At 43.6% G+C, this 101,330-nt stretch carries 86 protein-coding genes; 71 read left to right on the plus strand and 15 right to left on the minus strand.

Features of this window, described 5'->3' with window-relative positions; genetic code table 11:
* Window positions 1-123: 123 nt before the first annotated feature.
* From iolE to KCX82_RS17395, 8 genes are all read left to right on the plus strand, one after another.
* On the plus strand, window positions 124-1,020 hold the full coding sequence (iolE, locus tag KCX82_RS17360) for a myo-inosose-2 dehydratase (RefSeq protein WP_227019765.1): 897 nt from the start codon (window positions 124-126) through the stop codon (window positions 1,018-1,020).
* 245 nt (window positions 1,021-1,265) lie between these two features.
* On the plus strand, window positions 1,266-2,627 hold the full coding sequence (locus KCX82_RS17365; RefSeq protein ID WP_227019766.1) for a M23 family metallopeptidase: 1,362 nt from the start codon (window positions 1,266-1,268) through the stop codon (window positions 2,625-2,627).
* Between the two features lie 75 nt (window positions 2,628-2,702).
* Complete coding sequence (locus tag KCX82_RS17370; protein WP_227019767.1) at window positions 2,703-4,484, plus strand: MutS family DNA mismatch repair protein; 1,782 nt, start codon at window positions 2,703-2,705, stop codon at window positions 4,482-4,484.
* A gap of 150 nt (window positions 4,485-4,634) precedes the next feature.
* Window positions 4,635-7,097 carry a DNA ligase D gene (gene ligD / locus KCX82_RS17375; protein ID WP_227019768.1) on the plus strand — a complete coding sequence of 821 codons (2,463 nt, stop codon included), beginning with the start codon at window positions 4,635-4,637 and terminating at the stop codon, window positions 7,095-7,097.
* A 116-nt stretch (window positions 7,098-7,213) separates the two neighbouring features.
* A complete protein-coding gene (locus tag KCX82_RS17380; RefSeq protein WP_227019769.1) occupies window positions 7,214-7,642 on the plus strand; it encodes a winged helix-turn-helix transcriptional regulator in 429 nt (142 codons plus the stop codon).
* A gap of 308 nt (window positions 7,643-7,950) precedes the next feature.
* Complete coding sequence (locus KCX82_RS17385) at window positions 7,951-9,294, plus strand: GntP family permease (RefSeq protein WP_227019770.1); 1,344 nt, start codon at window positions 7,951-7,953, stop codon at window positions 9,292-9,294.
* Window positions 9,295-9,404: 110 nt separating this feature from the next.
* Window positions 9,405-11,354, plus strand: coding sequence for an FAD-dependent oxidoreductase (locus tag KCX82_RS17390; protein ID WP_227019771.1), 1,950 nt, complete (start codon window positions 9,405-9,407; stop codon window positions 11,352-11,354).
* A gap of 185 nt (window positions 11,355-11,539) precedes the next feature.
* Window positions 11,540-13,789 carry a 5'-nucleotidase C-terminal domain-containing protein gene (locus KCX82_RS17395; RefSeq protein ID WP_227019772.1) on the plus strand — a complete coding sequence of 750 codons (2,250 nt, stop codon included), beginning with the start codon at window positions 11,540-11,542 and terminating at the stop codon, window positions 13,787-13,789.
* Between the two features lie 228 nt (window positions 13,790-14,017).
* Here the strand turns inward: KCX82_RS17395 and KCX82_RS17400 are convergent, their stop codons facing one another.
* The gene (locus tag KCX82_RS17400) at window positions 14,018-14,617 is read right to left on the minus strand and encodes a hypothetical protein (protein ID WP_227019773.1); all 600 of its coding nucleotides are present in this window, start codon (window positions 14,615-14,617) and stop codon (window positions 14,018-14,020) included.
* Between the two features lie 282 nt (window positions 14,618-14,899).
* Window positions 14,900-16,075: a transglutaminase-like domain-containing protein gene (locus tag KCX82_RS17405; RefSeq protein WP_227019774.1), complete on the minus strand. Its 1,176-nt coding sequence runs from the start codon at window positions 16,073-16,075 to the stop codon at window positions 14,900-14,902.
* A 370-nt stretch (window positions 16,076-16,445) separates the two neighbouring features.
* Here KCX82_RS17405 and KCX82_RS17410 point away from each other — a divergent pair, with 370 nt between their 5' ends.
* Together KCX82_RS17410 and KCX82_RS17415 are read left to right on the plus strand one after the other, a co-directional pair.
* The gene (locus tag KCX82_RS17410; RefSeq protein WP_227019775.1) at window positions 16,446-17,678 is read left to right on the plus strand and encodes a 5-bromo-4-chloroindolyl phosphate hydrolysis family protein; all 1,233 of its coding nucleotides are present in this window, start codon (window positions 16,446-16,448) and stop codon (window positions 17,676-17,678) included.
* 82 nt (window positions 17,679-17,760) lie between these two features.
* Window positions 17,761-18,918 (plus strand): toxic anion resistance protein, encoded by a 1,158-nt coding sequence (locus tag KCX82_RS17415; RefSeq protein WP_227019776.1) that lies wholly within the window; start codon window positions 17,761-17,763, stop codon window positions 18,916-18,918.
* Between the two features lie 81 nt (window positions 18,919-18,999).
* Here the strand turns inward: KCX82_RS17415 and KCX82_RS17420 are convergent, their stop codons facing one another.
* Window positions 19,000-19,692: a DUF554 domain-containing protein gene (locus KCX82_RS17420; RefSeq protein WP_227019777.1), complete on the minus strand. Its 693-nt coding sequence runs from the start codon at window positions 19,690-19,692 to the stop codon at window positions 19,000-19,002.
* A 290-nt stretch (window positions 19,693-19,982) separates the two neighbouring features.
* Between KCX82_RS17420 and KCX82_RS17425 the strand changes: the two genes are divergently transcribed.
* From KCX82_RS17425 to KCX82_RS17595, 35 genes are all read left to right on the plus strand, one after another.
* Window positions 19,983-20,630: a hypothetical protein gene (locus tag KCX82_RS17425; protein ID WP_227019778.1), complete on the plus strand. Its 648-nt coding sequence runs from the start codon at window positions 19,983-19,985 to the stop codon at window positions 20,628-20,630.
* Complete coding sequence (locus KCX82_RS17430) at window positions 20,627-21,247, plus strand: hypothetical protein (RefSeq protein WP_227019779.1); 621 nt, start codon at window positions 20,627-20,629, stop codon at window positions 21,245-21,247. The genes KCX82_RS17425 and KCX82_RS17430 overlap by 4 nt, the downstream gene beginning before the upstream one ends.
* A gap of 169 nt (window positions 21,248-21,416) precedes the next feature.
* Window positions 21,417-23,966, plus strand: coding sequence for a DUF4127 family protein (locus tag KCX82_RS17435; RefSeq protein ID WP_227019780.1), 2,550 nt, complete (start codon window positions 21,417-21,419; stop codon window positions 23,964-23,966).
* 250 nt (window positions 23,967-24,216) lie between these two features.
* Entirely contained in the window at window positions 24,217-25,071 is an 855-nt protein-coding gene (locus KCX82_RS17440) for a stalk domain-containing protein (protein WP_227019781.1), read from the plus strand.
* Between the two features lie 275 nt (window positions 25,072-25,346).
* Window positions 25,347-27,467: a family 2 glycosyl transferase gene (locus KCX82_RS17445; RefSeq protein WP_227019782.1), complete on the plus strand. Its 2,121-nt coding sequence runs from the start codon at window positions 25,347-25,349 to the stop codon at window positions 27,465-27,467.
* A gap of 54 nt (window positions 27,468-27,521) precedes the next feature.
* On the plus strand, window positions 27,522-28,667 hold the full coding sequence (locus tag KCX82_RS17450; RefSeq protein WP_227019783.1) for a HEAT repeat domain-containing protein: 1,146 nt from the start codon (window positions 27,522-27,524) through the stop codon (window positions 28,665-28,667).
* The gene (locus KCX82_RS17455) at window positions 28,654-30,084 is read left to right on the plus strand and encodes a glycosyltransferase family 2 protein (protein ID WP_227019784.1); all 1,431 of its coding nucleotides are present in this window, start codon (window positions 28,654-28,656) and stop codon (window positions 30,082-30,084) included. The genes KCX82_RS17450 and KCX82_RS17455 overlap by 14 nt, the downstream gene beginning before the upstream one ends.
* A 123-nt stretch (window positions 30,085-30,207) precedes the next feature.
* Complete coding sequence (locus tag KCX82_RS17460; RefSeq protein ID WP_227019785.1) at window positions 30,208-31,698, plus strand: long-chain-fatty-acid--CoA ligase; 1,491 nt, start codon at window positions 30,208-30,210, stop codon at window positions 31,696-31,698.
* Window positions 31,699-31,921: 223 nt separating this feature from the next.
* Complete coding sequence (locus KCX82_RS17465) at window positions 31,922-32,812, plus strand: acetamidase/formamidase family protein (protein ID WP_227019786.1); 891 nt, start codon at window positions 31,922-31,924, stop codon at window positions 32,810-32,812.
* Between the two features lie 54 nt (window positions 32,813-32,866).
* A complete protein-coding gene (locus KCX82_RS17470) occupies window positions 32,867-34,249 on the plus strand; it encodes an APC family permease (RefSeq protein WP_227019787.1) in 1,383 nt (460 codons plus the stop codon).
* Window positions 34,250-34,362: 113 nt separating this feature from the next.
* Window positions 34,363-35,025, plus strand: coding sequence for a response regulator transcription factor (locus tag KCX82_RS17475; protein ID WP_227019788.1), 663 nt, complete (start codon window positions 34,363-34,365; stop codon window positions 35,023-35,025).
* Window positions 35,025-36,365: a sensor histidine kinase gene (locus KCX82_RS17480; RefSeq protein ID WP_227019789.1), complete on the plus strand. Its 1,341-nt coding sequence runs from the start codon at window positions 35,025-35,027 to the stop codon at window positions 36,363-36,365. The genes KCX82_RS17475 and KCX82_RS17480 overlap by 1 nt, the downstream gene beginning before the upstream one ends.
* Before the next feature lie 223 nt (window positions 36,366-36,588).
* Window positions 36,589-38,097 (plus strand): ABC transporter substrate-binding protein, encoded by a 1,509-nt coding sequence (locus tag KCX82_RS17485; protein ID WP_227019790.1) that lies wholly within the window; start codon window positions 36,589-36,591, stop codon window positions 38,095-38,097.
* Window positions 38,098-38,113: 16 nt separating this feature from the next.
* Window positions 38,114-38,962 carry a carbohydrate ABC transporter permease gene (locus KCX82_RS17490; protein ID WP_227019791.1) on the plus strand — a complete coding sequence of 283 codons (849 nt, stop codon included), beginning with the start codon at window positions 38,114-38,116 and terminating at the stop codon, window positions 38,960-38,962.
* On the plus strand, window positions 38,959-39,888 hold the full coding sequence (locus KCX82_RS17495) for a carbohydrate ABC transporter permease (RefSeq protein ID WP_227019792.1): 930 nt from the start codon (window positions 38,959-38,961) through the stop codon (window positions 39,886-39,888). The genes KCX82_RS17490 and KCX82_RS17495 overlap by 4 nt, the downstream gene beginning before the upstream one ends.
* A 26-nt stretch (window positions 39,889-39,914) precedes the next feature.
* Window positions 39,915-41,063 (plus strand): efflux RND transporter periplasmic adaptor subunit, encoded by a 1,149-nt coding sequence (locus tag KCX82_RS17500; RefSeq protein ID WP_227019793.1) that lies wholly within the window; start codon window positions 39,915-39,917, stop codon window positions 41,061-41,063.
* Complete coding sequence (locus KCX82_RS17505) at window positions 41,053-42,111, plus strand: ABC transporter permease (RefSeq protein ID WP_227019794.1); 1,059 nt, start codon at window positions 41,053-41,055, stop codon at window positions 42,109-42,111. The genes KCX82_RS17500 and KCX82_RS17505 overlap by 11 nt, the downstream gene beginning before the upstream one ends.
* A 129-nt stretch (window positions 42,112-42,240) precedes the next feature.
* Window positions 42,241-42,687, plus strand: a complete 447-nt coding sequence (locus tag KCX82_RS17510) for a methylglyoxal synthase (protein WP_465250676.1) — start codon at window positions 42,241-42,243, stop codon at window positions 42,685-42,687.
* Between the two features lie 111 nt (window positions 42,688-42,798).
* Entirely contained in the window at window positions 42,799-43,200 is a 402-nt protein-coding gene (ndk, locus tag KCX82_RS17515; RefSeq protein WP_227019796.1) for a nucleoside-diphosphate kinase, read from the plus strand.
* 93 nt (window positions 43,201-43,293) lie between these two features.
* A complete protein-coding gene (locus KCX82_RS17520) occupies window positions 43,294-44,709 on the plus strand; it encodes an MBOAT family O-acyltransferase (protein ID WP_227019797.1) in 1,416 nt (471 codons plus the stop codon).
* A gap of 26 nt (window positions 44,710-44,735) precedes the next feature.
* On the plus strand, window positions 44,736-46,088 hold the full coding sequence (locus tag KCX82_RS17525) for a DHHW family protein (RefSeq protein WP_227019798.1): 1,353 nt from the start codon (window positions 44,736-44,738) through the stop codon (window positions 46,086-46,088).
* Window positions 46,089-46,167: 79 nt separating this feature from the next.
* The gene (locus KCX82_RS17530; protein ID WP_227019799.1) at window positions 46,168-46,899 is read left to right on the plus strand and encodes a peptidoglycan recognition protein family protein; all 732 of its coding nucleotides are present in this window, start codon (window positions 46,168-46,170) and stop codon (window positions 46,897-46,899) included.
* 265 nt (window positions 46,900-47,164) lie between these two features.
* Window positions 47,165-49,159 carry an acyltransferase family protein gene (locus KCX82_RS17535; protein WP_227019800.1) on the plus strand — a complete coding sequence of 665 codons (1,995 nt, stop codon included), beginning with the start codon at window positions 47,165-47,167 and terminating at the stop codon, window positions 49,157-49,159.
* Between the two features lie 190 nt (window positions 49,160-49,349).
* Window positions 49,350-49,850, plus strand: a complete 501-nt coding sequence (locus tag KCX82_RS17540; protein ID WP_227019801.1) for a sigma-70 family RNA polymerase sigma factor — start codon at window positions 49,350-49,352, stop codon at window positions 49,848-49,850.
* Window positions 49,840-51,228 (plus strand): DUF4179 domain-containing protein, encoded by a 1,389-nt coding sequence (locus KCX82_RS17545; RefSeq protein ID WP_227019802.1) that lies wholly within the window; start codon window positions 49,840-49,842, stop codon window positions 51,226-51,228. Before KCX82_RS17540 ends, KCX82_RS17545 begins: the two co-directional genes overlap by 11 nt.
* Window positions 51,229-51,390: 162 nt before the next feature.
* Entirely contained in the window at window positions 51,391-51,684 is a 294-nt protein-coding gene (locus tag KCX82_RS17550; protein WP_227019803.1) for a DUF6442 family protein, read from the plus strand.
* 10 nt (window positions 51,685-51,694) lie between these two features.
* Window positions 51,695-51,889: a helix-turn-helix transcriptional regulator gene (locus tag KCX82_RS17555; RefSeq protein WP_227019804.1), complete on the plus strand. Its 195-nt coding sequence runs from the start codon at window positions 51,695-51,697 to the stop codon at window positions 51,887-51,889.
* 334 nt (window positions 51,890-52,223) lie between these two features.
* Window positions 52,224-53,165, plus strand: a complete 942-nt coding sequence (locus KCX82_RS17560; RefSeq protein ID WP_227019805.1) for a sugar-binding transcriptional regulator — start codon at window positions 52,224-52,226, stop codon at window positions 53,163-53,165.
* 22 nt (window positions 53,166-53,187) lie between these two features.
* Entirely contained in the window at window positions 53,188-54,132 is a 945-nt protein-coding gene (locus KCX82_RS17565; protein WP_227019806.1) for a sugar ABC transporter substrate-binding protein, read from the plus strand.
* A gap of 63 nt (window positions 54,133-54,195) precedes the next feature.
* A complete protein-coding gene (locus tag KCX82_RS17570; protein ID WP_227019807.1) occupies window positions 54,196-55,677 on the plus strand; it encodes a sugar ABC transporter ATP-binding protein in 1,482 nt (493 codons plus the stop codon).
* A 15-nt stretch (window positions 55,678-55,692) separates the two neighbouring features.
* Entirely contained in the window at window positions 55,693-56,646 is a 954-nt protein-coding gene (locus tag KCX82_RS17575) for an ABC transporter permease (protein ID WP_227019808.1), read from the plus strand.
* Window positions 56,643-57,410, plus strand: coding sequence for a tryptophan synthase subunit alpha (locus tag KCX82_RS17580; RefSeq protein ID WP_227019809.1), 768 nt, complete (start codon window positions 56,643-56,645; stop codon window positions 57,408-57,410). The genes KCX82_RS17575 and KCX82_RS17580 overlap by 4 nt, the downstream gene beginning before the upstream one ends.
* 4 nt (window positions 57,411-57,414) lie before the next feature.
* On the plus strand, window positions 57,415-58,896 hold the full coding sequence (locus KCX82_RS17585) for a xylulokinase (RefSeq protein ID WP_227019810.1): 1,482 nt from the start codon (window positions 57,415-57,417) through the stop codon (window positions 58,894-58,896).
* Window positions 58,897-59,117: 221 nt separating this feature from the next.
* On the plus strand, window positions 59,118-59,579 hold the full coding sequence (locus KCX82_RS17590) for a helix-turn-helix domain-containing protein (protein ID WP_227019811.1): 462 nt from the start codon (window positions 59,118-59,120) through the stop codon (window positions 59,577-59,579).
* A gap of 27 nt (window positions 59,580-59,606) precedes the next feature.
* On the plus strand, window positions 59,607-60,017 hold the full coding sequence (locus KCX82_RS17595; protein ID WP_227019812.1) for a DUF4180 domain-containing protein: 411 nt from the start codon (window positions 59,607-59,609) through the stop codon (window positions 60,015-60,017).
* Window positions 60,018-60,225: 208 nt separating this feature from the next.
* Here the strand turns inward: KCX82_RS17595 and KCX82_RS17600 are convergent, their stop codons facing one another.
* Window positions 60,226-61,488 (minus strand): Zn-dependent hydrolase, encoded by a 1,263-nt coding sequence (locus KCX82_RS17600; RefSeq protein WP_227019813.1) that lies wholly within the window; start codon window positions 61,486-61,488, stop codon window positions 60,226-60,228.
* 346 nt (window positions 61,489-61,834) lie between these two features.
* On the opposite strand from KCX82_RS17600, the gene KCX82_RS17605 reads away from it, so the two are divergent.
* The 4 genes from KCX82_RS17605 (at window position 61,835) to KCX82_RS17620 (ending at window position 65,503) form a co-directional block, all read left to right on the plus strand.
* Window positions 61,835-62,431 (plus strand): hypothetical protein, encoded by a 597-nt coding sequence (locus KCX82_RS17605; protein WP_227019814.1) that lies wholly within the window; start codon window positions 61,835-61,837, stop codon window positions 62,429-62,431.
* Window positions 62,432-62,550: 119 nt separating this feature from the next.
* Window positions 62,551-63,039 (plus strand): VanZ family protein, encoded by a 489-nt coding sequence (locus KCX82_RS17610; protein WP_227019815.1) that lies wholly within the window; start codon window positions 62,551-62,553, stop codon window positions 63,037-63,039.
* A 139-nt stretch (window positions 63,040-63,178) separates the two neighbouring features.
* The gene (locus tag KCX82_RS17615; RefSeq protein WP_227019816.1) at window positions 63,179-64,144 is read left to right on the plus strand and encodes a stalk domain-containing protein; all 966 of its coding nucleotides are present in this window, start codon (window positions 63,179-63,181) and stop codon (window positions 64,142-64,144) included.
* A 240-nt stretch (window positions 64,145-64,384) separates the two neighbouring features.
* Window positions 64,385-65,503 (plus strand): GGDEF domain-containing protein, encoded by a 1,119-nt coding sequence (locus KCX82_RS17620; RefSeq protein ID WP_227019817.1) that lies wholly within the window; start codon window positions 64,385-64,387, stop codon window positions 65,501-65,503.
* A gap of 125 nt (window positions 65,504-65,628) precedes the next feature.
* On the opposite strand, the gene KCX82_RS17625 is transcribed toward KCX82_RS17620, so the two are convergent.
* Together KCX82_RS17625 and KCX82_RS17630 are read right to left on the minus strand one after the other, a co-directional pair.
* On the minus strand, window positions 65,629-65,820 hold the full coding sequence (locus tag KCX82_RS17625) for a ferredoxin (protein ID WP_227019818.1): 192 nt from the start codon (window positions 65,818-65,820) through the stop codon (window positions 65,629-65,631).
* Window positions 65,821-65,886: 66 nt separating this feature from the next.
* Entirely contained in the window at window positions 65,887-66,228 is a 342-nt protein-coding gene (locus KCX82_RS17630; RefSeq protein WP_227019819.1) for a cupin domain-containing protein, read from the minus strand.
* Between the two features lie 201 nt (window positions 66,229-66,429).
* On the opposite strand from KCX82_RS17630, the gene KCX82_RS17635 reads away from it, so the two are divergent.
* Entirely contained in the window at window positions 66,430-66,810 is a 381-nt protein-coding gene (locus tag KCX82_RS17635) for a hypothetical protein (protein ID WP_227019820.1), read from the plus strand.
* 80 nt (window positions 66,811-66,890) lie between these two features.
* On the opposite strand, the gene KCX82_RS17640 is transcribed toward KCX82_RS17635, so the two are convergent.
* A complete protein-coding gene (locus KCX82_RS17640) occupies window positions 66,891-67,910 on the minus strand; it encodes a threonine aldolase family protein (protein WP_227019821.1) in 1,020 nt (339 codons plus the stop codon).
* Between the two features lie 505 nt (window positions 67,911-68,415).
* Here KCX82_RS17640 and KCX82_RS17645 point away from each other — a divergent pair.
* From KCX82_RS17645 to KCX82_RS17655, 3 genes are all read left to right on the plus strand, one after another.
* On the plus strand, window positions 68,416-70,032 hold the full coding sequence (locus KCX82_RS17645; RefSeq protein WP_227019822.1) for a CTP synthase: 1,617 nt from the start codon (window positions 68,416-68,418) through the stop codon (window positions 70,030-70,032).
* Between the two features lie 87 nt (window positions 70,033-70,119).
* The gene (locus KCX82_RS17650) at window positions 70,120-72,660 is read left to right on the plus strand and encodes an FAD-dependent oxidoreductase (RefSeq protein ID WP_227019823.1); all 2,541 of its coding nucleotides are present in this window, start codon (window positions 70,120-70,122) and stop codon (window positions 72,658-72,660) included.
* Between the two features lie 210 nt (window positions 72,661-72,870).
* Entirely contained in the window at window positions 72,871-74,028 is a 1,158-nt protein-coding gene (locus tag KCX82_RS17655) for a GGDEF domain-containing protein (RefSeq protein ID WP_227019824.1), read from the plus strand.
* Window positions 74,029-74,111: 83 nt separating this feature from the next.
* Here KCX82_RS17655 and spoIIID read toward each other — a convergent pair whose 3' ends face one another.
* Window positions 74,112-74,366 (minus strand): sporulation transcriptional regulator SpoIIID, encoded by a 255-nt coding sequence (spoIIID, locus tag KCX82_RS17660; RefSeq protein WP_227019825.1) that lies wholly within the window; start codon window positions 74,364-74,366, stop codon window positions 74,112-74,114.
* 237 nt (window positions 74,367-74,603) lie between these two features.
* On the opposite strand from spoIIID, the gene KCX82_RS17665 reads away from it, so the two are divergent.
* From KCX82_RS17665 to arcC, 15 genes are all read left to right on the plus strand, one after another.
* Window positions 74,604-74,942: a hypothetical protein gene (locus KCX82_RS17665; protein WP_227019826.1), complete on the plus strand. Its 339-nt coding sequence runs from the start codon at window positions 74,604-74,606 to the stop codon at window positions 74,940-74,942.
* A gap of 131 nt (window positions 74,943-75,073) precedes the next feature.
* Window positions 75,074-76,009: a YitT family protein gene (locus tag KCX82_RS17670; protein WP_227019827.1), complete on the plus strand. Its 936-nt coding sequence runs from the start codon at window positions 75,074-75,076 to the stop codon at window positions 76,007-76,009.
* 190 nt (window positions 76,010-76,199) lie between these two features.
* Complete coding sequence (gene argC / locus KCX82_RS17675; RefSeq protein WP_227019828.1) at window positions 76,200-77,144, plus strand: N-acetyl-gamma-glutamyl-phosphate reductase; 945 nt, start codon at window positions 76,200-76,202, stop codon at window positions 77,142-77,144.
* Window positions 77,145-77,175: 31 nt separating this feature from the next.
* Entirely contained in the window at window positions 77,176-78,396 is a 1,221-nt protein-coding gene (gene argJ, locus KCX82_RS17680; protein ID WP_227019829.1) for a bifunctional glutamate N-acetyltransferase/amino-acid acetyltransferase ArgJ, read from the plus strand.
* Window positions 78,397-78,506: 110 nt separating this feature from the next.
* Entirely contained in the window at window positions 78,507-79,328 is an 822-nt protein-coding gene (gene argB / locus KCX82_RS17685) for an acetylglutamate kinase (protein ID WP_227019830.1), read from the plus strand.
* A 15-nt stretch (window positions 79,329-79,343) separates the two neighbouring features.
* On the plus strand, window positions 79,344-80,516 hold the full coding sequence (locus KCX82_RS17690) for an aspartate aminotransferase family protein (RefSeq protein WP_227019831.1): 1,173 nt from the start codon (window positions 79,344-79,346) through the stop codon (window positions 80,514-80,516).
* Window positions 80,517-80,548: 32 nt separating this feature from the next.
* On the plus strand, window positions 80,549-81,664 hold the full coding sequence (locus tag KCX82_RS17695; RefSeq protein WP_227019832.1) for a carbamoyl phosphate synthase small subunit: 1,116 nt from the start codon (window positions 80,549-80,551) through the stop codon (window positions 81,662-81,664).
* 11 nt (window positions 81,665-81,675) lie between these two features.
* Window positions 81,676-84,870 carry a carbamoyl-phosphate synthase large subunit gene (gene carB, locus KCX82_RS17700; RefSeq protein WP_227019833.1) on the plus strand — a complete coding sequence of 1,065 codons (3,195 nt, stop codon included), beginning with the start codon at window positions 81,676-81,678 and terminating at the stop codon, window positions 84,868-84,870.
* 148 nt (window positions 84,871-85,018) lie between these two features.
* On the plus strand, window positions 85,019-86,041 hold the full coding sequence (gene mreB / locus KCX82_RS17705; RefSeq protein ID WP_227019834.1) for a rod shape-determining protein: 1,023 nt from the start codon (window positions 85,019-85,021) through the stop codon (window positions 86,039-86,041).
* A 136-nt stretch (window positions 86,042-86,177) separates the two neighbouring features.
* Window positions 86,178-87,317, plus strand: coding sequence for a THUMP domain-containing class I SAM-dependent RNA methyltransferase (locus tag KCX82_RS17710; protein WP_227019835.1), 1,140 nt, complete (start codon window positions 86,178-86,180; stop codon window positions 87,315-87,317).
* A gap of 241 nt (window positions 87,318-87,558) precedes the next feature.
* The gene (locus KCX82_RS17715; RefSeq protein WP_227019836.1) at window positions 87,559-88,161 is read left to right on the plus strand and encodes a DUF1836 domain-containing protein; all 603 of its coding nucleotides are present in this window, start codon (window positions 87,559-87,561) and stop codon (window positions 88,159-88,161) included.
* A gap of 12 nt (window positions 88,162-88,173) precedes the next feature.
* Window positions 88,174-89,640, plus strand: a complete 1,467-nt coding sequence (locus tag KCX82_RS17720; RefSeq protein WP_227019837.1) for an aminotransferase-like domain-containing protein — start codon at window positions 88,174-88,176, stop codon at window positions 89,638-89,640.
* A gap of 113 nt (window positions 89,641-89,753) precedes the next feature.
* Complete coding sequence (gene argF, locus KCX82_RS17725) at window positions 89,754-90,740, plus strand: ornithine carbamoyltransferase (protein WP_227019838.1); 987 nt, start codon at window positions 89,754-89,756, stop codon at window positions 90,738-90,740.
* Window positions 90,741-90,801: 61 nt separating this feature from the next.
* A complete protein-coding gene (arcA, locus tag KCX82_RS17730) occupies window positions 90,802-92,025 on the plus strand; it encodes an arginine deiminase (RefSeq protein WP_227019839.1) in 1,224 nt (407 codons plus the stop codon).
* 16 nt (window positions 92,026-92,041) lie between these two features.
* Window positions 92,042-92,989, plus strand: coding sequence for a carbamate kinase (gene arcC, locus KCX82_RS17735; protein WP_465250677.1), 948 nt, complete (start codon window positions 92,042-92,044; stop codon window positions 92,987-92,989).
* Window positions 92,990-93,132: 143 nt separating this feature from the next.
* On the opposite strand, the gene KCX82_RS17740 is transcribed toward arcC, so the two are convergent.
* The 7 genes from KCX82_RS17740 to KCX82_RS17770 form a co-directional block, all read right to left on the minus strand.
* The gene (locus KCX82_RS17740) at window positions 93,133-93,948 is read right to left on the minus strand and encodes an RnfABCDGE type electron transport complex subunit B (protein WP_227019841.1); all 816 of its coding nucleotides are present in this window, start codon (window positions 93,946-93,948) and stop codon (window positions 93,133-93,135) included.
* Between the two features lie 11 nt (window positions 93,949-93,959).
* A complete protein-coding gene (locus tag KCX82_RS17745; protein ID WP_227019842.1) occupies window positions 93,960-94,550 on the minus strand; it encodes an electron transport complex protein RnfA in 591 nt (196 codons plus the stop codon).
* Window positions 94,547-95,221 (minus strand): electron transport complex subunit RsxE, encoded by a 675-nt coding sequence (gene rsxE / locus KCX82_RS17750; protein ID WP_227019843.1) that lies wholly within the window; start codon window positions 95,219-95,221, stop codon window positions 94,547-94,549. The genes KCX82_RS17745 and rsxE overlap by 4 nt, the downstream gene beginning before the upstream one ends.
* Window positions 95,214-95,771, minus strand: a complete 558-nt coding sequence (locus tag KCX82_RS17755; RefSeq protein ID WP_227019844.1) for an RnfABCDGE type electron transport complex subunit G — start codon at window positions 95,769-95,771, stop codon at window positions 95,214-95,216. Before KCX82_RS17755 ends, rsxE begins: the two co-directional genes overlap by 8 nt.
* Window positions 95,768-96,721 (minus strand): RnfABCDGE type electron transport complex subunit D, encoded by a 954-nt coding sequence (locus tag KCX82_RS17760; RefSeq protein WP_227019845.1) that lies wholly within the window; start codon window positions 96,719-96,721, stop codon window positions 95,768-95,770. Before KCX82_RS17760 ends, KCX82_RS17755 begins: the two co-directional genes overlap by 4 nt.
* Window positions 96,708-98,030 (minus strand): electron transport complex subunit RsxC, encoded by a 1,323-nt coding sequence (gene rsxC / locus KCX82_RS17765; protein WP_227019846.1) that lies wholly within the window; start codon window positions 98,028-98,030, stop codon window positions 96,708-96,710. The genes KCX82_RS17760 and rsxC overlap by 14 nt, the downstream gene beginning before the upstream one ends.
* Before the next feature lie 380 nt (window positions 98,031-98,410).
* Window positions 98,411-99,592, minus strand: a complete 1,182-nt coding sequence (locus KCX82_RS17770; RefSeq protein WP_227019847.1) for an AI-2E family transporter — start codon at window positions 99,590-99,592, stop codon at window positions 98,411-98,413.
* Window positions 99,593-99,668: 76 nt separating this feature from the next.
* Here KCX82_RS17770 and KCX82_RS23160 point away from each other — a divergent pair, with 76 nt between their 5' ends.
* From KCX82_RS23160 to KCX82_RS17780, 3 genes are all read left to right on the plus strand, one after another.
* Entirely contained in the window at window positions 99,669-99,950 is a 282-nt protein-coding gene (locus KCX82_RS23160) for a peptidase U32 family protein (RefSeq protein ID WP_319633364.1), read from the plus strand.
* On the plus strand, window positions 99,938-100,366 hold the full coding sequence (locus KCX82_RS23165) for a peptidase U32 family protein (protein WP_319633365.1): 429 nt from the start codon (window positions 99,938-99,940) through the stop codon (window positions 100,364-100,366). The genes KCX82_RS23160 and KCX82_RS23165 overlap by 13 nt, the downstream gene beginning before the upstream one ends.
* A gap of 94 nt (window positions 100,367-100,460) precedes the next feature.
* Window positions 100,461-101,069 carry a hypothetical protein gene (locus KCX82_RS17780; protein WP_227019848.1) on the plus strand — a complete coding sequence of 203 codons (609 nt, stop codon included), beginning with the start codon at window positions 100,461-100,463 and terminating at the stop codon, window positions 101,067-101,069.
* Window positions 101,070-101,330: the final 261 nt, after the last annotated feature.

The raw sequence follows: 101,330 nt of genomic DNA on the forward strand, positions 1-101,330 counted from the left end.
GAAATATGATGCTGAGATATGGTTCTCCCATGATCCTGACCAATTTGAGAAATGGGAAAAGGTGCCTCACTTATATTGATATAGCAAATCAGAAAATAATTATGTTTAAAGGATGGTAAAAATATGGAGAACAAAAGAATTCAGATCGGAATTGCTCCGATCGCTTGGACCAATGATGATCTGCCGGATTTAGGCAGTGAAAATACATTTGAGCAGTGTGTCAGTGAAATGGCGCTCGCCGGATTTAAAGGATGCGAAGTAGGGAACAAGTATCCAAGAGATACCAAAGTTCTGAAGAGAGCACTTGATCTCCGCGGGATTAAGATCTGCAATGCATGGTTCAGCGCATGTTTTACAACAAAGCCGGAAGAAGAAGTAATAAAGGAATTTATTGAGCAAAGAGATTTCTTATATGAAATGGGTGCAAAGGTAATCGGTGCTGCTGAAGTTGGAAACAGCATTCAGGGACTACCGGATCCGATTTTTGATGCAAAACCGGTTTATACGGAAGAACAATGGGAAAAAGTGATCAAGGGATATAATAAAATGGCTGATCTGGCGGAAGAAAAAGGCATGAAGCTTTCCTGCCATCATCATATGGGCACCGGTGTTCAGACCATGGAAGAAATTGACCGTTTTATGGACAGTGTGCAGGATAACGTGTATTTGCTTTACGATTCCGGCCATATTTATTATTCGGAAGGAAACTATGAAGCTTGTCTTACTTTGCTCAAAAAATACATTGATAGAATCGCTCACGTTCATCTCAAGGACGTAAGACCGGAAGTGATTGAAAAGGTAAGAAAAGAAAAAATGAGCTTCCTGGATGGGGTTCGTGCCGGAACCTTTACGGTTCCGGGAGACGGAGTCATTGATTTTGAACCAATCTTTAAAATGATCAATGAAAACAATTATGAAGGATGGATGGTCGTAGAGGCTGAACAGGATCCTGCCAAAGCAAATCCATTTGAATATGCATTGAAAGCCAGAAAATATATTGAAGAAAAATCTGGATTCTGATACCAATTATCGAATCAAGAGTAAAATCATTTTTGTCCTCCAAAGACAAAGGGAATGCCTGCAGTAAATTGGACAGTCTTTTCTGACAGCTCAATTCCTGCAGGTATTTTTTACAGTTGATATTTTTTTAAAATTATGGCTTACTTTTATTAGCAGTATTTCCATATTGTGAAGTGATTAGCTTTACCGATCAATTGTAATAATTACTGTATAGGGATCATCGGTTACTTAACTGGGAGGATATTATGAAGAAATCAGCATTTGGAAAAGTATTATTCATATTAATCATTGCAGCTTTTTCCTTCACGTTCTATTTGTATAAAGCTGAGCCTGATTTTTTTCTGGAACGTTTTTATGATCGTATTTACTCAGACCGTCTTGAGGCAGTACCGGAAGTTTTACTGAACGAAACCCCCGTCTTCTTTGACATGACCGGGGAAGAGTGGCGCATTCGAAAGAATAACGGACAATGGTACACACCACCAAATGAGCCTGACAATATCAGGATGAGCGGTTATGAACCCCAACCTGCTGCTGCCGTAACCTCCTATGAAAACAAATTGGCGGTGAATGTCGATAAAGAGCCAGACAGGGCAAGCCTGAAAATCATTGAGACAGACTCTGATGAGGTTGTTTTGGAACAACAGGCGGGGGATCTATTCAATCTTCCGCTGCCGGAGAGGAACGGAGACTTTACGTATGAACTGACGATGGAATGGACCCGAAAAGAGAATCCCTACCGGGGGAAATATGTACTTAAAATCCCTGTGGCAATGGATTTGCCGGAGAAATTTGTTTTTTCGGCACAAAAGCTTATGCAGGGTCAGCTGTTGGAGGTTAAAGTCTGCTATGCCGACAATCCGGATGACATTATTTTCAAGCAATCCATTTACAGTAAGTTCCGATGGTATCAACAGGACGGTTTTCTCAGGGGTTATTTACCTACGAATTATAATGTAAAACCGGGTTTGTATCAAATCAATTATGGTATCAAAAGTAAAGGGGCTGAGTCTACCCAGGAAATTGAGATAGCGGAATATGATTACCATATTCAATACTTAAGCATTGATCCGAAAACGGAACAGGAAACAAGAAATGAAGCAGCCTACGCTGAATATCACAAATATTACACACCCGTAAGAAATCAATCGGAGCCGTCCAGATACTATACGCAAAGTTTCATTTTGCCGGTCAGAGGGTGCCTTACCACAGAATTCGGAGAGACTCGCTACGTCAACGATTTACCGACTTCGTACAGGCATCTGGGCCTGGATATTGCCGCACCTGCCGGGACCGAGGTTAAGGCCGCGAATCGAGGCAAAGTGGTTCTGGCAAGATCGCTGACACTTACGGGGAACACTATTATGATTGACCACGGGGAGGGTTTGTTTAGTGTCTATCATCACATGCTGAACCTTTCGGTAAAAGCAGGTGAAATAGCGGAGCGTGGGCAAAAGATAGGAGAAGTCGGCTCCACCGGTTTTTCCACCGGACCCCACCTGCATTTTATGATATCGTATTACTCGATGAATCTTGAACCCGGTTATTTTCTCGTCGGGCAGCCGATCACTTATGAGAATTATCAGGAGTTTATCTCCAGCCCCTAATTACCGGCGATCTAATCGCTTCTAGCAACTTCTTTTAGAGATAATGGTTTTTACTTTAATCTGTGAGGTAATGGTTTGAAAGATCTTTTTGAAGCAGCTATCTGCAAACAAAAAAGCAAGTTTCATAAAAATAAGCGGCTATACAATTTGGTTGGCTACATCAAGCTGATCCTTTTCATATTTTTCGCTGTCAGCATTTATTTCGTGATTACACGACAGGAAAGTATGGTCTTCGCTGCAGCAGCAGTCGTACTTCTTATCATTCAAATTGCGGCATGGGTATATCACGCTATCTTAAACGCAAGGGTGGAGCAATCAAAAGGAATCATTGAAATCAATCGAAGACATCTTGACCGACTTACAGGTAAATGGACAGAGTTTCCCGATACGGGCGAAGAGTTTATTGACGCAGAGCACCCCTATGGATGTGATTTGGATATCGTAGGAAAGGATTCGTTGTTCCAGCTCCTTAACACGACCCACACATGGCATGGGCGCCGCGCTTTTGCCGCTGATCTGCTGCATGCAGCATATTCGAAACAGGAAATCATACAACGCCAGGAAGCTGTAAAGGAACTTGCGGAAAATAAAGAGTTCACCGATGAGCTTGAGTACCGATTTTCAAAGATTGGCAGCGATCCTGCTGCGGAAGTGCTGCTGCAAGAATTACGGGATGCTCAGCCTTTCATAAAAAAACGATCTCTAAGGATTCTGTTGACATATGGTCCTCTCATTGCAATTCTGCTTATGGGGCTTTCTGTGATATTCCATTGGAAGCAGCTCTATTTACTTTCTGTGATACTTTTTGCTGTACAGACCCTGGTCTGGTTAACGGGGATGCCGGCCACTTATAAGTTTATTCGAATCGTGAATCGCCTTCCGTTCAGGCTGAATGCCTACAAAGAGGTTCTTGAACTTGTTGATACGACCAAATTTGCAGCTGAAAAATTGAAGGAAATACAAACCAATTTAACGACCTCAGATCTTTCGGCGGTGCAGGCCATAAAGGCACTTGCTAAGATTGCAGATAAGGTCAGTGTCCGCGGCGTACCTATTGTGTATTTCCTATTAAATGTGCTCCTCCTTTGGGATTATGAGTGTGTGTTCATGCTGGAGGATTGGAAGAAAAAATATGCACCGTACTGTGAAAAATGGTTCCTCGCCCTTGGAGAACTGGAGAGCCTTTCTTGTTTTGCGACAATGACAAAGGTCTGCAGCCATACCTGTTTTCCGCATATCTCTGACACTCGCGGGTTGGAGGCAACAGAGCTGGGTCATCCGCTGATACCGGACTCCGTCAGGGTTACAAATCAGATCCGGCTCAACAATAACATTGTCATTATCTCAGGCTCGAATATGTCCGGAAAAACGACTTACCTTAGAACGGCAGGAATCAATATTGTGCTGGCACGAGCAGGCGGCCCGGTATGCGCAATGGAAATGACCTGTTCGGACCTTCACATCATTACATCGATGCGCATTGCGGATGATTTGAACGAGGGTGTCTCCACCTTTTATGCCGAACTAAAACGGATAAAAGGAATACTGGATAACTCCAGGAACGACCGTAACACGCTGTTTCTCATAGACGAGATCTTCCGAGGAACAAACTCCGTTGACAGACTGACCGGTGCAAGAACCGTTATCACCAAGCTAAACGAACTTGGTGCGATGGGAATGGTTACAACACACGACCTTGAGCTGTGTGAATTACAGCAAGCGATTCCCCGCATCCAAAATTACAGCTTTTCAGAGTATTATGAAAACGGGCGGATCTATTTTGATTATAAAATACAACATGGTAAGTCGAAGACCACAAATGCAAGGTTTCTTATGGAACTGGTTGGAATCATCTAGGCATACACCGGCTGGGCTGATTTTGCATATTCCTTATGAAACCCGCGGATAATACCTAGAAACTGATTTAAAAAGTTTTCGACTTTCTTAGCTGCATAATAGAATGTGATAAAGCTGCAGCATATCGGACGAAAAGGTAAATTGTTATAAATGACTATAAAATTAGAAGAATACAACCAAAAAAGAAATTTTGAAAGAACGGTGGAACCGGAAGGAAAAGCAGAAGATCCGGAAAAGCACCTGAAGTTTGTCGTCCAGCACCATGCAGCCCGCAGAGATCACTACGACCTGCGTCTCGAATGGGACGGTGCTCTTTTAAGTTGGGCGGTGCCTAAGGGGCCTTCCTACGATACCCATGACAAGAGGCTTGCCGTACAAGTGGAGGATCATCCTCTGGAATACAGGAACTTTGAGGGGACGATTCCAAAAGGTGAATATGGCGGAGGAGTCGTAATGCTTTGGGATGAAGGCTACTGGGAGCCTCAGTCGGACGTGGAAGAAGGACTCTGTACGGGCTCGTTGAAGTTTATTCTAAAAGGAAGAAGACTTAAGGGTAAATGGGCTTTGGTTCGATTAAAACCAAAAGCGGGTGAGACTAAGAACAACTGGCTCTTGCTCAAAGAAAAAGATGATTACGCGAAAACTGCGGACAAGATTCCTGAGTTTACCACCAGCATCAGAACAGGGCGCACCATGACGGAAATCGAAAAAGGGGAAGAGGTAAAAATCACGCGGAATCCCTTTGATAAGGTCAACGTACAGCTTGCCAAACTTGTCAATACGATTCCCACCAGCGAGGATTGGCTATTTGAACTGAAATACGACGGCTACAGGATCCTTGCATATCTGGAAGGCAGCAACGTTCGGCTCATCACCAGGAACGGCAATGATTATACAAAACGGTTTACCGATATTGCATATTCACTCATTGATTGGGCTGCCGGAAGGGCGATGATTCTGGACGGAGAAATGGTGATCCTGGATGTGGAAGGTAAGACGGATTTCCAGGCGCTGCAAAATTATATGAGAAATCCTAAAGGCCAACACCTTACCTATATCGTCTTTGATCTCCTGGCACTGGATGGCGAGGACTTCAGGGGACACCGCCTGATTGACCGAAAAGAAACGCTGAAAGCGCTGATGAAGGATTCTCATAAAAACCTACGCTATAGCCAACATCTCGAAGGAAAAGGAAAGGAATTTTTTCATGCAGCTTGTCAGGCAAATTTAGAAGGGATCGTTGGTAAAAAAGCAAATTCCATCTACAGCGGGACAAGAAACGGTGACTGGATCAAGCTGAAATGTGAAAAAAGACAGGAATTTGTCATTGGAGGATATACGCTTTCTGATAAAAAAACGAGCGGGGTAAGCTCGCTTCTCCTTGGCATTTATGAGGGTGAGGAATTGGTCTATGCCGGACGTGCCGGAACGGGCTTCACCGTACAGACCATGAAAGAGCTCGAAGATAAATTTAAAAGTATAAAGCGGAAAGAGACTCCTTTCATACGGGAACCGGAGTCTAAGAAGAACGAAGAAATTACCTGGCTCGAACCTGTGCTGGTCGCGGAAATCAAGTTTGCAGAATGGACCGAAGATCATCTGTTAAGACAAGCAAGCTTTAAGGGCCTTCGGACGGATAAGGATCCGCGGGATATCAAAAGAGAAAATGCGAATGATGAAACCGAGTCAGATGAAAGGCCTGAAGAGGAGCAATCACCCGCCGAAGAATTGGAGAGACCAATGAATGCAACAGATAACAGTATAAGCATCGCCGGCATAAAGGTTACCAGCCCGGACAAGGTGATCTTTGAAAATCCTGAAATCACAAAAGTCGATGTGGTCCGATATTACGAAAGGATCTCGGAGCGCATGCTGCCGTATGTGTGTAACAGAATTCTCAGCATTGTACGCTGCCCGAAGGGAGTTTCACAGTCTTGCTTCTTTAAAAAGCATCCCGGTCCGGATAACAAAGCAATCGTCACAATGCCAATCACGAACAGCAGAGGAGAAACGGAAGATTACTTCTATATCGAGAATATTTCCGGACTCATCTATGAAGCTCAAATGGGTACGCTGGAATTTCATACCTGGGGAAGCCGTGCTAACGATCTGGAAAAGCCGGATATGATGGTATTTGATCTGGATCCGGATGAGGAAATGGATCTGGAAACGGTGCGCCAGGGGGTCAAAGATGTAAAAAGTATCCTTGAGCAGCTATCTCTTAAATCGTATCTTAAGACCAGCGGAGGGAAAGGGTACCATGTGGTTGTACCTTTCAAACCAACTGTGGATTGGGAGACCTTTCACGATTTTGCCAGGCGTATTGCCGAAGTGATGGAACAGCAGTGGCCTGACCGCTACACAAGTAACGTCAGAAAGGTGAATCGGAAAAACAAGATCTTCATCGACTGGATTCGAAACGGCAGAGGGGCCACAAGTATCGCTCCCTATTCCGTAAGAGCAAGAAACGGGGCAAGAGTCTCTATGCCCATTACATGGAAAGAGCTTGAGACGGTGGAGCCTGATGGTGTCAGTATGGCAGATGCGCTAATCAGGATTAACGGTGAGGATCCATGGAAAGATTTTTTTCAGATCGATCAACGACTGAAATGAAAATCTTAAATAATATTGCCCATGGGTCTTCATTTAGATATAATCAGAGTACAAATCATAAGATGTAGATAGCGGCGATTATTCTGGAGGTCATCTTAAGAAGGAGAGAGTACTCAATGGAAAAAAGCAATCCAGGAAAAAATAATTTATATAATTTTGAAAATGACCCTTATAATTATGTGATTAATACTTTTTGCAATAGATGGAAATTCTGTATCATACGTGGTATTTATTTTGATGGGGCAACCAGGTTTAATCGATTTACCAAGCAGCTGCCCATCTCGGAAAAAGTTCTGACAATGACTTTAAAAGAGTTGGAAACAGACGGATTAATCGAACGTACCGTTTATCCTGAAGTGCCGGTAAGGGTTGAGTATACGCTCACAGATGCCGGAAGAAGTTTAATGCCTCTTTTGGATATGATGTATGATTGGGGATGGAAGCGCATGAAAGAGTTGGGTTTGGAAATAGACCCGCTGGGTGAGATGTGGCACGGATATCGGGAGAAGGATGAGGCTTTCATGAAAAACCCGTTTAAAAAATAGTACTTAAGAATCAGTGAAGCCGAATGCAGATTGAAATGCATTCGGCTTTTCTTTTTATTATTCCGTCATTTCCCATTTTTTTTATTGCACTTACCAAAAGGAAAGCAACTTTTCTGCCGGTATGTTGCCAGCAACATTTTCTGCTTATGGAAAAATTGTACGTAATTTACATCAATATCTCCTTGCTCTATACTCGAATTGTTAAAAATAAACCAATATTGTGACGGCCATTACAATAGCAGACGTTTTCCTTTTGAAAAGGGAAACAAACAGTAACAGATCAGTATAAACAAGGGAGGAAGAAAATTGTGACTATGTCTTTTGTCATTGGTATACTATCTATTCTAATTGCATTTGGAATGCTGGTATACTTCTCGTTTAAAGGATTTTCAATCATCTGGTTAGCTCCGATTTGTGCACTGGTAGTGATAGTGCTGAATCAAATGGATCCATATACAGTCATTACAGAGGCATTTATGGGGGGATTTTCCGGGGTGGTTGCCGCTTTATTCCCCATATTCTTTTTAGCAATCTTAATGGGACGTATCTACACGGATTCCAATGCAGCCATGTCCATCGCGAAAACGTTAATGCATGTTTTCGCAAGAAACGCTGCAGGAGAAAGAAAACAGCTGATTGCAATTATTATCTGTGCAGTGACCGGCTTTGCTCTTGCGTATGGCGGTATCGATACCTTTTGTGTGTTGTTCACTCTTTTCCCGGTTATTTTGAGTATCAGTGAACAAGCTGACATTCCCAGAAGATTCATGATCGGGATCATGTGTATCGGAGTTACTGCGGCTGCGGTTTGTCCCGGTGCGCCGCTTGTATCGAATTACATACCAATGCCTATTTTAGGAACGCCTTCTACGGCAGGTTTTCTGCCGGGGATTATTGGAAGCCTGATTATCCTTGTGGGATGCTGCTGGACTTTGTTTTCAATGGTAAAGAAAGCCAGCCGAAACGGAGAACATTTTTCATATGGTCCGCTTCCGGTACCGGAGGAATCCGAGGATAGAAATTATCCAAGCTTTCTCTTTTCGATTTTACCCATTTTGTTTGTAGTTGTGGCTTTTGATATTTTTAAATTAACTCTCATCTATTCCTTAGCAATCGGTTTAATCGTTTCCCTAATTCTTTTGCCAAGATATTTTGTTGCCAAGGAAGGGGAAAGCGCTCTAAGAGCATTGATTCATACATTAAATGAAGGCGGCAGAGCCGCAGCTGAAGCCATTGCCATGCTTGCCATTATGGTTGGCTTTGCTTCTGTGGTACAGGCGGCACCTGTGTTTCAGACAATTGTTGACGGTGTGACCAACCTGTCTGTACCGTCGCTGTTTATTGTATTGATTTCAACAGGATTGATCGTTGCAATTACCGGATCTCCGCCGGCAGGACTTCAGATTATTCTACCTATTCTTTCAACAACGATTACGGACGTGCCCCCTGCGGCAATGCACCGTGTAGCATCCATGGCAACCCAAACTTTAGATTTGCTTCCGTTTCAGGGTGCCATCATCATTATGCTTGGCATGGCAGGATTGTCTCATAAAGAGGGGTATCATCCAATATTCAGAGCCGAAGTTATTTGGGGATGTGTCGCAGCTGTAGTGGTAACGATTCTACTTACTCTTTTTCCTGCGCTTGCTTAAAAGCGGAAACCATCACTTCTCTTAAATGAACTTAAGAGAGACCAAAACACACCAAACAACACTGGAACAGTGGAAAGGATTTTATTATGACATACCATGCATACCCGCATATGTTTTCATCATATACCATCAAAGGCTTAACGTTTAAAAATCGAGTATTTGCTTCACCGATAACCACGAATCGAATCGTGGATCATGGCTATCCTACTCCGGAAGGCATCGATGCCTTCGAGACAAAGGCCAGAGGTGGATTCGCGCAAGTGACACTCACGGAGTCTTTTGTTGATAATGAATATGCAGCTCGTCATGAGCATGGACTGAACGTTCATGAAAAGAATATGACAACCTATCATATGGAGAGCATTATGACTCTGACTGAGGGCATCAAGGCTCATGGTGCGGTTGCTTCTATTCAATTGAATCATATTGGTGCAATTAACCATCCGGACACGATTATTAACCATAATAATCCCATCGGTCCTTCTGCATTTGTGAGGGAGGATGGAATTCAAGTAGATGAGATGACTGAGGAAATGATGGAGCATGTAGCTGATAATTATGCTGAAACGAGCTGGAACTGCAAGGCATTAGGCTTTAACATGGTAATGCTCCACGGCGGTCATGGCTGGCTGCTTTCACAGTTTCTCTCTCCCCGTATGAACCACCGCACCGACGAATACGGCGGCAGCATGGAAAATCGTGCCCGTTTCCCCATTATGGTGTGTAAAAAGATCCGTGAGCTTTGCGGCGATGATTTCCTGATAGAGTACCGTGTTTCCGGTTCCGAGCGTATGGAGGGCGGAATGACGCTGGATGACTGCATTGAGTTTTGCAGGATTATTCAGGACTATGTTGACATGATTCATGTCACCAGCGGCATCTATCATTCTCACGTAGAAACTAAAGCATTTTCCTCTATGTTTGACGAACATGGATGTAACTTGGACCTGGCGGCGGCGGTCAAAGCTGCGGTTCGGGTTCCGGTTGTAGCTGTAGGTGGTTTTAATGATCCGCAGCAGGTTGAAGATGCCATTGCTTCCGGTAAATGTGATTTTGTTGCATTAGGCCGTCAGCAGTTTGCAGATCCTGAGTTTTGCAACAAGGCACTGACCGGACGTGCGGATCAGATCGCTCCATGTCTGCGTTGCTCCTGCTTTAATCCTTTGGCCTCCAATCCAGGGGAGCGACCGATTCCTGAGCTGTGGCACTGTGCTGTTAATCCGTGGGCATCACGCGAACTGCGTTGGAGACAGGCACCTCTTCCGAAAGGCAAGAGAAAGGTTGTTGTAGTCGGAGGCGGAGTTTCCGGCATGTATGCAGCATTGACTGCAGCCGAGCGGGGGCACGATGTGACTCTGTTTGAGAAAGAGGATAGGCTGGGCGGGCAGCTGTGGTTTACGGATGTGGATACCCATAAGGAATCGCTGAAGCGTTACCGGGATTCACTCATAGCACGCTGCGAGTACGTGGGTGTAAATATCATGCTGAATACCTGCGTAACTCCGGAACTGATGAAGACCATGAACCCGGATGCAGTGATCTGCGCGGTAGGAGCGAATCCATTCGCACCGCCTATTAAAGGTATAGAAAAGGCAACACATGCTGTGGAGATTTACAAGGATTTGTCCCGGCTGGGCAAGAAGGCAGTCCTCATAGGCGGCGGTGCTATAGGATGCGAAACCGGATTTTTCTTTGCAGAGCAGTGCGGCTCTCAAGTGCACATTTTAGAGATGAGAGATGATGTGTGCAAGGACTCCAACGATTCCCAGCGCCGTGCTTTGATTCCGAGAATGAAGAAAATCGGAATGACTTGGGACTGCAGTGTATCGGTAACGGAAATTACCGACAAAGGTGTCATCTTTATAGATAAAGACGGCATTGAACAGTTTGCGGAAGCAGACAGCGTTATCTATGCCTGCGGCAGCCGTTCCAATGATGATGCTGTAAATTCTCTGAAAGGAATCATACCATGGTTTATCGTTACCGGTGATGCGCAGAAAGCACGTACCGTAAAGCAGGCGACCTACGAAGGCTTCTGCGCTGCAATGGATATACTTTAATAGAAAATAAAAAAGATGCCTTGTGATTTCCCTGTTTTACGAACGGCAAAGACCGGTGAAAAGAGTATATATTAAAAATTATTTGTAGAAACTTTTAACAAGAAGTTTACCATAAGTTGGTAGTATGTCCTAATGCCGAGTGATATAATAAATGAAAGAAGATTTCATCATTTCGGAGGTGTGATATGAAGAAAGTTAAAAGATCAGTTGTTTCATGGGCGCTGGCCTTTCTCTTGGTATTTGGCCTGCTGCCTGGAGGTATTACCGCCGCCGCAGCCAACGGCGAGCCCGGTCCGGGCGATATCGTCATACTCTACACCAATGACGTACATTGCGCAGTGGATCAGGTAATGAGCGAGGGGGTCGTCACAAACATCGGATATGCCGGCGTGGCGGCCTATAAAAAGGAAATGGAGGAACGGGTAGGCAAGAGTTACGTCACTCTGGCAGATGCCGGGGATGCAGTGCAAGGGGATGCCATCGGTACGCTGTCACAGGGACAGTACCTTGTCAGCATCATGAATCAGGTGGGCTACGATATCTTTGTGCCCGGAAACCACGAGTTTGACTACGGCATGGATCGCATGCAGGAGTTGATGAAGAACTTTGACGCTAAGGTGATCTCCAGCAACTTCACCGATTTAAATGCCAAAAAACTTGTTTATGAGCCTTATACCATCGTCACCTACGGACAGGGTGAAGACACAACGAAGATCGCCTACGTGGGCATAACCACACCGGAATCCTTTACCAAATCCACTCCAGCCTATTTCCAGGATAATAAAGGGAATTTTATCTATGGCTTCAAGGAGGGAGGCAACGGTCAGGAACTATATGATGCTGTTCAGAACGCTGTAGACGCAGCTGAAGCCCAGGGTGCGGATTATGTCATCGCCATCGGGCATTTGGGGATTGACTCCCAGTCCAGTCCTTGGCGCTCTACTGACGTTATCGAAAATACCACGGGAATTGACGCCTTTATCGATGGGCATTCACACAGCACCATGGAGAGTCAGATCGTAGAAAACGCGGATGACGAAAGGGTTATTCTGACTCAGACTGGTACCAAACTGGCCAGCCTAGGACAACTGGTGATAAAAGCCGACGGCAGTATCACTACCAAGCTGGTAACCGGTTATGACAAGCAGAATAGTGCAACTACAAACTTTATCAAGGACATCGAAAATGATTTTGAGGATGATTTAGCACAGAAGGTGGGCAAAACAGAAGTGGCCCTGATGGTGAATGACCCGGCAACGGACAAACGTATGGTGCGGAACAGAGAAACCAATCTGGGTGATCTGTGCGCTGACGCCTATCGTTATGTTCTCGGCAACGGGAAAACCGGAACGCAGAGCGGTCCTGCGGACATTGCATTTGTGAACGGCGGCGGAGTGCGGGCCAGCATCGATGCCGGTGATATCACCTTTGGTGAAGTGATCACGGTGCATCCGTTTAATAACGTTGGCTGTGTTGTAGAAGCAACCGGACAGGAGATTCTGGATGCACTGGAAATGGCAGCGCGCGTGGCCCCGGATGAGAACGGAGGTTTTCTGCAGGTTTCCGGCCTGGCTTATACCATTGATACTTCTGTAACATCCACGGTAGTGGTTGACGACAAAAAGAATTTTGTCAAGGTTGGCGGTGAACGCCGTGTCAAAGACGTCAAGGTTGGAACCGAGGCGATTGATCCAAATAAAACCTACACACTGGCTTCTCATAACTACATGCTGCTGGACGGCGGAGATGGAATCAACATGTTCCGCGACAACAAGATCGTGGTGCAGCCAGTTTTGCTGGACAATCAGATCCTTATCAGCTATATCCAGGATCATCTGAAAGGCACGGTAGGTGAGGCATATTCCAATCCTTACGGACAAGGCCGCATTCAGGTCAAAGCGGATACTTCCTTCGCCGATGCAGTCAACCATTGGGCAGTCAAGTCCATTGACTTTGTCACAGAGCGGGGACTCTTCTCCGGCACGTCGGCAAACAAGTTCTCTCCCAATGCGGCTATGACACGCGGCATGCTGGTTACCGTCCTGCATCGCCTTGAGGGAACACCGCAGGGTGCAACACAGACCTTTGCTGATGTTCAGGCGGACAAATACTACGCAAGCGCAGTTTCCTGGGCTGCGGAGAACAATATTGTTACAGGTATGGGCAACGGCTTCCTGCCGGAGAACAATATCAGCCGTGAGCAGCTTGCTGTGATCCTTTACCGTTATGCAGCTCCGGAACAGACCACCGGAAGTCTGGACAACTACCCTGATAAAGCGGCCGTATCTGCCTGGGCGACCGATGCGATGCGTTGGGCGGTCAGCAGTGGGCTGATCTCAGGTGACAACAAGGGAAATCTGAATCCTGTGGGAAGTGCAACACGTGCTGAGGTTGCAACCATGCTGGAGCGGTTTGTTACCAATACTGCAAACTAAAGGTCTGATTGCATAATTTTAAGAAGGCTGTTGATTCAAATGCTGTTTAAGAATTCAAATTCAAGGAGTTGTCTCTTTTTACTGAGACAGCTCCTTTTGGTGAAAAGATACCATTCGCGATGGGAAAAAGTTGAATAGGAAACGCTGGGCAGCAGATATGTAAAATAGAGTAGGTAAGAAATAACTGTGTAAATCTTCTGAATTTAGTGCTGGTTTCATTTATTGCTATCAATTCAGCCCCTTGTAATGCGATTTGAAAAATTCTTTCAAGGAATTGACTAACAGTGATAATATGATATAATTTGTGATCTGATCCTGCACTGTTATCAAATTTTGATAGGTTTCACAAAACAGCTTTCTGGTTTCAACGTCATCTGATCCCAGCAATATTTTTTTCTTCAACTCAAACTTTACTCTGTTTAGATCGCAGATCTCATCTTTCGTCATACCGTTTTCAATTTCCAGTTGCATCATCATCGTATTTCTTGTTTTGCTAAGAGTCTCTTCACCATATTCTACACAAAATTCACAAAACTTGATAAGCTCGTTCTTATTTGCAAAACCGGAAATCCAATGATTAATTCCTGATTTGTGAGCATAGTTTACGATCAAAGAGTCAAACTCATTCTGAATAAAACTAGATGCAAGAATGGATAGAGATTCACACCCCTCGACAATAAATTTCGGTTCCAAATTACAATCATTCATATTTGCCATAATCCTGTTGGCTTCCATAACGATCATATCCGGCGAAACAATACTTCTGCTGCAAACCGCAAGAAGTTCCTCTATGTTATGATCTAAAGTTTTCTGATCATGCATATTCATGAATCCCCCTTATCCCCTTTATGAGTCCAGTATAGCATAGCGATGTATGCCGTCAATTTAGAAGCTTTCCAAGAAAAAAGCGAAAATACGACATTCTTCATAAAGGGGTTGTCAGAGGGAAAATGATGTGATTTGGAAATGATAGTAAGTAAGAAAATTCTGTGTAACTCTCACTGCCAGACTAAAATGACCTTATCCTCATGCTCAAAAAGAAATCAGGAGAGTGTTACTCTCCTGATAAAAGCATATTGCAATTATACGATTAGTGTTGAAAAATATGGGTTACCACTCCGCCTGAACCACGTCATACTTATGATTGGACGAAAAATCCGAGTTATCAAAATAATTGTATCCGGAGTTTCCGAACGTCGTATCCACATTGATCCATCTTTCTTCATCAGGGTCATAGATTTGATTCCAGACATGTTCTCCCCATTCCACGCCGCTGTAGCCCAGGCCTGAGACCAGTCTGACGTTAACGCCAACTGCACGGCACATGGAAACATATAGACAGGAGTAGTCAAAGCACACGCCCGTTCTTTCCTCAAAGGTTACGATCGAACCGGAATTGACACGGGAAGGATTTTCGAGAATGATTTCTGCCTTCGCTTGATCGTATTGAATATTTTTGCTGACCCAATCGTAGAGCAGGCGGGCCTTTTTTTTGTTATTTTCTTCCGTTCCAACGATCTGTTTGGCAGTATTGTCAATATCGGAATTCGATTTGATCGCTTCGTCGATGGTCATACCGTTAAAATATTTGATCGCGGGCAGCTTCCAGTAATTTGGATCACTGCTGCTTTCGGTATTAGCGGGAGTAAAATCCTCAGCAGCTCTTCTAAAAGCATTACTGACCATTACGGGTATATTCTTTACTGAGTCTGCACTTAAAACCGGATGCAATATATTTCTCTGAATTGCTTGATACGCTTTAGACTCATTGATATAGTCAGTGGCGGAAGGATTGTTGATGAAGCTTGTATAAAAATTTAGCAGCAAAGAAAAGATAAGCACCATCCAAAGAGACTTCGGAAGCTGCCATAATCCGCCGAAGATCCGTTTTACCTTCGGATTCATCGAATCCAATGCCGAGGAAATCATGTCCGCTAAAGGCGAAATCACATGTCTGATCAAAGGGATTGCCAGAAGTCCCAGAGCAAAGAAGATAATGGACATAAAAAGAAACATAGCAATCATGTAGGCTACAATGTCATGATTATATTGAGCAATCAAATCCCGGGCAGTCGGAATAATCTTATACAAAACGGCTAAAAAACCGTTCTCTGTACCGGAAAAAAGTAATCTGACAAGGGTAACCGCCAGAAAAATCCCTAAAATAAATTTTAGGCTGCTCCAAACCGACAGCAGCGAATGCTGCACCCTGTTTCTTGAGACCGGCTGAAAAAGGCCTGTCAGCAGAGGCATTAAAAAGATACAAATCATTATAACAGTTATCATATTTATAGTACTGAACAATTTCATAGCTTCTCCGTTTTCTATATCGTTACAATGGATCATTTATCCTAAGATGCAAACGTTTCTCTTAAATAAATTATATCATAAAGTTTTGAAACAGCCAGCCTGCATAATTTACCATAAAACAGGGGCATCCTTTTAATATATTATTCTGCTGATTCCCGCTGTCTTAATCAAAACTTTAACCTGTCGTTAAAATAAAATTCATAAAATCATGCTTGATTTATGTTATAATAGTTCCACTAGTGATATCCAGAATTAGTAGTGGAAGGAACTATTTCATCATAAATTTCATTATAACAACGCCGCCAAATAAGGAAGCGTTTTTAAAAACTGGGCGTGGGGGGATACCATGAAAAACGACAATTTTATAGATTTTGGAGAAGAAATCAGCAGAACGGTCAGAAAAGTGCTGAACGGTCAGGAAATGTACGACCTGAGACATATGATCAACCATACGATGCGGAACGTTCCGGGAATGGGCGGAGGCCCGTTCTACGAAGGACCTTTTAAAGGTGACAAATTTCCGCGTTTGTCAAAAGAAGAGAAGAATGAGGACGGAAACTTCGGAAGCCACGGAAATTATGGGAACTCCGGAAGCTATGGAAGCTACGGGTCCTGTGGCTCACAGCACGGCAAATCCCGAGGCAAGAGTCCCAAGGGAGCAAGCTTCGTTCCAAGTACATTGTTTCTGGTTTTCGGTTCCATTAGTGCCGTTGCCAGTGGGCTAACCTTACTGGCGTGGACTGTACTGGAAGTCACCATCGGAAATCTTCCCGGCGCGGAAGCGATCGAGGCTGTATTTGGGGGCCTATTCCTTGTATCTCTGGCTTTGATCATGATCGGATCACAATTGAGAAAACGTGCCAAGCGATTGCGGCTTTATCTGAAAGTGCTGAATGGACGTACCTTTTGTACGATCAAGGAGCTTTCCGCAGCCAGCGGCAAGGGTACGAAATTTATCATCAAGGATCTTCGGAAAATGATTCATGCCGGACTGTTCTCGGAAGGATATATGGATGAGCAGGAAACCTGCCTGATGACGGATTACAAGACCTATACACAATATCTTGAGACGGTAAAATACGCTAAGGAGCAGCAGGAGATCGAAAAAAGAGAAAAAGAAAAATGGGCAAATCGCCAGGGCGGAGCTGAACTGAAGGAAACCATTGACGAGGGAAACAATTATATCAGAACGATCAAGGCGGCCAATGATGCATTGCCGGAAGCGGAAATTTCGGAAAAACTGGATCAGCTGGAGCTGGTTACCACGAAGATCTTCAATTATGTTGAGCAGCATCCGGAAAAACTGCCGGAAATCCGTAAATTCATGTGCTATTACATGCCGATTACCCTGAAGCTGGTCAATGCGTATCAGAAGTTTGAACAACACGGTACCAAGTCAGAGGAGATTGAGGCCACAAAGCTGGAGATCAAGGGGACCCTTGACACCATCAATAAAGCATACCTGAATTTATTGAATAAATTGATGCAGGCGGATATTTTGGATGTTTCATCTGATATTTCCGCATTGGAGACGATACTGGCCCAGGAAGGGCTGACCGAGGAAGATTTTAAGGCATAGATCAACCAATAAACCACCATTTATCAGCAGAGAACAGTTTACGGTGCTAAACTGAATCAGCCCTGCAAAGGAGGAAATAAAAATGAGTGAAGAGATGAAAGAAACCGCAGAGCAGACTCCGACCCTGACTTTTGATCCCTTTGAAGAGGAAGTCATGATGGCGGCGTCCGCTGCAGCTTCCGGTTCCGCAGAGCCGCAGGCACCTGTTGTTCAGGAAATCCCGCTGACTCCGGAAGAACAGAGAATGGTAGACGAGTTTGCATCGAAGATCGAACTCAGCAACACCAATCTCATCATACAGTATGGCTCCGGAGCGCAGAAAAAAATAGCGGAATTTTCCGAGTCGGCATTGAACAATGTACGGACAAAGGATCTGGGAGAAGTAGGAAACCTGCTTTCCAACGTGGTCACCGAGCTGAAAAGCTTTGATGCAGAGGAGGACGAGAAGGGGTTTCTTGGGATTTTCAAGCGTACATCCAGGAAACTATCTAACATGAAAACAAAATACGATAAAGCGGAAACGAATGTAAATAAGATCTGCAGCATTCTGGAAAATCACCAGATTCAGCTTTTGAAGGATGTAGCTATGCTGGATAAGATGTACGATATGAACAAAGTCTATTTTAAAGAGCTATCCATGTATATTTTGGCAGGAAAGAAAAAGCTGAATGAGGTAAGGACTGCAGAACTGCCAAAGCTGACTGAAAAGGCACAGGCCAGCGGTCTGCCGGAGGACGCCCAGGCGGCCAACGATCTCTCTGCCATGTGCAGCCGCTTTGAGAAAAAGATTTATGATCTGGAGCTGACCCGGATGATTTCCATTCAGATGGCGCCGCAGATCCGTCTCGTACAGAACAACGACACCCTGATGTCAGATAAGATCCAGTCTACGCTGGTCAATACCATTCCGCTCTGGAAGAGTCAGATGGTCCTCGCTTTGGGAATCGCTAATTCCCAGCAGGCAGCCCAGTCTCAGCGGAAGGTGACGGACATGACCAACGAACTTCTGCGAAAAAATGCAGCCACCCTGAAAATGGCCACCATCGATACTGCGAAGGAATCAGAGCGTGGTATCGTCGATATCGAGACTCTGGTAAGCACGAACCAGAGCCTGATTTCCACATTGGAGGAGGTCACGAAAATTCAGGAGGAAGGACGCCTGAAACGAGCCCAGGCGGAAAAAGAACTGAGCCGTATCGAAGGCGAACTGAAACAGAAGCTGCTGGAGATCCGGAAATAGCGGAATCAATGCTCTATGATAAGAATGCAACAATAGCCTTCTTTTGTTTCGAAGGCTATTGTTTTTTGTTATGAAAAATCTTTATATCAGCGTTACGATCCAGCATAAAATAGGGGCAACAATAATTGCGGGAAGATAATTTGCCACCTTGATTTTGGCAATTCCGATGATGTTCAATCCAAGTGCTATGATCATTAGTGAGCCGGCACAGGTAATTTCCGCAATAGCAGCATCCGTAAGAATCGGCTGTAAAAACTGCGCCAGCAGAACAATAGAACCCTGAAATACGAGTACAAAAGCTGCGGAAAACAAAACACCGACACCCAGACTTACGGATAGCATGGCAGAGGATATCAGATCCAGCAGTGATTTTGTATAAAGCATTTCATTGTCCCCGGTAAGCCCCGCATTCAGTGAGCCTACTATTGTCATGGCACCAATGCAAAATAACAGACTACCCGTAACAAATCCTTCAGCCACCGAAGAGGCACCCTCATCGGACTTCTTGAACCGCGTTCCGATCCACTCGCCGAAAGCATTGATTCTTTTGTCAATATCCAACCATGTCCCTATTACAGCGCCTATGACGACGGAAATGATGAGAACCAGCGTATTTTCACCCTTCAGCGTTCCGGTTATGCCGATGTAAACGGTACAAAGGCCGATCCCAAGCATGATTGCATCGGTAAATTTTTTGGAAATTCCTTTTTTGAACAGCAAGCCCACAAGGCTTCCTATAATAACGGTTGCCGTATTAACAAGTACTCCCAGCATTTCGTTCCTCCTAACATCATCCGAAAAAAGCTTACTATTCATTTCGCTGCTTGTCAACTTTTGTTTTCCCATCTATTTTGTTTTCCCATCCTGTGGCAAGTAATATTTGTTTGATGAAGCTTTAAATTGTTAGAGTTCCTTTATCTGCAACGGAAAAGTAAAATACATTTTCAGATAAAGATATCAAAACTAGTCATCAATAAATATACTGTACTATTAATATTAAAGGAGTAAACAACATGTTATCTAAGAATAGAATGCCCGAGCAACAATGCATTACTTTCGGCGAAATGAATATAATATTTAACTCCCGAACCCTATGGAGGCAACTGGCCATATGGACGAGAGCATTGATTATCAGCAAAACCGCTGGAATTGGAATTGCTGAAGAGGTTTTCAGACGTGTATACAGAGTACCGGAAGGATATGCCAACATGCTTCGGATTGTTTTCGGCAATAAAATTTCGGAGGACTACATGATTCTATTGTCTGCAGCCGTATCACTATACAATCAAATCATTACCGCTTATCTGGATGGTGATACTGATACCGTCAATGATCTGGCGGCACGTTTATATGAAAATGCGGATGAGAGAGCGACTTTTCTGTCATCCATCAATCCGTACTGGGATGTTACCGAATGGAGAGATCTTATGTATACTTATGTAGCCTATACACTGGAAGAAATCGTTACCTCTATCACAGGTGAACATGCAAAAAATATTGATGTTTATGACAGGATTCTGTCACAGGCTTCTGCCATGGGGGACTACTTTTCACAAGGTCTGTTCAATTATATGACGCAGATTCCTTCTGATAATGAAAATCAATCGCCGAGCCCTTTCGAAAATGAAAATCAATCGCCGAGTCCTTCCGATAATGGTAATCAATCCATGAAAGCCGTTTATTGCAACCAATATGAAAGGAGCGGAAAATGACAATTGAAAAAAATAGACTGATAGAGCAGTGCATCACCTACGAACTTCTGAATACGATTTCCAACGCAAGAACTTTCTGGAATGAACTTTCAATCTGGACGAGAGCATATTTACTCAGCAGATATGAGAAATTAGGCAATGAAGAAGAAATATTTGCACGGCTGAATAAAGTTCCTTCCGTATATGGAGATATGCTGAGGAGTGTATTCGGAGATAGAATTACGGAAGATTACATGCAGCTGTTATATACACACATCTCGTTAATTGACCATTTGATTGCGGCCCAAATGGAGGGCAACTCGGAAGCGGTGAGTGAATACACCAGGCAGTTATACCAAAATGCAGACCAGAGGGCTCAATTTTTAGCTTCTGTAAATCCCTTCTGGTTTGAAAATGAGTGGAGGAACATGTTATATAATTATCTGCGCAGTACCATAGAGGAATCCACCACATTTTTGACGGAGGATTATCCCAGAAACATAGACATTTTTGACAGACTTCTTGAAAATGCTGAAATCATCGGTGACTATTTTTCACAGGGCCTTTATAATTATTTATCTTATAGCCCGGAATATGAAGAAAGCCTCCACGATATCCAAACCGGTCAGAACGCGTAGTTTTTTACCTATACAGGATGAACACAGGAAGAAACCCTTTTCATCATCTCTGCAACTTTGAACTTCCCCCTCGGACTATTGATTTCTCATGCATATTATAGTAAAGTTAAATAGCTGATTTTATTTGCGCCAGCATACAAAGTACAGAAGGGATAAGAGGGATAAGAACATGAAAAGAAAAGCTTTAAGCCTCCTGCTTTGCATAACAATGGTACTGACAATGATGCAGAGCTTTTCATTAACCGCATTTGCCGATTCGGAGGAGGGGACCTTATCAGGGGAAACGACGAATACAAACAACAATTCTAACATAGCAGTCTCTGACGGACAAAGCAGCCGCGAGCCGGTGCTGGCTTATGTTCCGTTGGACAATCGTACAGTCAATGTGGACAGAGTGGTTTATGAAGCGGAATCCGCAGGCTTCACGGTGGTAATGCCCGATGAAGATCTGTACGCCACCCGTCTTGACGGACAGCCGCTTAACTCCAATGGAACAAGTTTCGGAGACAGTGGCAGGCTGCTTGACTGGATCCTTGAAATGGACAAGACTACGGATTATTTTGTCATTTCTCTCGATCAGCTTCTTTCGGGAGGACTGGTGAATTCCCGTACTCTTACCAATACCAAATATTATGAAGAGTGCAAAATGATAGATGCCATCGTTGAGCTTTCACAGAACAACCATGTGTATATCATCGATACCGTTGCCCGCCTGGCCACCTGTACCGTGGGTTATCAAGGCGCCACGTTGGAAACCTATAACTATCTCCGCCAATATAATCTCACCTCCAGATCTCTGATTGAAAAAAACGGTCTGACAGTAAAGAATATTGTTGCGGGCTATACCAGAGATGAAAAAAGCAGGCTGGTACCTGTCGATTCAACCTATTCCAAAGAGGTGAAAAATTCACTGCGCACTCGTGAAAGAAAGCTGAATCTTATAGATTACATATTGACCATGGATTACTCACGAAGTATAAAGTACTTCATTGGAGTTGACGATTCCAATTCGCAAAATACCATCCAGACAAATGAGATCAATTATATCAAAAAGAAGATGGGGGAACGGGGCCTGATTTATTCCGGTACGGACGAGCTTGGAATGATGGCGGTCCTCAGCCTGATGATCGATTATTACGGTTCAGATGTCAATGCGGCGGCTGTTTATTTCGGCGGTACGGAAAGTACGAATTCCGGATCTGTATATGATATGGAAACCGTTCAGGAAAATGTTGAAAAGCATCTGGAAAGCATCGGCGTACAGCTGGTGGATACAAAGAACGCGGATCTGGAAATCGTCGTGCTGACCACCCCTGCCCAGCCCATACTGAATTCAAAGTATATCAGCAGGATGATCGACTACATTAACAAGAACATCTCTCAGGGAATCCCAACCATCGTCATTAATTCGGCTCCAAGTGCCTATAACGGTAATCTGGAATACCGGATGATCCGGGAATGTGAGATGAGTATGCTGCTTTCCTACAGCAGCTGGGGCACTGTGGGCAATTCCGTAGGTCTGGCCCTTTGTAACGGTATCTCACGCTATCTGTATCTGCACAGCAGAGATAAAAGCAGTGATAAAGCTGATGTTGCCTTCCTGAAGGGACTCATCTTTTCCTATGAAAAGGATATCAGCTATCTGCGCGGCGGCGGAAAAACTTTATTTAATAACTATCTGACCGAAAAAGGCTGGTCTACAAGTAATTTCTACCAGAATGATGAACAGGCGAAAACGGTTCATGCAGACCTGGAAAAAATATTGAAAACTTCGGAATATAACGTTACAGTCAATGACATTATAGACAATCTGACAGATTGCAGATATTTCAAGGGACTTGGCGGAGAATGCGGCATTATCGGCAGCATCGGGCTATCCAACTATTCCGCTCCCTTTTTCAGAACCTATGAAATCAGATTTGATATTGATGTGGATCTTAGTGATGCAACCATAAACGGCTTTCGGGATGCCATGACCATCAATATGCCGTACACACCCGCCAACGGTCAGCTGACCTATTCCGTTACGCTTTATTATCTTGATGAGTCAGGCAAGCTGCATAAAATACCGTGCACCTATGACAGAACGACAGGAAATATTATTTTTTCTAATAATCTATCCGGCTTCTTCACTAATACACTGAATATGGAGGCAGAAAAGGCATATTCCCTGTTCTCTGACGTACCAAAGACTTCATGGTACTTTGATTCTGTCATGTATGTATATGAAAAGGGACTGATGCGCGGGACAACCTCCAAGACCTTCGAGCCAAAGACACCCATGACCCGAGCTATGCTTGTTCATACGCTTTACAATATGGCAGGGAATCCGGGATCCGAGGACGAGTACGAAATGCCGCAGGATGTAGGTGACAAATGGTACAAGGCAGCAGTGAAATGGGCATTGACCAATGAAATTGCCTCCTGTTACAGTAATGGAAATTTTGGGCCTGAAGATCCCGTAACGCGTGAGCAGATGGCGAACCTATTATGGAGCTATGCAAAATACAAGGGAGTGGATGTCAGCAAGGGCCAGTATCCGGGTGTCTATCATTATGCGGATGTTTTCTCAGTTGCACCGGATCTTCGTGATGGATTTGACTGGGCCTGCAGTACCGGAATTATAAAAGGTACGGATAACGGAACAAAACTGGCTCCCCAGGGTTTGGCTACCCGTGCGGAGGTGGCGGCAGTGCTGAAGCGCTTTATTGAAAAGTAAAAATAAAAATCAACTGTAAAATTACTGAAAGGCACCAACTTTAAGAGAGCGGTGCCTTCCTTTTAGTTTTGAGTAATTTTTATTTGGAAAAATCTTCATTTATTAGTGTTAATATGGTATCCTATTTTAAATAGGATATTTTTAATAAAAAGGTTTAATAAGGGGGGATGTCCTTATGCTTGTAAAAAAATGAGAAACAGGTTATGGAAAGATGTAGAGAGAGTAAGTAGAGAAAAGGGGGAATAAACTTATGAAAAGAAATGTGAAAGGATTTGTCTTAGGCTTTATTGCAGCTTGTCTGATGATTACGCCTATGATTGCATTTGCAGATACGATACAGGTGACGCTTAACGCTGTAAATATCAAGTTAAATGGGGAGCAAGCTGCAGTGAAAGGACAATCTTATACCCTAAACGATGGAACCATTGTTCCTTATAGTTTGAATTACAATGGTACTGTATATCTGCCGATTAGAAAGGTATCAGAGCTGGTAGGAAAAGATATCGCCTATGACGGACAATCTTCAACAATCAGCATCTCGGATAAAAAGACAGATAATGAAGAGCAAGATGCCGTTTCGGAAGATACGAAGGATCTGAAAACAGGCGAAAAGGAAGATGCGTTGGATAATACCTCCAATACTGACAATGCACAAGCAGAATGCGGACTTGCAGTCGTTAATGAATTTTGGAAAGAATTGAACACTAGTGGTATACAAGTAAACAGAGTAGTGGGATATTTAGACGGAAAACAATGTAATATGCTTACTTCGAAAAAAGATTTGATTGATTTTTCTGGTACAGCACCATCATTATATAAGATTAAATACAGCAATAAAGTAATAACAGAGATGACTCTGATTTCTCCTGATGTGACGGATACGGTTAAGGTGAATGCGCAAACAAACTCTATTGAGGGTGTTAAGGCTTCTTATAACATATCCTCAAACGCGGTCTGTTATGAAATAAAGATGAGTACAGATGGTACATTCGGAGGATATGCAGTTTATTCTGGTTACGTGAAAGCCGGATGTAAAATATACCTGTATGAAACGAACGGAGCAAAAGGATATGATATTATACTGATGGATAGATCATCTTTATAGCTCTATTTTTAAACAACTTAACGGGTTAAATAATACTAAAAATAATATATTTTTAATACAAACTTATTTAAAATTGAAGCCGTTCAAAAATAGAGCGGCTTCATATTATTTTATGGGAATATATGGAACCGGACACCCCGGTGTTTTACAGTATTTTGGAAGATTTATTTGTTGCAAGAATTATCGAAAAGTGTTACTCTTAGTCAGAAACTATTTATATAGGTCACATTCTATCGGCAGATGTCTTAGATAACTTACTTTAGAGGTATAAGAAATTGAGAAAGTATATAATAGCCTGCACCGTTCTCTATTTGATCTTTTCGATGTACATCATCATCAGCATAAATTTCAGTACAACTTATGTAAGCCTGCCTTCTTCCCAGGACATTCAGATTTTCAGTAAAGCTTCCGGGAAAGATATTCTGATCAACCGATACGGCAAATGGGAAAAAACATATATTAAGGGAGTGGATATCGGAGCAGCAAAGCCCGGAGCATTTCCGGGGGATTTTGCCGTAACCAAAGAGGAATACCTGCGATGGTTCAAACAGATAGCAAAGATGAATGCCAATACCATCCGCGTGTATACGATTTTAAGTCCCGATTTCTATGACGCTTTCTATACCTACAATAAAACTCACTTGAGGAAACTGTACCTCATCCAGGGGGTATGGGTCAATGAAGAAGACATTCTTCGTGAGAAAGATGCCTTTTCTCCTGCCATTATTGAGAAGTTTAAAAGCGATACCAGACAAGCCATTGATGTGATCCATGGGAACATATCCATAGAACCCATAAAAGGGGAGGCTGACGGAGCTTATACCAAGGACATTTCAAAATGGGTGATTGGGTATATCCTCGGCATTGAATGGGACGGCGAATTCGTAAAATACACGAATGAACACCATTCGGAACTCGCGGAATACAGCGGAACCTATCTGCAGACTGTGAATGCAAATCCCTTTGAAAGCTTTCTTTGCCGGGTCGGAGATGCCGCTGTAGCTTATGAAACTGATACCTATAAAAAACAAAGATTGATTGCTTTTTCTAACTGGCCTACCACTGACCCCCTCGCACATTCAAACGAAGAGGAATCCGTAAATCTGGGGGAAGTGGATACGGAACACATCAAGGCAACAGACCATTTTTATGCAGGACAGTTTGCATCCTACCATGCCTATCCGTATTATCCGGATTTCTTTGAATTTCAGAAAGAGTATCAGCAGCCGCTGCAGGATGGTGAAATAAATCCCTACAAATCCTATCTAAAAGCGTTGACTGCTCATCATACCCTGCCGGTGGTGATTTCCGAATATGGCGTACCGTCTTCCAGAGGAATCGCCCGAAGCCAGTCTTCAAACGGTTATGACCAGGGGAATTTGACAGAAAAAGAACAGGGGAAAATTCTCACTGACATGACCAAGATCATTCATGAAGCCGGATGTGCCGGCGGCTTGGTATTTTCATGGCAGGACGAATGGTTTAAAAGGACCTGGAACACCATGGATTACAGTCTGCCGGATTATCGTGCCTATTGGAGTGATTATCAGACCAACGAGCAGTCTTTTGGGCTGCTGACCTTTGACCCGGGAAGGAAAAAGAGCGTTTGCTATGTAGACGGCAATACCTCTGAATGGGACAAGGACGATGTTTTCTGTAAGAACGGGAGCATTACCGTTTCCATGAAATCCGATGAGAAGTTTTTATATTTCAGAATCAACCGGCCGGGGCTGGATATAGATAACGAGAGTCTCCTGATTCCCATTGACATCACGCAGAACTCAGGAATTACCCGTTCGGAGAAGTATGGTTCAGCTTTTGAACGTCCCGCTGATTTCCTCCTGCGGATCGACGGGAAAAAGAATTCGGAAATACTGGTACATAATTACTTTGACGCTTTTACTTATCAATTTTCTAAAATGCTTTTTCGTAAGGATCCATACAGCAATCATTTTGAAAAACAGGCTGGTGATTTCATACCGATCCGTTTGGCATTGAGAGCGCCTCTCCTTGTGGAAGAAACGGGGGAGTACTCAGATCCCTCTTATTATAACACCGGACGACTGGTATACGGAAATGCAGATCCGAAAGCACCGGACTATAATTCCATAGCGGACTTCTGCACCGGAGAAAACGATATAGAAATCAGAATACCCTGGGGGCTTTTGAATATCATGGATCCTTCCTCCAAAAAGGTAATGGACGATTTTTATAATCTCAATAAAATTTCACCGCAGAGCTTTGATGACATTTATGTTGGAATTGCTGAGCCGGATTCTTCGGAAGTGATCAAAATGTATCCGTATGATTATGAGCCCTGGGAGGAGCCCAGCTATCATGAAAGGCTGAAGGAATCTTATTCTTTTGTTCAAAAAGTTTTTCAGGATATCAACTAGTACTCTGTCAACATTTTAAGTGTTACAGAGCACTAGGGAAGGAGAGAGAACCACATGAAAATTTATGCAGTTTTATTCCTGTTCTTTGGACTGTACCTATCTGTATGCATTTGGATTTTTCTGATCGTCACAGACTCTGTCAGGAAGATTTCTTCCCATGGATTTTTAAGAACCAGGCGAAATTTTGTGGAAGCGGTGGACCGGCATTTCATAGCGCTTTCTGACAACAAGACGGTCACGGAGGAAGAAGTTCTCCTTCTTTGCGGTACTTTGAAGACGAAAAAAATGAAACGATATTTTCTACAGAGATTTATATACTATTCGGATAAAATTCAGGATAAAAGCAGGATCAAAGAGTATTTCAGACCGGCTTTCCCGTATTTCAAAGAGATGCTGCAATTTGGAAGGAATATGCACTATTCCGAAAAATCCTACCGAATGATGCTTCTTGGAGAATTCCGGCAAGATTTAGAGGAGATTAACCTCTTTATTTTAGACGCCTTGGAGGACGACTCTTTTGACGTAAGGGCCAATGCCTTACGGGCCTTGAGTGTCATCGGAAACAGCAGTTATTTTAACAAAGGTCTGATGAAAGCCTGCAGCAGTGATCAATATTTCAATCCCCGGCACATATCGGAAATGATAGGCAGTTTTGAAGGCAGCATTGATGAATTAAGATGGTTGATGCTGGATTCCTTTTACGGAAATCCGGATTCCTACCGTCATCTGGTGATCAGATTTCTGACAGAAAATGTGATCAATGATTCCATGGATTTTGTTCTGGGTTACCTGCATGATCATGTAAACAATAAAGAGATTGTTATTGCCTGCCTGAGATATTTCTCCGTCTGTGAGATCCGTAAGAAGGCAAGGGAATCCATCATGCAATTGCTTTATAAAGAAGATTTTGAAATCAGGGCAGTGGCCGTAACGCTAGCGCCAAAATATTTTAAGGGTGATGAGGAAGTCATATTGCTCCTTTTAGGAGAAAGGTTTTTGAGAAGCAAAGATTGGTATGTGAGAAAAAACAGTGCAGCAGCCCTTGTCCGGATCGGCCTTGATAAAGAAGAACTGCTGACCAACCTGCTCGTCGATGACAATTATGCGAAAGAAGCCTTGATTTACGCAATGTTTGACGCAGGGATGACTACCTATGAAGAATTTGTAGAATTAGGAGGTGGCATGAATGGAGCTGCTTGAGTTTGCCGTTGACTTTTTTATTGTTATTACAATGTTTATTTTTATTTACAATATTGTGTACTCCCTTTTGACCTTGCTGTTCATCCTTGCTTCTGCATTCAGTCTGAGTGATTTCGTTATGAACAGGGTTCACATGAGATCCTTGAATTTAAACGATCAAAGCAGCCACATTCCCATTTCCATTCTGGTGCCTGCCTACAACGAGAAGCTTACCATTGTATCTTCCATTGAGTCCCTTCTTTGTCTGGACTATCCAGGTTATGAAATCGTCGTAGTGAACGATGGCTCCACAGATGGCATGGAAGAACTCATCATCGAGCATTTCGGACTTCATCAGGTTTTCAGGCCCATCAGGAGGAGCATCCAGACAAAACCATGCCGTTCAATCTTCGAAACAAAAATCGGAAGAACCAGGTTGACTCTTGTGAACAAAGAAAATGGGGGTAAAGCCGATGCTTTGAATACGGGGATCAATGTCAGCAATTACCCGCTCTTTGTAGCGATGGATGCCGACTCCATGCTTCAGGCCAACGCATTAAAAAGGATCGTCTATCATTTTGTGAAAAGTGAGAAAACCATCGTAGTGGGGGGCAATATTAAGGTCGGAAATAACTGCATCCTGAAAAACGGAATTATCAGCAGAATTGCGCCGACAAAGAATCCCCTGATCATATTCCAGACCATAGAATACCTTCGTGTGTTTCTGTCTTCAAGAGTTGCACTGAACCTGTTCAATCTGAATATCATTATCTCAGGAGCTTTCGGACTGTTTAAAAAGAAGGCGGTCATCGAGGTAGGAGGATATGACGTAGCCACCATAGGAGAGGATATGGAGCTGATTATGAAGCTCCATGAATATAATATTTCAAGAGGCAATGAATATATCATCCATTACGCCCCGGATGCCATGTGTTATACCCAATCTCCGGAAGACCTGAAGAGTTTGAAATCCCAGAGAATGAGATGGCATATCGGGCTTATGGACTCTCTGTTCAAGTACAAGCATATCATTTTCAATACAAAATATAAAATGTTCGGTTTCATGCCGGTTTCCTATTATGCCATTTTTGAACTGGGAGCGCCCATTGTGGATATATTCGGTTTTATCCTGATTCCCATCGCGTATTTTACCGGATATGTAAGTATTGACGTTTTTCTGTTTTATTTTCTGTGCTTTTCCATTTATAACATCTCCATCTCCTTTGTCAGTATCTGCTTTGAAGCCTATTTGTTCAAAGCCCCGTTTACCAAGGCAATGGTTGTTCAGCTGGTGCTCTTCTCCATCCTTGAATGCCTGGGTTACAGACAGATTTGCTCCTATTTCAGAATACTGGGTATGATTCGATTTAATAAAGCCAGAAATACATGGGGTAAGATCCATAGAGTAAAAACGGAATATCATGATTCATATTTATAATTTAATCATTTAATGGAAAAAATTGATATGGAAATTGCTAGATGAAAAAAAATATAGTACAATAGCAATTAAATAAGTTTATCAAATATTTTGATAATCAAATTAATTTTATAGGAGGATTTTATGGTCGGAGAAATCTATAAAAATAATTATAACAGTGAGAAAATTGCATTGAATTTCAAGGGAAACAGCATCAGTTACGGCCAGCTTGACCAAATGGTTTTGGCTTATGCCGGATACTTGAAGAAAGCTGGGCTGAAAGCAGGGGATAAGGTCGTTCTCAGTTGCATCAATTCCCCTGAGTTTATATATTCCTACCTGGGAACGGTGAGAAACGGAGCTGTTATTGTTCCTATCAACCTTATGCTTACCATGGAAGAAATCATTTATATCGTCAAGGATTCAGAAGCGAAATTTATGATTATCCATCCTGTCATCATGCAGAAAGCGAAACTCGATAAAGAAACAGTGGAAAGAGCATTGGGTATCACGCTGATCGTACTGGGAGAAGATTTCAATCAAAGTGCCCTGGAAGCCACGGCGGAGGAACTGGACGACTTTTCAGATGAAAATGTCATCTCTACCTTCCTCTATACCTCCGGGACAACTGGAAAGCAGAAAGCAGCCATGCTGACCCATAAAAATCTTGTTTTTAATTCGGAACAATGCTTTATTGGGCTGGAGGCAAGGGAGGATGACATCTATATGTGCGTTCTGCCCATGTTCCATGTATTTGCCTTTACTGCCTGCATACTGATGCCCCTTTGGTCCGGGGCCACAGTGACAATACTGGAATCCTTCCAGCCAAAAGAAGTCATTGAAGTCTTGCTGAAAGACGAAATCACCATCTTCATGGGCGTTCCCGCTATGTATGTCGTATTATTGGAAGCCGGGAAAAAGAATATTTCATTCCCGAAGCTTCGCTTGGCTGTCTCCGGCGGAGCCGCTTTACCGGTTGAAATCTATAGACAGTCCAGAGAAATCATGAAACTTCCTGTTGTGGAGGGGTATGGATTGACTGAGGCTTCTCCGGCTGTATCCTTCAATCCGCCGTCCGGAGTGCAAAAGGAAGGATCCATTGGATTACCTATTCCTTTTGTGGAATGCAAAATTGTCGACGAGAACGATGCGGAGCTTCCGGCCGGTGAAGTAGGAGAACTCGCAGTACGGGGAGATAATGTCATGCTGGGGTATTACAATCAGCCGGAAGAGACAAGGAAAGCACTGCTTAACGGGTGGCTTCATACGGGAGATCTGGCGAAGAAGGATGAAGAGGGATACATCTATATCGTAGACAGAAAGAAGGATATGATTATTGTAGCCGGCTTGAATGTGTATCCAAGAGAGGTGGAAGAAGTCATCTACCAATATCCGAAGGTAAAGGAAGCCGCCGTCATCGGAATGACGGACAAACTGAGGGGCGAATACGTCAAAGCCTTCGTTGTCCTGAAGGAGGGCGAAGAATGCACTTCAAAAGAGCTGCTTCGTTATATGAGAGAACGGCTCGCGGCTTACAAGCTGCCTCGAACCATAGAGTTCATCCCGAGTCTGCCGAAAAACAGTTCAGGAAAGATCATGAAACGAATCCTGAAAGAGGAACAAATAAATAAATAAGTTATAAAACAAATTATGAAAAAAAGTAAATAAAGTGAACACTTAAGCAAGGGAGGTAGTAAATACCTCCTTTTTTCGTTTGTTCGGGCATTCTTTCAGATCTTTCACTTAAACCAAATCTGGTAAAGATAAAAATATTTCTATTATTTGAAAAGAAGAGCGTATAAAACTTTCTGGGACAAAATAGAATTAGCTCAAAGAAAGGAATTGGAAGGTGAAGAATATGAAAATCATTGACAAGTCTGTTTACAATTTTTCGAAGGATAATGAGCCTTTTGTAACAACAGATCCGGGAGAACTGTTATTATTCCGCACAATGGACTGCTTCTCCAACACCATTCATACGGAGGAGGATCTGGTATTAAACCTTGACTACACAATCGCCAACCCTGCGGCAGGTCCCGTCTTTATCAACGGTGCAGAACCCGGAGATGTCTTAGCAGTAGATATTCTGGATATCCAGGTAGCGGATCAAGGCGTAATCTGCACCGTTAGGGGATGCGGGCCGCTTTGCGATGATATGGAAGACCGCACAAAGGTTGTAAAGATCACAGATGGAGTTGCCGAATTCAATCAGGTCAAATTCCATATTTATCCGATGATCGGGGTGATCGGAACGGCTCCCGAAGGAGAGCCGGTTGCCGACGGGTATCCCGGAAATCATGGCGGCAACTTGGACAGTAAGCGAATTACCAAAGGCGTCAGACTCTATTTCCCGGTAAGGCAAACCGGCGCCCTTCTGCAGATGGGAGACCTTCACGCAACCATGGGTGATGCGGAGCTTTGCGGTACAGGGATCGAAATCAAAGGGGAAATTTTGGTAAGGGCTACATTGATCAAGCAATTTGAATTGCATTGGCCGGTGACGGAAACCGCCACACATTGGTATGTGAATGCCTGCGCTCCGGAATATCCCGAAGCACTGAAACGGGCTTCGAAGGAATTACAGAGATTGATCTGCAAGGCGTATGGCTGGGATAAAACGGATGCCTATTTATATATGTCCGTACAAAGTGATGTGGAAATCAATCAGGCATGCAAGCCCTGCGAAGTGGATCTGATCCTGCGATTCGGCACTCCAAAACTGCCTCAGTTCAAACCTTTGATAGGATAGTGCGGAAATTTGCCGGCAGATTTCTTAATGATACGAATAAAAGGAGTGAAAATTATGGAAGAGACTGAAAAAAATATTGGCAGACGAATCGAAGATTTCGGGTATAAGCAGGAACTGAAAAGAGCTCTTACGCTGAAAGACGTTGTCCTTTACGGGATGCTGTTCATGGTGATTATCGCCCCTATGTCTATTTTCGGAGAGATCCAGGCGGCAAGCGGCGGACTTACCCCTCTCGTCTACATAATCGGCGCCATTGCCATCAGTTTTACAGCTTTGGGTTATATGCATATGAGCAACAGGTTTCCGATAGCAGGATCGGTATATGCGTATGTGCAAAGGGGAATCAATCCTCATGTGGGATTTATCGCCGGATGGCTCATCTTGCTGGACTATGTTTTCGTACCGTCGCTGCTGTATGCTCTGGTTGCGGCCTGGGGGGTTGCATTGATCCCATCCATTCCGTGGTTTGTGTGGATTTTGTTTTTCGTTGTCATCAATACGGTCATCAATGTTCGGGGAATGGAAATGACCAAAGGTGTTGACTGGGTTATGTTCGTAATGGAAATAGGGATCCTGTTGTTTTTCCTGATTATCGGATTGAAATATGTGATGGGAGGCGGAGGATTCGGAGAAATTTCAATTGCCCCGATCTATCAGCCCGGTAAAATTGATGCAGGGTTTATCGCATCCGCATGCACCATCGCCTGCCTGTCTTTCTTAGGGTTTGACGGTATCAGTACGCTGGCTGAAGAAACCATCAGGCCGGAAAAAACAATCGGAAAAGGGATCCTCATTGCTTTGATCGGCATCGCATTGGTTTTCGTGGCACAAACCTATGTTGCCGCCCTTATCCTGCCCGATTGGGAGAATACGGATTTGGCTACCGGCTTTTTTGATGCTGCCGCACTTGCTGCCGGTGAAGGTTTTCGGGTGGTATTGCTTGTCGTCAATATTTTAGCCGTTGGTATCGCTAACATCATGGCAGCCCAAACTGCAACGGCAAGAATGCTGTACGGCATGGGAAGAGACGGTGTCATTCCCAGAATATTTGCCAAGGTTCATCCCAAGTATCAGACCCCGTACGTCGGAACCATCGTCATAGGAGTATTATCCTGCTTCCTTCCCATTATTCTTACGATCTCACAGCTTGTGAGACTGGTAAACTTCGGTGCTTTGTCTTCTTTTATCCTGCTTAACGTTGCGGTATTCGTATTCTTTTTCGTCAAAGAAAAAAGAAGAAAAACCTTTTCGGACATTGTTAAATTTCTTATCTGCCCTGTTTGCGGTGTATCCATCCTGGTATTCATCTTTACCGGATTTGAAACATTGACGTATATGATCGGCATCGTCTGGTTGGTTGTGGGAATCGTGATCGGTGCTGTAAAGTCAAAAGGATACAAGGAAGTACCGGATGCATTTAAAAATTTAGAAATCTGATCCTGAAGCTCCCCTTTTCACAATAAGGGGAGTTTTTTTTAGCTGAATTTTGCGGGTGAATTTCAGACAAACTACAGATATCTGTGGTACTCTATAGCAGGGGTGATTTTTATTTGGATATTCAGATCTTGGTAGTTGAAGATGATGAACATATTTGCAATACGGTGAAGACATTTCTGCAGAATGAAGGTTATCAGGTCGATGTTTCCTCCGATGGAGATCAAGCTTTGGAACTGTTTTACGATAAAAACTATCATCTGGTCATTTTAGATATTTTGCTGCCTGGAATGTGCGGGCTGGACCTGTTAAAAGAGCTTCGGAAAATAAGCAGCGCTCCGGTACTGATGATCACTGCCTTGACAGATGATGCGAGCCAGCTGGCAGCTTTTAACCAGGAAGCGGATGATTATGTGATAAAGCCCTTTTCCATGCAGATTCTGATAAAGCGTGCAGAAGCACTGCTCAGGCGCAGCGGCACCTTGCAGAAAGAAATCCGTGCAGGCAGCCTGATCCTCTATACGGAGTCCTATAAAACCCTGTACGATGGTCAGGAAATTTCCCTTACCTTAAGAGAATTTGAAATTCTATTATTGCTTGCACAAAATAAAGGAAAGGTTATTTCACATGAATCACTGCTGACAAAAATATGGGGGTATGAATTCGATGGTGATGAAAGTACGGTTCATACACATATTAAAAATCTGCGAAGCAAATTGCCGGTTAATATGATTAAAACCGTCAGGGGAATAGGCTACCGCTTGGAGGTGGAAACGTAATGCAGAGGTTCGGAATTTTTGGAAAAGTCTTTTTGTATACGCTGCTATTTCTGCTGCTGACAATCATCGTCACAGTGCTGGTATTTGCACAGCAATTTAAAGCTTTTTATGACGAGCAGCAAATACGGCAGCTGAATTCTGTTTTTGAACCGTTAGCCATCAGCATGGCCAATGAAGACCTTGATGACATTATCAAAAAAGCAGAAGAATTCCATGAGAAAAACCAGTCTTTTTTCTTTACCATTGCCACAAAGGACGGTAACATTATCTACAATACGGAATCGGTAAATCAATCACCTTCGAAACAAAACTATACCATCGTTATGGCATTGCCAAAAAATAATCTACGGCTGCATGCCACCTATAATGCAGGAGGTCCGAGCTCTTACCGGGAGTTAATCAACAAAACTATTTTTGCGGCCGCCCTTATGCTGGCTGCAAGCGTTATCGGAGCTGTTTTGTTTGCCAGAGGAATCACCAATCCTATCCGAAAATTGGCTGAGGATACCCGTAAAATGGCAAGCTTTGAGTCTGTTTCTCTGCCTGAGATCAGACGGGACGAGGTGGGTCAATTGGCCGGTGATGTATATAATATGTACGAAAAGCTTAAAGCTGCCATTTCAAAGCTGGAAGATGAGATCGAACGCAAAAAGGAAATGGAGGAAAGCCAGAGATATTTCTTCTCAGCAGCATCTCATGAATTAAAAACACCCATCGCTGCCACTTCGGCGCTGCTGGAAGGCATGCTGGCCGGTATCGGCGATTACGGCAATCATCCCAAATATCTGCGAGAATGCTTGAACATGATGAACAGCCAGAACAGAATCATTTCTGAGATCCTGGAAATTGTAAATCTTTCCGACGAGCGAATCATACCTCATAAAGAGGATGTCAATTTATTATACGTTATCAATACCCTGCTGCCTGAATACAGTACCCTGGCCGAGAAAAAGAATCAAACCATCACCGTCAGGGTGCCGGAAACGGTTTTTTGTCATACCGATAAAAAAATGCTCGGCAGAGTCTTGTCAAATTTGATTATGAATGCGATCCAGAATTCTTCCGAAAGGGAAGAAATCCGTATTTGGAGTGAAGTTAAGGAGAACGACCGGATTCGTCTTCACATTCTCAATACGAATGCTCATATCGATGAGGAAACAAGAGGCAAGCTATTCGAGCCCTTTTACCGGACCGATAAAGCCAGGAGCCGAAGGGAGGAACGAAGCGGCCTTGGACTCACCATCGTGAAAAAAATACTGGATTCTATGGATACTCCTTTTGCCCTTGAAAATAGCGATGCAGACGTTGTCTTTTGGCTTGAACTGCCGCTCATAACTTGAACTGCCGCTCATAAAAAGAAGTAGAACATAACTCGAAAGACAGTTCGTTAGGAAGAGTCCCCTCAAATAACGGATTTCAATCCGATATTTGAGGGGACTCTTTCCCTTTTTTATCGAAGCCTACAGAAAAACTACAGACTGCATTCAGATTCCGTACAGATTGAACAGGTAAAATCTTTCTGAAGACAATTTAAATATCTCTATGAAACGGGAGGTTTTTCTTATGAAAAAATGGATTGCGATACTATGTGTCGCTACGGTAATGTTATCGGCTGCAGCCTGCGGCCAGTCGGATCAGCCGGCACAGTCTTCTATAGAACAATTAATCAGCCAGGAGCTGTCCGGAGAAATTACGGTTTCCTGTTATGACACGATGGCCTATAAAGAATTCCTTGAAATGGCGGCGAAATCTTTTGAAGCAGCAAACCCCGGAACCACAATCAATGTGGAAACCTTTGCAGCTATGCCGGAAGTCAAAACTTCACAATCCGGCGGGAAGAATATCCAGATGATGGAAAAAGTAGAAGACTCTCAGGAAAAATCGGATTATATCAACAAAATAAATACGGAGCTCATGGGAGGCGGAGGTGCCGATGTTCTGGCCATGGACATCCTGCCTTACTATAAATACGCCGACAGCGGGCAGCTGGAAGATCTGAAAGCCTATATGGATGATGACGACAGCTTCAGAAAAAGCGATTACCGGGAAAATATCATCGACGCCTTACAATATAAAGGGGGTCAATATGTTTTGCCTCTGGATTATGAATTTCAGTATCTGGCTTATGACAGCTCTTTGTTTACGGAGGAAGAGGAGCAGGATCTGCACAACGACAGCACTTTTTCCTACGAGCAGCTCTTCAAAGCTGCAAAAGAACCCTTTAAAAATGTAAACGCGGAAGGCTCTGAGGTAAAAAGAATATTCGGAGCGCCTGCCTATACAGGGCAAAGGCCTAATATGTTCAGTGAACTGTTTCTGGAAAACTACGATGCCTTTATTGATATCGAAAACAGAACCGTTCATTTTACTGACGGTGGCTTTGCGGAACTTTTAAAAACCGTTAAAGAATACGATGAAAAGGGCTACTTAAAGCCAAGTTCCTCTTCTGCACAGTTTCAATTAGGCGACCTGGAAAAGAATATAGCGGAGCAATTCTTCTACAAAACCAAGAAACAGTTCTCCCTTTTAACGGAAGCATTAAAGGGAACCGGCATGAAGATGATGCTTTCCTTCGGAAGTATGTCGGCCGGCAACGAAGACAATGACAAAACCCTCGGGAACCTGCAAGGAAAGAATGGAAACGTGAATTTCAGCTATACGCAAGCTTATGGCATCAACGCCAATTCCGATAATAAAGCACTGGCTTGGGCCTTTGTCAAATATATGATGGGTGAAGAGATGCAATCCTCACTGCAGCTCTCCAGAACCAGCCTGCCTGTCCATAATACGGCACGCAAAGAAAAGGCGGAAATGGGAATTTCCGGCGAATTGTTTGCGCAGGGCAAAGGGAATACAAGCGACGAACTGAATGAATCACAGCAAAAAGCGCTTGATCAATATCTGGAAACGACGGAGAAGCTGTCGGATGCACTGAATTACTGTCCAATAGAAGATACAACCATCAATTCCATGATTGACAGTGAAGCTGCCTATTATTTCAGTGGATCCAAGACGGCTGAGGAAGTGGCCAATGCTTTGCAAAGTAAGATAGAACTATATTTGAATGAATAAAGAAGAGGACATGAGAATGAAAAAACTGCAGCAAGATCCCGGGATTTTGTTTCTGATCCTGGGATTTTTGGGGCTGACACTGTTTTATCTATGGCCCTTTCTCCTGTCACTATGGTACGCATTTGCAGACAAACCGGTAAACGGCACCTTTGTTGGACTGAAAAACTTTATAGACTTATTCCACAACAAGCCCTATCTTCTGGGATTGAAAAATACCTTGATTTTTATCGGTATGAGCGTTCCAGCAGGGATCCTGCTTGCTCTTATTGTGGCTATGCTGATTCATCGGGTTGAGAAAAAGAAGGAACTGTTTACCCTTATTTTTCTCATACCCCTGGTCATTCCATCGGGTTCCATGGTTTTTTTCTGGAAAGCACTCTTCGTCAGTGACGGATATATCAATGGGGTTCTGGCTTCCATAGGGCTGTCAGGGGTTCATTGGTTTGAAACATCAGCAGTTCGATATGTTGTAGTTTTAATCTTTATTTGGAAGAATCTGGGATACAATATGGTTTTGTTTATGGCCGGGCTTCATAATATTCCCAAAGAGTACTATGAGGCCGCTGCTGTGGACGGCGCCTCAGCCTTACAAACGTTTTTCTGCGTCACCTTGCCAAACCTGATTCCTATGTTTGTATTGGTGATCATTATGTCCGTGATTAATTCTTTTAAGGTATTCAAAGAGATCTATCTGATTACCGGCAGCTATCCCCATGAGAGCATTTACATGCTGCAGCATTTTATGAACAACATGCTTTTTTCATTGAATTATCAAAAATTAACGACGGCTACCTGTGTATTGGTATTGATTATTGCTCTAATGGTTCAGTTTTTATTCCGTTTTGAAAGGAGGGCAGGCATATGACTCTAAAGGATATGATCCGCTGGCCTGTGACCCGCCGGTATAGGAGCAGCAGGCGTATGAGCAGCAGATATACAAATTCTGTGATCATGGCTGTGTTGATTTTATTGAGCGTGCTTTTTCTCTTCCCGATTGCAGTAACCGTTACAAATTCTTTCATGACGGAAAATGAAATCCTGCTGCATTATACGACCCAGCTTTCCGCATTTGATATTTTAAACGGCATCAAGGAGAAATTTATTGAAATAACGTTGATACCGAGTGAGATAACCGGAGCCCAATATGCCGAAGTATTGATAAACCAACCGTCCTTTTTAATTTTACTGACCAACTCTTTGAAAATTACCGTACCGGTGGTCTTAGGCAACTTGATGGTCTCCCTGTTGACCGCATACGGTTTTACAATCTGGAAATGGAAACATAAAGAAATCGTCTTCTTCATCTACATCGTAGTGATGATGATGCCGCTGCAGGCAGTGCTGGTACCCAATTATATTGTGGCAGAAAAACTGGGTCTGACCACAAGCTATCTGGCCATCATTTTACCTGGAATTTTTGCTCCCTTTGGAACGTTTTTGCTGAGGCAGAACATGAAAGGCCTGCCTAAGGAATACTTCGAGGCGGCACAGGTGGACGGTGCAGGTCATTGGTATATGCTGCTGCAGGTTGTGCTCCCGCAGATGAAATCCGGCATTGCGGCACTGTCCATGCTGGTCTTTATTGAATACTGGAATATCGTGGAACAGGTGGTAATCTTTATTAAAGAATACTACCGGGAACCTCTTTCCGTATTTCTTTCCCGCATGTCGGCAGGAAATATCGGAATCATTTTTGCTGCATCTGCGGTGTATCTGTTTCTACCTCTCTGGTTTCTGGCCTTAGGCCAAAAAGATCTGGAAAAAGGCATAGAGTTATCCGGTATAAAGTAGTCGCTGAATCAATAGGAGAATGACACATGAATGAAAAGAGTGAATTAAGTCAAACCAAATTAAATTCCGGAAAAAGCAGAGGGAGTGTATGGAATCTAAAGAACATAGGCACGGTGATTTTTACCCTGCTTTTGCTTTTGATTTTTGCATCCAAAACAATTTATACCTATCATTTACCCGTTGTCACGGCGGTTTCTCCGGTAAACGGGAAGCTGGAAAAATCCGAGACGGTCAAAGGAATTGTGGAGTGGTCGGATAAGGTGAACCTATACGCCGAAACAGGCGGAAAAGTGGAAGAGATCCTTGTTGAGGAAGGTGATCCTGTAATAAAAGGGCAGCCGTTGGTGAGACTTTCCCCGACAAAAGAAGATCTTGCCGCCGGCAGGGAAAAGTCTTATGAACTCCGCCAGCTCGAGCAGGAAATCAAAAATGCGGAAGAAGACCTGGGCAGGCTGGAAGTCCTTTATAGAGAGGGGGCAATTGCCAAAAATCAATATGATACAGCCCTTAGAAATCTGCAATCCCTTTATAACAAAAAAGAAAAAATACTGCTGGATTATCAGGATAGTTTGGCAAATCTGGATCAAGATATGCTGATCGTTTATGCGGTACAGGATTCCATCATTGTTGACATTGCTGTCAATCAGGGAGAAATCATAAAAAGCAGTCAGCTGGTGGCAGTCTGCGGCAAAGCTCAGCAATATGAGATGATCTGCAACATATCTTTAGACAATAATTTCGTTTCTGCAGGGGATTCCTGCGAGCTGGAGAATTCATCCCACACGCTGGACGGTATTGTTACCAGGGTGACACCAGTGGATCAGGGGAAGGAAGTCACCATAGCCATACAATCCGAAGAGGCGACGGCAGGCGAGACCTTTGACGTGACCTTTGAGAAGGAAAGCGCGGAATCACACATCCTCGTGCCTAATGGCGCGCTGAATATGGACAGTGACGGGTATTTCCTCTATCAGGTAAAACAAAGAGATGGCATGCTGGGAAAGGAGTTTTACGTGGAAAAGCTGAGAGTTTATATCGGTGACGAAGATCATGAAAATACGGTGATTTCGAAAGGCATTACCTTTTTTGAACCTGTTGTGCTTCTGAGCAATAAAGGGCTCTCCAACGGTGAAACGGTAAAACTGGAAAATGAAGGTGATTTCTTTGCAGACTAAAGGAAGCGTATTGCTCTGGGCCTTGGCCATTTTTTTGCTGGTCGGATTGCTGTTTCATACGTTTATGGTGAAATCTATGGATTACGGAGAGCTGCTTTTGATTGAGCCCATTACGGGAACTTCCTCCGAAATAAATAGTGAGGAGCTGGAGGAAATCAATGGTGAATCTTTTTTGCTTACCTATGAAATTCTTACGGATGGACGCATATCCGCGTTACATGCAAACTATGATGCAACAGTTAAGGAGACCAATTATACTTATCACTATATCATGAATCATAACATTCTTAACGGTTCCTTTTTTACAAAGGAAAATCAGGATAAAAAACAGAAATCAGCGGTACTGAATGAGACTGCAGCGAATCAATTCTTTGGAAACATTGACGTTTGCGGCACTGAAATACTCATCGGAAAAGAGAAATTTACCGTAGTTGGAGTTATGGATGATCACGATGAAGATCGATCCAATATTTATATTCCTGCTGTCTGCTCCGGCAGAAATCCATCCTCTTTTATCGTGCAGGCGAAGGGCGGTCTTTCAGAGGAGCATATTAAAAATGAATGCAAATCCCTGGGCGTATCGGAAAGCCGGTACCGCTTTATCAATCTAGGAAAGCTTGCGGATTTCATCGGGGATATGTCTGCCGGTGCACTGAAATTGGCATTGGCAGCTGCTTCTATTGCGGTTCTGCATCATATGTATCTTTTTTTAAAGAAAAAAATAAAAGTATTTCAAGAACAATTAAAGCATCATTATCTGAGTGAACTGCTCAGGAATAACAGAAAAGACGCGGTCAAGGCTGCTTTACTGCTTCTTGCCGTGTTGCTTCTATTCGGGTTGCTCCTGAAGCTCTCTATCGGCTTTATCGGATATGTTTTAGAGGCAGGGGATCTGATTTCCATCATGGGCTATGAGCCTTTTTCATCATTCTATCGGTATTTTAATTCTTTACGGCAGCATTTCCTGTTTGCGGTGCTGCTGCTTGGCGGGTTCCTTATCAACACCCTTTTGCTGCTTTACATGCATTTGCAAAAGAATTCTGACTGACTTCCGCTCTTTTAACAGTGTTATTCTTGCATCGGTTTTCAAAGTTAGGTATAATCTTCTACGAAGAAGAGCCATGATAGAAGTAATACTGGATTGCATTTTATTGCATAAAGAAAAAAGAGGTTTATGATGAACAAAATCGGAAAACAAAAACATATTGCATTAATTGCCCATGACAACAGAAAACAAGATTTGGTGGAATGGGCGAAAAATAATGTTGAAATACTTAGCAGACAGTTTCTTTGTGGAACCGGTACTACAGCCAAGCTGATTTCAGAGGAAACGGGACTGCCGGTCAAGGCCTATAAGAGCGGCCCCTTGGGAGGGGATCAGCAGATAGGTGCGATGATTTCCAATGGTGAAGTGGATTTTATGCTGTTTTTCTGGGATCCGTTAACCACCCAGCCACATGATCCCGATGTAAAAGCGCTGCTGAGAATCGCAGTTTTATATGATATTCCTGTTGCCATGAACCAGTCTACGGCAAATTTTCTGCTTTCTTCAAAACTGATGGAAGAGGAGTACGAAAGAAGTATTTTGGATTATTATAATAAAATCAGGAAAAATATTTATTAGATGGGCGTAAAATATAGGTAAACCAAAAGGTGGTTCCGATAACCCAGATTACCAGATGAAAAGCAAAAGGTGCTTTACATAATTTTATAGTAATTGCCAGGAGGGTAAAAAGTGGAAAGAACTTATATTATGCTGAAACCGGATGCGATAACCAGGAAATTGGCAGGACGTATTATTGATAGAATAGAGGCTAAGGGGTATCGCATTGCCGATATAAGGGTCATGAATCTGGACCAGGATATTCTGAGAGAGCATTATGCCCATATTGCCGACAAGCCTTTTTTTCCGGACTTGGTAAGCTACATGACGTCAGGTCCCGTATGGGGAATGATCGTAGAAGGAGACAACGCAGTGCAGGGAATGCGGATTTTGATAGGTGCCACAAAGTTTGAGGATGCCGCTGCCGGAACCATCCGGGGGGATTATGCAAAATCCACCACGGAAAATGTGATACATGGCTCTGATTCCACAGAAAATGCGGAAATCGAAATAAAAAGGTTTTTCGGCAGATAATTTCCTCATAAAAAGGAACGAACCAATTCTGAAAGAAAATACGAAACATTTGACGAAATCAGGATAAAGAAGAAAACGCAACAGGAGGATCTTATGGTTTTTTCCAGCTTGTTTTTTATCTATGCTTTTTTACCTGTCACCTTGTTTCTCTACTTTATTTACAAAGGTAAAGCTTACCGCAATTATATTTTAATTATTTCTTCTTTGATTTTCTATGCCTGGGGGGAGCCGGTGTGGGTTTTACTGCTGGTTCTTACCACCTGGATCGACTACTTTGCTGCCAAAATTATCGATCAATACAAAGGCCTTAGGCAATCAAAGGCGGCATTGTCATGCGCCGTCGTCTCAAATCTACTGATCCTGTTTTACTTTAAGTATTCGGGTTTTACAGTTGAGAATCTCAATCACTTGCTGGGATCGAATATTCACATTCTTGAGTTTTCTTTGCCTATCGGCATTTCCTTTTATACGTTTCAGGCCCTTTCCTATGTCATTGATGTATATCGCGGAGAAGTTGAGGTGCAAAAATCCTTCCACAAGCTGCTTCTGTATGTGGCCTTGTTCCCCCAGCTTGTTGCAGGACCCATTGTACGTTATCGGGATATCGCCGAAGAGATCGAAAACAGAAGCATGTCGCTGACAGCTGTCAGCGAAGGTGCTGCCAGATTTATGATCGGACTTGCCAAAAAAGCCATTATAGCCAATACCGCCGGAAATCTCGCCTCATCCTTTCTGCAGAGCGAATTCGGGCAATTCACCGTACTCGGTGCCTGGTTCGGAATTTTACTTTTTGCCATCCAGATCTATTATGATTTTTCGGGATATTCGGATATGGCAATCGGTCTGGGAAAAATATTCGGTTTCACGTATAAAGAAAATTTCAATTACCCTTATATATCAAAATCGGCTGCCGAGTTTTGGAGAAGATGGCACATTTCTCTGGGGAGCTTTTTCAGGGATTATGTTTATATCCCACTTGGAGGAAAATATCAGTTTCAGATGAGAAATATCATCGTTGTCTGGTTCCTGACAGGCTTATGGCACGGGGCAAGCTGGAATTTTATTTTTTGGGGCCTCTACTACGGATTCTTTATTATCCTTGAAAAATATCTGCTGAACAAGTGGCTTCAGCATACTTTCCTGCTCTCAAGAATTTATTTTATCTTCCTTACGCTCATTGGGTGGAGCATTTTCTATTACACAGATCTGACGCAATGGCTTGGCTTTATGAAGGCATTCTGGGGTCTGGGCGGGGTAAAATTCAGCAATACGGAGCTTACCATACAAGTTTCAAATTATTATCTTTTCATTATCTTGGCCGTGATCGGCTGTACGCCTGTCGTGAAACAGATCAATCATTATATTTCAAAGAAATTGGAGCATCACAGAAAAATCTATGGTTTTTATGAAGGACTGGCAAAGCCGATTCTCAATGCCGGTTTTCTCTTAGTATCCACAGCCCTTTTAGTGGGCCAAACATACAATCCGTTTTTATATTTTAGATTTTAAATGAAGGGCATAAAGAGGGTGATGATATGAAAAAGAGTATTCTCAATGTCCTGCTGGCCGCCTCTGTTATTTTTGGATTCGGTATATTGAATCTTGTTCTGCCGGATAGGCCGACGGTATCCGAACTGGAAAACAGAAACCTGAAAGCGATGCCTGCTTTTACGAGGGAGAGATTTTTAGCCGGAGACTATCTGAAAGAATTTGATTTGTTCTTTTCCGATGCTTTTATTTTCAGGGACCGCTTTATCACCATCGCCAATCGTGTAAAAGATCTCTACGGATTTAAGATGGGAGAATCTGTTGAAATCATCCAATACGCGGGAGCCAATGCAGCAGAAACAGCAGCTGGTGACTATCCGGATGCCGGTATCAATGTACCAAATGACGTAGAAGGTGCGGGGGCCGGGAGCAAGACGGAGACACCAGAAAGGGAGGCACCGGAAGGGGAGGTACCGGAAAAGGAAATACCGGAGTCGGAACTGACCGATAGCAGCAAAGAGGTGAACAGCCTTCGCGGAGGAATGCTGATTTACGGAGATCGAGCCATGGAGGTTTACAAATTTTCGGCAGCCGGTGCAGACAGTTATGCTCGGGCAATCAATTTATACCGTGATCTTTTGGACAGCAGCATCAATATTTACTCCCTGCTGGCACCTACCCAAATAGAATTTATTGAGGATGAGCGTTACAGAGAATTATCAGACTCCCAGAGAGATGGCATTGAATACGTGAATAACAGGCTTGCACCCGGAATCATACCCATCATGGCCTATGACGAGATAGAACAAAACAAAGACAAATATCTGTATTTCAGATCCGACCATCACTGGACTGCACTCGGAGCCTATTATGCCTATCGAAGCTTTGCCAGAGCAGCCGGGCAGATTCCAACAGAGCTGGACCAGTTCCGTACGGGTTATGCAGAGGGTTATTTGGGATCAACCTATTCGATTACCCTGAGTGAAAGGGTTGCCGCAAATCCTGATAAAATCATTTACTATCTGCCCCCCGTTGATTACACCTATTATATCTGTTATTCAACCTATGAAGAGTGGGATCTTCTGGATTTGAAACAGGCAAAAAAACAAAATAAATACCGGCTGTTTTTAAGCGGAGACCGACCTCTGGGTAAAATCGTCACGGGTTCCGAATCAGACAGGAAGATCCTTGTAATCAAGGATTCCTATGGAAATGCCTTCGTGCCGTTCTTAATTCCCCATTATAAAGAAATTTATATCGTTGACCCAAGGCAGTTTGAGCAAAATATCCTTGAATTCATCGGGGAAAATCAGATCAATGACATTCTGTTTCTTAATTATGTGATGATCACCAACTTTACGGAGTTCCATAACCTGATGACGGGGCTGACACAAAAATAAAAATTTGCTATAATGGTTGAATGAGGGGATGCGGAGATTGGGATATCAGAGATGAGATAAAGGCTAAAGGGGTAATAACATGTTAATCAGAAAGAGGTCCAACAAGGTTTATGACATACGGGAAGCGTATACAAATGGTTCGATATCGGAGACAACAATCAGACGTATCAATAGAAGAAGGAAACAGCGAAAACAACGAATGATTTTCATACTGATCACCGTACTCTTTCTCACGGTTGTCTTTGTACCGGTATTCTTTCACATGCAGGCCAATCGTCCGACGGCTCTTAGAGAAGGGGTAACGGTGGTAGACTCCATACCGGTCATTACTGATTTTGTATCGGTAAACACAATGGAAAGGCCCGGAAAAGAAAGAAAAATCAAATATATCGTGATTCATGAAACCGGCAATGCCGGGAGCAACGCAGACGCGGCTTCCCACAATAATTATCTGCATACCCAGGAAAACAGTCAGAAAAAGTCCTGGCATTACACCGTTGATGATAAAGAAATTTATTACCATATCCCGGACAATGAAATCGCTTTCCATGCAGGAGACGGTTTAAAGAAAGACGGAGGCAATGCAAACGGAATCGGTATTGAGATGTGCATCAACCCGGAGAACGATTATGAGCAGACACTGAAAAACACGGCGAAGCTGACTGCCATGCTGCTGAAAGCATACGATCTGGACATCAGTGCTGTAAAGACACATCACGATTTTTCCGGGAAAAATTGCCCAAGCAATTTGCTGAATTCCGGAAGATGGGAGGAATTTTTGGATATGGTAAGACTCGAGCTGGAAACTTGAGCACTGAGATCGGAGCGAATAGAGATCTTTGATTTCCTTATTCGCTCTATTCATCTGATCTGATCGGAAATATCCCTGGCGGAAGTGGCGAAGCCACTTTTTTTTATTGAAATTTGTAATCATAAAGATATAAAAATTTATCATGAAATTATATATAATAGAATAAATTAGTAGAAACCTTTTCTAACTTTTTGGCGTCTAAAAGAGTACAAGCATTAAACAGTATCAACAATGTCAGGTCAGAATAGAAGGAGCTGGAATTTTCATGTTAAAGAATTCGCAAAATGAGGGTTATATTGCCGGATTGGATGGACTCCGTGCTTTTGCCGTACTCGCCGTCTTTGTGTATCATTTTGGCTTCAGCTGGGCCAGAGGCGGTTTTCTGGGAGTGGATATTTTCTTTGTCCTTTCAGGTTATTTGATCACATCCATTATGCTGCCACATCAAGAGAATGAATTGAATATAAAACTACGCGAATTTTGGATCGGACGTATTCGACGCCTCCTTCCTGCTGCCTATGTGATGATTATTTCTACGTTTACCTGGGTGATGCTGTTTCGTCAGGATTTATTACATACCGTACAGGGCGATGCCATTTCGTCGATTTTTTATACAAGCAATTGGTGGTTTATTTTTCATAAGCTATCCTACTTTGATAGCTTCGGCTCCCTTTCTCCGTTAAAAAATCTCTGGTCTTTAGCGATAGAAGAACAGTTTTATTTGCTGTGGCCCATGATATTGGCGGCCGGCATAAAACTTTTGAAGAAACGGGGCAGGATGTCCGTACTCGTCTTGTTCTTAGCTTTCTGCTCTGCAGGGCTCATGGGGTTGCTGTTTGAGCCGGGAACCGACCCCAGCCGGGTCTATTATGGGACAGACACCCGGTCCTTTGAATTGCTGATCGGTTGTTTTCTGGCGATTCTGTTTCCTATGAAAAAGCTTGCTGCGGTCTCTGTTTCCAATGGCCGAAGAAACCTGCTGAATCTGGCGGGCATAGCCGCTTTTACTATCTTTTTGCTTAGTGTCTATTTTGTGGATGAATACCAGCAGTTTCCTTATCGGGGCGGTCTGTTACTCTTTTGCTTCAATTCGGCACTGCTCATTGCCTGTGTCTGTCATTCCGGAAGTCTTCTGGGACGCCTTTTCTCATGGAAGCCTTTGCGCTGGATGGGGACAAGATCCTATGGAATTTATCTGTGGCATTATCCCGTAATCGTATTGAGCACTCCTGTTTATGAAATCGGGCATCCGGCTTATTGGCGGGTTACAGTACAGCTGCTTGTTACCTTTGCCATTGCGGAGCTTTCCTACCGCTTCATAGAAATGCCTGTCAGAAGATTGGGATTAAAAGGATATCTCAAAAATCTGTTAACCAGAGATACGATTGTATGGAAAGGACCTTTGGCCAGAAGAATTTCAACCACGTTGGCTTCCTTTATTATTTTGATTCTTGTTGTAGGGGTCACGGGGCTGGCATATAGCGATGTGCCTGCAAAAGAAGCCGGAGCATTTCCGGACGAAATGATCACAGGAAAGGCAACGGATTCCTCTATCCTTGCGGATACCGGCAAGGATTCTGATGAAAAGCAGGAAGAATCGGAAGGCGGGGACCATTCCGCAATTCAGGAGAATGATGCTGTTTATGAAAATGGTGAGGTCACCGTACCGGCCGAAGAGAAAGAAGGAAAAGATGACGGAGGCCTTGGAAAGCCATCCGGTATTCATTTCGGTACCAATGAAAATCGGAATTCCCCTTCCATCAATCAATATGAAGAAATATTGGCTATAGGCGATTCCGTTATGATCGGCATTTCTTCCAGTTTGAATCAAAAATACAGCAATATCACCATAGACGGCAAGGTTGGAAGGCAAATGTCGCAAGCCGTTGAATTAGCCCCCGGATATGCGTCATTCAACGATCCCGATAAAGCTGTCATTATCGAGCTTGGAACAAATGGCTATTTTACAGAAGAACAGTTAAACAGCCTGCTGGAATCTTTTTCAGAATCACCTGTTTATCTGGTGAATATACGCGTGCCGCGACCCTGGGAATTCAAGGTCAACGAAGCCTTAGCGAAAAAAGCCATGGAAAAAGAAAATATAACATTAATCGACTGGTATTCGGAAGCGATCAATCACCCTGAATATTTCTCGCCGGATGGGGTGCACCTTCTGCCTAAAGGGGTGGAAGTTCTGACCTCCCTCATTGATCAGGCGCTAATCAGCAGCGGTTCGGCAGCAGAGCAATTGACAAAGTAGGATTATTAGGAAATCAGTGTTACTTCCAAACTGGTTTCCTTTTTCTTATGGGGTCATTTCTGCCGTTTTTTTCTTTATTTATCCTTTCATTCATTTCATTTATTTTTACATTTTATTAATTACAAAAATGAAAATCCCTTTCCATTTTCTCTAATAGATAGAAAGGAATACAGGTATGGAATTATCGGAAATGAAAAGAATCAGCAAAAAATCTTATATCTCCTTTATAACAGAATATAAAACAACCATGTACCGGATCGCATTTGGATACCTGAGCGAGGAAGCAAAGGCACTGGATGCTGTGGATGAGGCTGTATATCTGGGATATCTGCATAGAAAAGAATTACGGGATCCAAACTTTCTTAAAACATGGCTTACCAGAATTCTGATCAATGAATGCTATCGGATTTTGCGGCGGAATAAGCGTGAAGTAACCATGGAAGAGCCACCGGAAAAAGCGGATTTTTTTACAGCCGAGGCTGCGCTCCCTTTAAAACAGGCCGTACAGGATTTGCCTGAGGACTTAAGAAAGGTCATTGTCCTTCGGTATTTCGGCGGTTATACCATCGCAGACACGGCTAAACTTTTAGAATTACCGGAAGGTACGGTGTCAACCCGCTCCAGAAAGGCATTGGGCATATTGCGAGTTGCGCTTGATGAGGAGGAAGGAGGACTGGCAAATGGAAAATAACAGAGAAGATTGGGAAGAATTTTTAGCAGAATCCTCTCAATATCCGGAAGGACTGTCAGAAGTAGAAAATAGAATTGGGAAGCGAATCGGAAAGCATACCAGGAAAAGGAGGGTATTTTACAGCACCTTGTCCGCTGTAGCTGCGGTATTTATCTTTGTGATACTGGTCAACACCAGTACGGCAGTTGCCGGCAGCATATCCGAGATCCCTCTGATCGGCAAACTTGCGGTGTTTGTAAAATTTGATAAAAGCTTAAGCAATGCTATCGAAAACGACTATGTACAGAAAGTTGACCTGAGTGCCTGGGATGGACAGGAACAATTACTGCTGCCTTATGTCATTGCGGATGAAAGAAATCTGGTGCTCTTTTTCCAGTTGCCTGAAGAATTGAAACTGGAAGCGGACGAATGGGTACAGATCAATCTGCTGGAGATGAGAGACGGAGTTTCCGGCGAAAGAATAGCAGGATTCAGTTGTATAACATCGTCTTTATCTGCAGAAGGAAGGAACGAAAATAATGGATTTATTCAACAGAGTTATCATTTTTCCGAAGGGACACTTCCCGAATTTGTAGAACTAAGCGTCAATTTGGAAGCAGAGGTTCCTGGGGACTCTCCGATTGGGGAATCTATGGGAGCGCCTTCCGAAATGGAATCCAAACAAAGCTCGAAAAAAATTGGGACCTTTACTTTCCAATTGCATTTCGGCGAATTTGCCGAACCTATGGTTCATGAACTCCACAAAGATTATATCATAGAGGGTCAAAGCCTAACTGTTGAAGAGATGAAGGTATACCCTACGGGGACTGAGGTATCCTTTACGTTCCCGGAAGAAAACACAGCCTGGATAAAAGGCTTGGAATTGTCTGTTGAGAAGGATAGGGAAATCTTTTTGAAAGGAAACAACGGACTAAGTGCCACAAGCGATGACATTCATATGAGCGTGTTTATCGAATCGGATTATTTTGATCCTCCCGGCTCCCGGACACTGCTGATTCAGGCAATTCGGTTATTGGATAAACAAGAAGAATATGTTACGGTAGATATCAATCATAAGACGATAACCCCGGCCATTCATGGGTCGATGTTAACAGAAGTAACGAAAAAACAGGGAACTGCATCTCTTACTTTTACAACAAGGGTTTCTGAAGATGATAATTTTGGGATGTTCAGTCCGGAGTATCAGGATGAAGAGGGCAACGTCTATGATCTTCAGGAGATGGGCTTTTCGAATATCGATTCCTTCATGGAAACGAGGGTTGTGCTGACACCTCCCGATAACGGAAAAGTGATTTTGCAAAGAACCCTTACACCTAAAATTGTTCTGGAAAAACCCATTCGAATCGACCTGCCTGTACAGCCTAAAATCGATTCATAAAAGATTCACGGCATGATTCTGAAATCAGCAATTCAAGTCAAGAAAATTCTCTGCCGATGATCTTTTTCCCTCTTGGGAAAATGTAAAAAGTTCTTGACATTTATACGGAACCGAATTATTATAATGTCAAAAGTATTTTACATTTCGAAGGGGGAATTTTATATGAAAAAAATGGACGAAATGGAATTGAGTATTACGCTGCAGGCTATAAAATGGTCCTGGAGTTATATGATACTGATTCTTGCTCTATGGATGATCTATGAATTTGTCCAGGGCAACAGTATCAATATTCCGGTGTTGCTGTTGGTCAGTCAGAATATGGTCTTCTTTATTGCCCAGCAGATCCTGACACAACGGGCAGGTGACGATCGCGGAAGGACAAATTTATTGTTGTGGCTGGCTTGTACCGTCATTTTTTTAGCTGCCGGGGCTCTGCTTTTGTTCTTCTTCCGTTAGGTGAATCTGTATGAAAAACAAGATCAGGGAACTGCGTAAGGAAAGAGGATTACGCCAGGAGGACATGGCCGCTGCGTTAGGAGTAACACGCCAAACCATCAATGCCATTGAAAATGATAAATATAATCCAACGCTTGAGCTTGCCATGAAACTTGCCAGGCTGCTTGAAAGGCCCGTTGAAGAAATATTCCAATTACCGGATTGAAATATCTCATTTGACGGATGGTGGATGAAAGCGAAAAAAGACAAACCTGAAATTTAATGCAGATTTTCGAGAATTGCTAAAAGGGAACGAGACAAACCTGATTGACGCTGAAAAGCGCGTAGGGTTTGTCTTTTTGTTTCTACGAAGATATACCGTGTGAGCATCCGGCAGGCATACAAGGTGTGAGAAATCAACCCGCCATCAAGGGGGTTGCTGGTTGAAATTAATTTCCGGAAATTCAAAGCAGAAATATATTTACTGTGGCACATTTTGGTGATACTATTGAGTTGAACAAAAATTATACCATTGAACAAATGTCCGAACGGAGGTACTCATGGCAATTACAGATAATATGAGAATGACCCTGAAGGTTTGTCAGTTATATTATGAAGAAAATCTAAGCCAAAAGGAAATATCTTCTCAGATGGGCATTTCCCGTCCCCAGATCAGCCGGATCCTTTCCAACGCACGGGAGAACAATGTCGTTACAATTAAGATCAACAATCCGTTTCTGGATGAGACAAGGCTGGAGAAGATTCTGATGGAACGATATGGACTCAAGGATGCACTGGTACTGAATACCGGAAAGACAGGGGAACAGGAAAATGATCTCGATGAATTCGGACGCATGGCTGCGGAATGCATCGATGCCTATATCATGGACCACAACCGGGTCGGTGTTATGAGCGGACAAACCATAAGCAGTCTGGTCTGGGCCATCAAACATTTAAACAGGCGAGGCCTGGAATTTGTATCTCTGGTGGGCGGTATGGGATCCACAAGCGTAAATTGGCATGCTAATGCCATTGCCCAGCGGTTTTCCGAGTGCTCCGGCGGCAGCTGCTATATCCTGAATGCGCCTATTATCGTACAAAGCAGGCAATCCAGAGATATTCTCATTCAGGAACCGGAAATTGCTTCTGTGTTACAGAAGGGAGCCGCCTGTGATGTGGTCATCGTAGGGATAGGACAGATTAACATGGATGCCACTAACGTAAAGGCAGGAACCCTGGATAATGAGGACATACAGCGGCTGAAAGATGCAAAAGCGGTAGCTTCGGTCTGTACCTCCTACTTGGACGCACAGGGAAACATTATCAATACGGAACTGAATGAACGAACCATCGGGCTGACTCTGGATCAACTGAAAAAATCCAGGACCATAGCCCTGGCAGCCGGAAGAAGCAAGGTAGAATCCATTAGAGCGGCATTGTCGAGCGGGTATCTTGATGTTTTTATCACCGATTTGGATACGGCTCGTGTAATAGCAGAATAAATCATTGAATGAGGAGGAAAAAATGAAAAAATTATTAATGTTAGCAGTAACAGGTCTTTTAGTTTTGTCAATGGCAGCCTGCAACGGCACGCCTTCCTCAACGGGAACCGACGAGGAGAGCGGACCGGCAGGAAAAAAGGTTTCGCTGCTTACCCCTTATCTTAGCTCTGTAACCACCAATCAGATGGTAGAGGAAATGAAGGCAGGCATGGAAGAACAGGGAATGGTTGTAACGGTAGTGGACACCAAAGGTGATTTTGCACAGCTGGCAAGCAGAATCGAAGATACTGTTTCCGCAAAGGCTGATGCCATTGTTCTTGTCAGTGCAGACCCGTCTCAGGTGGCCACTCAGCTGCAAAGCGCATTTGATGCCGGAATCCCTGTATTTGGCTGTGACAGCGGCTTTGTTGACGGAATGATGGTGAATGCTACCAGCGATAACGCTGCCATGGGTGAACTGATTACCAAATACCTCTTTGACGACCTGATGGGCGGAAAAGGTACGGTAATCGCTCTTACTCATCGTCCGCATCCCGGCGTTGCCAAGAGATGTACGGCCTTTGACGACATTCTCAAAAATTATCCCAACATAAAATTAATCACGGAACAACATATTGAAGTACCTGGACCTATTGAAAATTCCAGAAAAGTGATGGAGAATCTGATCCTATCCAATTCTGCCAAGGATTCCATCACCGCCGTATGGTGTGCATGGGATGAGCCGGCTATCGGCGCCACTCAGGCATTACAGGATGCCGGCAGAGGTGAAGTCATCGTTGTCGGTGTGGATGGAAACAGCCAAGCTGTGGAAATGATCAATCAGGGCACCAACCTGAAAGCCACCGTAGCGCAAAATTTCGAAGGAATGGCAACCATTGTCGTGACTGAGATGACAAAGATGTTCAATGGTGAAGAAATCACAAAAGGTGAACAATATGCACCGGCGTCCATTATAACAAAAGAATAGGCTGAATTTCGAAGTAGGTTTTGGGCATGACTGAAACCTACTTCCATATAGGAGTGATAGAAAATGCTTTTGCAGACTAAGAAACTGTGCAAACAGTTCGGCGGTATCTATGCATTGAAGGATATCGATTTCGAGATTATGGAAGGGGAGACCCTCGGCCTGGTAGGAGAAAACGGCGCCGGAAAATCCACTCTGATCAAGATATTGACAGGAGTGTATTCCTTGGACAGTGGTGGAATTCTCTGGGATGGAAAAGCAGCCGAGATCCATAATCCCTGTCAGAGCCGGGACCTTGGCATCAATGTCATCCACCAGGACCGAAATCTGATTCCGGCCTTCAGTGGCATCGAAAATATCTATCTGGGTCTTGAATATGAAAAAAAGGCCGGTATAGCGGTCAACTGGGCAAAGATGAAACAGCGAGTGGAAGAGGTCATGACGGATTTGGGGGTCTCCATCGATCTGGAACTGCCTGCGGCCTTACTGACACCTCCCCAAAAGACCATGATTGAGATTGTACGGGCAATGATGACCCAATGTAAATTACTGATCCTTGATGAACCAACTGCGTCCCTTACGGACAGAGAATCAGAAATGCTTTTTGAAATTATCGGTAAATTAAAAAAGAAGGGTACCTCCATTCTGTATGTAACCCATCGTATGGATGAGATATTCCGTCTCACCGACCGCATTACGGTGTTCAAAAATGGACAACTGGTAAATACGGTAGAGACTGCGGAGGTAAATAAAGAGAAAATTATATCCATGATGACGGATAACTGGGTGAGTGAAAAATTGAAAACGGCCGGAGAATTCGGAGAGGTCCTATTAAATGTGGAGCATCTTGCTTCAAAAGATAACATCGTGAAGGATGCAAGCTTTACCGTCCATGCAGGTGAAATTCTTGGGATTTTCGGATTGGGCGGCAGTGGCAGAACAGAACTGCTGGAATGCGTCTACGGATATCGACCCGTTGCCGGTGGAAAAATCACCCTGGAGGGCGCACCCATTGGCAAACCGTCCCCTGCAAATTCCCTCCGGAAGGGTATGGTATTGATTTGTGAGGACAGACGGGGGAAAGCGCTGGTTGGCTCCCTCAATGTAAAACAAAATATCGTATTATCAACCATAGACAGATATGCACACTTTGGAGTCGTTGATGAGAAGAAGGAAATCAGCGACGCGGAAGGGCAAATAGATAAATTAAATATCAAGACGGAAGGTCCGAAGCAGCCGGTTCTGCAGCTTTCCGGCGGAAACCAGCAGAAGGTTGTTTTTGCCAAAGCTTTGATGTCAAATCCTAAGGTTCTGCTCTGTGACGAGCCGAGCCAGGCGGTGGATGTAAAGACCCGTCAGGAAATACATAAGCTGTTGCGCCGGAAAGCGGAGGAAGGAAATGCTGTCGTTTTTGTTTCCTCGGATCTGAAGGAGGTGCTGGAAGTCGTTGATCATGTATTGATTATGGCCAACGGGAAAACCAGAGAGTTCTTTGTCAATGACGGCTTAACGGCAGAACAGGTTCTGGCCGGCTGCTATGCCGACTAACTAGGAGGGAGATTCATGAACAGAAATCGTAAAATCTCGGAATTAATGCGGGCATACGGCACCGTATTTGCAGGAATTATCATTATCATTGCTTTCAGTATTCTGAGCTTTGATGCCTTTTTTACATTTGGAAACTTTATCAACATTACGCGGCAGATCTCGCTCCTTGTAATCATTGCATTAGGGGCTACCCTTGTGATGTCGGTGGAGGAATTTGACCTCTCCGTCGGCGCTATGGCAAGTCTGGGCGGAGTCATTGCAGCCAAAATGGCGGTGGCGGGTATGCCAATCGTTCTATGTTTTGCTTTGCCTGTGGCATTATGTTTTCTCATCGGACTTTTAAACGGCTGGATCGTCACAAAATTCAGAGTATTATCCTTTATTACGACCCTGGCCATGAGCACCGTCATCGGCGGTTTCACCTTCTGGTTTACCGGAGGAGCTACCGTTTTTGAAAATATTCCCAAGAGCTTTACCTTTGTGGGCACCAAGAGCCTGCTAAGTATTCCCCTGCTTTCTGTCATTATGATCCTGCTCACCGTCTTGTTTTGGTTCACTATGAGGCATACCGCTTTCGGAAGAAAACTCTATGCAATAGGGGGAAATGAAGCAGCATCCCAAGTATCAGGAATCAATGTGACCCTACATAAAAATGTTGCCTTTGCATTGTGTGCTGCCCTTGCCGCATTAACCGGAGTTCTCATGGCATCAAGACTGGGTTCTGCACATCCCACAGGCGGAGATGGGTTATTCCTTCAGGCCTATGCGGCCGCTTTCCTTGGCAGAACCGTATTTAAGGAAGGAGTCCCCAATATATGGGGTACCTTCGTCGGAGCAGCGATCCTTGGGATTCTGGCAAACGGACTGACGATTATGCAGGTCCCAACCTTTATGCAGGATCTGCTTACCGGTTGTATTATTATCCTTGCAGTCGTTGTACAAAAAATTGGCCGTGGTGATTTGAAATGACAGAAATAGCTTCAGAACGCAATATAAATTGTTTAAAAAAGGGCAAATTGTCTATTGGCTATCTATTGGCCGGATATCCCGAAAAAGAAAACTTTCTCACCGTTTTATCAGCATGTGAAGAGGCAGGACTGGATATTTTTGAGATCGGCTTTCCCTCCGAGAATCCTGCAGCGGACGGAGAGGTCATCCGTAATGCTCATGCAAAGACAGACTTGTCCATACAAAGGGATCTAAGCTATTGGCAAAAAGTTCGGGGGGCTGTAAATGCTCCTATCTGGATTATGGGATACAAAAAGGATCTTATCGATACCGGTTTTTATCAAATTCTTGCCCAAAACGGTTTGGCGGATGCTTTTGTGATACCCGATGCTGCTCATGAAGAACGGCATAGGATGCTCAAGGAGCTTCAGCCTTATGGCGTGGATGTACTGGGATTTGTGACACCGGATATGGAAGAGAAAGAACAGGAAGCCTGTTTTCGGGACTTCCCTCTGATTTATCAGCAGCTTTATTCCGGGCCCACGGGCATGTCGGTGGAAACTCCGGGGTATGAAAAAATCCTGGAACGTGCGAAAAAACACAGCCATCTTCATGTCTTCGCCGGCTTTGGGATCAACTCTGCAGAACGAGCGGGACATTTGCTGGGAAGCGGCTTTGACGGAGTGATCGTCGGGACGGCAATGATCTCAAAATTGAATTTGTCCGCAGAGGACTTGATTTCTTTTATAAAAGACTTGAAGGATACGGTTGTAAAAGGGAGGTGAGGGCTTGAAGTATATTGCTACTTTTGATATTGGGACCACAGCGGTAAAAGGTGTTCTGATGACGGCCAGCGGCAAAAGCGTCATGGAAAAGAGCATCAATCTGGAGACGATATTAAACGGAGAATATAAAGAACAAAGACCGGAAGACTGGTATGCGGCTTTCTGTGAAATTTCAGGTTTCTTTTTCCGGGAAGGACTCCGGCCTGAAGACGTAAGCGGAATTGTCATGAGCGGACAGATGCAGGATTTGATTCCTGTTAAAGCAGATCTGGAGCCTGCCTGCAATGCCATTCTGTATTCTGACGGAAGAGCAGGTCAGCAAGCCAGAGAGATCGCAGACTGTATTGGAACGGAAACAATAGAAAAAAGCACGGGGAACCATTTTGACGGTTCCATACCTTTCTCAAAGCTTCTTTGGCTGAAGCAAAAGAAACCGGCAGTATATAAATCCGTCGAAAAAATTCTGATCAGTTCCAAAGATTATGTGATTACAAGATTGACAGGCGCATTTATTACCGATGTTACCTCTGCATCAACGGCGGGGCTGATGGATATTCGCCAAAAATGCTGGAATCTTCAATGGATGCAGCGAATGGATCTGGATAGTGAGAAGCTCCCTGACATCCGGTATGCCGAGGAGCAGGTTGGTACGGTAACCTTGAAATCCTCCGGAGAATGCGGCTATGCAGCGGGAACACCGGTGTATGCAGGTACCGGAGATGCAGGGGCTACCACCCTGGCAAGCGGAATTTCCCAGGATGGCGAATTCAATATCAACCTGGGCACCTCCGGTTGGATCGCCTGTGTTTCTCATGATATCCTGGAAAAACCCGGTGTTTTTAACCTGGCAGCCATGCCGCGGAATTCCTACATCAATGTGGTGCCTTTTCTCAATGCAGGAAATGTTCATAAGTGGATCAGCGGAATACTGGCACCGGAAGACAGGATAAAGGATTCATACGAATATGTGGACCGGCTGCTTTCCCAAAGTCACGCAGGAAGTCACGGAGTGATGTTTCTTCCTTATCTGGCAGGGGAACGCTTTCCCGTTATGGACACGGTTATCAAGGGAAGTTTTGTTGGGATCGGTTTTGATACGGCAAAGCAGGACTTAGCCAGAAGTGCTCTGGAAGGAGTCGCCTTTTCCATTCGTCAGGGCCTGGAAAGCATCGAAAGAGTGCCCGAAAAGATTTCCCTCATCGGCGGAGGTGCTCAGGTGAAAACCTGGTGCCAGATCCTGACTGATGTTTTAGGCCATGAAATAATCGTTTATAAGGGTTCGGAATACCTGCCTGCCGCTGCCATTGCTGCAGCAGTGCTCATCGATCAGGGTGAAATAGCAGATTATGCATCCTTTGTGAACTCTCTGCAGAATGACAATGACAGCATCAGTTATGAGCCTGTTCCTGAAAATACCGAGCTCTACAACAAGGTTTACCGGCACTATCTAAAAATGTACCCAGGGATTAAAAGCATTCTTTCTTAGGGTTGCAACCTTTCCTGAGGGCATACTCCCAGACAGTTGTTTTTGAGATCTCAAAGCAGCTGTCTTTTTTTATTTGAGAGCAGATATTGTTGCTGGCAGCATAAGACCATTTTTTAAAATGCAAAAAAGGATTGACATGTTCCTTATTATTGCCTATTATAATTATATTAGTAATAATAAGTAACTATAAGTAATGAAAGACAATGATGAGGAGTGATAACGTGAATTACGAATATTATACCGTAGATAAAATAGCGGAAATGCTGAATATGCATCCGAAAACAATTCAGCGATACATTCGAGAGGGAAAGCTGAAAGCAGCCAAGGTGGGGAAAAGCTGGCGCATCAGCGGACATGATCTTAGTATTTTTGCCGAAGGAACCGACAGGAAGGAAGAAATGACATGGAATCAGGACGCGGCCCAAACAGCATCAAGTGACAAAATAAATGTTTCTGCAGTAATCGATGTCAATGTGTCCGACCGGGAAGAAGCGATTCAAATTGCGAATACCATGACGGCGATACTGAATGCCAAACCGCCTGAGTACGGAAAGTCCACTATGACGGTTCAGTTTTTGGAATCGGAGTCAAAGGTTAGAATGATGCTGTGGGGAAATGCCCTCTTTATGGAAACCATGCTGCGTTTCCTTTCGGAGTTGACCGGCCAAAAGGAGAAGAAGTAACTGGCAGGAAAGGATAGGAGTGATACAATGGATTCGGTCTTTAAGTCAGAAGAAAGAAAAGCTATCGAAAAGCAAATGGGATTGACTGTTATCAACCGGGAGCAGGTTGCAGCAGCGGTGATCGGCAAAGATAAAATCATCCGGGACATTCAGGAATTTCTGGATGTCATGGCTTCCATCCATTATTATTTTAATGCCGAAGGTCTCGCCGTCCATGAAGAGAGTCTGGGCGAAAAGTTTTTCGATTTGAAAACAGGGTATGCGGGGGATGTGCTGCAAAAGTTGTCCAATTACAATATGAAGATGGCTGTTATCGGAGAATTCGGAAAATATAAAAGCAAGAGCCTGCAGGATTTCATTTATGAATGCAATCAGGGAAATTGTGTCTGTTTCAAAAGTGATGAAGAAGATGCTTTATCTGCGCTTTTTCAAAAGTAAAAAACTGGATCCCTTTGGACAGAATCTAGATTAAAAAATCAATAAAAAATCAATAAAAAATCAATATCTCTGCACATTCGTATGAAAAAGAACCTCGTATTTTTGGAAGGACGTCCAAAGATACGAGGTTTTTTCGGTTATTTTATTCCTATGATTTATTTCAATTATTTTTATTTCAGTAATCTATTTCGTTTAAAAGGCTGCTATTTTATTTTTTGTCAGCTTTCAGAACGGCATTCAGCATAACGCTGGCACCTTCTGTACAGGATTCAACCGGTGTATATTCAGGTTCGCAGTGGCTATGTCCTTCCTTGGAAGGAACGAAGATCATGGTCGTTGGAATCATGTAGGATGCAAACTGTGCGTCATGGCCAGCTCCGCTGTTGATATACTGATTGGAAGCTCCCAGTTCATCTGCGCTTTCCTTGACATACTGTACTAATTCTTTATCGAAATAAACGGTATCACGCTGCCAAGCCATCTCTACTTCACACTTGCATCTAGCCCATTCCTTGTTTGGCAGGCTCTTTACGATAGCAAGAACTTGTTCGAGCACTTTAGGATCTTCATGTCTCACGTCGATGGAGAAGTCGATCATATCAGGAATTACGGTATGAACATTCGGATGACATACGATTTCGCCGGTTGTATAAACCAGTTCAGGTCTTCCAAGCTTGTCAATTTCTTCGTGCAGGTAACATAAAGCCTGAGCAGCTGCATATAAAGCATCCTGTCTCTTATGCATAGGAGTGGTTCCGGCATGATCTGACTGGCCGAAGAATCTGATTCTGTAGTTGAACATACCCAGTACACAAGTTACAACGCCTACATCTTTACCGGCGTCTTCCAGGATTGGACCCTGTTCAATATGAAGCTCAAACATAGCCATGTAGTCATTTGGATTTAATCTGTTCTTTTCGTCTCCCTTATATGGGCTTGCGTTTAATGCATCTCCGAAAGTGGTGGTCTTATCCAGAACACTCTTTGATGCCAGCATGTTTTCCTTTTTGAATTTCTTAGCAATATCTTCCGGTAAGTAATCATAGCAGACAACACCGGAGGACATCATTGCAGGAGGATACAGGGAACCTTCTTCGTTTGTCCAAATCATGGCGGTGACTGGGTGTCTGTGAGGAATGTTTTCTGCTGCAATGGCTTCCAGAACTTCCATAGCACCGATAACGCCGAGTATGCCATCGTAGTTTCCGCCGTTTCTTACGGAGTCTGCATGGGATCCCATTACGATTCTTTTTAAACCTGGTTCTGAACCTGGAAGAGTCGCATACATATTAGCCATATCATCAGTTTCAATGGTGGCGCCGATGGCTTCCATTCTCTTTACAAAATAATCTCTGGCCATATGGGCTTCAGGGGATAGGGAGTATCTGGTGATTCCACCGTGGCCGGCATCACCAAATGTGGAGAAAGTTTTGATTTTTTCGTCCATTCTTTTTACATCGCAATTGTACATTGTATTGAGCCTCCTTTTAAATTAATACTTAAAACTACGCAGTCAAATAATCGTAAGGCTGCATCTTATCGGACCAGTTCGTAGCAGTCGGTCACATGGAAAACGACATGAGACACCAATACTCCATCCCTCGGGTATTATAGAGCATGCGGTGTTTTTTCCATTTTTTTAGCAGAACGTTTTTCCGACTGTAACCGGTTACGTTAATCTGATAGGATCATTATCTCACTTTTTTACACAATTTGCAATAGTTTAAAAAAGTTAAGTTGTCAGATTTTTGTGACATTCGTATCATAACCGTAAATGCCGCATATTATGAATAGAAATAGAAAAGGAGAAAGAAAAAATGATAACAAAAAATCAAGACCCAGGTTTGGACATTCTGGATACGGGATATCGAGTTACATATGAACAATTGAATACGTTAATTGCTTTTTTAGACATCTGGAGAAGGCTTGCCATGTGGATAAGGTCATTGGTTACAAGTATCGTATATGATCTGGATAATAAAGATGAAACTGTAAATGAGTTATTTCGCATTCCTTCGGAACTGTATGACACCTTGAGAATTTTCTACGGTCCTACCATAGCGCAGCAGATTTTGAACCTCTTAACAAATTTCATTACAAGTGTCTGGAGGCTGGTAGAAGCAATGAAAACCGGGGATCAGGAAAATGTGGATGCCAGCACGCAGCAGCTATATCAGACAGCTGATGAACTGGCAGCATTTCTTGCACCAATCAACATTTATTGGGACGAACAGCAATGGCGAAGTTTACTGAATCAAACTATCAGACTGTTAATTGATGAAGTGGTGTTCGCCCTCAGCAAGAATCATGAACAGGAAATAATTGCTTTTAATCGAATGCAGGAAATTGCATCACTGATGGGAAGCTATATGGCAAGAGGAATTATCGCAAGAAGCATGGGAACTGAAGAGTAATACAGAAATTTCATACTATATTTTACTGCCTTTATAGAAATTATGTTATTATAGGCTTATTGATCTGTCCATGAGGACTATGTGATCTGTACATAACAACTATAAAGGGAGAACATTTCATGCAGCTATCCAATCAGAATAAAAGAAAAAGGGCTTTCCTGCATCTCAGCTTTGCAGTATATATTTTAATATTGCTCAAACTCATATTTTTTAAATATCCGCTTTCAATGGTACAAGCTTTCCTGAGTGAGTGGGGCTTCACCAACCTGACATACAGAGTAAATCTCATTCCCTTTTTTACGATAAAGTCCTATATCATGGCCTATGTAAACGGTACATTGAATGTCAATATTATTATGGGAAATCTGATCGGCAATCTTGCGGGATTCATACCGCTCGGTATATTTTTGCCGTTGCTTTCCGATAAATTAAAATCCTTTGGCAAAATACTGGGCATTGCTTTTATTTTTGTTCTCGGCATAGAAACCTGTCAGCTCCTTACAAATCTGGGAAGCTTTGATATTGACGATATTATTCTAAATGTTTTGGGGGCGGTTTTCGGTTTTCTGATCTTTAAGATCATGAAGAAATACTTTAAGACTGTATAATATCCTGGCTTAGTTTCATTTCCATAAAAGAGTTTGCATTTACAGATTGCTTGTATAGACAATTTTCGTGATTTTATTGAATTGTCATTTTATATATGGTAAAATTTAGAATAGTGTTATTTATTTTAAGGAGGTTACCATGAAAAAAACATTGTCAATCCTAAAAATCATAATCCTGTCAGTGGTTATTGCAAGCCTTACTTTTGCACCGGCATTTGCTTCAGTGACCAATGGAGAGGAGCTCAACGTTATCAGCCCTGATTCCGGATATAAAATTCTGGTGCCGGACTTTGTCGAACTCAAAGAAGTTATTGTAGGTGGAGAGAGTATTATTGCAGTCGTAATGAAAACTCCTCAAATCGACAAAGATGGGAAATATCCTATTTTTGAAATTGTGACAACGGATAAAGATGCCTATAAAGTGGAATCCTTTCCCGGTATTATGACAGAAGGGCAGATCGGTGATTTCAGTGGAATCTTTAAGGATGGCAAAGTAATGTACAACCCTACCTTTATGATCAGCGAGGATTTAAAGAACGAGGACTTGGTTTACTGCTTTGATTTTTCCGTATTTGATAAAAACGATAACTATATCTTCGGTGCAAGTGACATAAACTTTGTATTTACCAATGATGCCGCATCGTCAGCTTCCGAACCGGTACAGGTACAGGAAAAAACAGCGAAACCGACTTCTGCAAAGGTGGTTATCAATGGAAAACAAGTTGCATTTGAAGCTTATTCCATTGACAACAATAATTATTTCAAATTAAGAGATTTGGCCATGAGCATTAACGGAACAGAAAAACAATTCCAGGTAGGCTGGGATGCTGCGAAAAATGCCATTAACCTGATCTCCAAAACCGGCTATACGGCTGTTGGAAACGAACTTGCAGTTTCTCAGAATCTGACTTCCAAAAAGGCAGTTTCCACCAATTCCAAGATCTATGTAAACGGTGAAGAAGTGAAGCTTACGGCCTATAATATCGGCGGTAACAATTATTTCAAACTGAGAGATATTGCCAAGGTTTTTGATTTTGGCGTTACCTGGGACGGCAAGCTCAATATGATCGGAATTGATACCGCTTCCGGTTACACAGAAAATTAGCAGACATCAATCTATGGAATTCATGGGTTTCAATGATCCGAAATTTAAAATCATAGGATAAAGAATTCAATAATTAGATTTCCTTGCATAAGTTCGCCGACAATTTGCTTCACAAATTGGGCAAGCTATAGAAATGAAACCAGCTCTCTCGTTACATCGGCAGAGCTGGTATTTTTATATACAAATTTGTAAAAGAATAGTATAATTTGGATAATAATAAAGAAAAAAGGAGGAAAATTTATGGACGCGATTCGAAGAGCTTTTCTCATCATACCCAGGGAATACAGAAAAGAGTTTTTCCATGAGCTGTATAAAGAAAACCTGCTCAGAATCATTTTATGCTCCTGCTTGATTATCGTTATTGAATTCATCATCTTTGTTCTGAACGGAGATATTCTAAGAACGAAGTTTGTGATTCTCGCGATCCTGGCTTTCAATCTTCTCCTTTTACCTTTTTTTATAGTAATGCGTAAGAAAATCAATAAAATACCGGATCCCTTAAGCAGGTCCATCCTTACGGTATATTTGATCGGCGCACTGCTGCTGGGCTGTGCGATGAGCCTGATGTCCCAGAGTTATTTTGCTACCATGAACGTATATATCATTACACTTTTTATGATTTCTGCATTTATTTACAGGCCCCCCCTAGAGAATTTATTTATATTTTTTAGTACCTATCTTGTTTTCTTTTTGTTGATTCCGATGTATCAAATTTATCCGGAGGCCGTTCTGATCTTGAGGACCAATGCCTTTATTATGAATCTACTCGCCTGGCTGTTGGCCAGGATGGTCTATCATAATAAGCTGAAATCCTTTCAAAATCTTAAACTCATTGAGGAAAGCAATCAGATGCTGAGAGAAATGGCGGTCCGGGATTCTCTCACTTCATTGTTTAACCATGCTTCCATCTATAATATGCTGCGGGACGAAATCGAAAAATCCAGGGTCTCTAAAAGAAAACTCTGTATTATCATGCTGGATGTGGATGATTTTAAAGCTGTGAATGATCAGTATGGTCACTTAATTGGTGACAAGGTGTTGAAAATCATGTCCGGAATATTAATGGAAACCTGCAGAACGACGGATTATGTAGGCCGCTACGGCGGTGAAGAGTTTCTCATCGTCCTTCCAAACACCGGGATGAAGGAAGCCTGCTGTCTGGCAGAGCGAATCCGGAGCAATATTGAAGAAGCGGATTTTGAAAATGAGATCAGGATAACCGTGAGTCTGGGAATTGATGAATCTGTAGAGGGAACCTCTGCGGAAGACATGATAAGAGGGGCGGATCATAAATTGTACCTGGCGAAATGCTGCGGAAAAAACAGGGTGATCACGGATCAGCTGCGCATGAATTTATAAATCTTTACGATTCAGTATAAAAAAATCAACATAGCCGCATAAAAAAAGTATCCCGGAAGAGGATATCCTCTTTCAGGATACTTTTTCGTATTATTTAGAGCCTGTTTTCAGCGCCGGTCTCTAATTTAGGAATTTAAGTTAATAACAGATACCGGACAACTGTCACGGGCTTCTTCAGCCGTTCCTTCTGCGCCGGATGGTACTTCGTCCACGATAACCTGAGCCAGTCCGTCGTCTGCCATTTGAAACACTTCGGGACAGACTGAGGGGCAGACTCCGCAGCCGATACATCCGGATCGATCAATACTTGCTTTCATAATATTACCTCCTGATTAAAATGTAATCTTCTCCATTATTATGCCATTTTTGCTGAGAAATCATTCCTAGAAAACCACTGTTAACATGAATTTCATCGGCTCCGGTGCCAATACGGCGTGGGGAACCTCAGCAGGCATAACGATGGTTTCTCCGGCCTGCAGGTGGAATTTCTCATCTCCTATTGTTATTTGTGCTTTCCCATCAATCACATAGACCAAAGCATCTCCATGAGAAGCATGGGTGCTGATTTCTTCTCCGCCGTCAAAGGCAAAGAGAGTTATGCTTACATTTGGGTTTTGTACCAGAGTTTTGCTGACGACCTGCCCTTCCTGGTATACGACCAAATCAGCCAGTTTTAAAATTTTTGCCTGATCAATATTCTTCATGATTTTTTTAGGGGAATCCATAGGATCACTTCCTTCCTTTTCTTTCCTTTTATGCCTTCATCATAACAGGGACTCGAGGACTATTGCGTTGCAAATGCAACACAAACAGAAAAAAGTTATAATGTTGGTTCTCTTGTAGTTTATACAAAAAAGGCGTAAAATAAAGATAATATTAAGGGAACGTACACAGATTCACAGATTCTTGAAGGAGGCAGTTACACCATGTCGGATTATCTGGCAGCACTTAAAATTTTTGTTACTAATTTTAGAGGCAGTGAGTACCTTTTAAAGAGTAAAAAAAACTACTATTATGATGAAGCCTTAGAAGAAGGCATTCATCGGGTAAACAGTTTTTATCTTCCGCTATGGGTCTTGCTGGGGGGCTTTGCCTTATTTGGATGGATTGGGAAACAGCTTACTGATTCCCTGGATGTCCTTTCAGGTATTATCTTTCTATGGCTGATCCTTGACGGACTGATTGTGACGCCGGTCCTTTATCTGTACTTCTTGCCAAGACCCATTGGAGAGCATATAAAAAAAGTGGAAATGACGGAATCAAAGATTCCTATTTCCACATGTCGCCACAAGGGCGACAACGATTAAGGTGCTTTCTTTGATATTCCGTCAATATCGTTTTCAGCGATATTTCCTTCATATTAAAAAGAGAGGCGAAGAAGGCCCTGTTAAGCCTTCAGATCCTCCAAAAATTGATAAACGAAGTTATCTTCCGTAGCCCATGAAGTTACCAGTCGGATGGCAGAATGAAACGAATCAATGGGTTTCCATCGATAGAAGGCATATTTTTGCTCCAGCTCTTCGATCAGCCGGTTTGGTAAAATGGGAAATATCTGATTTGACGGTGAATGGGTCAAAAAGGAATAACCCTGTTCTAGAATTCCTTTCCTGAGAATGTCCGCCATTTTATTGCTGTGTTCAGCCAATTTGAAATACAGGTCGTCCTGAAAAAGGGCCTCGAACTGAATTCCAAGGACTCTGCCTTTTGCCAGCAGACCGCCCTTCTGCTTCATATGGTAGCGGAAATCTGTCTTTAATTCTTCCTTGCAGATAATGAGTGCTTCACCCATCAGTGCACCGTTTTTTGTGCCTCCGATATAAAAAGCATCGACCAGCGCAGCAATGGAAGATAGTGTAAGATCATTTTCAGCCGAGGTTAAGGCGGAACCCAGTCTGGCACCATCCATATACAGATACAGCTGGTTTTTTCTGCAGATGCTGCTGATGGCTTCCAATTCAGATTTCAGATAAATGGAACCGATTTCCGTAGAATCAGACAGGTAAACCAGTTTTGGCTTTGCCATATGTTCATCTTCATGCTCGTCCAGTACTTCCTGAATCAATTCTGCTGTGAGCTTTCCGTCGGCAGAAGACTTTGTCAGTATTTTATGCCCGGTTGCCTCGATTGCACCGGTTTCATGGACGCAGATATGACCGGTAGCGGCTGATATGACTGCTTCATGGGGTCTTAAAAATGCCGAGATCGCCGTAAAGTTTGTCTGGGTACCTCCGACTAAAAAGTGAACGTCGATGTCGTCCCGTCCAATGTTTTCTTTGATCAGTGCCGCTGCTCTGCTGCAATAAATGTCTTCTCCGTAACCGTCCCACTGCTCCAGGTTGGTCTTAAACAAAGCATCTAAAATTCTTGGGTGTGCGCCCTCGCTGTAATCACATTTAAAACTGTACATGAAACTTGTCCTGTTCCTTTCTAAAAAGTGCTTAATAATGATTCATTATACCACAAAGGAGAATGGTTTCCCATTCTCCCAAATAAAAATTGAATAATCGTAATCGAATCTGCAGAGCTTTTCTTAAGGAATTTTCCGGAATCATAAGGGTACTCAGAGTTTTCCTTAAAAGATCCTGTTATCTATGATAAAGCGAATATGACATATTGCTTAGTATAATATATGTGCCTTTCTGGTTTTTGTGTATGATATTCTGAACTTCTTTCTGTGAATTTTCTATGAAGATTTGTGAAAAAATAACCTCATATTTTAAATGAAAATACTAGATATTTTTTTATGTATGTGTTAGTATTGTAAAGAATTAAATAAAGGCAATCAAACGTGAATGAATAGGGACGGTCATTAGGAGGGGACATTTATATCCTACTCCCCAAATGCTAGTTCTTATTTTTATTTTTGTTTCACCAATTGGGAGAGTATAGCAGGAAATTGAAGGAGGTGACTTATGACAAAATTTATTTTTGTAACCGGAGGTGTTGTTTCTGGCCTTGGAAAAGGAATTACCGCAGCGTCTCTGGGAAGGCTGTTAAAGGCAAGAGGATTAAGGGTAGCCGCGCAAAAGCTGGACCCTTATATTAATGTTGACCCGGGAACCATGAGTCCGTTTCAGCATGGAGAAGTGTTTGTAACGGAAGACGGTGCGGAAACAGATCTGGATCTTGGACATTATGAACGCTTTATAGATGAGGACTTAAATCAGTATTCCAACCTGACCACAGGAAAGGTTTACTGGAATGTTCTTTCAAAAGAGAGAGCAGGTGAATACCTGGGGAATACGGTTCAGGTAATTCCTCACGTAACCAATGAAATCAAAAAATTTATTTATTCGGTAGGAGAGAAGATTGAAGCAGATGTGGTTATCACGGAAATAGGCGGTACAACCGGAGATATCGAAAGCCAGCCGTTTCTTGAAGCCATCAGACAAGTGTCCCTTGAAGTGGGAAAAGAAAATTGCTTATTCATGCACGTTACTTTGGTGCCTTTTATAAAAAGCTCAGGAGAGCATAAATCAAAACCAACCCAGCATTCCGTCAAGGAATTGAGAGCGTTGGGAATATCGCCGGATATCATCGTCACCCGATCCGATGAACCTATAGAAGACGATATCAAACAAAAAATTTCTTTATTTTGTAATGTAAAGCCCGATTGTGTCATTGAGAATATTACAGTTCCTGTATTATATCAGGCGCCTATGATGCTGGAAGAAAACAATCTTTCGGAAATTGTCTGCAGAGAGCTTTCTCTGTCATGCAAGCCATGTGACATGGACGACTGGATTGCCATGCTGGAACGTATTGAAAAGAGAGATAAAACGGTGCGCATCGCCATCGTTGGAAAATATGTAAAGCTGCATGATGCTTATCTTTCCGTAGCAGAAGCCTTAAAGCATGCAGGTTATGAAAACAGCTGCGTGCTGGATATCAAATGGGTGGATGCGGAAGAGGTAACGGAGCATACGGTGGACAAGCTCTTAAGCGACTGTCAGGGTATTCTGGTGCCCGGAGGCTTTGGAGACAGAGGAATACAGGGGAAGATCGTGGCTGCAAAGTTTGCGCGTGAGAACAATGTCCCTTACTTTGGCATTTGTCTGGGAATGCAGATTGCGGTCATCGAGTTTGCCCGCAGCGTTCTGGGTCTAAAATATGCACATTCCAGTGAATTTGTTACCGATGGAGAGCATCCGGTGATAGCGCTGATGCCTGATCAGCATGGAGACCTTCCGAAAGGCGGAACCATGCGGCTGGGAGCTTATCCGTGCAAGATCAAACCGGGTTCCATCATGGAAAGTGCATACGGAAAAGATCTCATTCACGAAAGACATCGTCATAGATATGAATTTAACAATACTTACAGAAGTGCTGTGGAGGCGGCCGGCATGGTGATTACCGGCACTTCACCGGATGACAGGCTGGTGGAGGCCATCGAAATTCCGGCAAATGACTTCTTTGTAGCTGTACAGTATCATCCCGAATTTAAAAGCAGGCCTAACCAGGCTCATCCTTTATTCAGAGAGTTTGTCAAGGCGTCGCTGTTTAAAGAAACCGCAAATGGGGTAAAGTAAACCTGTTAATGAGTTAACAGACTGAAATGAGTTAACAGACCGATCAGAAAGAATTTATCATATATCGGATGAAGGAGGAACAGAGCTATGAAGACAATGGAAATCAATAAAGATTTATACTGGATCGGCAATCTTGATCCTGATTTAAGGATATTCGACGTTTTAATGCATACGGAATTCGGGACAACCTATAATTCCTATGTTCTGAAGGGTACGGAGAAAAACGCTGTTTTTGAAACTTCCAAGGCGAAGTTTTTTGATGAGTATTTGGAGAAGCTCACCAGCGTGCTGCCTTTGGAGGAGATAGACTATATCATTGTAAGCCATACGGAGCCTGATCACTCAGGTACCATTGAACGCATACTGGATCTGAATCCCAAGATAAAATTGGTTGGCACCTCAGCTGCCATGAATTTTATGAAGGAGATCTGCAATAAGGAATTCAACAGTGTCATTGTAAAGGAAGGAGATATCCTGTCGCTGGGCAATAAAACGCTGAAATTCATTCCTGCACCGAATCTGCATTGGCCGGATACCATGTTTACCTATGTAGAAGAAGAGGGCTTGCTGGTTACCTGTGATGCCTTCGGATCTCATTATTCTTTTGAAGGGATTACCAATGACTTCATTGAAAACAGAGAAGAATATTTAGGTGCGGTAAAATTCTACTTTGATTCCATCATGGCTCCTTTTAAATCCTTTGCTCTGGAAGCCATCAAAAAAATAGAGAATTTGAATATTAAGATGATAGGCACCGGTCATGGACCTGTCCTTACTCATAATCCTCAGGAAATTATTTCCTTATATAAAGAATGGGCCACCGAAAGCAATCCTAATACGAAGAAAACCGTTATCATTCCGTACGTTTCAGCCTATGGCTATACGGAGATGATGGCCAATAAAATCGCTGAAGGAATCAAGGCCTACGATGATATCGAAGTCAGACTTTACGATATGGTCTACGCAGATAAATCAAAGGTTCTGGATGAATTGTACTGGGCCGACGGAATTTTGTTCGGTACTCCTACCATGGTAGGAGAAGCACTGGAACCCATCTGGGATTTAACGATTTCCATCTTTGCCAAAACCCACGGCAAGAAAATCGCATCGGCATTCGGTTCCTACGGTTGGAGCGGGGAGGCCGTCGGAAACATCATGGAACGTTTAAAGCAGCTTGGCATGAAACTATACGGCCAGGGCCTCAAGATCAGATTCAAGCCCAGTGATGCCCAGCTTCAGGAAGCCTTTGAATTCGGATATGGTTTTGGTGCCTCTGTGAAGGCAGGCAAGATCGTTGAAAATGTCAGGCCGTCTTCAGTGAAAAGACAATGGAAATGTCTGGTTTGCGGAGAGATTGTGGAAGGCGAGGAGCCGCCTGCTGCCTGCCCGGTCTGCGGTGTTGGACCGGACCGGTTTGTAGAAGTGGAAGTAACGGATACCACATTCCAATCCGATAAAGATGAAAAGTTTATCATAGTAGGAAATGGTGCTGCCGGTACTACAGCTTGCATCGAAATCAGGAAAAGAAATAAAAAGTGCAGTATCGAAATGATTTCCAGCGAGAATGTCATCGGGTACAACAGGCCGATGCTGACAAAGGGCATTCTTTCCGATATCGATCCGGTTAATTTCTTTATCAAGCCGTATGATTGGTATCGGGAAAACAATATCATCCTGACTTTAGGAACTGCAGTGACGAAGATAAATGACACTTCCAAAGAGCTGGAGCTGTCCAATGGTGAAACCAGAAAGTATGACAAGCTGATCCTTGCCACCGGTGCCGACTCTTTTATACCGCCTATCAAAGGTGCTGATCAGGAAGGCGTTTATGCCATCCGCTCCCTTGCAGGGGTAAACGAGCTTCAAGAATATCTGAAGACTGTAAAAAAAGCGGTTGTTATCGGCGGAGGTGTTCTTGGACTGGAAGCCGCCTGGGAACTGAAACGATCAGGGAAAGACGTTACCGTTATCGAACTTTCTCAGAATATCATGGGAAAACAGCTGGACGACAGAGGCTCCGCACTTTTGAAGGAAGCTGCGGAGAAGTCTGGAATCAGAGTGATAACCAATACGGGAATAGAAGAAATTTCAGGAAACGGCAAGGCTGCCGGAGTCAAACTTGTTGACGGAACCTTAGCCGAGGGTGAACTGGTGGTTCTGTCGACGGGAGTAAAGCAAAATATTGCTTTAGCTCAGGAAATCGGTATCGATACAGGGCGTTCTATCAAGGTCAATGAGAAGATGGAAACCAGCGGCAGGGATATTTACGCTTGCGGTGATTGTGCGGAATTTAACGGTGTAAACTACGCGATTTGGGGCCAGGCCGTTGAAATGGGAAAGACTGCCGGAATCAATGCGGCAGGGGACGAATATACCTACGAAGAATTTATCCCTTCTAACGCCTTCAGCGGTATGGGAACCTCGCTCTTTGCCGTGGGAGACAATGGGAAAAATCCGGAAAAGGCATATAAAACTCTTGAGATTTTTGACGGCGCTAAAAATACCTATGAGAAACTGTATTTTGTCAATAATCGCTTCTGCGGCGGTATTTTGCTCGGAGATGTTTCAAAATCTGCAAGGCTTTTAGAGGCTTATAAAAATCAGGAGCCTATTTCCAAATTTGTATAAATCATGATTCATTAACACCAGTAGAAATCACATAAAAACAGAAAAGAGATGTCGAAGACATCTCTTTTCTGCCCTTTTAAAAAGGTCAAATGTTGTGTCATTTATTGTTATATTTTGTATAAATATGGTGAAAAAATTCGAGATTGCAGGTAGACTTTTACAGTATTAAGTGCTATATTGAGTATGATAATACGAAGAGGAAGTGCAATTGTGATATTGAAAAAAATGATTACGCAGATTCCTGAAAAGTGCAAGCCTGAATTTATCCAATCTCTTCAAACAGAAAACTTGAAACACACTATGATCGGTACTGCAGCCTTCATAGCAATAGAAATGGTAGTAGCTTTTTTTATTGAAGATTTTCTGTCACCCACTTTCTTGCTTTCTATAGGCCTAATTCTTTATGCACTGCTCTTTCTGCCCATGATATACTTTACCTATAAACGAATCGATAAATTACCATTCTCCTGGGTGCAATCCATTCAGATCATGTTTCTGCTGGGATTGATTCTGGGCGGAGTATTATGGACTGTTATGGAACAGCAGGGGTTCTCCTCTGCCAGCACCTATATTTGCACCATCATCGCTATTGCGGCATTTATCAGCTTTACACCGGTAGAAGGGGCATTTCTATATTCCATTGCGTTTTTGCTATTTATTTTAATCCTTCCCAGATATCAACATAACGTGGATGCTGTGCAGACTTTAACCGTTAATTCCTTTCTGATGAGCATCCTGGCCTGGCTTTTGAATTCAATGATATTTCAGGGAAAGGTTACGGCTTACCAGCATCGAAAAACCATTGAAGAAAAGACTCTGGAGCTGGAACGGATCAATAAGGAGCTGGAAGAGAAAAATAAAGAATTGAAGGAAATGTCCATTCGGGATTCTCTCACCTCTTTGTTAAACCATAAGAATTCTTTAAAACGCCTTAAGGAAGAAGTGGAGCGGGCAAAGAGAATTTCCTATCCCCTTTGCGTTGCCATGATTGATTTGGATAATTTTAAACATATCAACGATGAACACGGGCATCAGACCGGAGATGACGTACTTACCATAGTGGCAAAGATATTGAAGGAAACCTGCAGAACTACCGATATCATAGGACGCTACGGCGGAGAAGAGTTTATTATCATTATGCCTGACACCGGCGCCGACGATGCCGGATTGCTGATAAAACGCATCCAGAAGAGGATTCTGGAAGAGGAATTTGAAAAAGGAATTCATATTACATTTAGCTGCGGCATCAGTGAACTGAATGGAGAATCTGTTCACGGCATTGTACGAAGTTCGGATCTGATGCTCTATCGTGCAAAGAAAAAGGGAAAAAACAGAGTTGAGATTCGTAAATCCGCACATCATGCATGATATGAATTCTGAATGATTCGGTATACAATGAATCCATTTAAAAGGCACCTTGTAAAGGTGCCGCTTGTATAGGTGCTGTTTTGTTAATGCATGTTACCTTTATATTTCTGTTGAGTGGCAAGGCCTCCTCTGATGTGTCGTTCGGCCTTATTATTATCTAAAACAGTCTTTACCTCATGGGCAAGCCCTGGGTTTATCTCAAGCAGACGCTCAGTAATATCCTTGTGGACAGTAGACTTTGATACCCGAAATTTTTTAGCCGCAGCCCGTACCGTGGCGTTCGTTTCAAGAATGTACCTAGCCAGCTCCATTACTCGTTCTTCTATGTAATCTTTCATCTACGAATATCCCCCTTTATATTATTCCTTTGCGCACTTTACTAGACCCGCTGCGCAAAATCTTACTTTATTAACATATGTATATGTTTTACGGGACAGGGATATGCAAATAAAATGCCCATAGATGAACGTGAGGCAAGGCCATTTTTATATAATTTTATTGATTGACAATTGAGCCCTCTCATATTATTATAGATGAGGATTACATGCAGGATCTATAAACAGGGGGGGATGAGCATGTTTATAAAAGATTCAAATTCCATACACGAAGAAAGAAAAGCGATCTATAACCCTATTGAGGGGAAATGGGAAAAACCAATTACCTATGACAGTGAAGGAAATATTAAAGTGGAAACAACCAGTATACCGTTAGACATAAAAGCGGATCAGATGATTCATAAAATTGCCAGGATTTCGGATATGGAGCACCAGACGGCACAACTGAAAACCCAGGCAGCTCAATTTAAACTTCAGGGAGAGAAGCTCTTTTCAAAAGTAAAAACCTTCCTGGAGGATCAGCAGTTCCATGACAGCAGTGTCATGGATGGCGAACGTTTGACGGATCGTCGTGAATAAATCGTTACCAAATCTAAACCCGTTATAATGGGAATGGATTTGGTATTTTTTTTGTCAGATTAAATTAGCTTCAAATCCATAAAATAACTATTACCGTTCATGATATCACGGAGTGGAAGGAGGCAAACACATTGAAAATCAAAAAGAAGATCCGAAAAAAGAAAGAAAAGAGTAAAATGGAGGAAATAAGATTCAACGATATTAATATGAAAGAATTGAAGGAGTATGCTGCCTTTGCAGGAAAGCTGATCCTTGGCTGCCTGCTCATCAGTATCGCCATCAATGGCTTGTATATACCCAGCAAGCTACTGGGCGGAGGCTTGAATGGCATCTCCATGCTGCTGAATATCGTCTTTGGGTGGAATTTAAGCATGGTGTATTTCATTCTTAATATTCCAATTTTTATCATTGGAATGATCCTATTAAGCAGACGCTTTATGATCTTTACGATTTTAGGGCTTTTATTCTTTACCTTTTCTCTTTCGATTACTTCAGGAGTGGTAATCCCGACCCAGAGTCCGCTGACAACCATACTTCTCGGAGGCTGCATCTATGGTGCCGGCAACGGTTTTGTCTATAGTGTGGGTGCTTCCACCGGAGGAACGGATATCATAGGAAAAATCATCAACCGCAGATTCTCCTTCAGCATTGCCAGTGTAGGATTTTTCATGAATCTGATCATCATCGGAATCTCGGTGTATTACTTTGGAGTAGATCTTGCGGTATCCACTCTTGCCGCCATGTTTGTTGCCTCCAGAATGACAAATTTCGTAGTAGATGGTATGAATCATAAAAGAATGGTACTCATCGTATCGGAAGAAAAATCCCGGGAGCTGGCTGCGGCCATCCTGAAGGAAATGGGCAGAGGAGTCACGGTTCTTCAGGGAACGGGAGCCTATACCGGTCACAACAAAGACATTATCTACTGTGTTATCGGTATGACTCAGGTTACAAAGCTGAAATCCATCGTGAAGAAAATTGACCGAAAAGCTTTTGTCACTATAACGGAAACGGCACAGGTTTACGGCAAAGGCAGGGGGTTTTACCAGATGGATCAGGAGGTATAATATGGATCCTCTGTATAAAGAAACTGGGAAAATGAATAAAAATTCATTTTATATAATAAATATGCAAAAAACCGTTGACATTGTTTGATATAGGCGTATAATAAAAAAAATGACATTTGCGGATTCAACGGAAACGATGCGGTCGTTACCGGAGAGCAGGGAAAATTCAGCCGAGGAAGGAGAGACAAAAATGGCATACAAAATATACATTGACGGACAGGAAGGAACTACGGGCCTGAAAATCCAGGAACGGTTTCATGGACGAAACGATGTAGAAGTTCTGAAAATACCGGAAGAATATCGAAAAGATCAGGACGCAAGACTGGAAATGATGAAACTTTCGGATATCACCTTCTTATGCCTGCCGGATGCAGCATCAAGGGAAATCGCGGGGACTGCTGAACCTTACATTCGGATTTTAGACACCTCTACGGCTCACAGAACAAATGCGGACTGGGTTTACGGGATGCCGGAACTGAACCCTGATCAACGTGCCAGAATTCAATCATCAAACCGGGTGTCAGTGCCAGGCTGCCATGCCACAGGCTTTATTATGCTGGTGAAACCTTTGATTTCACTGGGTATAGCAGACAGGGACTATCCGTTTATCTGCCACTCCATCACCGGATACAGTGGCGGGGGCAAGAACATGATTGCTCAATATGGCGCGGCAAATCGAGGAGAAGATTATAACAGTCCGAGGCAATATGGACTGCCGCAGAATCACAAACACCTGGCTGAAATGAGAGCCATGACGGAAATCAAAGAGCCGCCGGTTTTTCACCCGATAGTGGCAGACTACTACAGCGGGATGCTGGTTACGGTATCACTGCATAGAAGATTACTTAAGAAGAAATTAACATCCGAAGAATTATTAAGAGAATTCAAGGATTATTATAACGATCAACCCGTGATTCACATCATGGATTATGATTATGAGACAGAAGACGGATTCCTGCCTGCAGGAAAACTGTCAGATTCAGATAAGCTGGAAATCTATATTCTGGGACAGGAGGAACGGATTTCCCTCATTGCCCGGTATGACAACCTTGGTAAGGGGGCTTCCGGAGCGGCTGTCCAGTGTATGAATATCATGCTTGGGCTTCCGGAGGAAACCGGTCTGCAGTTGAAGTAGGCAGAGACAAGTAAAAAAGGGAGATATCATAATGTATATTGAATATATTAACGGCGGTGTATGCGCACCAAAAGGATTTCAGGCATCAGGAGTTCATTGCGGAATTCGGAGAAACAAAACAAAAAAAGACCTGGCCCTGATTGTCAGTGACGTTATGTGCAATGCCGCAGCAATTTACACCACGAACAAAGTAAAGGGAGCACCCATTACAGTAACCCAGCATAATATTCAGGATGGCCGGGCCAAAGCAGTTATCTGCAACAGCGGAAATGCCAATACCTGCGCGCCTAACGGCATAGAAATTGCCAAACAAACCTGCGGACTTCTGGCAAAGGAATTAGGCATTAAACCGGAAGATATCATTATCAGCTCTACGGGAGTGATCGGCATGCCTCTGAGCATAGAACCTTTCGAAACCGGAATTCCAAAACTTGTAAAAAAGCTCAGCTATGAAGGTTCCGATATGGCGGCTCACGGGATCATGACCACGGATACCCTGAAAAAAGAATGCGCAGTTTCGGTGGTTATCGGAAATAAAGTCTGCCATATCGGCGGTATTGCAAAAGGAAGCGGGATGATCCATCCCAATATGGCCACGATGCTGTGCTATCTCACAACGGATGTGGAGATTACCCCGGAAATGCTGAAAAAAGCATTGCTGAGAGATGTGGCGGATACTTTCAACCAAGTCAGCGTGGATGGTGATACCTCCACCAACGATACGGTGGCCATCATGGCGAACGGCCTGGCAGGCAATACACCCATCGACTCCGAGGGAGAAGATTTTGATGAATTCTGCAAAGCTTTGAACTACGTCACCGCAGTGCTGGCAAAGGCCATTGCCAAGGATGGAGAAGGGGCTACCAAGCTGTTGGAATGCATCGTATCCGGAGCTCCGGACAAACAGACTGCCAGAGTGATTTCCAAATCAGTCATCACCTCAAGCCTGTTCAAATCCGCCATGTTCGGTGAGGATGCCAACTGGGGAAGAGCCCTGTGTGCCATTGGATATGCAGATGCGCAATTCGATGTCACGAAGGTCGATATTGTTTTGTCTTCCTCCAAAGGAAACGTGGAAGTATGCAAAGGCGCAGGATATAACTTCTTCAGTGAGGAAGAGGCATCTCAGATCCTCGGGGAAAGCGAAATAAAAATACTGGTTTCCTTAAACCAGGGGGATGAAAAAGCCAGAGCCTGGGGTTGTGACTTAACTTATAACTATGTCAAAATTAACGGAAATTATCGTACTTGATACCAGAAACACTTGATTCGGCAACGACCGAAGATCTCTTAGCGCTCTTGATTCGGCAAAAAGCGAATATCCGTAATACACTTGATTCGGCAAGGACAGGAAGCATGAACATGAAGATAAATTTAGAAAAATACAGAGAGAAAACAATCGTTATAAAATATGGTGGAAATGCCATGATTAATGAAGAATTGAAAGCAGCAGTTATGGAAGACATGGTGTTTCTGTCTGAGGCCGGAATCCGGGTGGTTCTGGTCCATGGCGGAGGCCCGGAGATCAACCAGATGCTGCAACGAGTCGGCAAAGAGCCTAAGTTTATCAACGGGCTGCGCTATACGGACAAAGAAACCATGGATATTGTCACCATGATTCTTGCCGGTAAAGTCAATAAAAGCCTTGTGGCATTGATTCATAAAAATAGAGGAAAAGCAATCGGCCTCTGCGGCGTAGACGGCGGAATGCTGCAGGTTAAGAAGCATCAGGGTGAACTCGATCTGGGAATGGTGGGCGATATCATAACCGTGGATGGTTCCTCGTTGGAAATGGCCTTGGATCAAAATCTGATCCCGGTCATCGCCACCCTGGGGGTGGATGAAAAGGGAGAAATTTATAATATCAACGCAGATACGGCAGCCGCTGCCATTGCCGGAGCCCTGAAAGCGGAGAAACTGATCTCCATGACCGACATCAAGGGAGTGCTTTTGGATAAGGACAACGAAGAAACCCTTCTTTCCAGAATCAAAACCCGCGATGTAGCAAAACTCATCGGTGACGGCGTCATTTCAGGGGGGATGATCCCAAAGATACAAAGCTGTGTGGAAGGCCTGGAGCAAGGCGTAAAAGAAGCCATGATCATTGACGGAAGAGTCAGGCATGCAGTTCTTGGCGCACTGGAAAGCGAAGAGGCGGCAGGCACAGTATTTTATACAGAATAAAGGAGGAAAATTATCATGAATAGTGTTGAAATAAAAGAAAGAGATCAGAATCATATCTTAGGCACCTATGCAAGGAATGATCTTTGTATCGTGAAAGGAAAAGGGGCTACCTGCTATTCCCCCGAAGGAAAGAAATACATTGATTTTTCTTCCGGAATCGGCGTGAATTCCCTGGGGTTCAGTGACGACGGATGGGTGAAGGCCATTACGGAACAGGTACAGAAAATTCAGCATATATCCAATCTTTTCTATACGGAACCTTGCGGAGAACTGGCGGAAGTCCTGGTAAAAAGAACGGGATATCCAAAGGTTTTCTTTGCAAATTCAGGAGCGGAAGCCAATGAAGGCGCCATTAAGACAGCGAGAAAATACAGCTTTCTGAAATATGGGAAAGGGAGGCATGAAATCATCACCCTTGTGAATTCCTTCCACGGCAGAACCCTGGCAACCATTACTGCCACAGGGCAAGATCACTATCATCAGTATTTCGATCCTTTTGTTGAGGGATTTCTGTATGCAAATGCCAATGATATAGAGGATATGAAGTCAAAGATTTCCGAGAAAACCTGTGCCGTTATGATTGAACTGGTTCAGGGAGAAGGCGGCGTCAATACATTGGATCAGGAATACGTTCGAGAACTATCGCAGCTATGCAAGGAGAAGGATATCCTGCTGATTGTGGATGAGGTTCAAACCGGAATCGGAAGAACCGGCAAACTGTTTGCTTTCGAACATTTTGGGATTCAGCCGGATGTGGTAACCATGGCGAAAGGTCTTGGCTCCGGATTGCCCATTGGAGGAATCCTGTTTCATAGCAGCTGTGCAGACGTGCTGAAGCCCGGTGATCATGGAACTACCTTCGGTGGAAATCCCGTGGTTTGTGCGGGGGGCTTGGAAATACTGTCACGTCTGGATGAAAACTTCCTCCAAGCTGTTACAGAAAAGGGAGAATTTATGAAGGCGGAAATTTTAAAGATGGAAGGGGTTTCTGAAGTGACGGGGCTGGGCATGATGATCGGCATAATGCCATCCGGAAAAGATGCAAAAGCAGTGGTTAACCGCTGTCTGGATCTGGGACTCATGGCACTGACCGCCAAAGACAAAATCCGGCTGCTGCCGCCTCTTACCATTACCATTGAGGAAATCAAAGAAGGCCTTGAAAAATTGAAGCAGGCCCTTATAGGATAAATTTGCAGTCGTTGCGGTGAAGGAGTGAAAACATGGAAAAAAGCAGTAACAAAAAAGAGATAAAAGCCGAGCATCCTGCCTACCTGATTCTTGCGGATGGTACCATTTTCCGGGGAAAAGGTTTTGGTGCCTTTGGAACTACCATTGGAGAAGTGGTATTTACCACCGGCATGACAGGATATCAGGAAACTTTGACGGATCCAAGCTACTACGGACAACTGGTTACACAAACCTTCCCGTTAATTGGAAACTACGGACTGAATGATCAGGACAGCGAATCAGAGAAGTGTTGGGCAAAGGGCTACATTGTCAGAGAATGGTGTGAAGAACCTTCCAACTTCAGAAATCAATTTGATTTGGATACTTACCTCAAAGAACAGGGTGTCATTGGTATCTACGAAATTGATACCCGTGCTCTTACCAGAAAAATCAGAGAATACGGTGTTATGAACGGCGCCATTACAACGGAAATTCCGAATGATCTTTCGGAATTTCTTAGCGAACTAAAGAAATACAGCATAAAGGATGCAGTCAAATCCGTTTCCGGAAGTGAAATTCTTCATGATACTTCTGGGGATACGGAACATCACGTGGTTCTCTACGATTACGGATATAAGCATAACATTCTGAGAAGCTTAAAGAACAGAGGCTGCAGAGTAACCGTAGTACCCTATAATACATCAGCTGAAACCATAAAAGAACTCCAACCGGACGGCATTATGCTTTCCAACGGCCCGGGAGATCCGGCTGAAAATACGGAAGCCATCGGTATTCTGAAGGAATTGATGACGATGGGAATCCCCATCTTCGGCATCTGTCTGGGCCACCAGCTGCTGGCTCTGGCCAACGGAGCCAAAACTGAAAAGTTGAAATACGGCCATCGAGGAGCGAATCAGCCGGTAGTGGATAAAATACGAGACAGGATTTTCATAACCAGCCAGAATCATGGCTATGCGGTAGTTGGAGAGACCCTGGATGAGAGCATAGGCTTTGTCAGCCACTACAACGCCAATGACGGCAGCTGTGAAGGGGTAACCTATGCCAATGGATCCGCCTTTACAGTACAGTTCCATCCGGAGGCCTGTGCAGGTCCGCAGGACACACAATATTTATTTGATCAGTTTATCGCCAAAATGAAAAAGAAGTAAGGAGGGGGATTATGCCATTACGTAAGGATATTAAAAAGGTATTAGTAATCGGGTCCGGGCCCATCATCATCGGTCAGGCAGCAGAATTTGATTATGCGGGAACCCAGGTTTGCCGTACCTTGAAGGATGATGGCCTGGAAGTTGTGCTGGTAAACTCAAACCCTGCCACCATTATGACAGACAAGACCATGGCGGATAAGGTGTACATTGAACCGTTAACCCTTCCCGTACTGAAAAAAATCATTAAATTGGAGAAGCCGGACAGTATTCTTCCTACCATGGGAGGCCAGACTGCGCTGACACTTTCCATGCAGCTTGCAAAGGAAGGTTTCCTGCAAGAGCAGAATGTGAAACTTCTGGGAGCAACACCTGAGACCATTGACAAGGCAGAGGACCGTCAGCTCTTTAAGGATATGCTGGAATCCATCGGCGAACCTGTCATTCCTTCAAAAGTTGTGAACAATCTGGAGGATGCGCTGCAATTTGCAGAGGAGATCGGATATCCGGTCATTGTTCGGCCTGCCTATACCCTGGGAGGAACCGGCGGCGGTATTGCGAGCAATGTCAAGCATCTGAAGAGGATTGCGGAAAATGGTCTGAGACTCAGTCCGATTACCCAGATCCTTGTGGAACGATGCGTTTCCGGCTGGAAAGAAATCGAATTTGAAATTATCAGAGACAGCAAAAATAATACCATTACCGTTTGCTCCATGGAGAACGTAGACCCCGTCGGCGTACATACGGGAGATTCCATCGTAGTAGCTCCTGCTGTCACTCTGTCCGACAAGGAATACCAGATGCTGCGAACGGCATCCATTAATATTATTCAAGCCCTGGGAGTGGAAGGGGGCTGCAACTGTCAGTTTGCCCTGAACCCCGACAACTTTGAATATGCCGTTATCGAAGTAAATCCGAGGGTATCCAGATCCTCGGCCCTTGCATCCAAAGCAACGGGATATCCAATCGCCAAGGTGGCATCCAAAATTGCCATTGGCTACACGCTGGATGAAATATTGAATTCCGTAACGGGAAAGACCTATGCCTGCTTTGAGCCCGCTCTGGATTACATCGTTGTAAAATTCCCGAAATGGCCTTTTGATAAGTTTGTTTATGCAAAAAGAACCCTGGGTACACAGATGAAAGCCACCGGAGAGGTGATGGCCATCGGAACCAGCTTTGAGCAGGCCATGATGAAGGCGGTGAGATCCATTGAACTGGGCTTGGATTCACTGAACTTAAAAAAGCTGAAGGAGAAGGATACGGAGGAAATCGAAGGGCTGCTGCACAATTGTGATGACGAACGGATCTTTGTGGTTTATGAAGCGCTGAAACGCGGAATCCCAGTGGATACCATCTTTGATATTACGAAAATTGACAGATGGTTTCTCTGTAAGCTCAACAACCTGGTTCTGATGGAAGCTGTACTGCAGGATGGAGAGCTCACTCAGGAAAAATATAAGAAAGCCAAGGATCTTGGATTCCTTGATTCTACTGTGAAGAAACTCAGCGGCCAGGAGCCGCCTCAGAAACTCTATGCTTCCTATAAGATGGTAGACACCTGTGCGGCGGAATTTGCCGCGGTAACACCTTACTTCTATTCAACCTTCGATGAAGAAAATGAAGCAAAGGAATTTATGGAAAGAAAGAAGAGCGGGAAGAAAAAGGTCATCGTATTTGGCTCCGGACCTATCAGAATCGGCCAGGGGATCGAGTTCGACTATTGTTCCGTACATTGTGTCTCTGCCTTGAAGGAAGCCGGTTATGAAGCGATTATCGTCAACAATAACCCGGAAACCGTATCGACGGATTTTGATATCTCCGACAGACTTTACTTCGAGCCGCTGACTCCTGAGGATGTGGATTCCATCATTCATACGGAAGATCCCTGGGGTGTGGTGGTGCAGTTTGGCGGCCAGACAGCTATCAAATTAACCAAATATCTGAAAAATAAAGGTGTTAAGATTCTCGGTACCAGTGCTGACAGCATTGATGCCGCAGAGGACAGAGAACGCTTTGATAAACTGCTTGAGAACTGTAATATTCCAAGACCAAACGGAAGAATGGCCTATACCACGGAGGAAGCGGTGAAGGAGGCAGCCAAGCTCGGATTCCCCGTACTCCTGAGACCTTCTTATGTATTGGGCGGGCAGAATATGATCATTGCCCATACCCAGGATGATGTAGTGGAATATATGGATATCATCACTTCCGTTGAACTGGAAAATCCGGTGCTCATCGACAAATATCTCATGGGTACCGAAGTGGAGGTAGACGCGGTCTGTGACGGCGAAGACTTCCTGATTCCGGGTATCATGGAGCATATAGAGCGTGCCGGAGTCCATTCCGGTGACTCCATTTCCGTTTATCCGCCTCAGACCCTGTCTCAGGAAGTAAGGGACGTGATTATCGAATATACTGGCCGTCTGGCTCGGGAGCTGAAGGTGAAAGGACTGGTTAATATTCAGTATGTTCTGTATGAGGATCAGGTCTATGTCATCGAAGTAAATCCGAGATCCTCAAGAACGGTGCCGTACATCAGCAAGGTTACCAACGTACCGATCGTTGATCTGGCAACTAAAGTACTGTTGGGTGCCAAGCTGACCGATCTCGGATACGGCAGCGGAGTCTGCAAGGAAAGCGAATATGTGGCGGTAAAGGTCCCTGTCTTCAGCTTCCCGAAACTGCATGATGCGGATAACCACCTTGGTCCGGAAATGAAATCTACAGGAGAAGTGCTGGGTATCGACAAGGACTTCGAAACCGCATTATTCAAAGGACTGATTGCGGCCGGCTACGAACTCCACAAAGTAGGAGATTGTGTCCTGGTAACTGTAAAGGATGCGGATAAGCCGGAGCTGGTGCCGCTGGCTCAGAAATTTATCGACTTCGGCTACAAGATCTGTGCAACCAAGGCTACCGGAGAATATCTGATGAATCACGGCATCCCTGCAGAAATTGTCAATAAAAATGATGAACCGTCACCGAATACGACAGATCTTTTCGACAGCGGAGAAGTTGACTTTGTGGTCTCCACTTCCAAAATCGGAAGAAAACCTGCGGTCCAATCGGTTCAGATGAGAAGGAAAGCTATTGAGCGAAATATCGCCTGTCTGACCTCCATCGATACGGCCAATGCACTGGCCAACTGCCTCATCATGAAAAAGACAATTGAAGACTTTAATATGATAGATATTGTAAAGATTTAGCAAATAGAAAACTTTATTGATGAATCCCAAAATAAAAATTGAAAAAACTCAAAAATGTAGATATAATATGATAGATAAACGTAAAAGATAGAAATATGTTCCTATTTATCTACGTAGGATTTTGAACATAAATAAGGAGGGATTAATTTTGGGATTCACTGATGAAGTAGGCATCGACCTTGGAACAGCAAATGTTTTGGTTTATATAAAAGGCAAGGGTGTGGTTTTGAATGAACCATCCGTAGTTGCTATCAATAGAGATACCAATGAAATTTTAGCAGTAGGAGAAGAAGCCAGGCAGATGCTTGGAAGAACTCCCAGCAATATTATAGCTGTAAGACCTTTGCGTGATGGTGTAATCTCAGATTACGACGTAACCGAGCGAATGTTGAAGTATTTCATTCGTAAGACCTGCGGCAACAGCAGGTTTTTCAAACCAAGAATCATGGTTTGCGTTCCCAGCGGCGTAACAGAGGTAGAAAAGAGAGCGGTTCGTGAAGCTGCTACCCAGGCAGGAGGTAAAGCGGTATTTCTGATGGAAGAACCGGTTGCTGCTGCCATCGGTGCGGGTCTGGATATCTCCAAACCTGACGGCGTGATGATTATCGACATTGGAGGAGGAACTACAGATGTAGCTGTAATTTCTCTTGGCGGAATCGTAACCAGCACTTCTGTTAAGGTAGCCGGAGACAAGTTTGATGAAGCCATCATTAAATATATGAGAAAAGAGCATAAACTCTATATCGGAGAACGTACGGCCGAAGAAATGAAGATTACCATCGGTACTGCTTATCCTCGTGAAGAGATGGTAGTGAAGGAATGCCGAGGCAGAGACCTGGTGACAGGTTTGCCGAAATCCATCGAAATTACCTCAAAGGAAATGATGGAAGCATTGGACGAGCCTTTACAGGTGATCTGTGAAGTAGCACACGGCGTATTGGAACGTACTCCGCCTGAACTTTCTGCGGACATCAGTAACAGCGGCATCGTCATCACCGGCGGCGGAGCTCTTCTGCACGGAATCGACAAGAGGATTGAAGAAAGAACGGGAATTACCGTAAGAATTGCGGAGGATCCAAAATCCTGTGTTGCCATAGGTACCGGCAAGGCTTTAAATTCCATTGACGCTATCGAAAACAACCAAATGAATAAGAGAAGATCTTATATCTAAAGGAATGAAAGCTCTCGCAAGAGAGCTTTTTTATCTTTTGGAAGCTCGTTTCCTGCAAGATAAAAATGGCGACTGCAGAGGGGGTCCCCCTGCGGATCAATAGAAAACAGCATGTTTTAAAAAGGAGGAACTGCTATTGGCTAAGCTTGAAATTATCGCAACGGCTACCTTCGGGCTGGAAGCTGTGGTAAAAAGAGAAATAGAGAATCTGGGATACAAGGTGATTCAGTCCGAGGATGCTAAAATCACCTATTTGGGAGATGAGCGCGCTGTGGTAAAATCCAATCTCTGGCTGCGCTGTGCGGACAGAGTACTGATCAAGCTCGGTGAATTCCAAGCCCTTACCTTTGAAGAGCTTTTTCAGCAAACGAAAGCCATCCCCTGGGAAGAGTGGATTCCTGAGGACGGAAAAATTCTGGTATCCGGGACTTCCGTAAAATCCAAGCTTCATAGTGTACCGGACTGTCAGTCCATCGTGAAGAAAGCCATCATAGAGAGGATGAAGGAAACCTATCACAGCCAGTGGTTTTCTGAAACCGGTGCTGATTATGGAGTGAAAGTAACGTTATTGAAGGACCGGGTAACGATCACGCTGGATACCAGCGGATCGGGACTTCATAAGAGAGGCTATCGTGTGAAAGATGTTGCCGCTCCCATAAAGGAGACCCTTGCTGCCGCCATGGTACAGCTGTCCTTTTGGAAGGAGGGGCGGCTGCTGTTGGATCCCTTCTGCGGATCCGGCACCATTCCCATTGAAGCTGCCATGATTGCCAGAAACATCGCGCCGGGCTTAAGCCGGAAGTTTGCTGCCGAGACTTGGGAGGCTATCCCTCAGAACCTCTGGAAAGAAGAAAGAAAAGCGGCCTATCAGGCTATGAAAACGGAGTACGACATCAGAATCCAGGCAGCAGACATCAGCGCTGCGGCAGTAAAGGCAGCCAGAGAAAACGCAGAAGAAGCAGGGGTGGATGACTGTATTGAATTCCGTGTTATGCCGCTGTCCAAACAAAGGCTTGAGGAAGATTACGGGGTGATGATCTGCAATCCGCCGTATGGGGAAAGAATCGGCGATAAAGAAGAAATTCACAAGATTTATCGTGAGATCAAACAGCTCTTTCAGAAACACCCAACCTGGTCCCTGTACCTCATCACAACCGATAAGGACTTTGAAAACCTTGCCATGGGCCGTCCCGCTGACAGGCGACGGAAGCTATATAACGGCAGGCTCGAGGTTCAATATTATCAATATTACGGGTTAAAACCACAACGAGGCTGAGAAGAAAGACGATTGTATTTTTGAAGGTGGCTGGTATTTCTCTGAAGAAACTGTCCGAACTCAAAAATGAACCGATTGATTGTATAGGAACATTTGAAGGGCGAGCGGTTTCAAAGAGAATTACCGCCAACAATCAAGCTTATCGTACTTTCGGATAACCACCTTGGAATATTGACACGCGGTAATGAATAACCTATAATGTAGTTATTTAAACCAAACAATAACCATGGAGGTAGGAAGTATGAGATACGAGGAGTTTATCAAAAGATCCATTGAGGATTTTGTCCGGAAGGGGATGATCCCCGGTGAAGAATTTCCCGACATGGAAATTTATATGGATCAGGCCGAGACGTTTATGAACAAGGAACTGAGCGTCTTTAAGAAGAGTGAGAAAGACAAGGTTATTACCAAGACGATGATTGGCAACTATGTGAAGCATAACATGCTGCCAAGACCGGTAAATAAAAAATATTCCCGGGACCACCTGGTTCTCCTTTCCCTTATTTACTATTTAAAAGGAACCTTTCAGATGGACGAAATAGAGAGCCTGATGAAACCTCTTATCGATAATTATAATTCCGAATTTGACGATAAGATCAACCTGATGGACTTATATGAAGGGATTTTATCCGTCCAGGAAAAGGAACGGGAGTCCATGTCACTCATGACAACAGAAATGATAGAGAAGATCAAATATTGTCTTAAGGAAAAGGAACTCTCCGATGATGACAACCTGGAACTTTTCATGCTGATCGTCAATCTCTCCTTAAAAGCTGACGCCCAAAAATTCCTGGCACAAAAACTTTTGCACGAGTATTTTGTTAATCCAAAGCAAAAGAAATAACGGAGATGGCATATGGATATCATGATCAACCATCATACGCAGACGCCCATTTACCTGCAGATTGCGAATCAAATCAAAGAGATGATCCTGAAAGGAGAACTCACCGACGGATTTGTACTTCCTTCTGAGAGAACCATGGCACAGATGATCGGAGTTCATAGAAATACCATAATAAAAGCCTATCATGAGCTCAAAGCGGAAGATTTTCTTGCTTCCGTGCAAGGAAAAGGTTACTCGGTTTCTTATCCCACCCAGGAGGAAAGCGGAGAAGAAAATCATGACATTGCCTGGTTCAGCATGATCAAGGAAGAGTATTTAAATCTCAGAATCACTTTTGATGAAATGTTTTCCAAATCCTATTCCTCAGGAAATATATCCTTTGCGGGGGGCATCGCTTCCGCAGAGGAATACAGTATGAAAGAACTTGCCGTCATCCTGACGGATATGATTTCCGGCCACAACAACGAAACCTATTCTTATACTCCTTATCAGGGCTTGTACTCTCTTAGAAAAAACATTGCAAATTTTATGAAAAGTAAGGGAGTCCAAGGGAAACCAAATGAGATTCAAATCCTTTCGGAAACCAATCAGGCTTTGGATTATCTGGCTGCCCTGTTTATAAAACCCGGTGATGTCATCATCACGGAGGAGCCGGTCTCGCCTGATGTCTATCGTACCTTTACTCTGGCCGGAGGCAAAATGGTAACCGTCCCCATGGATGAAGACGGGATGCTTTGTGACAGCTTAGAACCCTTGATCGTAAAGCATCGTCCCAAATTTATCTATGTGAATCCTGATTATCATAACCCAACAGGTATTGTTATGAGCCTGGAAAGAAGAAAAACTCTTCTTTCTCTATGCCACAAATACAGGATTCCTATTATTGAAGAAGACGGTGCCTCAGAAATCTGCTTCGAAGGAAGAAAGCTGCCTCCTATCAAAGCTCTGGATCAGGGAAATCATGTGATCTATCTATATTCCTTTGGATTAACCTTTGCACCGGGGGTCAGGATGGCCTTTGTACTGGCTGACAAGACCATCATTAAAAGCCTGCGCTATGTGGTGTCCATGCGGCTTATCAGTTTGGACAGCATTTCACAAAAGCTGCTAAGCGGTTATATGGAAAAAGGTTTTTACCAAAAGAATATCAAACATATTTGCACCGATTATAAAGAAAAGCGGGATCTCATGTGCCGGTGTCTGGACGAGTTCCTGGCTCTGGATTATACGATCCCCAGAGGCGGTGTCTATCTTTGGTGCAGACTGCCCCGGGAGGTTGATTCCAAAACCCTTTATGGAAAGGCGATTTCCAGAGGAGTCTCTTATATTCCGGGAAGCGTGTTTTATCCCAGAGGATCGAAAGGGGAAAATTACATACGCCTGAATTTTTCCTATCCCGGTAAAACGGAGATTGAAAAGGGCATTCAGCTGCTGGCGGAAGCAATGCAGGAAAGCAGAAAGGCTGTTACTGGCACATAAAAAAAATAAGATTCTGGTACTTTTATTTTTTTAACAATGTAGTATGATTTTCACGACTAGAGTGAGACTATGCTTCGTGCAAAATCAAGCAAATAGTAAAAAGGAGAAACAAGATGGCAGTTAATTTAAAAGGAAGAAGTTTTTTAACACTGATGGATTTTACTCCTGGGGAGATCCGTTACCTGCTTGACCTGGGTCATGATTTGAAAAGGAAAAAAAGAGCAGGCATCTATGATCCGATGCTAAAGGGAAAGAACGTGGTTTTACTTTTTGATAAGACCTCCACAAGAACCCGGTGCGCTTTTGAAGTTGCATGTCATGACGAAGGAGCTCATGTTACCTTCCTGGATTCGGGAAGCTCACAAATTGGCAAGAAAGAATCCCTGGAAGACAGTGCCAAGGTTTTGGGAAGATTTTTTGACGGCATTGAATATCGCGGATACGAACAGCAGGTGGTGGAAGATCTGGCAAAATATTCGGGTATCCCTGTTTGGAACGGATTGACTGACGTGGACCATCCAACCCAGATTCTTGCGGATATGATGACTATGGAAGAGCATCTTTCAAAACCTCTCCACAAATGCAAAGTTGTTTTCTGCGGAGACATCAGAAATAATATGTCCTATGCGTGGATGTACGGCTGTGCAAAAATGGGAATGCACTTTGTTGCTTATGGACCGTCAGAGCTGACTCTCGATCCGGAAATATTGGCAAAAGCCAAAGCCGTAGCGGATGAGACCGGGGGTATCATCGAAATATCCAGTACTCCGGATTGCCTGAAGGGTGCCGACGTCCTTTATACCGACGTCTGGGCTTCCATGGGAGAAGAGGCTCAAATACCGGATAAAGTGAAGATTCTGACCCCTTATAAAGTAACGATGGAAATGATTCAAGAGACAGAGAATCCTGATGTACTATTCCTGCACTGCCTTCCGGCTTTTCACGATTTTGAGACCAAAATGGCCAGGGAATGGAAAGAAAAAGGATATGACATCAGAGAAGTTACCGATGAAGTATTCAGAAGCAGACATTCTGTCGTCTTTGACGAGGCAGAAAACAGGCTTCATTCCATTAAGGCGATTATCGCAGCAACGATTTAATTCAATATAGAGTGCAGACAGCAGACGAATCGCAGCCTAATATCAGGAGGGAGTACGTGTTATGAATTCAGGCGTAAACATTTACTCAGAAATTGGTCGGCTAAAAAAAGTTATGCTTCACAGATTGGGGAGAGAAATTGAAGGCTTGGTACCGGATAATTTTGAACGATTGCTTTTTGATGAAATCCCCTTTCTGGAAGTTGCACAGCAGGAGCATGACTGCTTTGCAAATGTACTCAGGAAAAATCAGGTGGAGGTGGTGTACCTGCAGGATGAAGTGGCAAAATCCCTGGTGCAGCCTTCCGTCAGATCAAAATTTATTGCTGAATTTCTCAGAGAAAGTGATATCACATCTCCTCATGTCGGTGAAATCTTATATGAATATTTGATGGAACTGCCTCTAACCAGAATGGTAGAAACTTTGATCTCCGGCATAACCAAAGAGGAAATCCCTGTCGGACAGATGAATTCTCTTGCGGACTTTATCACGAAAGAATATCCCTATTATACAGATCCAATGCCCAATCTATATTTTACCCGTGACCCTGGTGCCTGTATCGGAAATGGTGTATCCGTACATTGCATGAGCACCAAAGCCAGGAGACGGGAGTCCTTATTTCTGAAATATATCTGTGAATATAATGAGAACCTGATTCCCCGGGAGACTCCAAACTGGTTTTCCTACGAAGGTCCGAAACATATTGAGGGAGGGGATATCCTGGTATTGTCTCCGGAAGTTCTGGCCGTGGGTTACAGTCAGAGAACTTCTCCGGAGGCCATTGAAATCCTTGCCGAAAATCTTTTGAATCATGCATCCGGTTTTCAGAAAGTCCTTGTATTTGAGATTCCAAAGTGCCGTGCATTTATGCATTTAGACACCGTTTTTACCATGGTCGATTACGATCAATTTACCATTCATCCGGAGATCGAGGAGCCCCTTCAAATTTATGAAGTGACGCTGGACAAAGATCATAAAGCTTCTTTCCACAGTATTACCGATAAACTAGATGTGATTCTGAAACATGCACTGAAGCTGCCTGCCGTTCGGCTGATTCGCTGCGGGGGTACGGATAAACTCGCTGCACAGCGTGAACAATGGAGTGATGGCTCCAATACTTTGGCAATTGCTCCGGGTATGGTAATTACTTATGACAGAAACCAGGTGACCAATGAACTTCTGGATAAGAGCGGAATCCAGGTATTGCAGGTACCCAGCTCCGAACTCTCAAGGGGAAGAGGCGGACCGCGCTGCATGAGTATGCCTATTTATAGAGAATCATGTTGAATGAGGAGAGATGAATATGTGCAAAGGTAAAATTGTAATTGCCTTAGGCGGTAATGCTTTACAGTCTGAAAAGAATGAAGCAACGGCAGAAGCCCAGCTGGCAGTGGTAAAAAAAACCTGTGAATACATTGTTGGGATCGTTCAGGAGGACTATGAGATCGCCATCGTTCATGGAAACGGGCCTCAGGTCGGAAGGATCGTACTGGCTTCCGAAATTGCCAGCAATATTACACCGGCTATGCCTTTTGATGTATGCGGTGCCATGAGCCAGGGCTATATCGGATACCATATTCAGCAGGGGATGAAAGCAGCTCTGAAAAAAATCGTCGGCCGGGAAATTCCAGTCATAACGGTGGTGACCCAAATGGTGGTATCCCAGGATGATCCGGCATTCAGCAATCCTTCGAAGCCGATTGGTCCCTTTTACTCAGCAGAAGAAGCCAGACTGCTGGAGAAAGAAAAAGGCTATGTCATGAAGGAGGATGCGGGAAGAGGATTCCGGAGAGTGGTTCCATCTCCAAAACCGGTACGGATCGTTGAGCTGGACACCATAAAGAGACTTTGGGACTCTACGATTATGATTACTGCCGGAGGCGGCGGAATTCCAGTAATCGAAAAACCCGACGGTGCGCTGGAGGGGGTAGCGGCAGTGATTGATAAGGATTTTGCAGCGGAGCTTCTGGCAGAGGAAGTAGAGGCAGATGCCCTGGTGGTCCTTACGGCGGTGGAAAAAGTATCCCTGCATTATAACACTCCGGATCAAAGGGAGCTGGACAGGATAACCGCTGCAGAGGCGGAGGCCTATATTGCAGAAGGACATTTTGCTCCCGGAAGCATGCTGCCGAAGGTTCAGGCGGCAGTAAAATTTGCCAAGGCCAAGCCGGGGAACAAGGCTATCATAACCTCTTTGTTTAAGGCCATTGACGCGCTGGAAGGAAAGACCGGAACCGTGATCACACAATAAAAAGTGAAATGGGGCAATCTCGAATATACCTGTTATTTCTGGCATTTCGAGACCGCTCCTTTTTTTTATCTGATAGTTAACGGAAGCGGCGGCAGCCACTTTTTTTATCTGATAGTTAGAGGAAGCCGCGCCAGTCACTTTTTTTAATTTTTAGCTGCCTTCTTTTTGTTGGACTTGATAATGCCTACAGGACATTCCTTGATGCACATACCGCAGTTCCTGCATTTCGCGGGGTCGATAACGGCTGTGTTGTTGGAAATGCTGATGGCATCAAATTTACATACCTTTTCACATTTTCTGCAGGCGATGCACCCGGCTTTGCAGATTTTGTGCGTTCTGGCTCCGTTGTCCGGAGAACTGCAGCCCACATAGGTGGTACTGCCGGAAGGTACGATACTGATTAAATGGTTGGGACATTTTTTTACGCAGACACTGCAGCCGACACACTTTCTTTTATCCACGACAGCAACTCCGTTTACCAGGGAAATGGCCCCGTAGCCACAGGCTTTTACACAGTCACCGTAACCAAGACAGGCTCTGCTGCAGGCCCCTCTGCCCCGATAGAACATTTTGTTGGCATTGCAGGACTGTATTCCTTTAAAATCCATAATATATCTTGTTTTATCAAAGGTACCGAAACACTTTATGATAGCATACTTGCCTTCTACGGATTCAAATTTAATCCCCAATACTTTACTGACAGCCAGTGCCGCAGAGCTTCCGCCAGGGGTGCAAAGATTTGCCTTTACCGTATGATCCGTTGCCAGTGCAGCCGCGTAGTCATCACAGCCCGCATATCCGCAGGCACCACAGTTGGCCCCCGGAAGTACATCCCGGACCTTTGCCACTGCATCGTTCACCTTGACTGCCATAAATTTTGAGGCGACAGTAAGTATGACTCCGGCCAGGAGACCGATTCCCGTAACGATCAGAATCGGAAATAAATATTGTTCCATCATAGTAAGCCCTCCTAATGAAAGATACCTTCAACGACACCGCTGAAGCCCATGAAAGATAAAGAAACAATGGAGGCTGCTATTAAGATAGACGGAATTCCCCTGAAAGCGAAAGGAATATCATTCTGCTCAATATGCTGCCTCACCCCGGCAAAGAGAATCATCGCAATGAGGAAACCCAATCCGGCCCCGAAGGCATTAACCAAGGACTGAAAATAGGTATAACCATCATCGATGTTCAGCAGAGCAACTCCCAATACCGCACAGTTGGTTGTAATCAAGGGAAGATAGACACCTAATGTACGGTGGAGCATCGGCAGATATTTTTTCAGCGAAATTTCCACCAGCTGTACCAGTGCGGCAATGACCAATATAAATACGATCGTTTGCAGGTATCCTAAATCATAGGGCTCGAGTAAATACTTATAGATGGGAAAGGTGACCGCCGTAGAAAGCAGCATGACAAAGATGACGGCGAAGCTCATTCCCGTTGCAGCATTTAATTTTTTTGAGACTCCTAGAAAAGGGCAGATTCCTAAAAACTTTGTCAGAACAAAATTATCTACCAGGATTACACTCATTAGAATAATCAGCATTTCTTTCATTTATGACAGCCTCCTTCCGGAACATGACTGCAGGATCCGGCAGCCGGGCAGCAGCCGCAGCCTATTTCCTTCTTCTTTATCGCATTCCCTTTGGAAATCTTGTTGATGAGTGCTACGAGACAGCCAAAGACGAAGAAGCCTCCGGGGGCCAGCATGAAGATCGTCATAGGATCGATAAAGGAAGAAGTCAGGGGGATCCCCATCCAGGCACCGGAGCCGAGAAGCTCACGGATGGAGCCCATAAGAAATAAGGCAAAGGTGAAGCCCAAACCCATCCCAATACCGTCAAAGGCAGCATCGATGACCGAATTCTTGCTTGCGAACATTTCTGCTCTTCCAAGAATAATGCAGTTTACGACAATTAAAGGAATAAAAATTCCTAAGGCTTTATCCAATGCAGGGGCATAAGCTTTCAGCAAAAATCCGACAATGGTTACAAAGCCGGCGATGACTACGATGTAACAAGGAATTCTAACTTTTCCCGGAATGATATTTTTTAATAATGAGATAACAATATTAGAGCAAACCAAAACCATCATGGTAGCAATCCCCATTCCAAGTCCGTTTATCGCCATCGTTGTTACTGCCAGAGTGGGACAGGTGCCGAGCAGCAGCACAAAGGCAGGATTTTCCTTAAAGACGCCGTTAGTCAATAAATCTCTTTTATTCATGATTCAGCACACCTCCTAACTTAGAATACTGATGCAATGCTTTCTCTACAGCACGATAGACGGCATCTGATGAAATGGTGGCTCCGGTGACAGCATCGATATTTGTCGCATCTTCATCACCTTTATTGGTTATTTTCGCCTGCCCCAGGTATTGGGACAGGTGCTTCTTTGTCATCGCTTTGGACCCAAGGCCGGGCGTCTCTGAATGTTCTAAGATTTTAATGCCTTGAATCTGCCCTTTCGAATCGATACCGGTCATCACCGTGATTTTGCCTCCAAAACCTTTTTCCGTAGAAGTAATAACGATACCGGATCCGTTATCCGCTGCGTAAATTTCTGAAATACCTTCCTGATAAGGTTCCGCTACCAAAGTGAAACCGTCGGAAGCTGACGGCAGAACCTCCGTCCTGGATCCATCTGCAAAGGCTTTCGCATTGGCAGTAATGATCGGCATTGTAATTTGATAAGTGCCTGTTAAGGCGAGGGTCACTGCAAGGCAGATGATCATGAGAATGATGGTAGGTGCAAAATATTCCTTACTCAATTTCATTTACTTCCACCTCCATAAAGCTTTCTTCGGGAAAGATTATCGATATGCGGTGTCACAATATTCATCAGCAGTATGGCAAAGGAGACACCCTCGGGATAGGAACCGTAAAGACGGATGATCATTGTCAGTGCCCCGCAGCCGATACCGAATACAATTTTTCCGCTTGTTGTAATGGGAGACGTTGCATAATCGGTAGCCATAAAGAAAGCGCCGATCATTGCACCACCTGCAAAAATTTGAAAAAGGGGATCCACTCCGGCAAGAAGCGAGAAAACTGTCATGGTACCTAAAAAGCTTACGGGAATCGCCGGTGTAATGATTTTTTTATAAATTAAAAATAGTCCGCCAATAAGGAGTGCGGCTGCACTGGTTTCTCCCATGGAACCTCCGATGGTACCCAAAAAAAGGTTCATATTTGAAGGAAGATCATTCAGATTGCCATGACTCATGATTGAAAGGGGTGTTGCACCGGTAACAGCATCCGCCGCTGAAAATATTCTTTGTGCTGCAGGCCATGTCGTCATCGGTGTGGTAAAGGATATCAAAAGAACGATTCGGGCGGTGATGGCAGGATTGACAAAATTTTGCCCGATGCCTCCGAATAATTGTTTTACAATTATAATTGCGACAAAACAACCGATTACAGCCTGCCAGTAAGGGTAATTTGCCGGCAGGTTGAAGGCCAGCAGCATTCCGGTAACGGCAGCGCTGAGGTCTCCCAGTGTACTTTCCTGCTTTGTTATTTTTTTATAGAAGTATTCAAAACCGATACAGGCTAAAACGCAGACAGCGGTAAGAAAGATGGCCCGTGCACCGAATACAAAAATGGATACCCCAAAGGCAGGAAGCAATGCAAAAATCACACTTGCCATTATGCGGGTTGTGTTGATGTCATCAACAAGATGCGGGGAGGATGCTACGGTTAAGTTGATATGTCTATATTTTTCCATTTTTACTTTGCGCCTCCTTTACCAAAACTTTTGCCAGCCGGTTTATCATGCTCAGCTGTTTTTTTGCAGGACAGACATAGGAACAGCAGCCGCATTCCATACAAATAGATACTTTTAGCTTTATGAGTGCATCGATATTTTCAGCTTTATACTCCCGGGCAATGGCAGTGGGCATGAGGTAGAGTGGGCATGCCCTTGTGCAGCGTCCGCAGTTGATACAGGCTGTTTCCTTTCCGATAAAGGCCTGTTCTTCATGGAAGGCTAAAATTGCGTTATTATTTTTAATCAAGGATTTTCCGTCATGATAAATGGATCTTCCCATCATCGGGCCCCCCATGATTACTTTTTTGGGAAGCCTTTTGTAACCGCCGCAGAAATTAATGATTTCATAGATTTGGGTACCGATAGGAGCAAAGATATTCTTCGGCGCAGAGACAGCGCTCCCGTCTACTGTGATACGCTTTCGGACGAGCGGCATTCCGGTTTTAAAGTATTGCCCGATAAAGGCAACTGAAGTAATGTTTGATACAATAATGCCGATGTCTGCAGGCAGTTTGCCCGGGGCCAGAACCTTTCCTGTTGTCTCATAGATCAATACACGTTCCGCCCCTTTCGGATATTTTGACAGGAGTTTGACAATGGAAATGTCTGCGGATTTTTCCGTCATGCCGGAAAGCAGTTTAATGGCTTCCGGCTTATTATCCTCGATACCGACATAACAATGCTCCAACTCCAGGTATTTCATGATAAGGCGAATTCCGTCCAAAATATCCTGAGTGTCTTCCATCATTGTCCGGTAGTCCGACGTTATGAAAGGTTCGCATTCGGCACCGTTAATCACCAGTGTTTTTACCTGCTCGAAGTTCTTTGGATTATATTTGATATGAGTCGGAAAAGCCGCCCCGCCTAAACCGACTAAGCCGCTGGCCCGAACTGCTTTTATGAAGTCTTCCCGTGTTTGCACGGTGGGTGGGGAGAGCTCAGGACAAGGAGTCTGTTTATTGTCCGTCCTGATCACAATGGTTTTATCCATAGTTCCCAGAGAGGACATAATTTCCTCGACGGATACAACGGTACCCGAAACGCTGGAATGAACAGGTGCGCTGACAGGAGCTCCGGTATCGCCTATCAGCTGGCCAACGGTTACATAATCACCGGATTCCACAAGGGGATCACAGGGAACGCCGATGTGCTGTGACATGGATATGTAAACATAATCCGGTATGGGCATCGTTTCTGTTACATGGTTCATCGTGTTTTTGCAATGGTCTACTTTGATACCTTGCAGCTGCCTTTTCAATAAAGCCATCTTTTTTATTCACCTCGCATTCTTGATAGATCCTCTTTGGAATTGTTAAAAAATAAACAATATATTATTTCGAAATAATTTCCTGTTTTAAAAATTTGAAATAAATACTATCATCCCAAAGCTTGGCATGTCAAGCAAAATTAAGATGTATACAGTGTAATGTAGAAGTATACAGTATTTTACTTTGTTTCTAATGAGAGGAGCTTGGTAGGATTTGATTGATAATTTATTAACAAAATAAATAAAAAAAAGAAAGATTGGTTATGCAAAAAGATAGAAAAAGCTTACATTTTACTGTATTAACAGGATTTTAGAATTGTTAAAAGTACGGCAAGAATAGAAAAAAGGCGTATCACCGGTAAAAGAAAATCGATGGAAGATTACTCTATTCCATCGATTTTTTTCATGATAAATAACTTTAAAATTGCGGCAATGGGGACAGCCAGAATCATTCCGATAATACCCCAATAATATCCTCCTACGGTGACGGAGACCAGAATAAACAGCGGATGCAGCCCGGTGCTTGAGCCGACTACCCGTGGATAGATGATATTGCTGTCAATCTGCTGAATGAAGATTAATACTAAAAGTGCCAGGAGTGCCTGACTGACTCCCCCTGTCAGCAAACCGATGATAGCGGCAGGAACAGCACTGAGAATCGGGCCGAAATAGGGGATTACGTTGGCAAGTCCGGCAAAACAACCTAGAAATACGGCAAAATCCAGACCGATTACTGTTAATCCGATAGATGACAATACTGCAATGATCAGTGCATCCAGAAGCTGGCCTCTCAGAAATTGGGAAACCACGGTATTGATATCGGAAAGGGTCTCCGATACCTTTGCGTGGGCTTTCATCGGAAGAAGCAGATGCAGTGTTTTTCTCCACAACCGGATAAAGAAATCCTTATCCTTTATCAGATAAATGCTGACCACAATGCCCAGTACCATATTCAAAAGACTTCCTCCGATATTGGCTATAAAAGCCAGTACGGAAGAGGTGCTGAAGTTATCTGAAATCCAGGAGATTACAGTATTGGCAACGTTCTGAAGCCTGTCTTCCAAACCTGTAGTGGGTAAATTCAATGCCCAGCCCCGAATGACGGATTCATACTTCATAAAATAAGCGACGATACTGTCTATCATGCTTTGTACGCTGGTAAAAACAAGCTGGCCAACAATTAAAACGGCAAAGGCATAGATGATTCCGCAGATAATCACAATGATAAGCAGATAGGTAATCAAAATACTGATGGTACGTTTCAAGCCTTCTCGTTTCTCCAGCTTTACAGGATCGGTAGGCATCCTGAAAAAAAACTTCGATATAATTTTATTATCAATAAATTCCACGAGTGGACTGATTAAATAAGCAAGGATCAGACCGATAATCAATGGGGAGAAAGCAGAGGTAAGACTTCGGATGACAGAAGAAACTGTTTCCAGCACTTGATCTATATTTCCAATGACAAGATAGATAATATATAGTAATGCGGCGGTAAAAACAATGTAGAGGCAAAGTCTTACATACCGCCAATCCGAAATCATTTCCTTAATTTTTGACATGCTTGCACCTTCCTTTCATAGATAGTATTATATATCAAGGCGGCAGATTTTAGCAAATTAATTTTAGGAGTGAAATATGTTTAAAATACCGGAGCTGTTGGCTCCTGCAGGCGGATATGAGCAGCTGAGAGCAGCCGTAGAAAACGGTGCTGATGCCGTATATATGGGCGGCAAGCTTTTCAATGCGCGAATGAATGCAAAGAATTTTGACGAGGAGGAGCTCATCAAAGCAGTGGAATATGCCCATATGCGCGGGGTAAAACTGTATATGACGATGAACACGCTGATTCGTGACAGTAACTTCAGGAAGCCTTGGAATATGCCGCATCTCTTTATCAATCCGGTGTGGATGCATTAATCATTCAGGATTTAGGTTTTGCAGATTTATTAAAAAGATACCTCCCGAATATGGAATTGCATCTTTCCACCCAGGGCACAATTTATAATATGGAAGGAGTCAAAGCAGCAAAAAAATTAAATTTTTCCAGAGCAGTGCTGGCCAGAGAAATGAATCTGGATGAAATAAAATCCATCGTAGATGAAAATATTATGGAGGTTGAAGTTTTCATACACGGAGCCCTTTGTATCTGCTACTCCGGCCAGTGCCAAATGAGCATGGAGATTGGCGGCCGAAGCGGAAACCGAGGCGTTTGCGCCCAGCCTTGCCGTCTTCCCTATGATATTTATGGCATGACGAATTCCGGAAAAGAACCCAGATTGCTTTCCATGAAAAATTTTGCCTTGAGTCCGAAAGATCTTTGCACGCTCGATTAAGAAGAAAAGCCCTGGAAGAATTGGAGCTGCTGCGAAAGAATTCCAAAGAGATAAAAGGTGTTTACATCCCTAAACTGGAATTCCCAAAGAAGCTTTGGCAAGACTCTATGTCCCCTATGAATACATGCTGAACGGATATCGAAATGATGCCGTCAGCTGCGTTCCGGTGATTCCTAATGTCACAAAAGGGTGGCATGATCAGAATATCAGAAGTCATTTTGAACAAATTGCCGAGCTGGCAAAAAGATCGGGCATCATGATCGGTAATCTGGGTTGGATTGAGCCCTTTGCAAAAGCAGGAATTCCCGTCTACGGCGATTATGGGTTGAATTTATACAACAGCATGGATTTTTTTGTTGCCAGGGAGCTGGGCATAAAGGAAGCCGTTATCAGCCATGAGGCTGTTACTGAAGATATTATCAAAATGAATTTTTATGAAGTGATTCCTGAAGTTGTGATTGCGGGCAGAATTCCGTTGATGGTCAGTGAACACTCCTTCGCCGAGGATTTGGAATTGGACAAAAGGGAAAAAGGAAATTACAAATTCTATTTAAAAGACAGAAAAGGTGAAGCCTATCCCTTTTATTGGGATGATAAAAGCGGTAAAAGCACAATCTTTAGTTACAGGCTCCGCAATAACTGGGAGGATGCAGAAATTTTTAAATCGTATGGTCTTAAAAGCTTTAGAATATACGGTGAGTAAACGATTGTGTTCGTAAATAATATCAGCATAATCCGCCTTCGGGCGAATTATATTGTATTTTTGTTAGAACTTAAGTAAAAATCAATTGACTCATGGGGAAAAAGGCAGTAAAGTATATTATAAATGTAATTGTATAAAATCTTGGTTATCATAGATTTTTAAGGAGGTTTGGTTGATGACAAAAAGAAAAATGAAAACAATGGATGGAAACACCGCTGCGGCACATGTATCCTATGCATTTACAGATGTAGCAGCAATTTA

The organism is Sinanaerobacter chloroacetimidivorans, assembly GCF_018128545.1.
Lineage (GTDB): Bacteria > Bacillota > Clostridia > Peptostreptococcales > Anaerovoracaceae > Sinanaerobacter > Sinanaerobacter chloroacetimidivorans.

What these genes read in the sequence shown, in the direction of transcription:
- KCX82_RS17430 (WP_227019779.1), top strand. Translation starts at nt 20,627, where the DNA reads ATGACAATTGAAAAAAATAGACTGATAGAGCAGTGCATCACCTACGAA.
- KCX82_RS17620 (WP_227019817.1), top strand. Translation starts at nt 64,385, where the DNA reads ATGGACGCGATTCGAAGAGCTTTTCTCATCATACCCAGGGAATACAGA.
- spoIIID (WP_227019825.1), bottom strand. Translation starts at nt 74,366, where the DNA reads ATGAAAGATTACATAGAAGAACGAGTAATGGAGCTGGCTAGGTACATT.
- KCX82_RS17555 (WP_227019804.1), top strand. Translation starts at nt 51,695, where the DNA reads ATGAAAAACAAGATCAGGGAACTGCGTAAGGAAAGAGGATTACGCCAG.
- KCX82_RS17395 (WP_227019772.1), top strand. Translation starts at nt 11,540, where the DNA reads ATGAAGAAAGTTAAAAGATCAGTTGTTTCATGGGCGCTGGCCTTTCTC.
- KCX82_RS17365 (WP_227019766.1), top strand. Translation starts at nt 1,266, where the DNA reads ATGAAGAAATCAGCATTTGGAAAAGTATTATTCATATTAATCATTGCA.
- arcA (WP_227019839.1), top strand. Translation starts at nt 90,802, where the DNA reads ATGAATTCAGGCGTAAACATTTACTCAGAAATTGGTCGGCTAAAAAAA.
- KCX82_RS17440 (WP_227019781.1), top strand. Translation starts at nt 24,217, where the DNA reads ATGAAAAGAAATGTGAAAGGATTTGTCTTAGGCTTTATTGCAGCTTGT.
- KCX82_RS17520 (WP_227019797.1), top strand. Translation starts at nt 43,294, where the DNA reads ATGGTTTTTTCCAGCTTGTTTTTTATCTATGCTTTTTTACCTGTCACC.
- KCX82_RS17510 (WP_465250676.1), top strand. Translation starts at nt 42,241, where the DNA reads ATGAACAAAATCGGAAAACAAAAACATATTGCATTAATTGCCCATGAC.
- KCX82_RS17610 (WP_227019815.1), top strand. Translation starts at nt 62,551, where the DNA reads ATGCAGCTATCCAATCAGAATAAAAGAAAAAGGGCTTTCCTGCATCTC.
- KCX82_RS17760 (WP_227019845.1), bottom strand. Translation starts at nt 96,721, where the DNA reads ATGGAAAAATATAGACATATCAACTTAACCGTAGCATCCTCCCCGCAT.
- KCX82_RS17425 (WP_227019778.1), top strand. Translation starts at nt 19,983, where the DNA reads ATGAATATAATATTTAACTCCCGAACCCTATGGAGGCAACTGGCCATA.
- KCX82_RS17535 (WP_227019800.1), top strand. Translation starts at nt 47,165, where the DNA reads ATGTTAAAGAATTCGCAAAATGAGGGTTATATTGCCGGATTGGATGGA.
- KCX82_RS17460 (WP_227019785.1), top strand. Translation starts at nt 30,208, where the DNA reads ATGGTCGGAGAAATCTATAAAAATAATTATAACAGTGAGAAAATTGCA.
- KCX82_RS17635 (WP_227019820.1), top strand. Translation starts at nt 66,430, where the DNA reads ATGTCGGATTATCTGGCAGCACTTAAAATTTTTGTTACTAATTTTAGA.
- KCX82_RS17690 (WP_227019831.1), top strand. Translation starts at nt 79,344, where the DNA reads ATGAATAGTGTTGAAATAAAAGAAAGAGATCAGAATCATATCTTAGGC.
- KCX82_RS17450 (WP_227019783.1), top strand. Translation starts at nt 27,522, where the DNA reads ATGAAAATTTATGCAGTTTTATTCCTGTTCTTTGGACTGTACCTATCT.
- argB (WP_227019830.1), top strand. Translation starts at nt 78,507, where the DNA reads ATGAAGATAAATTTAGAAAAATACAGAGAGAAAACAATCGTTATAAAA.
- KCX82_RS17625 (WP_227019818.1), bottom strand. Translation starts at nt 65,820, where the DNA reads ATGAAAGCAAGTATTGATCGATCCGGATGTATCGGCTGCGGAGTCTGC.
- rsxC (WP_227019846.1), bottom strand. Translation starts at nt 98,030, where the DNA reads ATGGCTTTATTGAAAAGGCAGCTGCAAGGTATCAAAGTAGACCATTGC.
- KCX82_RS17540 (WP_227019801.1), top strand. Translation starts at nt 49,350, where the DNA reads ATGAAAAGAATCAGCAAAAAATCTTATATCTCCTTTATAACAGAATAT.
- ligD (WP_227019768.1), top strand. Translation starts at nt 4,635, where the DNA reads ATGACTATAAAATTAGAAGAATACAACCAAAAAAGAAATTTTGAAAGA.
- KCX82_RS17580 (WP_227019809.1), top strand. Translation starts at nt 56,643, where the DNA reads ATGACAGAAATAGCTTCAGAACGCAATATAAATTGTTTAAAAAAGGGC.
- KCX82_RS17455 (WP_227019784.1), top strand. Translation starts at nt 28,654, where the DNA reads ATGGAGCTGCTTGAGTTTGCCGTTGACTTTTTTATTGTTATTACAATG.
- KCX82_RS17640 (WP_227019821.1), bottom strand. Translation starts at nt 67,910, where the DNA reads ATGTACAGTTTTAAATGTGATTACAGCGAGGGCGCACACCCAAGAATT.
- KCX82_RS17410 (WP_227019775.1), top strand. Translation starts at nt 16,446, where the DNA reads ATGAAAAACGACAATTTTATAGATTTTGGAGAAGAAATCAGCAGAACG.
- argF (WP_227019838.1), top strand. Translation starts at nt 89,754, where the DNA reads ATGGCAGTTAATTTAAAAGGAAGAAGTTTTTTAACACTGATGGATTTT.
- KCX82_RS17565 (WP_227019806.1), top strand. Translation starts at nt 53,188, where the DNA reads ATGAAAAAATTATTAATGTTAGCAGTAACAGGTCTTTTAGTTTTGTCA.
- KCX82_RS17525 (WP_227019798.1), top strand. Translation starts at nt 44,736, where the DNA reads ATGAAAAAGAGTATTCTCAATGTCCTGCTGGCCGCCTCTGTTATTTTT.
- KCX82_RS17485 (WP_227019790.1), top strand. Translation starts at nt 36,589, where the DNA reads ATGAAAAAATGGATTGCGATACTATGTGTCGCTACGGTAATGTTATCG.
- argJ (WP_227019829.1), top strand. Translation starts at nt 77,176, where the DNA reads ATGTATATTGAATATATTAACGGCGGTGTATGCGCACCAAAAGGATTT.
- KCX82_RS17550 (WP_227019803.1), top strand. Translation starts at nt 51,391, where the DNA reads ATGAAAAAAATGGACGAAATGGAATTGAGTATTACGCTGCAGGCTATA.
- KCX82_RS17600 (WP_227019813.1), bottom strand. Translation starts at nt 61,488, where the DNA reads ATGTACAATTGCGATGTAAAAAGAATGGACGAAAAAATCAAAACTTTC.
- KCX82_RS17480 (WP_227019789.1), top strand. Translation starts at nt 35,025, where the DNA reads ATGCAGAGGTTCGGAATTTTTGGAAAAGTCTTTTTGTATACGCTGCTA.
- KCX82_RS17720 (WP_227019837.1), top strand. Translation starts at nt 88,174, where the DNA reads ATGGATATCATGATCAACCATCATACGCAGACGCCCATTTACCTGCAG.
- KCX82_RS17490 (WP_227019791.1), top strand. Translation starts at nt 38,114, where the DNA reads ATGAAAAAACTGCAGCAAGATCCCGGGATTTTGTTTCTGATCCTGGGA.
- KCX82_RS23160 (WP_319633364.1), top strand. Translation starts at nt 99,669, where the DNA reads ATGTTTAAAATACCGGAGCTGTTGGCTCCTGCAGGCGGATATGAGCAG.
- KCX82_RS17400 (WP_227019773.1), bottom strand. Translation starts at nt 14,617, where the DNA reads ATGAATATGCATGATCAGAAAACTTTAGATCATAACATAGAGGAACTT.
- KCX82_RS17650 (WP_227019823.1), top strand. Translation starts at nt 70,120, where the DNA reads ATGAAGACAATGGAAATCAATAAAGATTTATACTGGATCGGCAATCTT.
- iolE (WP_227019765.1), top strand. Translation starts at nt 124, where the DNA reads ATGGAGAACAAAAGAATTCAGATCGGAATTGCTCCGATCGCTTGGACC.
- KCX82_RS17630 (WP_227019819.1), bottom strand. Translation starts at nt 66,228, where the DNA reads ATGGATTCCCCTAAAAAAATCATGAAGAATATTGATCAGGCAAAAATT.
- rsxE (WP_227019843.1), bottom strand. Translation starts at nt 95,221, where the DNA reads ATGAATAAAAGAGATTTATTGACTAACGGCGTCTTTAAGGAAAATCCT.
- KCX82_RS17575 (WP_227019808.1), top strand. Translation starts at nt 55,693, where the DNA reads ATGAACAGAAATCGTAAAATCTCGGAATTAATGCGGGCATACGGCACC.
- KCX82_RS17740 (WP_227019841.1), bottom strand. Translation starts at nt 93,948, where the DNA reads ATGATGGAACAATATTTATTTCCGATTCTGATCGTTACGGGAATCGGT.
- KCX82_RS17715 (WP_227019836.1), top strand. Translation starts at nt 87,559, where the DNA reads ATGAGATACGAGGAGTTTATCAAAAGATCCATTGAGGATTTTGTCCGG.
- KCX82_RS17570 (WP_227019807.1), top strand. Translation starts at nt 54,196, where the DNA reads ATGCTTTTGCAGACTAAGAAACTGTGCAAACAGTTCGGCGGTATCTAT.
- KCX82_RS17605 (WP_227019814.1), top strand. Translation starts at nt 61,835, where the DNA reads ATGATAACAAAAAATCAAGACCCAGGTTTGGACATTCTGGATACGGGA.
- KCX82_RS17420 (WP_227019777.1), bottom strand. Translation starts at nt 19,692, where the DNA reads ATGCTGGGAGTACTTGTTAATACGGCAACCGTTATTATAGGAAGCCTT.
- KCX82_RS17615 (WP_227019816.1), top strand. Translation starts at nt 63,179, where the DNA reads ATGAAAAAAACATTGTCAATCCTAAAAATCATAATCCTGTCAGTGGTT.
- KCX82_RS17665 (WP_227019826.1), top strand. Translation starts at nt 74,604, where the DNA reads ATGTTTATAAAAGATTCAAATTCCATACACGAAGAAAGAAAAGCGATC.
- carB (WP_227019833.1), top strand. Translation starts at nt 81,676, where the DNA reads ATGCCATTACGTAAGGATATTAAAAAGGTATTAGTAATCGGGTCCGGG.
- KCX82_RS17560 (WP_227019805.1), top strand. Translation starts at nt 52,224, where the DNA reads ATGGCAATTACAGATAATATGAGAATGACCCTGAAGGTTTGTCAGTTA.
- KCX82_RS17695 (WP_227019832.1), top strand. Translation starts at nt 80,549, where the DNA reads ATGGAAAAAAGCAGTAACAAAAAAGAGATAAAAGCCGAGCATCCTGCC.
- argC (WP_227019828.1), top strand. Translation starts at nt 76,200, where the DNA reads ATGGCATACAAAATATACATTGACGGACAGGAAGGAACTACGGGCCTG.
- KCX82_RS17500 (WP_227019793.1), top strand. Translation starts at nt 39,915, where the DNA reads ATGAATGAAAAGAGTGAATTAAGTCAAACCAAATTAAATTCCGGAAAA.
- KCX82_RS17405 (WP_227019774.1), bottom strand. Translation starts at nt 16,075, where the DNA reads ATGATAACTGTTATAATGATTTGTATCTTTTTAATGCCTCTGCTGACA.
- KCX82_RS17435 (WP_227019780.1), top strand. Translation starts at nt 21,417, where the DNA reads ATGAAAAGAAAAGCTTTAAGCCTCCTGCTTTGCATAACAATGGTACTG.
- KCX82_RS17415 (WP_227019776.1), top strand. Translation starts at nt 17,761, where the DNA reads ATGAGTGAAGAGATGAAAGAAACCGCAGAGCAGACTCCGACCCTGACT.
- KCX82_RS17770 (WP_227019847.1), bottom strand. Translation starts at nt 99,592, where the DNA reads ATGTCAAAAATTAAGGAAATGATTTCGGATTGGCGGTATGTAAGACTT.
- KCX82_RS17380 (WP_227019769.1), top strand. Translation starts at nt 7,214, where the DNA reads ATGGAAAAAAGCAATCCAGGAAAAAATAATTTATATAATTTTGAAAAT.
- KCX82_RS17470 (WP_227019787.1), top strand. Translation starts at nt 32,867, where the DNA reads ATGGAAGAGACTGAAAAAAATATTGGCAGACGAATCGAAGATTTCGGG.
- KCX82_RS17645 (WP_227019822.1), top strand. Translation starts at nt 68,416, where the DNA reads ATGACAAAATTTATTTTTGTAACCGGAGGTGTTGTTTCTGGCCTTGGA.
- KCX82_RS17390 (WP_227019771.1), top strand. Translation starts at nt 9,405, where the DNA reads ATGTTTTCATCATATACCATCAAAGGCTTAACGTTTAAAAATCGAGTA.
- KCX82_RS17545 (WP_227019802.1), top strand. Translation starts at nt 49,840, where the DNA reads ATGGAAAATAACAGAGAAGATTGGGAAGAATTTTTAGCAGAATCCTCT.
- arcC (WP_465250677.1), top strand. Translation starts at nt 92,042, where the DNA reads ATGTGCAAAGGTAAAATTGTAATTGCCTTAGGCGGTAATGCTTTACAG.
- KCX82_RS17745 (WP_227019842.1), bottom strand. Translation starts at nt 94,550, where the DNA reads ATGAAAGAAATGCTGATTATTCTAATGAGTGTAATCCTGGTAGATAAT.
- KCX82_RS17595 (WP_227019812.1), top strand. Translation starts at nt 59,607, where the DNA reads ATGGATTCGGTCTTTAAGTCAGAAGAAAGAAAAGCTATCGAAAAGCAA.
- KCX82_RS17530 (WP_227019799.1), top strand. Translation starts at nt 46,168, where the DNA reads ATGTTAATCAGAAAGAGGTCCAACAAGGTTTATGACATACGGGAAGCG.
- KCX82_RS17495 (WP_227019792.1), top strand. Translation starts at nt 38,959, where the DNA reads ATGACTCTAAAGGATATGATCCGCTGGCCTGTGACCCGCCGGTATAGG.
- KCX82_RS17465 (WP_227019786.1), top strand. Translation starts at nt 31,922, where the DNA reads ATGAAAATCATTGACAAGTCTGTTTACAATTTTTCGAAGGATAATGAG.
- KCX82_RS17755 (WP_227019844.1), bottom strand. Translation starts at nt 95,771, where the DNA reads ATGAAATTGAGTAAGGAATATTTTGCACCTACCATCATTCTCATGATC.